General features: G+C 41.0%; 113 protein-coding genes, 2 tRNA genes and 1 pseudogene (1 of these 116 only partly in view). 38 read left to right on the top strand and 78 right to left on the bottom strand.

The genetic code is table 11. The annotated features are described in order from the left end of the window. Positions 1-145: 145 nt before the first annotated feature. The 10 genes from BCY91_RS05700 to gdhA form a co-directional block, all read right to left on the bottom strand. Positions 146-952 carry a PRTRC system ThiF family protein gene (locus BCY91_RS05700; protein ID WP_113264898.1) on the bottom strand — a complete coding sequence of 269 codons (807 nt, stop codon included), beginning with the start codon at positions 950-952 and terminating at the stop codon, positions 146-148. After that, on the bottom strand, positions 952-1671 hold the full coding sequence (locus BCY91_RS05695; RefSeq protein WP_120181048.1) for a PRTRC system protein B: 720 nt from the start codon (positions 1669-1671) through the stop codon (positions 952-954). The genes BCY91_RS05700 and BCY91_RS05695 overlap by 1 nt, the downstream gene beginning before the upstream one ends. Further along, positions 1668-1901, bottom strand: a complete 234-nt coding sequence (locus BCY91_RS17850) for a hypothetical protein (RefSeq protein WP_245989011.1) — start codon at positions 1899-1901, stop codon at positions 1668-1670. The genes BCY91_RS05695 and BCY91_RS17850 overlap by 4 nt, the downstream gene beginning before the upstream one ends. 5 nt (positions 1902-1906) lie before the next feature. Then, the gene (locus BCY91_RS05690; RefSeq protein WP_245989010.1) at positions 1907-2830 is read right to left on the bottom strand and encodes a hypothetical protein; all 924 of its coding nucleotides are present in this window, start codon (positions 2828-2830) and stop codon (positions 1907-1909) included. A gap of 17 nt (positions 2831-2847) precedes the next feature. Continuing rightward, entirely contained in the window at positions 2848-3066 is a 219-nt protein-coding gene (locus BCY91_RS05685; RefSeq protein ID WP_037438461.1) for a PRTRC system protein C, read from the bottom strand. 27 nt (positions 3067-3093) lie between these two features. Continuing rightward, on the bottom strand, positions 3094-3693 hold the full coding sequence (locus BCY91_RS05680; protein WP_078704255.1) for a PRTRC system protein E: 600 nt from the start codon (positions 3691-3693) through the stop codon (positions 3094-3096). 52 nt (positions 3694-3745) lie between these two features. Beyond that, on the bottom strand, positions 3746-4819 hold the full coding sequence (locus BCY91_RS05675) for a DUF932 domain-containing protein (protein WP_113264894.1): 1074 nt from the start codon (positions 4817-4819) through the stop codon (positions 3746-3748). Positions 4820-4863: 44 nt separating this feature from the next. After that, positions 4864-5241 (bottom strand): single-stranded DNA-binding protein, encoded by a 378-nt coding sequence (locus tag BCY91_RS05670; RefSeq protein ID WP_113264893.1) that lies wholly within the window; start codon positions 5239-5241, stop codon positions 4864-4866. A gap of 665 nt (positions 5242-5906) precedes the next feature. Further along, positions 5907-7172 (bottom strand): site-specific integrase, encoded by a 1266-nt coding sequence (locus tag BCY91_RS05665; RefSeq protein ID WP_078704261.1) that lies wholly within the window; start codon positions 7170-7172, stop codon positions 5907-5909. A gap of 320 nt (positions 7173-7492) precedes the next feature. Then, positions 7493-8833 (bottom strand): NADP-specific glutamate dehydrogenase, encoded by a 1341-nt coding sequence (gene gdhA / locus BCY91_RS05660; protein ID WP_120181047.1) that lies wholly within the window; start codon positions 8831-8833, stop codon positions 7493-7495. A gap of 321 nt (positions 8834-9154) precedes the next feature. Between gdhA and BCY91_RS05655 the strand changes: the two genes are divergently transcribed. After that, positions 9155-9232: transfer RNA gene (locus BCY91_RS05655), tRNA-Val, on the top strand. Positions 9233-9365: 133 nt separating this feature from the next. Here the strand turns inward: BCY91_RS05655 and BCY91_RS05650 are convergent. Continuing rightward, positions 9366-9439 (bottom strand) — tRNA-Asn (locus BCY91_RS05650). Between the two features lie 96 nt (positions 9440-9535). Here BCY91_RS05650 and BCY91_RS05645 point away from each other — a divergent pair. From BCY91_RS05645 to BCY91_RS05630, 4 genes are all read left to right on the top strand, one after another. Continuing rightward, positions 9536-10450: a PfkB family carbohydrate kinase gene (locus tag BCY91_RS05645; protein ID WP_120181046.1), complete on the top strand. Its 915-nt coding sequence runs from the start codon at positions 9536-9538 to the stop codon at positions 10448-10450. A 122-nt stretch (positions 10451-10572) separates the two neighbouring features. Further along, a complete protein-coding gene (locus BCY91_RS05640) occupies positions 10573-12801 on the top strand; it encodes an ABC transporter substrate-binding protein (RefSeq protein ID WP_120181045.1) in 2229 nt (742 codons plus the stop codon). A gap of 109 nt (positions 12802-12910) precedes the next feature. Then, positions 12911-13495, top strand: coding sequence for a YceI family protein (locus BCY91_RS05635; RefSeq protein WP_120181044.1), 585 nt, complete (start codon positions 12911-12913; stop codon positions 13493-13495). A 198-nt stretch (positions 13496-13693) separates the two neighbouring features. Further along, positions 13694-14107: a response regulator gene (locus BCY91_RS05630; protein ID WP_120181043.1), complete on the top strand. Its 414-nt coding sequence runs from the start codon at positions 13694-13696 to the stop codon at positions 14105-14107. Here the strand turns inward: BCY91_RS05630 and BCY91_RS05625 are convergent. After that, positions 14090-14872: an MBL fold metallo-hydrolase gene (locus BCY91_RS05625; RefSeq protein WP_120181042.1), complete on the bottom strand. Its 783-nt coding sequence runs from the start codon at positions 14870-14872 to the stop codon at positions 14090-14092. The genes BCY91_RS05630 and BCY91_RS05625 overlap by 18 nt on opposite strands. 103 nt (positions 14873-14975) lie before the next feature. On the opposite strand from BCY91_RS05625, the gene recJ reads away from it, so the two are divergent. The 4 genes from recJ (at position 14976) to BCY91_RS05605 (ending at position 19905) form a co-directional block, all read left to right on the top strand. Then, a complete protein-coding gene (gene recJ / locus BCY91_RS05620) occupies positions 14976-16676 on the top strand; it encodes a single-stranded-DNA-specific exonuclease RecJ (RefSeq protein ID WP_120181041.1) in 1701 nt (566 codons plus the stop codon). Between the two features lie 4 nt (positions 16677-16680). Next, a complete protein-coding gene (gene lptB, locus BCY91_RS05615; RefSeq protein ID WP_120181040.1) occupies positions 16681-17415 on the top strand; it encodes an LPS export ABC transporter ATP-binding protein in 735 nt (244 codons plus the stop codon). Between the two features lie 231 nt (positions 17416-17646). Further along, the gene (locus tag BCY91_RS05610; RefSeq protein WP_120181039.1) at positions 17647-19158 is read left to right on the top strand and encodes a GH3 auxin-responsive promoter family protein; all 1512 of its coding nucleotides are present in this window, start codon (positions 17647-17649) and stop codon (positions 19156-19158) included. A gap of 24 nt (positions 19159-19182) precedes the next feature. Beyond that, positions 19183-19905: a pyridoxine 5'-phosphate synthase gene (locus BCY91_RS05605; RefSeq protein ID WP_120181056.1), complete on the top strand. Its 723-nt coding sequence runs from the start codon at positions 19183-19185 to the stop codon at positions 19903-19905. A 47-nt stretch (positions 19906-19952) separates the two neighbouring features. Here the strand turns inward: BCY91_RS05605 and BCY91_RS17555 are convergent, their stop codons facing one another. Both BCY91_RS17555 and BCY91_RS05600 read right to left on the bottom strand, forming a co-directional pair. Then, positions 19953-20102, bottom strand: coding sequence for a hypothetical protein (locus BCY91_RS17555; protein ID WP_182995314.1), 150 nt, complete (start codon positions 20100-20102; stop codon positions 19953-19955). Beyond that, positions 20092-20340, bottom strand: coding sequence for a PIN domain-containing protein (locus tag BCY91_RS05600; RefSeq protein ID WP_120181038.1), 249 nt, complete (start codon positions 20338-20340; stop codon positions 20092-20094). The genes BCY91_RS17555 and BCY91_RS05600 overlap by 11 nt, the downstream gene beginning before the upstream one ends. A 170-nt stretch (positions 20341-20510) precedes the next feature. On the opposite strand from BCY91_RS05600, the gene gcvP reads away from it, so the two are divergent. Beyond that, on the top strand, positions 20511-23396 hold the full coding sequence (gene gcvP, locus BCY91_RS05595) for an aminomethyl-transferring glycine dehydrogenase (RefSeq protein ID WP_120181037.1): 2886 nt from the start codon (positions 20511-20513) through the stop codon (positions 23394-23396). Between the two features lie 26 nt (positions 23397-23422). Here gcvP and BCY91_RS05590 read toward each other — a convergent pair whose 3' ends face one another. From BCY91_RS05590 to BCY91_RS05400, 39 genes and pseudogenes are all read right to left on the bottom strand, one after another. After that, on the bottom strand, positions 23423-25396 hold the full coding sequence (locus BCY91_RS05590) for a tetratricopeptide repeat-containing sensor histidine kinase (protein ID WP_120181036.1): 1974 nt from the start codon (positions 25394-25396) through the stop codon (positions 23423-23425). Positions 25397-25529: 133 nt separating this feature from the next. Next, a complete protein-coding gene (gene rplQ, locus BCY91_RS05585; protein WP_120181035.1) occupies positions 25530-26078 on the bottom strand; it encodes a 50S ribosomal protein L17 in 549 nt (182 codons plus the stop codon). 89 nt (positions 26079-26167) lie between these two features. After that, positions 26168-27160, bottom strand: a complete 993-nt coding sequence (locus BCY91_RS05580; protein ID WP_120181034.1) for a DNA-directed RNA polymerase subunit alpha — start codon at positions 27158-27160, stop codon at positions 26168-26170. An 88-nt stretch (positions 27161-27248) separates the two neighbouring features. After that, on the bottom strand, positions 27249-27857 hold the full coding sequence (rpsD, locus tag BCY91_RS05575; protein ID WP_120181033.1) for a 30S ribosomal protein S4: 609 nt from the start codon (positions 27855-27857) through the stop codon (positions 27249-27251). 63 nt (positions 27858-27920) lie between these two features. Next, entirely contained in the window at positions 27921-28310 is a 390-nt protein-coding gene (gene rpsK, locus BCY91_RS05570) for a 30S ribosomal protein S11 (protein ID WP_120181032.1), read from the bottom strand. A gap of 16 nt (positions 28311-28326) precedes the next feature. Continuing rightward, positions 28327-28704 (bottom strand): 30S ribosomal protein S13, encoded by a 378-nt coding sequence (rpsM, locus tag BCY91_RS05565; protein ID WP_120181031.1) that lies wholly within the window; start codon positions 28702-28704, stop codon positions 28327-28329. 25 nt (positions 28705-28729) lie between these two features. Further along, positions 28730-28846, bottom strand: coding sequence for a type B 50S ribosomal protein L36 (ykgO, locus tag BCY91_RS05560; protein WP_120181030.1), 117 nt, complete (start codon positions 28844-28846; stop codon positions 28730-28732). Positions 28847-28848: 2 nt separating this feature from the next. Beyond that, the gene (gene infA / locus BCY91_RS05555) at positions 28849-29067 is read right to left on the bottom strand and encodes a translation initiation factor IF-1 (protein WP_017257530.1); all 219 of its coding nucleotides are present in this window, start codon (positions 29065-29067) and stop codon (positions 28849-28851) included. Between the two features lie 71 nt (positions 29068-29138). Next, on the bottom strand, positions 29139-29921 hold the full coding sequence (map, locus tag BCY91_RS05550; protein WP_120181029.1) for a type I methionyl aminopeptidase: 783 nt from the start codon (positions 29919-29921) through the stop codon (positions 29139-29141). Between the two features lie 7 nt (positions 29922-29928). Next, positions 29929-31266, bottom strand: a complete 1338-nt coding sequence (gene secY / locus BCY91_RS05545; RefSeq protein ID WP_120181028.1) for a preprotein translocase subunit SecY — start codon at positions 31264-31266, stop codon at positions 29929-29931. A gap of 9 nt (positions 31267-31275) precedes the next feature. Continuing rightward, positions 31276-31722: a 50S ribosomal protein L15 gene (gene rplO, locus BCY91_RS05540; protein ID WP_120181027.1), complete on the bottom strand. Its 447-nt coding sequence runs from the start codon at positions 31720-31722 to the stop codon at positions 31276-31278. Between the two features lie 5 nt (positions 31723-31727). After that, positions 31728-31907 carry a 50S ribosomal protein L30 gene (rpmD, locus tag BCY91_RS05535; RefSeq protein WP_120181026.1) on the bottom strand — a complete coding sequence of 60 codons (180 nt, stop codon included), beginning with the start codon at positions 31905-31907 and terminating at the stop codon, positions 31728-31730. Positions 31908-31911: 4 nt separating this feature from the next. Further along, positions 31912-32430, bottom strand: coding sequence for a 30S ribosomal protein S5 (rpsE, locus tag BCY91_RS05530; RefSeq protein ID WP_120181025.1), 519 nt, complete (start codon positions 32428-32430; stop codon positions 31912-31914). Positions 32431-32442: 12 nt separating this feature from the next. Then, positions 32443-32799, bottom strand: coding sequence for a 50S ribosomal protein L18 (gene rplR, locus BCY91_RS05525; protein ID WP_120181024.1), 357 nt, complete (start codon positions 32797-32799; stop codon positions 32443-32445). A gap of 5 nt (positions 32800-32804) precedes the next feature. Next, entirely contained in the window at positions 32805-33362 is a 558-nt protein-coding gene (gene rplF, locus BCY91_RS05520; RefSeq protein ID WP_120181023.1) for a 50S ribosomal protein L6, read from the bottom strand. A gap of 18 nt (positions 33363-33380) precedes the next feature. Continuing rightward, positions 33381-33779 carry a 30S ribosomal protein S8 gene (rpsH, locus tag BCY91_RS05515; protein ID WP_120181022.1) on the bottom strand — a complete coding sequence of 133 codons (399 nt, stop codon included), beginning with the start codon at positions 33777-33779 and terminating at the stop codon, positions 33381-33383. Positions 33780-33850: 71 nt separating this feature from the next. Continuing rightward, entirely contained in the window at positions 33851-34120 is a 270-nt protein-coding gene (gene rpsN / locus BCY91_RS05510; RefSeq protein ID WP_120181021.1) for a 30S ribosomal protein S14, read from the bottom strand. Continuing rightward, on the bottom strand, positions 34113-34682 hold the full coding sequence (gene rplE / locus BCY91_RS05505; RefSeq protein ID WP_120181020.1) for a 50S ribosomal protein L5: 570 nt from the start codon (positions 34680-34682) through the stop codon (positions 34113-34115). The genes rpsN and rplE overlap by 8 nt, the downstream gene beginning before the upstream one ends. Beyond that, the gene (rplX, locus tag BCY91_RS05500; RefSeq protein WP_120181019.1) at positions 34682-35017 is read right to left on the bottom strand and encodes a 50S ribosomal protein L24; all 336 of its coding nucleotides are present in this window, start codon (positions 35015-35017) and stop codon (positions 34682-34684) included. The genes rplE and rplX overlap by 1 nt, the downstream gene beginning before the upstream one ends. Position 35018: 1 nt before the next feature. Further along, the gene (gene rplN / locus BCY91_RS05495; protein WP_120181018.1) at positions 35019-35387 is read right to left on the bottom strand and encodes a 50S ribosomal protein L14; all 369 of its coding nucleotides are present in this window, start codon (positions 35385-35387) and stop codon (positions 35019-35021) included. Position 35388: 1 nt separating this feature from the next. Continuing rightward, a complete protein-coding gene (rpsQ, locus tag BCY91_RS05490) occupies positions 35389-35643 on the bottom strand; it encodes a 30S ribosomal protein S17 (RefSeq protein ID WP_120181017.1) in 255 nt (84 codons plus the stop codon). Between the two features lie 14 nt (positions 35644-35657). Then, positions 35658-35870, bottom strand: a complete 213-nt coding sequence (gene rpmC, locus BCY91_RS05485; protein WP_120181016.1) for a 50S ribosomal protein L29 — start codon at positions 35868-35870, stop codon at positions 35658-35660. Between the two features lie 70 nt (positions 35871-35940). Next, a complete protein-coding gene (gene rplP / locus BCY91_RS05480) occupies positions 35941-36363 on the bottom strand; it encodes a 50S ribosomal protein L16 (protein WP_120181015.1) in 423 nt (140 codons plus the stop codon). A 38-nt stretch (positions 36364-36401) separates the two neighbouring features. Then, positions 36402-37184, bottom strand: coding sequence for a 30S ribosomal protein S3 (gene rpsC / locus BCY91_RS05475; RefSeq protein WP_120181014.1), 783 nt, complete (start codon positions 37182-37184; stop codon positions 36402-36404). Positions 37185-37190: 6 nt separating this feature from the next. Beyond that, positions 37191-37553: a 50S ribosomal protein L22 gene (gene rplV / locus BCY91_RS05470; RefSeq protein ID WP_120181013.1), complete on the bottom strand. Its 363-nt coding sequence runs from the start codon at positions 37551-37553 to the stop codon at positions 37191-37193. A 7-nt stretch (positions 37554-37560) separates the two neighbouring features. Continuing rightward, positions 37561-37827 carry a 30S ribosomal protein S19 gene (rpsS, locus tag BCY91_RS05465; RefSeq protein ID WP_120181012.1) on the bottom strand — a complete coding sequence of 89 codons (267 nt, stop codon included), beginning with the start codon at positions 37825-37827 and terminating at the stop codon, positions 37561-37563. Further along, positions 37827-38651: a 50S ribosomal protein L2 gene (rplB, locus tag BCY91_RS05460; protein WP_120181011.1), complete on the bottom strand. Its 825-nt coding sequence runs from the start codon at positions 38649-38651 to the stop codon at positions 37827-37829. The genes rpsS and rplB overlap by 1 nt, the downstream gene beginning before the upstream one ends. 7 nt (positions 38652-38658) lie before the next feature. Continuing rightward, complete coding sequence (rplW, locus tag BCY91_RS05455; protein ID WP_120181010.1) at positions 38659-38949, bottom strand: 50S ribosomal protein L23; 291 nt, start codon at positions 38947-38949, stop codon at positions 38659-38661. 1 nt (position 38950) lies between these two features. Beyond that, complete coding sequence (gene rplD, locus BCY91_RS05450) at positions 38951-39580, bottom strand: 50S ribosomal protein L4 (RefSeq protein ID WP_120181009.1); 630 nt, start codon at positions 39578-39580, stop codon at positions 38951-38953. 1 nt (position 39581) lies between these two features. Beyond that, on the bottom strand, positions 39582-40199 hold the full coding sequence (rplC, locus tag BCY91_RS05445) for a 50S ribosomal protein L3 (RefSeq protein ID WP_120181008.1): 618 nt from the start codon (positions 40197-40199) through the stop codon (positions 39582-39584). Between the two features lie 1292 nt (positions 40200-41491). Continuing rightward, positions 41492-41822: pseudogene (locus BCY91_RS17705) on the bottom strand (HepT-like ribonuclease domain-containing protein). Continuing rightward, on the bottom strand, positions 41815-42108 hold the full coding sequence (locus BCY91_RS05435) for a nucleotidyltransferase family protein (protein WP_120181007.1): 294 nt from the start codon (positions 42106-42108) through the stop codon (positions 41815-41817). Before BCY91_RS05435 ends, BCY91_RS17705 begins: the two are co-directional and overlap by 8 nt. Positions 42109-42175: 67 nt before the next feature. After that, entirely contained in the window at positions 42176-43642 is a 1467-nt protein-coding gene (locus BCY91_RS05430) for an NADH-quinone oxidoreductase subunit N (protein WP_120181006.1), read from the bottom strand. Positions 43643-43645: 3 nt separating this feature from the next. After that, positions 43646-45241, bottom strand: a complete 1596-nt coding sequence (locus tag BCY91_RS05425) for a complex I subunit 4 family protein (RefSeq protein ID WP_120181005.1) — start codon at positions 45239-45241, stop codon at positions 43646-43648. Then, a complete protein-coding gene (gene nuoL, locus BCY91_RS05420; protein ID WP_120181004.1) occupies positions 45241-47286 on the bottom strand; it encodes an NADH-quinone oxidoreductase subunit L in 2046 nt (681 codons plus the stop codon). Before nuoL ends, BCY91_RS05425 begins: the two co-directional genes overlap by 1 nt. After that, positions 47286-47591, bottom strand: coding sequence for an NADH-quinone oxidoreductase subunit NuoK (nuoK, locus tag BCY91_RS05415; RefSeq protein ID WP_120181003.1), 306 nt, complete (start codon positions 47589-47591; stop codon positions 47286-47288). Before nuoK ends, nuoL begins: the two co-directional genes overlap by 1 nt. After that, the gene (locus BCY91_RS05410) at positions 47588-48136 is read right to left on the bottom strand and encodes an NADH-quinone oxidoreductase subunit J family protein (protein ID WP_245989008.1); all 549 of its coding nucleotides are present in this window, start codon (positions 48134-48136) and stop codon (positions 47588-47590) included. The genes nuoK and BCY91_RS05410 overlap by 4 nt, the downstream gene beginning before the upstream one ends. Positions 48137-48299: 163 nt before the next feature. Beyond that, positions 48300-48875 (bottom strand): 4Fe-4S binding protein, encoded by a 576-nt coding sequence (locus BCY91_RS05405; protein ID WP_120181002.1) that lies wholly within the window; start codon positions 48873-48875, stop codon positions 48300-48302. Between the two features lies 1 nt (position 48876). Continuing rightward, positions 48877-49947: a complex I subunit 1/NuoH family protein gene (locus tag BCY91_RS05400; RefSeq protein WP_120181001.1), complete on the bottom strand. Its 1071-nt coding sequence runs from the start codon at positions 49945-49947 to the stop codon at positions 48877-48879. Positions 49948-50279: 332 nt separating this feature from the next. Between BCY91_RS05400 and BCY91_RS05390 the strand changes: the two genes are divergently transcribed. Both BCY91_RS05390 and BCY91_RS05385 read left to right on the top strand, forming a co-directional pair. Next, positions 50280-50732, top strand: a complete 453-nt coding sequence (locus tag BCY91_RS05390; RefSeq protein ID WP_120180999.1) for a cupin domain-containing protein — start codon at positions 50280-50282, stop codon at positions 50730-50732. Positions 50733-50765: 33 nt separating this feature from the next. After that, entirely contained in the window at positions 50766-52166 is a 1401-nt protein-coding gene (locus BCY91_RS05385; RefSeq protein WP_120180998.1) for a hypothetical protein, read from the top strand. Positions 52167-52174: 8 nt separating this feature from the next. On the opposite strand, the gene BCY91_RS05380 is transcribed toward BCY91_RS05385, so the two are convergent. The 3 genes from BCY91_RS05380 to trhO all read right to left on the bottom strand — a co-directional run bounded on the left by BCY91_RS05380 (position 52175) and on the right by trhO (position 54766). Further along, on the bottom strand, positions 52175-52939 hold the full coding sequence (locus tag BCY91_RS05380) for a copper resistance protein NlpE N-terminal domain-containing protein (protein WP_120180997.1): 765 nt from the start codon (positions 52937-52939) through the stop codon (positions 52175-52177). A gap of 72 nt (positions 52940-53011) precedes the next feature. Beyond that, positions 53012-53797 (bottom strand): carboxylesterase family protein, encoded by a 786-nt coding sequence (locus tag BCY91_RS05375; RefSeq protein ID WP_120180996.1) that lies wholly within the window; start codon positions 53795-53797, stop codon positions 53012-53014. 33 nt (positions 53798-53830) lie between these two features. Beyond that, positions 53831-54766 (bottom strand): oxygen-dependent tRNA uridine(34) hydroxylase TrhO, encoded by a 936-nt coding sequence (gene trhO / locus BCY91_RS05370; protein WP_120180995.1) that lies wholly within the window; start codon positions 54764-54766, stop codon positions 53831-53833. Positions 54767-54928: 162 nt separating this feature from the next. Between trhO and BCY91_RS05365 the strand changes: the two genes are divergently transcribed. Together BCY91_RS05365 and BCY91_RS05360 are read left to right on the top strand one after the other, a co-directional pair. Beyond that, positions 54929-56764 carry an ABC transporter ATP-binding protein gene (locus BCY91_RS05365; RefSeq protein WP_120180994.1) on the top strand — a complete coding sequence of 612 codons (1836 nt, stop codon included), beginning with the start codon at positions 54929-54931 and terminating at the stop codon, positions 56762-56764. A gap of 116 nt (positions 56765-56880) precedes the next feature. Further along, positions 56881-57906 (top strand): acyltransferase family protein, encoded by a 1026-nt coding sequence (locus BCY91_RS05360; RefSeq protein WP_120180993.1) that lies wholly within the window; start codon positions 56881-56883, stop codon positions 57904-57906. A gap of 507 nt (positions 57907-58413) precedes the next feature. On the opposite strand, the gene recO is transcribed toward BCY91_RS05360, so the two are convergent. From recO to BCY91_RS05345, 3 genes are read right to left on the bottom strand one after another with little or no spacing between them, the layout of a single operon-like run. After that, positions 58414-59139, bottom strand: coding sequence for a DNA repair protein RecO (gene recO / locus BCY91_RS05355; RefSeq protein WP_120180992.1), 726 nt, complete (start codon positions 59137-59139; stop codon positions 58414-58416). 1 nt (position 59140) lies between these two features. Continuing rightward, positions 59141-61366, bottom strand: coding sequence for a type IX secretion system anionic LPS delivery protein PorZ (gene porZ, locus BCY91_RS05350; protein ID WP_120180991.1), 2226 nt, complete (start codon positions 61364-61366; stop codon positions 59141-59143). A gap of 46 nt (positions 61367-61412) precedes the next feature. Continuing rightward, on the bottom strand, positions 61413-61616 hold the full coding sequence (locus BCY91_RS05345; protein WP_147387912.1) for a hypothetical protein: 204 nt from the start codon (positions 61614-61616) through the stop codon (positions 61413-61415). Between the two features lie 207 nt (positions 61617-61823). Between BCY91_RS05345 and ileS the strand changes: the two genes are divergently transcribed. From ileS to BCY91_RS05330, 3 genes are read left to right on the top strand one after another with little or no spacing between them, the layout of a single operon-like run. Continuing rightward, a complete protein-coding gene (gene ileS / locus BCY91_RS05340) occupies positions 61824-65261 on the top strand; it encodes an isoleucine--tRNA ligase (RefSeq protein WP_120180989.1) in 3438 nt (1145 codons plus the stop codon). Between the two features lie 3 nt (positions 65262-65264). Then, positions 65265-65651, top strand: coding sequence for a TraR/DksA family transcriptional regulator (locus tag BCY91_RS05335; RefSeq protein WP_120180988.1), 387 nt, complete (start codon positions 65265-65267; stop codon positions 65649-65651). Next, entirely contained in the window at positions 65652-66254 is a 603-nt protein-coding gene (locus BCY91_RS05330) for a lipoprotein signal peptidase (RefSeq protein ID WP_120180987.1), read from the top strand. Positions 66255-66439: 185 nt separating this feature from the next. On the opposite strand, the gene BCY91_RS05325 is transcribed toward BCY91_RS05330, so the two are convergent. The 10 genes from BCY91_RS05325 to rpsT form a co-directional block, all read right to left on the bottom strand. After that, positions 66440-66673, bottom strand: a complete 234-nt coding sequence (locus BCY91_RS05325) for a hypothetical protein (RefSeq protein ID WP_120180986.1) — start codon at positions 66671-66673, stop codon at positions 66440-66442. A 3-nt stretch (positions 66674-66676) separates the two neighbouring features. Continuing rightward, on the bottom strand, positions 66677-66835 hold the full coding sequence (locus BCY91_RS17550) for a hypothetical protein (protein WP_182995313.1): 159 nt from the start codon (positions 66833-66835) through the stop codon (positions 66677-66679). A 67-nt stretch (positions 66836-66902) separates the two neighbouring features. Then, positions 66903-67781: a UbiA family prenyltransferase gene (locus BCY91_RS05320; RefSeq protein WP_120180985.1), complete on the bottom strand. Its 879-nt coding sequence runs from the start codon at positions 67779-67781 to the stop codon at positions 66903-66905. A gap of 51 nt (positions 67782-67832) precedes the next feature. Then, positions 67833-69074 carry a metallophosphoesterase gene (locus BCY91_RS05315; RefSeq protein WP_120180984.1) on the bottom strand — a complete coding sequence of 414 codons (1242 nt, stop codon included), beginning with the start codon at positions 69072-69074 and terminating at the stop codon, positions 67833-67835. A gap of 120 nt (positions 69075-69194) precedes the next feature. Then, on the bottom strand, positions 69195-70685 hold the full coding sequence (locus tag BCY91_RS05310; RefSeq protein ID WP_120180983.1) for an AAA family ATPase: 1491 nt from the start codon (positions 70683-70685) through the stop codon (positions 69195-69197). Between the two features lie 131 nt (positions 70686-70816). After that, positions 70817-71914, bottom strand: coding sequence for a vWA domain-containing protein (locus tag BCY91_RS05305; RefSeq protein ID WP_120180982.1), 1098 nt, complete (start codon positions 71912-71914; stop codon positions 70817-70819). 207 nt (positions 71915-72121) lie between these two features. After that, the gene (locus tag BCY91_RS17545; RefSeq protein ID WP_182995312.1) at positions 72122-72286 is read right to left on the bottom strand and encodes a hypothetical protein; all 165 of its coding nucleotides are present in this window, start codon (positions 72284-72286) and stop codon (positions 72122-72124) included. Between the two features lie 33 nt (positions 72287-72319). Further along, positions 72320-72523, bottom strand: coding sequence for a hypothetical protein (locus BCY91_RS05300; RefSeq protein WP_182995311.1), 204 nt, complete (start codon positions 72521-72523; stop codon positions 72320-72322). Positions 72524-72673: 150 nt separating this feature from the next. Continuing rightward, positions 72674-73375 carry a RadC family protein gene (gene radC / locus BCY91_RS05295; RefSeq protein ID WP_120180980.1) on the bottom strand — a complete coding sequence of 234 codons (702 nt, stop codon included), beginning with the start codon at positions 73373-73375 and terminating at the stop codon, positions 72674-72676. Between the two features lie 80 nt (positions 73376-73455). Then, positions 73456-73707 (bottom strand): 30S ribosomal protein S20, encoded by a 252-nt coding sequence (gene rpsT / locus BCY91_RS05290; RefSeq protein WP_120180979.1) that lies wholly within the window; start codon positions 73705-73707, stop codon positions 73456-73458. Positions 73708-73880: 173 nt separating this feature from the next. Here rpsT and BCY91_RS05285 point away from each other — a divergent pair, with 173 nt between their 5' ends. The 8 genes from BCY91_RS05285 (at position 73881) to BCY91_RS05245 (ending at position 83398) form a co-directional block, all read left to right on the top strand. Then, positions 73881-74861 (top strand): zinc dependent phospholipase C family protein, encoded by a 981-nt coding sequence (locus tag BCY91_RS05285; protein WP_120180978.1) that lies wholly within the window; start codon positions 73881-73883, stop codon positions 74859-74861. Between the two features lie 58 nt (positions 74862-74919). Next, on the top strand, positions 74920-75483 hold the full coding sequence (locus BCY91_RS05280) for a hypothetical protein (RefSeq protein ID WP_147387911.1): 564 nt from the start codon (positions 74920-74922) through the stop codon (positions 75481-75483). Positions 75484-75728: 245 nt separating this feature from the next. Further along, on the top strand, positions 75729-77213 hold the full coding sequence (locus BCY91_RS05275; protein WP_120180976.1) for a glycine--tRNA ligase: 1485 nt from the start codon (positions 75729-75731) through the stop codon (positions 77211-77213). Positions 77214-77890: 677 nt separating this feature from the next. Continuing rightward, entirely contained in the window at positions 77891-78688 is a 798-nt protein-coding gene (locus BCY91_RS05265; protein ID WP_120180974.1) for a murein L,D-transpeptidase catalytic domain family protein, read from the top strand. Between the two features lie 162 nt (positions 78689-78850). Next, positions 78851-79903 (top strand): lactonase family protein, encoded by a 1053-nt coding sequence (locus tag BCY91_RS05260; protein ID WP_182995310.1) that lies wholly within the window; start codon positions 78851-78853, stop codon positions 79901-79903. After that, on the top strand, positions 79899-80198 hold the full coding sequence (locus tag BCY91_RS18040) for a type II toxin-antitoxin system RelE/ParE family toxin (protein WP_120181054.1): 300 nt from the start codon (positions 79899-79901) through the stop codon (positions 80196-80198). Before BCY91_RS05260 ends, BCY91_RS18040 begins: the two co-directional genes overlap by 5 nt. 73 nt (positions 80199-80271) lie before the next feature. After that, on the top strand, positions 80272-82356 hold the full coding sequence (locus BCY91_RS05250; protein ID WP_120180972.1) for a TonB-dependent receptor: 2085 nt from the start codon (positions 80272-80274) through the stop codon (positions 82354-82356). Between the two features lie 115 nt (positions 82357-82471). Further along, positions 82472-83398 (top strand): cobalamin-binding protein, encoded by a 927-nt coding sequence (locus BCY91_RS05245; RefSeq protein ID WP_120181053.1) that lies wholly within the window; start codon positions 82472-82474, stop codon positions 83396-83398. Between the two features lie 8 nt (positions 83399-83406). On the opposite strand, the gene BCY91_RS05240 is transcribed toward BCY91_RS05245, so the two are convergent. Both BCY91_RS05240 and BCY91_RS05235 read right to left on the bottom strand, forming a co-directional pair. Beyond that, a complete protein-coding gene (locus tag BCY91_RS05240) occupies positions 83407-85206 on the bottom strand; it encodes a DNA polymerase III subunit gamma/tau (RefSeq protein WP_120180971.1) in 1800 nt (599 codons plus the stop codon). Positions 85207-85634: 428 nt separating this feature from the next. Next, complete coding sequence (locus BCY91_RS05235; RefSeq protein WP_120180970.1) at positions 85635-86969, bottom strand: dihydroorotase; 1335 nt, start codon at positions 86967-86969, stop codon at positions 85635-85637. A gap of 130 nt (positions 86970-87099) precedes the next feature. Between BCY91_RS05235 and BCY91_RS05230 the strand changes: the two genes are divergently transcribed. Next, positions 87100-89361: a glycosyltransferase family 4 protein gene (locus tag BCY91_RS05230; RefSeq protein ID WP_120180969.1), complete on the top strand. Its 2262-nt coding sequence runs from the start codon at positions 87100-87102 to the stop codon at positions 89359-89361. Next, on the top strand, positions 89362-90375 hold the full coding sequence (locus tag BCY91_RS05225) for a glycosyltransferase family 4 protein (RefSeq protein WP_120180968.1): 1014 nt from the start codon (positions 89362-89364) through the stop codon (positions 90373-90375). Positions 90376-90392: 17 nt separating this feature from the next. Here the strand turns inward: BCY91_RS05225 and BCY91_RS05220 are convergent, their stop codons facing one another. Beyond that, positions 90393-91862, bottom strand: a complete 1470-nt coding sequence (locus BCY91_RS05220; protein ID WP_120180967.1) for a glycoside hydrolase family 130 protein — start codon at positions 91860-91862, stop codon at positions 90393-90395. A 213-nt stretch (positions 91863-92075) separates the two neighbouring features. Between BCY91_RS05220 and rpsF the strand changes: the two genes are divergently transcribed. The 4 genes from rpsF to mtgA all read left to right on the top strand — a co-directional run bounded on the left by rpsF (position 92076) and on the right by mtgA (position 93933). Further along, a complete protein-coding gene (gene rpsF, locus BCY91_RS05215) occupies positions 92076-92438 on the top strand; it encodes a 30S ribosomal protein S6 (protein WP_120180966.1) in 363 nt (120 codons plus the stop codon). Next, entirely contained in the window at positions 92438-92701 is a 264-nt protein-coding gene (rpsR, locus tag BCY91_RS05210; protein WP_017257843.1) for a 30S ribosomal protein S18, read from the top strand. The genes rpsF and rpsR overlap by 1 nt, the downstream gene beginning before the upstream one ends. Positions 92702-92713: 12 nt before the next feature. Further along, positions 92714-93157 carry a 50S ribosomal protein L9 gene (gene rplI, locus BCY91_RS05205; RefSeq protein ID WP_120180965.1) on the top strand — a complete coding sequence of 148 codons (444 nt, stop codon included), beginning with the start codon at positions 92714-92716 and terminating at the stop codon, positions 93155-93157. Between the two features lie 68 nt (positions 93158-93225). Beyond that, positions 93226-93933, top strand: a complete 708-nt coding sequence (gene mtgA / locus BCY91_RS05200) for a monofunctional biosynthetic peptidoglycan transglycosylase (protein ID WP_120180964.1) — start codon at positions 93226-93228, stop codon at positions 93931-93933. A 15-nt stretch (positions 93934-93948) separates the two neighbouring features. On the opposite strand, the gene BCY91_RS05195 is transcribed toward mtgA, so the two are convergent. Continuing rightward, positions 93949-94419, bottom strand: coding sequence for an ABC transporter ATPase (locus tag BCY91_RS05195; protein WP_182995309.1), 471 nt, complete (start codon positions 94417-94419; stop codon positions 93949-93951). Between the two features lie 83 nt (positions 94420-94502). On the opposite strand from BCY91_RS05195, the gene BCY91_RS05190 reads away from it, so the two are divergent. Then, complete coding sequence (locus tag BCY91_RS05190; RefSeq protein ID WP_120180963.1) at positions 94503-94979, top strand: hypothetical protein; 477 nt, start codon at positions 94503-94505, stop codon at positions 94977-94979. A gap of 23 nt (positions 94980-95002) precedes the next feature. On the opposite strand, the gene BCY91_RS05185 is transcribed toward BCY91_RS05190, so the two are convergent. Both BCY91_RS05185 and BCY91_RS05180 read right to left on the bottom strand, forming a co-directional pair. After that, positions 95003-95638, bottom strand: coding sequence for an NAD(P)H-dependent oxidoreductase (locus BCY91_RS05185; RefSeq protein ID WP_245989007.1), 636 nt, complete (start codon positions 95636-95638; stop codon positions 95003-95005). A gap of 67 nt (positions 95639-95705) precedes the next feature. Beyond that, positions 95706-96791 (bottom strand): mechanosensitive ion channel family protein, encoded by a 1086-nt coding sequence (locus tag BCY91_RS05180; RefSeq protein ID WP_120180961.1) that lies wholly within the window; start codon positions 96789-96791, stop codon positions 95706-95708. A gap of 162 nt (positions 96792-96953) precedes the next feature. Here BCY91_RS05180 and BCY91_RS05175 point away from each other — a divergent pair, with 162 nt between their 5' ends. Then, complete coding sequence (locus BCY91_RS05175) at positions 96954-99119, top strand: bifunctional alpha,alpha-trehalose-phosphate synthase (UDP-forming)/trehalose-phosphatase (protein WP_120180960.1); 2166 nt, start codon at positions 96954-96956, stop codon at positions 99117-99119. Here the strand turns inward: BCY91_RS05175 and BCY91_RS05170 are convergent. After that, a complete protein-coding gene (locus tag BCY91_RS05170; protein ID WP_120180959.1) occupies positions 99102-100901 on the bottom strand; it encodes a glycoside hydrolase family 15 protein in 1800 nt (599 codons plus the stop codon). The two genes, BCY91_RS05175 and BCY91_RS05170, sit on opposite strands and share 18 nt — an antisense overlap. Positions 100902-100982: 81 nt before the next feature. Beyond that, a complete protein-coding gene (locus BCY91_RS05165; protein WP_120180958.1) occupies positions 100983-103127 on the bottom strand; it encodes a transglycosylase domain-containing protein in 2145 nt (714 codons plus the stop codon). A gap of 120 nt (positions 103128-103247) precedes the next feature. On the opposite strand from BCY91_RS05165, the gene BCY91_RS05160 reads away from it, so the two are divergent. The 3 genes from BCY91_RS05160 (at position 103248) to BCY91_RS05150 (ending at position 105404) form a co-directional block, all read left to right on the top strand. Next, positions 103248-104327, top strand: coding sequence for an Mrp/NBP35 family ATP-binding protein (locus BCY91_RS05160; protein ID WP_120180957.1), 1080 nt, complete (start codon positions 103248-103250; stop codon positions 104325-104327). 42 nt (positions 104328-104369) lie between these two features. After that, the gene (locus BCY91_RS05155) at positions 104370-104657 is read left to right on the top strand and encodes a NifU family protein (protein WP_120180956.1); all 288 of its coding nucleotides are present in this window, start codon (positions 104370-104372) and stop codon (positions 104655-104657) included. A gap of 120 nt (positions 104658-104777) precedes the next feature. Beyond that, positions 104778-105404, top strand: coding sequence for a carboxypeptidase-like regulatory domain-containing protein (locus tag BCY91_RS05150; RefSeq protein WP_120180955.1), 627 nt, complete (start codon positions 104778-104780; stop codon positions 105402-105404). A 6-nt stretch (positions 105405-105410) separates the two neighbouring features. On the opposite strand, the gene def is transcribed toward BCY91_RS05150, so the two are convergent. Next, positions 105411-105983: a peptide deformylase gene (gene def, locus BCY91_RS05145; protein ID WP_120180954.1), complete on the bottom strand. Its 573-nt coding sequence runs from the start codon at positions 105981-105983 to the stop codon at positions 105411-105413. A gap of 157 nt (positions 105984-106140) precedes the next feature. Here def and BCY91_RS05140 point away from each other — a divergent pair, with 157 nt between their 5' ends. Continuing rightward, on the top strand, positions 106141-106914 hold the full coding sequence (locus tag BCY91_RS05140) for a T9SS type A sorting domain-containing protein (protein WP_182995308.1): 774 nt from the start codon (positions 106141-106143) through the stop codon (positions 106912-106914). A gap of 69 nt (positions 106915-106983) precedes the next feature. Next, positions 106984-107246 carry the start of a bifunctional GNAT family N-acetyltransferase/carbon-nitrogen hydrolase family protein gene (locus BCY91_RS05135; RefSeq protein ID WP_120180952.1) on the top strand. It continues 1279 nt past the right edge of the window, so the window shows 263 of its 1542 coding nt (coding positions 1-263); it begins with the start codon at positions 106984-106986; the stop codon falls past the right edge of the window.

Raw genomic sequence — 107246 nt, 5'->3', positions numbered from 1 at the left:
AAACTCGCAACCTGTTTGGTAAAATGTAAGGAAAGGGAATTGTGTAGTGGTGCATTTTGACAAGGGGGTTGCACCTATTCTAAATGCAAAAATGCGTTTCCGACCAAAGTGAGGAATTGCATTTTTGCCCGCCCGATTTTTCGGGTCAGGCGACTTTTATCGGGTGGGTACGGAAATCTTTCAGATTATGAAAAAATCCCTTGTATTCGGTCATTCCTCTGCGGAATAAGTTCCACAATAAGGAACAACCCATTTGTGTCAATGAGGAATTGATAAACAAGTCCTGGTATTCCAATGCTTCGGCAAGGGAGCAACTTGGCGTGTTGTCTTCTTGTTCGGATTGCTTCAGCAATTCGCCAAATTCATCGGTAACAAATGGCAGGCTTGCCACCGTTTGGTATTTCTCGGAATTGGGTTGCTTTATCTCTCCGATAGTAGATAGTAGCACTTGTCCTGTATGCTGGCTGTTGCCAAAGTCTAACCAATATTTCGGCTCATCTTGATAGTGTCTGCGGTAACTTAGTTCTTTCAGAATTTCAGCAACGCCAAACCTCGCCTGTACATTATCCACACAAGTAATGGTAATGATTGCCCTTGCTTTTTCGGGCATTCTCCCAAACTTGTCCTTTTCAAATTTTATCGTTTCGGCTTTCCAATTTGTACCCGCCCAACGGTTGCAACGATTGATCAAGGCAACGGATTTGTATAATCCTGTTTCACTTTCTGCAAAACGCTGTCTGCCTAAATTAGCACTCGTGATAACATCATCATCCCAAAGGCGGACTTGCAACCCTGCGTGTCCTAATGCTATCAAACTTTCGTTTATTTCCATTAAAGCGGTCAATACTTTTGAGCCTGTGCCACCTGCTCCGATAAGGTTTACCGAAATCGGGTTTGTCGGATTGAGCAGATAATTGTCCGTAAAATGGATTGCTGTTTTTGCTGTATTCATCACAATAGATTTTTAAGGGTTTTGTTATTCTTTTTTAATACTTCTTTAGGAAAGGGTTTGTCTGTGTTGATAAGGTCTTTCCAAAGGTTTACAATGTTTTTTTTCGTCAAGTTTTCGCATAATGAATGGCTGAAATAGGAATTGAAAAAATAATGTTCCCAAGCCTGTATAAATTCCTCAACCGAAGCCGAATTTTTAATGTCAATACTAACAGTACCCATACATACGTTGCCTTTTTCGTAGATATTGAAAAATGGGACGTAATGCAATGGCGTTTTCTCGGTAGGTCTTCTGTCGCTTGCCAAAGCAAATACCGTAAGACTGCTTTTGCTCGCTAACCAAAGCATTGGCGGTACTTGTGCCTTTCCGTTGGGTATGCCCAAACTATCCACAAAATATATCTGCCTTTGCTGTGTTTTGGTGTACCATAGCACCGTACCTTTTTCGCTCGGATTAATATGCAGAATGTTGGTAGGCAAAATTCCCTTTGGCTTTAAAAAGGCTGTGTTTTTTTCTTCATCCGTCTGTAAAGCCTTTGCCAAAATGTTAGCTTCTTTTACTGTCAGTGGGTGGGCATTTATAGGCGTTCCATTGCTATCCATATCAAAATGCTCCACGTACATATCGGTATCTGTTCCTTTGGCTTCGTAGAAAACCAAAGCAGATTTTGGGTGGTACAATGTTCCGAAATGGTCTGTTATATCTGTTGTTGTGTTCATTTTTCTATCGTTTTGTATTCGTATAATAATCCACTCAAATCATTTAATAAATCAAACAAACGGTTCTCAAAATCGAGGTTGGCTGTTGGTATTTCGCTTCCGTCAAATTGCTTGGAAATAGTTGGCTCTTCCATTGCTCCGTACTCGTTAAATTCATTGTTGATTGTATCTGAAAGGCTTTCGTATAACCAGCCTTTAGTATCTGCAATAAATGAAATGTACTTTTCCATTCCGATTATTTCATTCTCGTCATTATCATAAGGTCTTTTTCGGGCAATGTTGCGTTTCTGAAAATATTTTCGCTTGGATATTCAGTATAAAGGGCAAACGCATTGCGAGCAATTTTCCAACATTCGCTATCGAACGTATCAACACTTTTAAATCGGTTCAAACGCTTTTCAAATACCTTTAGATTGATGAGGTTGAATAACTTCTGTTCCACCTTATCGCCAATGTATTCGGCATTTCTCAACTCACGTTTGTTGGTTTCGGTTTCTGCCGTTTCCTCGTCCTGTTCAACCCAATCGTTCATCATTTCGTAAAGCCAATACAAATAACTTTCTTCTTGTCTGTAATAGGGAATTTGGGCAATGTGGTACAGATAACTGCATACTGATAGTAAAAGCTGTGCGGTCTTTTTACGCTTCTGGTCTTTGAGTATTTGAAAGAGTGGCACAACTGGAATGTAATACAAGGTTGTACCTGTGTTGTACCGTTCCTCACTTGTAAAGTAGGTTTTCTTGCTATCCTGTATCAATTTAAAACCTTCCCAATTGATATTGGTACGTTTTACTTTGGTTTCCATATCCCACATAGACAATACTATATTGTATGGAAACTCAAAATCTTGGGTCTGCATTGGCTCAATGCTGTGATGCTCGGCAAGTTTGGAAAGGGACTTGTGAAAATCCCTCTCCGTTTTCTGACAAGCCTGTACGGATTTTGCTGTTTTCAGTTTTGGCAGAAACGTACACTTTAAAATACCATTGGTAGCATTGCTATCGGTACGGACTTCTGCTTGTCTTTCTGCACTTGGTTTGCATCCTTTGGTCTTTGCATCCAATTGGCAAACTCGCCCAACTGTCGGTGCAATTGCCGTTGTCGTTTCTGTTCGGGTATGCTGATAGTTCCCGATATGATGTTGCGTTGCATAATTCATCGTTTTAAAATTTTGGTTTAACCTTTCGTACCCATTACGCTCTCAAATTTGTACTCGACTGCATCATCTTTTATTTGTGGTGCTGATACTTTTGCGGTTGTCAAAATCGGGTACATATTGGCGTAAAAATTCATTACGGCTTCCACGCTCCAACGTGGTTCGGGGTCGGTCAGTCTGATGTCCTGTCCTTTATCTTTGAGTATGAAAACTCGCTCTAATTGCGTTGCTAATAACATAACTTTCTGATTTTGGGGTTAACACTTTTATTCTTCTTCGTCCGCTTCATCAATAGGATAATCGGCAGTAACTGCTTCCTCTGGCGATTCATGTGGTGCTTCTTCCATTGTTCCGAAAAGGCTCGGTGTGGCAAACTTGTCGGATAATGATGTTTTGCGTTTGCGTATCTCGTCCGCTTTTTCGGGAAACTCCGTTATATCGGGTACTTTCATCCACGCTTCACGGAACTTACCCTCTTTCTCCAACTCGTCAGCCTTTACTATAGCATCTTTAAATTTCTTGTCTTTGGCTTCTTTTTCCTTTTTCTCCTTTTCGGCTTTTTCTTTCTCGATTGCCGATTGTTTTTTAACTTCTTCCAATTGCTTTAAGAATTTTTCCATATCCACCATTAAGCCTGATATTTTTTGTATAGGTTTGGTAATCTGTTCAAAAAATCCCTCGTCAAACTCTTGGGGCGTGGCGTTAAATGTCAATGGGGGAATACCGTTTTTGGCACTATCTCCGCATTGTTCGTTGTTAAGCAATACTGTTACGATTAGGTTGCTTTCTATTCCTTTTGAAATGTTCAGTTGTAATACTCCTGTAAAGTCCAACTGCTGTATCTGGTTGAAAAAATTTGTATTCATTGTTATGAAATTTTGTAGGCTACCACCGATTAAGGCGGTAGCCTGTTGTTATTTAATTAAGGTTTAGGATTTCTGCACCATCTAAAGCAAAACCATTACACAAGTCAAATGCTTTCTGTGATTTGAGTTGAGCAGTACCACCCAATACAATGCTTTGTAATTTGGCTTCGTCATTCTTGTAATTTCTCACGTTCTGATAGTAGCCTGTAACAGCGTTATACGCTCCGAACAAAGTGCCTTTTGTTGTGTCCATTTGCTGTGTATCGCTTATCATTGCGTATGCAAATGCGTCCTCAACGGTATTTTTGAACACGGTGGAAATTTCATCCATAGCACCCTTTTTTAGCAAATCAAAGGTTTCCTTATTCGGGCAAAGTGCCAATTGGATTAGCTTTTTAACCTCTTGGTCTGTTACCTTCACTTTTGCCCACTCATTGAAAATTCCCTCTAATTGGTTGCTCAATGTGTTGGCAAGTCCCATAATCTTGTGGGCATTTTCTATACGTTGTTTTGCTCCCGAAGTATGTTTGATACGAACCACATTGGTCATACTGCGTAACGAAGCGTTTAAGGTGTTTTGGCAAACTATACGGATAGGAGTAAATGCGGCTGTGATACTTCCGCTACCATCGTGCGAAGTGGTTAGGAAGATGTACTTTTCCGTAACATCATCGCCATTACCGACACGGATGTAGTCAGGCAATTTGGCTGTGATGAAAATACGTTCTCCGTTTCCTAATGCTCCTGCGGTTTCATAGAGAATACCCTCGCCACCACCTACAATTGCATCAAAGAAATTAAAGGCTTCACGATTTTGTACTATGTGGTAATCCTTTCCGACTACTCCCAATACTGCATTGTTATCGGTGCGTATGTTAGCAAAATAGTTAGGTACTTCCAATTCACTACTGCCTATCTCAATACCGTTAGCCGTTTCGATAATGCCCGAACCTTTTGTAAATAGTGGGGATTTTACGACTTCGTAATCTAACCCTGCGTGCTTGATAGCTTCTTCGCTTGTCGGGTACTGTTCTACGATTTGCCCCAAACCGTGCCACGCTTTTTGCTGAACGCTAAAAAATGAATAACGTCCTGTTCTCTCGTTGAAATTGATATTATGTGCCATAATGCTTAAAATTTTGATGTTAAAAAATGATTGAATACTCGTTGTTAAAATGGTAGGTCGTCTTCTGTCTTATTATTGTTTGTGCCTGTGGTGGCTTGTACCGTTTCCGTTTTTTTGCCACCGCCGTGCAGTTTGATTTGTGAGGTATGGAAATTCAGTCCTGCTCTTGGCTCTCCGTCATTGCCTGTCCACGCTCTTGTACTTACTCTTCCCGATAGTTCTACCAAAGTGCCTTTTGTAAGTAGCTTGGCTACATTTGGGGTTATCCAATAGGAGCAATCAAAATAGGTTGTTTGCTCTACACGCTCACCTTGTTTGTTACGGTAGCTGTCGTTGGTCGCTACTGAAAAATTTACTACTTGTTTGTCCTGTGACGTTGTGCGTACTTCCGCATCTCTTGTCAGTCTTCCTGTAATGTTCATGATTTCTACTTTTTTGCGTTATTAATTTTGTTCTGATTTTTCCCTTGATTTATTCGGCAATGAGAGGAGGTGCTGAAGTTTCGTTTCACTCTTTTGCCATTTCCAATGCTGTATTTTTTCATTTCTGACATTTTTTTTATTCGTCTAAAGAGCCGGAGTATGCTTTGTTTCGTTTCACGAGCATAAAAAGGTTAGTGTTTAGCAGGAACAAGGTTTTGTCAAAAAAATACGACCCGAATGGGTGGAGATTTTTTTTGCAAACCAGGAAGGCACGACCTTGTTTCTGCGTTAAGAACACGGAAATACCTTTGCTCTTGAAATGGAACAAAAAAGCATATCGGTTCTTGAATAAAAAATCATGTGGAAGCACTTGAAAAAGGCATTGAGGAAATGGCCTTATGATTACAAAACCTGCAATTACATTTAGCAGAATTTATTTTAGTATCTCAAAGTATTGTGGCTTTGGAGGCCACGTAAACGGTACTGAAAATATTTGTTGAGGGATAAGATTGGATAGTTTTTCAGTATGGTTTATTAAGTCATCCTGCCAAAGCTCTTTTATTGCATGGGATGGGTGCTGGAGGAATAAATGTGCTTTTGAGGATTAAGTATGGGCATAAAAAAAGCAGGACATAATCCTGCTTCGCTCTGTGTGTATATAAATTCTAAATGATAACCTCTTTCTCCATTTCAGAAAATGCGGCTTCCATTCCTGCAAATTTATGCGATACCAAATCCATATCCTTGCTAATTTTCTGACTGGTAATCTTGGCATAGATTTGAGTGGTAGAAATGTTTTTATGTCCCATCATTTTGCTAAGGCTTTCAAGGGGTACACCCTCTGTTAAAAACATTGTTCCAAATGTGTGCCTTGCGGTGTGAAAGGTTACTTTTTGTTCTGTAACAATCTCTAATTCTTGAACAAGTTTGTCTATATGGCTATTACAAATTTTATTAGTTGGAACAGGAAAAATAAAATCATTTCGGGTAGTACCTTTATATTTTTCAATAATACGTTTGGGTATTTCCATAAGCCTAACATTAGAGGCAACATCAGATTTTTGTCTTCGGCTTATAATCCAATCGTGACCATCAAAAAAGGATTGTATGTTAGTACTTTTAAGTTGTTTAATATCTATATAAGATAGTCCTGTAAAACAGCTGAATACAAAAAGATCCTTTACAATTTCATAATTTTGTTTTGAAGGATTGTGTAATAACAGGGACTCAACGTTTTCCTTGAGTAAATAGCTACGGTCATTTTCCTTCATCGCTATTTCATAATCTTCAAAAGGATTTTTCCTGATAAGACCGTTTTTGACAGCTATTTCCGCAACACGATAGAGTGGCATAGTATATACCCAAACAGTATTGTGTGTGCACTTTTTGTCTATTCTAAGGAAGAAATCAAACTCTCTGATAAAATCACACGTCAATTCCCTGAACGCCATGTCATCACGATGATACCTGCTTTTGATAAATTCAGTAACGTGGTTATAGACAATTTTGTATTTGTAGTAGGTACTTTCGGAGCGTTCTCCTTGTACTACCATTTTCCCAAAATCGTCATTGTTCTTCTTAAAGACTTTCAGCAAGGAATCTTCCATAATACCAACACCGAGAAATGCAAGTTTCAGCTTTTGTGCCGTTACAAAACCCTCGTGTTTCAGCATATCTTCATAAAGGGTATCAATACGTGCCCGTATATTATCCAATTTTTGGTTAATACCTAGTGCTTTTGCACTCTTGCCTTCAACTCTTCCATACTTTAAATCCCAATTATTTGGGTTGATTTCTAACTTTGTTCCTAAAGTCTTAGGTGTTCCATCAATAGTAATACGTGCCATAATCGGGGCATTACCGTTCTTTTTCGGCTCGTTCTTTTTCAGGTAGAAAAGTAATTTGAACGTAGATTTTTTTGTCTGCTCCATAACTCAAATGTTTAATGTTTAAAATTAAATTGTATTGAGTTACAAGGGAATATGAAAAATAGGGCAAAACACTGAAATATAATCTGTTACACCTTTAATTACCTTTGCTAATCGGTAACGAATTAGTAACCTATCTTTGTATTTTTAAGACCAAAACCTATCAGACACCGAGTTCCAAACTAAGACTACTGTTTTATAAAGCATTGTATATAAACGGTTTTAACCGTTTTGCTTATTTTTGCTTTCTACTAATCTTTTTTAAATAAAAAATCGCCAAACATTTCTGCTTGGCGATTTAATATTAATGTGTCTGTTTAAGGTTAAACCACTCCCTGTGCTAACATCGCATCGGCAATTTTAACAAAACCGCCAATATTTGCACCCCGCTCATAATTTACGCGGCCATTTTCATCTTTCCCAAACTTCACGCAAATATCATGGATGTCTTTCATCACCTTTTTTAATTTCTGGTCAACTTCTTCGCGGGTCCAAGAATATCTTTGCGAGTTTTGAGACATCTCTAAACCAGATACCGCTACACCACCTGCGTTAGAAGCCTTGCCGGGCGCATAAAAAATATTGGAAGAATTGAAAGCGTTAACCGCTTCTGGCGTACAAGGCATATTAGCACCCTCGGCAACACAAATACATCCGTTAGTAATAAGCTTAGAAGCATCTTCTAAATTCAACTCGTTTTGTGTAGCGTTTGGCAATGCAATATCGCATTTGATTTTCCACGGCCTTTCATTTGCATAAAATGTTACACCAGGGAATCTTTTTGCATATTCTTTAATTCTGCCGCGTTTCACCTCTTTTAAATCTCTAATGAAAGCTAATTTTTCAGAATCGATACCTTGAGGATCATGTATAAAACCTTCAGAATCTGACATGGTTACCACTTTAGCTCCTTTCTCGATGCATTTTTCAACTGCAAACTGCGCAACGTTACCAGATCCGGATACGGTTACTATCTTGTCTTTCATGTTCAGGTTCTGAGTTTTCAAAATCTCTTCCACAAAATAAATCAAACCGTAGCCTGTTGCTTCCGGACGGATGTGGCTACCGCCCCACTCTGCGCCTTTACCGGTTAAAACACCGGTAAACTCGCCTTTAATTCTTTTATATTGGCCAAATAAATAGCCAATCTCGCGCTTACCCACACCAATGTCTCCTGCCGGGATATCTATATCCGCACCTACGTGACGGTAAAGCTCTGTCATAAAGCTTTGGCAAAAACGCATTACTTCGTTGTCAGATTTACCTTTTGGGTCAAAATCAGAACCGCCTTTACCACCGCCCATTGGCAAGCCTGTTAAGCTGTTTTTAAATACTTGCTCAAATGCCAAAAACTTTAACACACTTAAAGTTACCGATGGGTGAAAACGCAGACCGCCTTTGTACGGACCAATTGCGCTGTTCATTTGTACACGATAGCCTCTGTTTACCTCAACCTCACCTTTATCATTTACCCAAGGCACTCTAAAAAGAATAGCCCGCTCTGGCTCTACCATTCTTTCAAAAACCTTGTTATCTCTATAAATAGGGTTCTGTTCTACAAAAGGGAAAATTGATTCGGCCACCTCTGTAACGGCCTGAAGAAACTCGGGCTCATTCGCGTTTCTTGTTTTGATGATATTCAACGAATCATTAATGTTAGACATTTTCAGAAAATTTAGAAGTTCGGGCGCAAACTTAAAATAATTTATGGTAAAACCTTGTTTTTTTACGAATTTTTAAAGACTTTATACATTCTTGATGATATTCCATAATAAACCCTAAGCCAGCAGAAGGCTTATTAAACGACCGGCTGATAGCTTCTTAAAATTTACTTACCTGACGAAAAATAATTAGCTGACATCAAGCAAGTTAAAAAATTATTTGATTTTAAGACACTTTTTTATTCACTTTTTTTTGGATTTATAAATTTATGCTCTACTTTTGCAATCCCAATCAACAACAAACACACTGTTGAAGATCAAAAAGGGAGATTAGCTCAGCTGGTTCAGAGCACCTGCCTTACAAGCAGGGGGTCACTGGTTCGAACCCAGTATCTCCCACCACTCCAAAGCCGACGTAAGTCGGCTTTTTTTGTTTTAACCGATTACTGTTTTTTTATGTTTACTCTTAGGCGCTTCGCCACAAATCATTAAAAACAAAAAAAGCAATGCTGAAGTGCACTGCTTTTCTATTTTGCTCCCAAGCCTGGGCTCGAACCAGGGACCCTCTGATTAACAGTCAGATGCTCTAACCAGCTGAGCTACTTAGGAGTTTCTGGTTACCCCAAAAGGCATTCACCTTTCGGGAGTGCAATGTTCGGTATTTTAATTTATATATGCAATATTTGTAAAAAAAATTTAACATATATGAGCTTAGTCGTAATAGGAACCGTGGCTTTTGATGCTATTGAAACTCCTTTTGGTAAAACTGATAAAATTGTGGGTGGTGCAGCTACCTATGCAAGTTTAGCTGCATCGTACCTGTATAGCCAAACCAAAATTGTTGGCGTTGTTGGCAATGATTTTTTACCCCAGTATATTAAAGAAATCGAAAACCATGGGATAAACGTAGAAGGCTTGCAAGTTAAAGAAGGTCAAAAATCTTTCTTTTGGGCAGGCAAATATCATAATGATATGAACAGCCGCGACACTTTAGTTACCGAACTGAATGTGCTAGCAGATTTTGATCCTATTATCCCAGATTCTTATCAAGATTGCGAATATCTGATGTTGGGCAATCTTACACCTCAAATCCAAAAAACCGTTATCCAACGCCTAAGAAAGCGCCCAAAACTAATTGTAATGGACACCATGAACTTTTGGATGGATGTAGCCATGGATGATTTGCTAGAAACAATAAAACTGGTTGACGTTTTAACTATTAATGATGCAGAAGCCCGCCAGCTTTCCGGAGAATATTCTTTGGTGAAAGCGGCAAACAAAATTTTAGGAATGGGCCCAAAATACCTGATTATTAAAAAAGGGGAACATGGGGCTTTACTTTTTCACGGCGATCAAATTTTTTCTGCGCCGGCATTGCCCTTGGCAGAGGTATTTGACCCTACTGGCGCCGGCGATACTTTTGCAGGCGGTTTTATAGGCTATTTAGCTAGCGTAGGAACTATTAATTTTTCTAACATGAAAAACGCAATCGTTTTCGGTTCGGCTTTAGCGTCTTTTTGCGTAGAAAAATTTGGCACCGAGCGCATCAAAAACCTTCAAAAAGATGAAATTACTGCGCGCGTAAAAGAGTTTGTAAGCTTAAGCAGTTTCACTATTTAAAATTTTCTTTTCCAACAATTATTAAATCCTGTCGGTATAGTTGCCAACAGGATTTTTTGTTTGCTACAATCTTTTAGTTTTCCTTATATTTATAACGCGTCCCCGCACAACCTAAAAACCGTATGGGCATAAACCTTAGTAAACACGTCGTTTATAAACTGTGGAAACCAACATTCCTTGCTTTATGCGTTGTTTTAGGTACTATAAATGCCAATGCTGCAAAACAAGACCCCATAAAATTGCAATTAAAATGGCGCAATCAGTTTCAGTTTGCGGGTTATTATGCTGCACAAATAAAAGGCTTTTATAAAAATGAAGGGCTAGAAGTAGAAATTATCCCTGGTGGCCCCGGCGTTTCGCCGGTAGAGCAAGTTTATAATGGCAAAGCCGATGTAGGCGTGTTTGATTCGGGCATTTTATTAAAACAACATCAAGCAAAGCAGATGTGCGTGTTGGCCACCATTATGCAATCTTCTGGCTATTGCGTGGTAAGTTTAAAAAGTAAAAACATCACCAAACCTGCAGATTTAATTGGGAAAAACATTTTAGCCGACCATGATCAAGGGTGGGGTATATTTAAGGCCATTTTAAAAAAAGAAGGGCTTGACCCTGCCAAAATAAAGGTAACGGACCGAACCAAGGATTCGGAAGAAATTGGTTCTCCGGATGTAGATGCGGTAGTAACATACATCACATCGCAACCGCAAAGACTCCGGAACATGGGCTACCAAATCAACATCATGCGGCCCGAAGAATATGGCGTTGACTTTTATGGCGATGTTATATTTTCAACAAAAAAGTTCGCTTACGACGATACAAAAAGAACTGACGCCTTTATCCGTGCATCGCTAAAAGGCTGGAAATACGCTTTAGCACACCAAGAAGAACTCATCGACTATATTCTGACGCTTCCGGACGTTAAAGCTTACGGGGTAACAAGAGATGAATTGGTGCATGAGGCGAAAGAAGTGAAGCGCTTGATTATGCCAGATTTGGTTGAAGTTGGCCATAACAATTTAGGACGCTGGAAATATATGCTGCATTTATTGCAGGAACTTAACATAGCCGACAAAGACTTCAATCTTGCGAAGTTTGTTTACATGCCAGGCGCTAATAATACTGCCCAATGGTTAGTACCGCTAATTTATGTTTCAATTTTTATTTTAAGCATTGCAGTAGGTATTTCTTTGATCAACGTTCAGCTACGTAAAAGGGTGAAGTTGAAAACCCAAGAATTAGTAACAGAAATTGAACAGAGAAAACATGCAGAGAAAATGGCTAATGAAAGCCGCGAACAAATAGAGCTGATTCTCGAAAATTCGGACATTGGCTTGTGGACCATCCAACTTGATGGCAATAAATCCCGTTTCAGCAAAGAATTTAAGCGGATTTTATCTTACCCAGAAAGTCACGAGTTTACTGAAGCCAATTTCTTTAAAAAGATACATCCCGAAGATCTAAGGCTGACCCAGAAATTGTTTGACAAAAACCAGGACGGCGCCCGTAAAAAAATGGTGCAGTTTAGGATTGAGAATGCGCATGGCGAGTATATCTACGTTATCTCTTCGGCTAAGCTAATATCAGAAAACGGAAAAACCACTAAAATATCTGGCGTTTTGCTAAGTATAGACGAGTTAAAAAAGAAACAGATAGAAATCATGGAGGTTTCTCAAGAATTAACCCGGAGGAACGACGAACTTAAGAAATTCGCATACATCACCTCACACAATTTGCGCGCGCCTATAGTGAATTTATCTTCACTTGCCGCCATGATAAACAGCGAGGATTTTGACGATGAAAATCAACTGATTTTCAGCAAAATTCAATCCTCCATCAAACAGCTGGAAAATACTTTAGATGATCTGATTGACGTAGTTTCGCAAGAAAAAATCCAAACCCACACAATTGACAAAATAGATATTGCGCAGGCCATAAGCGATGTAACCCAATCTTTGGAACAAACCATTATTGAAAGCGGTTTATCACTTACACTTGATTTGGCTGTGGCCGATATTTATTACCCAAAGCCCTACTTTCAAAGCATCATTCAAAACTTGCTTACCAATGCCATTAAATACCGCTCGCCAGAACGGCCTTTGGTAATTAAAATTTCAACTTCAGAAGATAACAATTATACTAGGTTTACGTTTGCAGACAACGGGATTGGTATTGATATGGAAAAGAATAAGTTCAAAATATTTGGGCTATATCAACGTTTCAATCCAGAAGTGCAAGGGAAAGGAATCGGTTTGTTCATCATTAAGTCACATCTTGATGCGTTAAACGGCAAGATTGAAGTTGATAGCACTGTTGGCAAAGGAGCCTGTTTTACCCTTCTGTTTCGGCGATAAAATATACCTAACTGCCATAGCGGAACACGTGACTAAAATATTTTTGTTACATGTTTGAACATGCAACTTTAAAAAGCATCTTTGCGCATTGTTAATTAACATTTAGTAAATGAAAACACTCTCGCTTTTCTTAGCCCTCACCATTTCACTGCTGGCTTTTACAGCGCCTTCTGATGTTTACACGGTTGATACCACCCGTTCTAAAATAGAATGGATTGGCAAAAAAGTAACCGGAGCACATCATGGCGAGGTAGCGCTATCTGGCGGACAATTGGTTTTAAATGGCAATAAACTTCAATCAGGAAGCTTTGACATTAACATGAACAGCATAACAGTTAAAGATTTGAGCGGTACGAGTGCAACAAAACTGCTTGGCCATTTAAAATCTGAAGATTTTTTTGATACTGATAAATATAGCAATGCAAAGTTTGTGATCACTAAAGTTACACCACAAAGCAATGGAAACGCTTTAATTGCCGGAAATTTAACCATCAAAGGCATTACCCATCCCCTAAGCTTCCAGGCCAACATCAAACAAAAAAACGGCCTTGTAGTAGCTGTTGCTAATGGTGTAAAAGTTGACCGTACCAAATATGAAATTAAATATGGCTCCAGTAGCTTCTTAGCAGGTTTAGGAGATAAAGCTATTGACGACCATTTTGAGTTGAACATCAATTTGGTTGCAAAAAAATAGTTGCTACAAAGCATTTGAAATCCAGACTCTTAACCGGTCTGGATTTTTTATTTGTAACAATCATACATTTCAAACGCTGTTATTGCAGCTTAGGCTTATTTTTTGTGTGGCTAAACATTAGTTTGCGTGTGCGATACAAAATCAAAAAAAACGTGTTTTTTTGTAACCTCACAAACACTATTTCGTAAAAAAGCGTGCATGGAAAATAAACCTTTACAGATTTTAATTATCGACGACGACGAGATCAATAACTTTATCGCCGCAAGGTTAATTGATAAAATCCCGGTTAAAACACTCGTTAGCACCCGCTTAAACGGCCTGGAAGGGCTAAACTATATAAAAACAAACCTGAACGATGCTGAAAAACTTCCCGACATTATCTTTTTAGACATTAACATGCCGGTAATGAATGGCTGGGAGTTTTTAGATGAGTACGAGCAAATAAAACCTCAGTTGGGAAAAGAAATCTGCATAAACATGCTTTCTTCTTCCGTTTATAACGATGATATCGCAAAAGCGAAAACCTACCACACAGTTAATAAGTTTATATCAAAACCCTTAACGGTAGAAAAAATCAAAGAGCTTTACCAATCATTAAACATTATGGCCTAAATCCTTAATCTTTACCGCTTCATCTATAATTTCCACTGTACCTATCGCTTTTGTTTTAGCATGGTAAAATAAGCAAATCCAGTTTTCATCAGCCGCTTTTTGCCCATATACTAAACGTTCTTCCATCGCTTTGCGGCCATCATAATCATATTTAGCCATAAACTTCCGTTGCAGCTGCTCGGGTTCAGGCACTACGTCTCCACCAAAAAACACGTGTTTTCCTTCACTCTCAATATGAAATGCTTGATGGTAAGGGGTGTGTCCGCCTGTAACCTCATATGAAATATGTTCGTCAATTTCTCCGTCGCCCTCTAAAAACACAATCTGTCCCGAGCGTTGCACCACATCAAAAATCTCCGTTTTATACGAACTTGAATTGCTGCTATAAGCACTCTCCCACTCGCCGCGCTGGATAAAATAATCGGCATTCGGAAAACTTAAACCCAAGCTTCCGCCATTATCCATCACCATCCCGCCACTGTGGTCAAAATGCAGGTGCGACATTAACACCTTGCTCACATCCTCTGCCTTATAACCTGCGTTGCGGATGTTTTTATGTAAAATAAGCTCTCCAGATAGATCACTGAAGCCCAAACCAGTATCAATCAAAATCAAATCTTCTGCAGTTTTTATTAGAAACGGCTGTATAAACACAAACAAAGACGCCGGACGGTCGCTGGCTTTATCTACCGATGGATTAAAGGGAATAAATTTTTTAGAAGCATCAACAGAAAAAGACCCTTCAAACAAGGCTGTAACTCGCAAATCAGAAAATATTTAAAGTATCAAAAACCCGTTAAAATGGACAAATGGTATTGCTTAGCAAGCACTTTATACTGTATATTTACGGGTGATTCAAAGCAAATATATGGAAAAAAGGTGGGTAGAACAGGAAAAAGCTGATGCACAATTGGTTGAGAAGTTAAGCAACGAATTGAACGTTAGCGGAGTACTGGCAAGCATGATGTTGAGACGCGGGATAGCAACGCTTGAAGATGCTAAATCTTTTTTTAGGCCCACAATAAACCAACTACACGATCCTTTTTTGATGGCTGATATGGCCATCGCAGTTGCCCGCATTGAAGCCGCAATTGCTGATAATGAACAGATTTTAATTTATGGGGATTACGACGTGGACGGTACTACCGCGGTAGCCCTCACCTACTCGTTTTTTAAAAAGCTCCACCATAAAATTGATTATTACATTCCAGACAGGTACCAGGAAGGCTACGGAATCTCGTACCAAGGGATAGATTACGCAGCAGAGCGAGGTTACACCCTAGTAATTGCCCTCGATTGCGGCATTAAAGCCATTGAAAAAATCAATTACGCCAAAGAAAGAAATATCGATTTTATTATTTGCGACCATCACTTACCCGGCTTAGAAATTCCGAAAGCAGTGGCGGTGTTAGACCCCAAACGTGCGGATTGCAACTATCCTTACAAAGAACTTTCGGGTTGCGGACTGGGTTACAAACTTATCCAAGCTTTTGCGCTTAAAAACAAAATAGACCGTAGTGAAGTCGACTGTTTTTTAGACTTGGTAGCGGTTAGTATCGCGTCGGATATTGTCCCAATTACCGGCGAAAACCGCATATTAGCTTATTTCGGTTTAAAAAAACTAAATGAAAACCCTTGTAAAGGTTTGCAAGCCTTAAAAGAACTTTCTAACAAGACGGATGATTTTAGCATCACGGATATTGTATTTTCTATAGGTCCAAGAATTAATGCCGCAGGGCGGATTGATGACGCCAAAAACGCGGTTAAGCTTTTGATTGCAAGCTCTGCCGAAACCGCCGAAGATGCCGGTTTTATCGTTAACCTTAAAAACACCGAACGCCGAGAGCACGATGCAAATATTACCGAACAAGCTTTAGCGATGATTGGAAACTCGCCAGAAATGGTGAATAGGAAATCAACCGTATTGTACCACGAAAGCTGGCATAAAGGCGTAATCGGAATTGTAGCGTCTCGACTGACCGAAAAATATTACCGCCCAACCATCGTGTTAACAAAATCTAACGGCTTGGTATCGGGCTCGTGCCGTTCTGTTTCGGGTTACGATTTATATGAGGCGCTTACCGCCTGCAGCGATTTGCTAGAGCAATACGGCGGGCATAAATACGCCGCCGGCCTAACCATGAAAGCCGAAAATGTGGAAGCTTTTAGCAAGCGTTTTGAAGAAGTAGTGTCGGCATCCATCACAGATAATTTGCTCACACAAGAAATTGTGATTGAGGACGAACTGGCACTAGGCGACATCGATGCTAAATTCTTCCGGATTTTAAACCAGTTTGCCCCTTTTGGACCGCAAAACATGCCACCGGTTTTTATCAGCAGAAATGTATCTTCGTACCGTTATGGCAGCATTGTGGGCAACAACCATTTAAAAATGACCATCAGACAGAAAGACAGCCCTTTGTTTGATTGCATTGCCTTCGGCTGTGGTGATTACCTGGAACAAATCAATTTCGGAAAGCCTTTTGACGTTTGCTATACCGTAGAACAAAACGTTTGGAAAGAACGAAAAACCATTCAACTCAACATAAAAGGCATCAGAACTTATTAAACACATGATTTTAAAAGCAGAAAATCTGATCAAAAAATACAAACAGCGCGTGGTGGTAAACAATGTTTCTTTCCATGTTAGCCAAGGCGAAATTGTTGGATTGTTGGGACCAAACGGTGCCGGAAAAACCACTTCATTTTACATGATTGTAGGTTTAATTAAACCCAACGAAGGCAAGGTGTTTTTGGAAGACGAAGAAATTACCGAAGACCCCATGTACCGCCGGGCGCAAAAAGGCATTGGCTATTTGGCACAAGAGGCCTCTGTTTTTAGGAAACTGAGTGTGGAAGACAATATTTTGGCGGTTTTGGAAATGTCGGGAATGCCAAAAAACGAACAAAAGCATAAACTAGAAGAGCTGATAGACGAATTTAGCTTACATAAGGTGCGCAAAAACCGTGGCGATTTACTTTCGGGAGGCGAACGCCGGAGAACGGAAATTGCGCGTGCGTTGGCGGCAGATCCTAAGTTTATATTGTTAGATGAACCTTTCGCCGGTGTGGATCCCATCGCCGTGGAAGAAATACAGATGATTGTGGCCAAATTAAAACACCGCAACATCGGTATTTTGATTACGGACCATAATGTTAACGAGACTTTGTCCATAACAGATAGGGCTTATTTATTGGCCGAAGGAAACATTATGCTTACAGGCACCCCGCAAGAAATTGCTGATAATGAGATGGCACGTAAATTTTATTTAGGGCAACATTTTGAGTTGAAGATTAAGAAGTTTTAAAGAGACGTGAGTATTGAGATGTGAGATATGTGTTTGATTTTGAGTATCGAGACACAAGTATCAAGAACGTTGCGGACATTAAGCTGTGGCCTGTCCATAAGAACCAATGAACTAACCGTCAGGCACATCCACTAATGACTAATGAATCAGTGAACTTAATGAACTCCTAACCACAAAACAGGTACTAATGACTAATGAACCAGTGAACTTAATGAACTCCCTAAAAAAAACATGACAATAGTTAACTCTTTTTTAAACTGGTACATAAAAAAACGTATGCACCAGATAGAGCTGTTTATGAAATACCCCGAAGAGGTGCAGGAAGAGTGGTTTGGTTGGTTAATCAATGATGCCGTAGGTACGCAATGGGGGAAAAAATACGATTACCGCTCGATAGAGACTGTTGAGCATTTTAAAGAAAGGATACCGGTACAAACCTACGATTCTTTAAAACCCTACATTGAAAAAATGCTGGCAGGTGAGCAAAATGTGTTATGGCCTTCGGAAATTAAATGGTTTGCCAAATCATCCGGCACCACTAATGATAGAAGCAAGTTTATCCCGGTAAGTGAGGAGTCTTTAGAAGATTGCCACTTTAGAGGCGGAAAAGACATGTTGGCCATTTATTGCAACAACCGCCCAGATGCTAAAATGTTTACCGGTAAAAGTTTGGTGTTGGGTGGTAGCCATCAAATAAACCAGCTTAGCCCCGACTCTTATTATGGTGATTTATCGGCCGTAATTATCAAAAATCTACCTTTTTGGGCAGAGATGATGCGGACGCCGGGAATTTCCATCGCTTTGATGGATAATTATGAGGAAAAAATTGAGAAAATGGCGCATGCCACTATCGGCGAAAATGTGACCAATATTGCCGGCGTGCCTACCTGGACCATCGTTTTAGCAAAGCGGATTTTGGAAATCACCGGTAAAAAAGATTTAATGGAAGTTTGGCCTAATTTAGAACTTTATGTACACGGTGCAGTTAATTTTGAGCCTTACCGCGAGCAGTTTAAAAAACTGATTGATAATCCGCAGATGTACTATCTGGAAACTTATAATGCTTCCGAAGGATTTTTCGGCATCCAAGACCAAAGCGACTCTAATGATTTGTTATTGATGCTAGATTATGGTGTTTATTATGAGTTTATACCGCCAGAAGAGTTAGACAAAGAATTTCCGAACACCGTTTCTTTGTCTGATGTGGAATTGGACAAAAACTATGCAATGGTAATCAGTACCAATGCCGGCCTTTGGCGCTACATGATTGGGGATACCATTAAGTTTACCACCAAAAACCCTTACCGGGTAAAAATTACCGGGCGCACTAAACATTTTATCAATGCTTTTGGGGAAGAGGTAATTATCGATAATGCTGAAAAAGCGCTTAAAAAAGCGTGCGACGATACTAACGCACAAATTAGAGATTACACGGCCTGCCCAATTTATTTTAAGGATAACGAGCCTGGCGCGCATGAATGGATTATCGAGTTTGAAAAAGCACCCAAAGAATTTGAGCGTTTTATAGACATACTAGACAATACCTTGCGCGAGGTAAACTCGGACTATGACGCCAAGCGTTTTAAAGATATGGCGTTAAAACGGCCCACGGTGCATCAGGCACCAAATGGGATTTTTTACAATTGGCTTAAAGCCAAAGGTAAGTTGGGTGGACAGCACAAAGTGCCACGTTTGGCTAACGACCGTAAATACGTACAAGAATTGTTAGAAATGATGCGTTGAAGCATCGGGCTTAAATGAATGAACATGTCGAACTGCAAATTATCTGTAAACATCAATAAAATAGCTACACTTCGCAACTCAAGAGGTGGCAATAATCCTGATTTGGTAAAGGTAGCTTTAGACTGCGAAAGATTTGGTGCGCAAGGCATCACCGTACATCCCCGCCCAGACGAGCGCCACATCCGCTATCAAGATGTTTTTGATTTGAAAGGCCAAATTGATACCGAGTTTAACATTGAGGGTAACTGCCAAGAGCAAAAGTTTGTTGATTTAGTGCTTGCTAATAGGCCCGCACAAGTTACTTTAGTTCCGGATGCGCAGGGCCAAATTACTAGCAACCACGGCTGGGATACCGTTAAACATCAGAATTATCTTCAGGATATCATCGCAACTTTTAAAGAAGCCGGCATTCGCGTTTCTATTTTTGTGGACCCTAACGTAGAAATGGTTGAAGCGGCAAAAACTACCGGAACCGATAGGATAGAACTTTACACAGAAAGTTATGCAACAAACTACCTGCACGATAAAGAAAAAGCTATTGCGCCCTACATCGCGGCAGCAGAAAAAGCAAAAGCGCTAGATATTGGCTTAAACGCGGGGCACGACTTGGATTTGAACAACCTGAAATATTTTGCAGAAAACATCCCCGGATTATTAGAGGTAAGTATCGGTCATGCCTTAATTTGCGATGCTTTGTATTTAGGTTTAGAAAACACTATTCAGCGTTATTTATATCAGTTGAAATAGCACGGCAGACTTACGAAGTTTTTGAAACTTCGTAAGTCTTATAAATTTTAGGCAATTTTGATTTTTCCTTCTCGCACTTTCTGCATAAACTCACGCTTCTGCATTAATGTCATTCCTTCCATCTTCTTAGCTAATTTTTCTTTGATACCTCGAAAAAAAGCAACACTATCGAATTCTTTTTGCTCGTTATTTTTCATCTTTCAAAAACTCTAGCGGCGAACGAATATCTATTAATGGATAACCCATCCGCATATTGATTGAATTAAACATTTTTATCTTATCAAAATTAACAATATGCTTAAAATTCCAGCTTATTAAGCAATCTAACCGGTAAACTGATGATAATGCAATATGATAGGCGTCATTTTCGCTTGCTTTCCCTAATGCCCGTTCAGAAATATAGGTTTTAGCTAAATTTTCCACTTCTTCCGACATTTCAATAAAAGTTAAACAGTCCGCAGGAATTCGTTGTCGCATTCGGAATAAATTTACGAAAATTTGCGTCTTAAATCTCATTTCAATTTACAAATTACCTACTTTTGCGCCGTGTTATGAAATGCATAACGCTTTAATTTTTCATCAGATAAAACACCTCTCCCGGCGCAATGAAATTGAATGTATTTTATAAGGAAGCTTTTGAAACCCGACACATCGCCCCAGACCTGCAAAACACCCAAGCTATGCTCAAGAGCATTGGCGCCGACAGTCTGGATGCCCTTATAAATCAAACCGTTCCAGAAAACATCAGATTAAAACAGGCACTTAATTTACCCGAGCCTAAAAGCGAGTTTGAATACCTCAACAAATTGCGCCAAACGGCATCGAAAAATAAAGTCTATAAATCCTACATCGGCCAAGGCTATTATGATGTAATTGTGCCGGCGGTTATCCAAAGAAACGTATTAGAAAACCCGGGTTGGTACACACAGTACACGCCTTACCAAGCAGAAATTTCGCAAGGGCGTTTGCAGGCATTGTTAAATTTCCAAACAATGGTGATTGATTTAACCGGGATGGAAATTGCCAACGCTTCATTGTTGGATGAAGGCACTGCAGCCGCCGAGGCCATGTTTATGCAATACAGCTTGCGTAAAAATCAAAACGCAAAATCTTATTTCGTTTCCGAAGAGGTGTTTCCACAAACCATCGACATTTTAAAAACGCGCGCACAGCCCTACGGCATCACTTTAATCATCGGCAATCACCAAACAGCGGAACTAAATGAAGATTTTTTTGGTGCTTTAGTGCAATATCCGGCGGGGCAAGGTGCTGTTTACAATTACGGTGAATTTGCAACTGCAGCGCACGAAAAAGACATCAAACTTACCGTTGTAGCAGATTTGATGAGCCTTGCCTTACTAAGCCCTCCGGGCGAGTGGGGTGCTGATATTGTAGTAGGCACTACCCAACGGTTTGGCGTACCCATGGGCTTCGGTGGCCCACACGCTGCTTATTTTGCTACCAAAGAAGTTTACAAACGCAGTATGCCGGGCAGGTTAATTGGCGTTACCATCGACGCCCATAACAATTATGCTTTGCGCATGGCTTTGCAAACCCGCGAACAGCACATCCGCAGAGATAAAGCCACTTCAAACATCTGTACGGCGCAAGCTTTATTGGCAATTATGGCAGGAATGTATGCCACTTACCATGGTCCGCAGGGCATAAAAGCCATTGCACAGCGCATACATGGTATGGCTGTTTTGCTAAGTAAAGCCTTGGCGCAATTTGGTTATCAGCAGCTAAACGAAAGCTACTTTGATACCTTAAAGTTTTCTGTCGGCGATTTGGTAAACCCAATACATTCCGAAGCCTTGAACAACCAGTTCAATTTAAATTACGACGGCGACATCATCACCATTGCACTTGATGAAACTACCCGTTTGCACGATATTGAAACCATTGTAAAGGTTTTTGGGAAGGTAAAAGCTAAGACGCTAAACGATATAGATATTTATGCTTTGGCAGAAGAAGTTGAAAGCACCATTCCCGTTTCACAACAGCGTACTAGTGATTTTTTAACGCATCCGGTTTTTAACACGCACCACTCGGAGCATGAGATGTTGCGCTACATTAAATCGTTAGAAGCAAAAGATCTTTCTTTGTGCCATTCTATGATTCCTTTGGGGTCTTGCACTATGAAACTAAATGCCACTACAGAGATGATTCCGGTTACATGGCCAGAATTTTCTTCTTTGCATCCATTTTCGCCTGCCGACCAAACTGGCGGTTATATGCAAATCATGGCCGAGTTGAATACCTGGTTGGCAGAAATTACCGGCTTTGCAGCGATGAGTTTGCAACCCAATGCAGGCGCACAGGGCGAATATGCCGGATTGATGGTCATCAGAGCTTATCATCATGATCGCGGAGAACAACACCGTAATGTGGTTTTAATTCCTTCGTCTGCGCACGGTACCAATCCGGCTTCTGCGGCAATGGCCGGGATGAAAATTGTGGTTACAAAATGTGATGAACGGGGCAATATTGATGTTGCTGATTTACGCGCGAAAGCCGAAGAGCACGCGGCTAACTTAAGTTGCCTGATGGTGACTTACCCATCAACCCACGGAGTTTTTGAGGAGTCCATCATTGAAATTTGCGATATCATCCATAAACACGGCGCACAGGTTTATATGGACGGTGCCAATATGAACGCGCAGGTAGGGCTTACCTCCCCGGCAACCATTGGTGCAGATGTTTGCCATTTAAACTTGCACAAAACTTTTTGCATTCCGCATGGCGGAGGCGGTCCTGGTATGGGACCAATTGGTGTCGCTAGTCATCTTGTACCCTATTTACCCGGACATAGCGTGGTGGATATCAACCACGAAAAATCAATACACGCGGTTTCTGCGGCGCCTTGGGGTTCGGCGTCTATTCTTTTAATTTCGCACGCTTACGTTGCCATGATGGGCACAAAGGGCTTAACCCGCGCTACCCAATTTGCCATATTAAACGCTAACTATATCAAAAGCCGCTTAGAGCAACATTACCCAGTTTTGTATGCCGGCGCTAATGGACGTTGCGCCCATGAGATGATTTTGGATTGTAGAGGCTTTAAAAACTTTGGCATTGAAGTTACCGACGTAGCAAAAAGGTTAATGGATTATGGGTTTCATGCGCCTACGGTTTCGTTTCCGGTTGCTGGAACGCTAATGGTAGAACCCACAGAATCTGAACCTAAAGAAGAGCTGGATCGCTTTTGCGATGCGATGATTGCCATCCGTGCAGAGATAAGAGCGGTAGAAGAAGCTCTTATTGATGGAAAAAACAATCCACTTAAAAATGCACCGCATACTATGAGCGCGGTAACTGCAAGTGATTGGGATAAGCCTTATAGCCGCGAGCAAGCCGCATTTGCATTACCATACTTAAAGCAAAACAAGTTTTGGCCTTCGGTGGGTCGTGTAAATGATACTTTTGGAGACCGTACCCTCATATGTAGTTGCCCACCGGTAACTGATTACGAATTTGATGTATTGGTATAAATATTAAAAAGAGATAATTAAGAATATTATCTCTTTTTATTTAAAGTAAAACAAAAGACCGTACCACCCTGTAAACCAGGGTGTGCCCAAATTTTTCCGCCGTTTGCTTCTACAAATTCTTTGCATAAAGTAAGCCCTAAACCGGTACCCGATTCATTGTTTGTGCCCTTACGGCTAATGCTTTGTGGTGAAAATATTTGTTCCAATTGCTCTGGCGGAATCCCGATACCGTCATCTGCCACGCAAATGCTGTACTGCTGCGGCGAATAATCTTCTGCATAAATTTTAATGATGCCTTTATTAGGTGTAAACTTAATGGCGTTAGCTAACAGGTTTCGCATAACAAAAGAGATATAATGCGCATCGGCGTTTACTTCCTTCCCCTGCAAATCATCTACTTGCACGTCAAGTTCCTTTTTTTGGATTGCTTCTGTATTTAAAGCTACGCTTCGATCAATCAAAAGCGAAAGCATCAAATTCTGAGGTTTGTAATCGCCACCTTTAATTTGGGTTTGGCCCCAGAGTAGTAAATCTTCTAAAGTAGCCAGCGCAGATTCTGTTTGCGTAAGCAGCATACCTAAATAAACGTCTGCTTCTTCTGGTGTTAAATCGCCATTTTTTAATAGGCCAAGCAATCCAAGCGAAGTACTTTCATGTCCACGCAAATCATGCCCAATAATTGAGAGCAACTTATTTTTGCTGCTATTACTTTGGCTAAGCTGTTCCTTTTTTTGTGAAAGCACCCAATTCAGGTTTTTGAGACGTAATAACGCAAAAACCAATGCGCCCAATAACAAGCTGCAGAACAACAGTACGCCAAATAAGATATTACGTTCACGGGTTTTCTGAAACAACAGATCTTCGTTCTCTTTTAGCCGCTTATTTGCTTTTAGGAGGCCTAAATTTACCTGAGCTTCCTGTAAAACACGTCCGCTTTCTTCGTTGGCTTGTTTATCCCGTAACTCCGTATATGTACCGAGGTATCGATATGCCTTGCGGTAATTTTTCTGTTGTTCACTCAATTCGCTAAGCTTTGTATAAATTTCCAAACGCATATCTATTAAGCTAAGTTCAATAGCACGTTTATCCAAAGCCAACAGCAGGGCTTCTGCTTCATCAAAATTTCCTGTACTTGCTAAAATTGGCGGGATATTGATCTCTACGCGTACTTCTTCCTCTTTTAAATAATAACTTTTTGCTAGCGAAGCTGCTTTTTTAAGGTACGATAAAGCTTCAGCAATGTGTTTCTGCTCTTTATAAACTAAACCAATATTCTGTAAATCAACTACCTGATCAACAACGTCCTTCTCTTCTACCCCTATTTTGTAACTCGTATTAAAAGACGCTAACGCTTCTGCATAATGGCCCTGCATGGCCTTTACAATGCCTTTATTCCGCAGTATCTCCTGTTTTAAAAAAGAAACATGGTTAACCGCATTTACCGAGTCTGCCTTCTTGCAAAAACTCAAACATTCCACAGGCTTGTTCTGTTTAATTCTTAGGGTCGACAGCTTTAGATAACTGCTCACAATGCCAGGCACATAACGCGCCTTCTCAGAGATAATCAAAGCCTTTAAAAAAGACGACTCCGCTTTTATATACTCACCCTTTTTTGCCCACATTACCCCCAAAGAATTGATTAAATCCGCTTCCGCGGACTGGTTGCCAGTTTTTCTAGCTATCTCAACAGCTTCTCGGTAATACCGCTCGGTCAACTGAAAGTACCCATGCTTTGACAATACAAAACCTAACGCACGATAAATTTTTAAACGGTTAGGCGATGTAGCAGGCTTGCCATATATGGAGAGTAGGCGATCTCCCGCAACAATAATTGTATCGGGGTTGCTAACAGAAGCATCTTTTAGGCTTTGGAGTTCGCGCTCTAACCTCAGCGAATCTGCCCGGGTAGTTAATTGTGCCACAGCACCGCTCCAAGCAAACGCCAATATTAAAATAGTTATGATTCCCAGCTTAAAACTGTATTTCGATTTAGATAACATAAAAAGTTTTAGGACGCATTAAGATAATTAATTATCACGATGCATATGCTTTTTATAAAAAATAAAAACGGTAAATTTAAGGCAAAAAAAAACCTTCGGGTTTCCGAAGGTTTCTTATAAACTTTATTTATTCTTACTCAGCAGATTTTTCTTCTTTTGCCTCGTTAGCATCTTCTGCAGGCGTTTCAGCAACTTCTGCTTTCGCTTCAGTTTCTTCTGCCTTTGTAGTTGCCTCTTCAGTAGCAGTAGTTTCAGATTTTTTAGCTTTTGAACCTCTTCTACGAGTAGCTTTTTTCTCAACCTTAGCCTCTGCATTGTAGGTAGTGTTAAAATCTACCAATTCAATCATTGCCATTTCTGCGTTGTCGCCTTGGCGGTTAGCCAACTTTACAATCCTAGTGTAACCACCTGGACGGTTAGCTACTTTCTCTGCAACCTCGCGGAACAATGTAGTAACTACTTCTTTTTTCTGTAAATAAGAAAAAACTGTACGACGTGAGTGTGTAGTGTCGTTTTTAGATTTTGTAATCAAAGGCTCTACATAAACTCTCAAAGCTTTTGCTTTTGCCAAAGTAGTCACAATACGCTTGTGCTCAATTAAAGAAGAAGCTAAGTTAGAAAGTAAAGCTTTTCTGTGAGCTGTTTTACGACCTAAGTGATTGTGTTTTTTTCCGTGTCTCATTACTATTTAGTTTGTGCATACCGTCAGCTCAAGCCACCATGGCGAGCCGGGAATTATGCTACATTATTTACAAGCGTTTACAAACGGGATTATTCCTCGTCTAATTTAAATTTTGCCAGGTTCATACCAAAAGATAAACCTTTTGATTTTACTAATTCCTGAATTTCAGTTAACGATTTTTTACCGAAGTTCCTGAACTTCAACATATCGGCAACATCGTAAGAAACCAACTCGGCCAATGATCTGATATCTGCCGCTTTTAAGCAGTTTAATGCACGTACAGATAGATCCAAATCAACCAATTCGGTTTTTAAAATTTTACGCATGTGTAAAACTTCTTCGTCAACCTCTTTGGTTTCTTCTTTAGCCTGAGACTCTAACACCAAGTTCTCATCAGAGAAAAGCATAAAGTGCTGGATTAAAATTTTCGCAGCTTCTTTTAATGCTTCTTCCGGATGGATAGAGCCATCAGTGGTGATGTCTAAAACTAACTTTTCGTAGTCGGTTTTTTGTTCAACACGGAAGTTCTCAATGGTATACTTTACGTTTTTGATCGGAGTGTAGATCGAGTCAATTGCAATTACACCTACCGGAGCATCAGCATTTTTATTTTCCTCTGCAGATACGTAACCTCTACCTTTGTTGATGGTCAACTCAATCTCTAAAGTAACAGAATCTTCCATGTTACAGATTACAAAATCGGGGTTTAAAACCTCAAAGTTGTTAGAGAATTTAGTAATGTCGCCAGCTTTAAAAGTCTCTTGACCGTTAATGATCACAAAGATTTTTTCGGTATCGCCAGAGTCGCCGTTTTTTTTGAAGCGAACCTGTTTCAAATTAAGGATGATATCCACAACATCTTCTGCCACACCTTTGATGGTAGAAAACTCATGAGAAACACCTGAAAAACGAACAGAGGTAATTGCGAAACCTTCTAATGAAGAAAGCAAAATTCTTCTAAGCGAGTTACCAATGGTAACACCGAAACCAGGCTCCAACGGGCGGAATTCAAACGTACCGTCGAAATCTGTTGATTTCTGCATAATTACTTTATCGGGTCTCTGAAATGCTAATATTGTCATTTATGTGTGCCTTATGTTAATCGTTAATTTCTGGATAAAATAACTAAGCCGGCCCCTGTAAAACAAGAGCCAGCTAGTAATATTATCATTATTTAGAGTACAACTCGACGATTAAGTTTTCCTTAATGTTTTCTGGAATACTTTCACGCTCTGGATATTGTAAAAATTTACCAGAAAGCGCTTTTGAATCCCACTCGAACCAGCTGTATTTGTTAATTGTACGGCCAGCAACTGAGTTAGTGATTGTTTCTAAAGATTTAGATTTCTCTCTAACTTCAATTACATCACCTGCTTTAAGTAGGTAAGATGGAATGTTTACCACAGCACCGTTAACGGTGATATGTCTGTGAGAAACTAACTGACGTGCACCAGATCTGGTTGGTGCAATACCTAAACGGTAAACTGCGTTATCTAAACGAGCTTCCAATAACTGAAGCAAGTTAGTACCTGTAATACCGCCTTTAGCAGATGCTTTTTTGAAAAGGTTAGAGAATTGTTTCTCCAACACACCATAAGTGTATTTTACCTTTTGTTTTTCTTGCAACTGGGTTGCGTACTCCGACTGCTTTCCTCTTCTTTTTGAAGCACCGTGCTGTCCGGGAGGGTAATTTTTTCTTTCTAATGCCTTATCAGGACCAAAAATTGGTTCTCTGAATTTACGGGCGATTTTGGATTTTGGACCTGTATATCTAGCCATTTTGTGTGTTTTAAAGTATCGTCCCAGCTAAACCCCGGGCGAATCTTATCTTTAAAATAATTATTAAACTCTTCTTCTTTTTGGTGGGCGACATCCGTTGTGCGGAAGCGGCGTAATATCTCTGATTACGGTTACTTCTAAACCAGAGTTTTGTAAAGTACGGATTGCCGACTCGCGACCAGAACCTGGACCTTTTACAAAAACCTCTACTTTACGAAGACCTAAATCATGAGCTGCTTTACCACAGTCAATAGCGGCTTGTGAAGCTGCGTAAGGAGTATTCTTTTTAGACCCTTTGAAACCTTGCTTTCCGGCTGATGACCAAGAAATAGTTTGACCTTGGTTGTTTGTTAGGGTAATAATGATGTTATTAAAAGTAGCGTTAATATGTGCTTGCCCAACTGGCTCAACTACAACTAAACGCTTTTTAGTAACTTTTTTTGACTTAGCCATTTCTTACTATCAATTATTATTTAGTAGCTTTTTTCTTGTTCGCAACAGTTTTTCTCTTTCCTTTACGGGTACGAGAGTTGTTTTTGGTTCGTTGCCCACGTAGTGGCAAACCTTTCCTGTGACGTAGTCCTCTGTAACAACCGATATCCATTAAACGTTTGATGTTTAACTGCACTTCAGAGCGCAATTGGCCTTCAACTTTGATAGACTCGTTGATGATGTTACGGATCGCTGTTAATTCTTCATCGGTCCAATCTTGAACTTTTTTATCTACGCTGATGCCAGCTTGCTCTAAAATAGACTGAGCTGTGCTTCTTCCTATTCCGTAGATATAAGTAAGGCCGATCTCTCCTCTTTTGTTTTTTGGTAAATCTATACCTGCTATCCTTGCCATTTGTGTTTGTTGATAGTTTTAATAATTAACCTTGACGCTGCTTGAACTTAGGATTCTTTTTGTTGATAACGTAAAGTTTCCCTTTCCTGCGGATGATTTTGCAATCAGCGCTGCGTTTTTTAATGGATGCTCTAACTTTCATTTCTATTTATACCTATAAGTAATTCTACCTTTTGTAAGATCATATGGAGACATCTCCAACTTAACGCGGTCCCCCGGTAAAATTTTGATGTAGTGCATCCTCATTTTACCCGAAATATGCGCGATAATCTCATGACCGTTCTCCAGTTCAACACGGAACATTGCATTAGATAATGCTTCTTTAATAATCCCGTCTTGCTCTATAGAGGATTGTTTAGCCATATTTGTTTGATTTTTACTGTTTTAGCACCGCCCAAAGCGGGACGCAAAATTAAGTAAAAATATTTTAATTTTTATTTTTTATTTAAAACTTCTTCTACGTATGCAAACGTAGATAGTACATCTGCTTTACCTTTTTTAATCGCAACTGTATGCTCAAAATGTGCAGAAGGCTTTTTGTCTATGGTTGAAACCGTCCAGCCGTCGTTCCAGAATTTAACAGCGGCCCTGCCCGCGTTAATCATCGGTTCAATAGCTAAAACCATCCCCTCAACCAACTTAATGCCCGAGCCTCTTTTACCGTAGTTTGGCACATCTGGTTTCTCGTGCAACATTTTACCCACGCCATGCCCCACCAACTCTTTCACTACACCGTAGCCATGTCTTTCTGCGTGCTGCTGGCAAGCATAACCGATATCGCCAACGCGGTTGCCCACTATGGCTTTCTCGATGGCTAAATCCAAGCATTCTTGGGTGACCTTTAACAATTGTTTGGTTTCTTCTTCAACCTCACCTATCATAAAGGTATAAGCCGAGTCGCCAAAATAACCGTCTTTTATTACGCCACAATCTACAGAAACGATATCGCCACTTTGCAACTGATAGTCGCTTGGGAAACCGTGCACCACTTGATCATTTAAAGAAATGCACAGTGTGTACGGAAAACCGTTATAGTTTAAAAAGGCTGGTATTGCGCCATTATCTCTTATAAACTCTTCAGCAACTTTGTTCAGCTGTTTTGTAGAAACACCCTCGCCGATGATTTTTGCAACCTCGGCGTGGGTTCTAGCTACCAATTGCGAACTCGCTCTGATTAGCTCAATTTCTTCTGGCGACTTGAGGATTATTTTTCGCATTATCGATTTAGATCACTGCTTCTGAAGTACCAACAGAAGTAGTTGCCGTACGACCGCTAATTCTTCCCGTCTTCATCAAACCATCGTAATGGCGCATCAATAAGTGACTTTCGATTTGTTGCAAAGTATCTAAAACTACCGCTACTAAAATCAGCAAAGAAGTACCTCCAAAGAAGTGCGCAAATTGCGAGTTAACACCTGCGATAATTGCAAATGCCGGTAAAATAGCGATGATAGCTAAAAATATAGAACCTGGGAAAGTAATCCTAGAGATAATTGCGTCGATAAAATCGGCAGTTGCTTTACCTGGTTTAATGCCCGGTACAAAGCCACCGTTCTTTTTCATATCATCCGCCATTTGGTTAGGATTAATGGTGATTGCAGTGTAAAAGAACGTGAACAAGATAATAAGGATGGCAAAAGTAAGGTTGTAGGCAAATGAAGTATAATCACTAAATGATGCTAACAACGACGATTGCGCTGATGGGAAAAACTGCCCGATAGTTGAAGGGATAAACATAATTGCTTGCGCAAAAATGATCGGCATTACACCTGCCGCATTCAACTTTAACGGAATATACTGTCTTACACCGCCATACTGCTTATTCCCAACAATCTTTTTAGCGTATTGTACAGGTACTTTGCGTGTTCCTTGGATAATTAACACCGTAAATACTACCACGGCGAATAAGGCTACCAGCTCGATAAAGAACGCGATTAAACCTCCAGAACCGTTTAACCTAAACATAAACTCTCCAAAAATACCGTAAGGCAACTGTGCAATAATACCCACCATAATTAAGATAGAGATACCGTTACCAATACCTTTATCTGTGATTTTCTCACCCATCCACATTACAAACATGGTACCTGCGGTAAGGATAATCATTGAAGAAATGGTAAATAAAGGCTCGCTAATTAACCTAGCTTCCGGAGAAATCTGTGATTTAACGTAACCGATGGCTTGCAAAGCAGTAATACCGATAGTTAGGTAACGCGTAATCTGATCGATCTTCTTACGGCCACTTTCTCCTTCTTTCTGCATTTTTTGAAAATACGGAACTGCAATACCTAATAACTGAACCACGATGGACGCAGAGATATAAGGCATTACTCCTAAAGCGAAAATAGACGCTCTAGAAAAAGAACCTCCTGCAAACATGTTTAACAAACCCAGTAAGCCATCTTTGGCCTCTTGGTTGCTTAACGATGCCGGATCTACGCCAGGCAATACGATAAATGAACCGATTCTATATACCAAAAGAATTAAGAGTGTGTATAAAATACGCACTCTTAATTCCTCGATTTTCCAAATATTGGATAATGTCGTGAACAGCTTCTTCATGAAGTAAAATTATATTTTTTCAACCGAACCACCTAAAGCTTCGATAGCTTTTTGTGCTGTTGCAGTAAATCCGTGGGCTTTAACCTCAAGCTTTGTTTTAAGCTCGCCACGGCCTAAGATTTTTACTAAGTCATTTTTAGAAACTAAACCGTGCGCTCTCAAAGTTTCTAAAGAAACAGCACTTAAATTAAATTTCTCTGCAATGCCTTGTAAAACATCTAAATTAATTCCAACGTACTCAACACGGTTCGGGTTTTTAAATCCTACTTTTGGCACACGGCGCTGTAAAGGCATTTGACCACCTTCAAAACCAACTTTTGAAGAGTAACCAGAGCGCGAGCCCGCACCTTTATGTCCGCGTGTGGAAGTACCGCCACGTCCAGAACCGGTACCACGACCAATTCTTTTTCTATTTTTTACTGAACCTTCTGCAGGTTTTAAGTTACTTAAATTCATGGTAATTATACTTTTTCTACGGCTACCAAATGATTTACTTTTTTAACCATTCCGATGATTGCCGGATTAGCTTCTACTTCAACGGTGCTGTTAATTTTGGTTAAACCCAAAGCCTGCATCGTTCTTTTTTGGCGTTCGCTTCTATCAATAACGCTCTTAATCTGGGTGATTTTTATCTTAGCCATCTTCTTAACCGTTAAAAACTTTATCTAATGAAACACCTCTTTGTTGAGCTACCGTGCGTGCATCTCTCATTTGAGATAGCGCAGAAATAGTTGCTTTAACCACGTTGTGCGGGTTAGAAGAACCTTTAGACTTTGCCAATACGTTGTGGATACCGGCAGATTCTAATACAGCCCTCATCGCACCACCGGCAATTACTCCGGTACCGTTTGCTGCTGGTTTTAAGAAAACAAAACCGCCAGAAAACTTACCTATTTGCTCATGCGGGATGGTGTTGTTAATTACAGGTACTTTTACCAAGTTCTTTTTAGCATCATCGATACCTTTGGCAATGGCCTCGGTAACCTCTTTTGCTTTACCTAAACCGTAGCCTACTACACCGTTTTCATCACCTACTACAACAATAGCAGAGAAACTGAAAGTACGACCACCTTTGGTAACTTTAGCAACACGTTGGATACTAACTAAACGATCTTTTAATTCAATCTCGTTCGCTTTTACTCTCTTTATATTTATAGTTGACATGCTATACTTCCATTAAAAGATTAAACCACCCTCACGTGCGCCTTCGGCCAAAGATTTAATGCGGCCATGGTACAAGTAACCATTTCTATCAAAAACAACTTCTTTAATGCCGGCGGCAACAGCTTTCTCAGCTACTTTTTTGCCCACTTCTTTTGATTGGTCTATTTTAGTACCTGATGCACTAAAATCTTTCTCTAAAGATGAAGCTGCTACCAACGTTTTACCGTCGTTGTCATTTATAATTTGAGCGTAAATGCCTTTATTGCTTCTGAAAACAGATAAGCGAGGGCGCTCTTGAGACCCAGAAATTCTTTTTCTGATGCCTTTTTTTATTCTATCCCTGCGGGATGTTTTAACTTTTCCTGCCATTACAATTATTTTTTAGATGCCGACTTACCTGCTTTTCTTCTCAACTCTTCACCAACAAACTTAATACCTTTACCTTTGTAAGGTTCTGGTGCTCTTAACGAGCGAATCTTTGCCGCTACTTGTCCAAGTAACTGTTTGTCAATAGATTCTAAAGTGATAATTGGGTTCTTTCCTTTTTCTGATGCGGTAGCAACTTTAACTTCTGGCGGAAGCGCAAAAACTACGTGGTGAGAAAAACCTAAAACCAAATCTAAAGTATTTCCTTGGTTAGATGCTCTGTAACCCACACCCACTAATTCTTGTTGAACTTTATAACCTTCAGTAACGCCAACAACCATGTTGTTAATTAAAGCCCTGTACAAACCGTGCAAAGCTTTGTGGCGTTTTTGATCGGTTGGTCGTTTCACAACGATGTTTCCGTCTTCTTCAGCTACAGTAATGTCTGAATCTACTTGCTGACTTAATTCTCCTTTTGGGCCTTTAACCGTTACTAAATTGTCTTTAGATACTGTTAACGTTACGCCATTTGGAACTGGAATTGGTGATTTACCTACTCTTGACATTTCTTAAACCTCCTTAAACTAGTAAACGTAACATAAAACTTCGCCACCAACATTAAGTTGTTTTGCTTCTTTATCGGTCATTACACCTTTAGAAGTTGACAATATGGCTATACCTAAACCATTTAATACTCTTGGCATATCGCCCGTACCTGCATATTTTCTCAAACCTGGTCTACTGGCTCTCGCAATGCTGCGGATAGCCGGAACTTTGGTTATCGGATGGTATTTCAAAGCTACTTTAATGGTGCCTTGAACGTTGTTGTCCTCAAACTTGTAGTTCGTGATGTAACCTTTGTCAAAAAGAACTTTTGTGATTTCTTTTTTAAGGTTTGATGCAGGAATTTCTACAACCCTGTGGTTGGCCTTGATGGCATTCCTTACTCTTGTAAGATAATCTGCGATTGGATCTGTATACATTATTATTGATGTAAAAAAAAGAATTTTTCGGACCGCAAAGGTACAAAAAATTCTTTATGATTATTTTTCTTTTACCAGCTAGCTTTTCTTACTCCTGGGATTTTGCCTGCTAGAGCCATTTCGCGGAAGGTAACACGCGAAATACCAAACTGGCGCATATAACCTCTTGGTCTTCCGGTTAACTTACATCTGTTGTGCAAACGTACCGGCGAAGCGTTTTTAGGCAATTTATCTAAGCCTTCGTAATCTCCGGCTGCTTTTAATGCCTCTCTTTTTGCCGCGTATTTTTCAACCAACTTTTGGCGTTTTAGCTCACGAGCTTTAATTCCTTCTTTAGCCATTGTTAACTATGTTATGATTTTTAAATGGTAAACCGAATTGTTTAAGCAATTCTAATGCTTCTAAATCTGTACCCGCAGAAGTCACAAAAGTAATATCCATACCTTGGATTTTATTGATTTTGTCAATGTTGATCTCTGGGAAGATAATTTGTTCTGACACACCCAAAGTATAGTTACCTTGGCCGTCAAAACCTTTATCATTAATACCTTTGAAATCGCGGATACGAGGAAGTGCAACAGAAATTAAACGGTCTAAAAACTCGTACATTTGGTTATCGCGCAAAGTAACACGCACACCTACCGGCATACCTTTACGCAATTTAAAGTTAGAGATGTCTTTTTTAGACTTTGCTGCTACGGCTTGCTGGCCAGTAATGGTTGTTAGCTCTAAAATTGCAGATTCAACCACCTTTTTGTCAGTTACACCAGCGCCAACACCTTGGTTAATCGCTATTTTCTGCAACTTAGGTACTTGCATAACGCTTTTGTATTGGAATTTATCCTTCAAAGCGCTTACAATTTCCTCTTTGTATTTGTTTTTTAATCTTGGTGCGTAAGCCATTACTTAATTTCCTCCCCAGATTTTTTAGCTATTCTAATTACTTTCCCGTCTTCATTTCTTTTTCTGCTCACACGTGTAGCTTTACCAGATTTAGGATCTATTAAAGACACGTTAGAAATATGAATTGGGGCTTCTTTTTTTACAATGCCACCATTAGGGTTGGCTGCGTTTGGTTTAGTATGTTTAGATACCATGTTGGTACCTTCTACCAATACGCGATTGGTTTTGGTAATTACCTCAAGCACCTTGCCTTGTTGCCCTTTTGAGTCGCCTGCTATAACCTTAACTAAATCTCCTTTACGGATGTTCAGTTTTACTTTTTTATTGTTTTCCATATTACAATACCTCCGGTGCTAATGATACAATTTTCATGAATTGTTTTTCACGCAGCTCTCTTGCAACAGGGCCGAAAATACGGGTTCCTCTTGGCTCGTCTTGTGCGTTCAACAAAACAGCAGCATTATCGTCGAAACGGATATAAGAACCGTCTTTTCTTCTTATCTCCTTTTTAGTCCTTACTACTACGGCTTTTGATACAGTACCTTTTTTGATGTTTCCAGAAGGGATTGCGCTTTTTACGGTAACAACCACTTTATCTCCAATAGAAGCATATCTTTTACGGGTACCGCCTAAAACTCTAATTACTAAAACCTCTTTAGCGCCCGAGTTATCGGCTACATTTAGTCTTGATTCCTGTTGTACCATCTTACTTAGCCCTTTCTAAAATTTCAACTAATCTCCAGTTCTTATTTTTACTCAGCGGACGTGTCTCCATGATCAAAACGGTATCGCCGATACCGCAATCATTCTTCTCGTCATGAGCCATAAATTTGGTCGTCGTTTTTACGAACTTACCATAAATTGGGTGTTTCACTTTACGCTCAACCGCTACAACAATGGATTTATCCATTTTGTTGCTCAACACTAACCCAGTTCTTGTTTTTCTTAATTTTCTTTCCATTTCGACTTTAAAAATTATGAATTACTATCAGAAACTGCCTTAGCCTTGCGCTGACTTAATTCGGTGTTGAAACGAGCAATATCCTTTCTCGCCTTGTTAATCCTGGTCGGGTTTTCTATAGCAGAAACTGCGTGCGCAAACTTTAATTTGGTCAGGTTTGCTTTTTCCTCTTGAATCCTGGTTACGATTTCTTCTGTAGACAGGTCTTTGATTTCTGAGTATTTCATTCTTATTGTTAGTTAATAGTTAAAGTTGTCTTTGTAGGGTAACGGCCAACAAAAAAAACTAAAAACTTGTTTATGCTTCTACGTAATCTCTACGTACTACAAACTTTGTTTGAACTGGTAATTTCTGTGCTGCTAAACGCATAGCTTCTTTAGCAACTTCATAAGGCACACCTTCTGCTTCGAAAAGGATACGGCCTGGCCTTACCACTGCCACCCAGTATTCTGGCGCACCTTTACCTTTACCCATACGTACCTCTGCAGGCTTTTTAGTAACGGGTTTATCAGGGAAGATACGGATCCAAACTTGACCTTCACGTTTCATGAAACGCGTAACCGCGATACGTGCGGCTTCTATCTGACGGCTGGTGATCCAGCTTTCTTCTAATGATTTTATACCGAATGAACCGAAAGACAACTCAGCACCACGAGAGGCTAAACCTTTCATTCTGCCTTTTTGCATCTTTCTGAACTTCGTTCTTTTTGGCTGTAACATTACTTTGTCTTTAAATCGTTAAACGATAGTTCTACTATTTATCTTTTTCCTCTGCCGGCACCTGCACCGCCTCTGTTGTTTCCACCGCGGTGTCCGCCTTTTCTGTCGCCACGGTTATTATCGCGCGATCCAAAGCCACCTTCTGGTTTGCCACCTTTGCCTGTGTTTGCACCGATGTTTGGAGAAAGATCTCTTTTACCATAAACTTCGCCTTTACAGATCCAAACTTTGATACCTATTTTACCATAGGTAGTTAAAGCTTCGCCCAAAGCATAGTCTATATCAGCTCTTAAGGTATGCAACGGTGTTCTACCGTCTTTATACTGCTCGCTGCGCGCCATCTCGGCACCGCCTAAACGGCCAGAGCACATAATTTTGATCCCTTCTGCGCCCATTCTCATGGTTGATGCGATTGAAGTTTTCATCGCTCTACGGAAAGAAATCCTGGCTTCTAACTGTTTCGCAACACCGTCTGCCACTAATTGTGCGTCTAACTCCGGACGTTTGATCTCGAAAATGTTGATCTGTACGTCTTTTTTAGTTAGTTTTTTAAGCTCTTCTTTGATTTTATCAACCTCAGAACCGCCTTTACCGATAACGATACCCGGACGAGCTGTATGAATAGTAACTGTGATACGTTTTAACGTTCTTTCGATTACCACTTTAGCCACACCGCCTTTAGCGATACGTGCAGATAGATATTTACGGATTTTTTCGTCCTCAACTAATTTATCAGCGTATTTATTACCACCGTACCAGTTAGAATCCCATCCTCTTACGATGCCTAACCTTAGTCCTATTGGATTAGCTTTTTGTCCCATTTCTGCTTAATTAGTTTGAGGTTCAACATTCTTACTATCTACAACCAAAGTAACGTGGTTAGAACGCTTGCGAATTCTGTATCCACGGCCTTGTGGTGCTGGTCTTAAACGCTTTAACTGGCGACCACCGTCAACCATTACTGTTTTCACAAACAATTTAGCGTCTTCTGGGCGTTGACCCTCATTTTTAGTTTCCCAGTTTTTGATAGCAGACAACAATAATTTCTCAACTTTTGTTGCTGCCTCTTTGTTGCTATATTTTAATATGTAAAGTGCCTTTTCAACAGCTTCACCCCTGATCAGATCTACAACCAGTCTCATTTTACGAGGTGAAGATGGGCAATTCTTTAATTTTGCTACTGCTTCCATTGCTTAATTATTTTTTCTTATCAGCGTGTCCTCTAAATGTTCTGGTTGGGGCAAACTCACCAAGTTTATGACCAACCATGTTTTCAGTTACGTAAACCGGAATAAACTTGTTTCCGTTGTGCACTGCGAAAGTGTGACCTACGAAATCCGGAGAAATCATTGATCTTCTTGACCAGGTTTTAATTACGGTTTTTTTGCCTGATTCATTCATAGTAGAGACTTTTTTCTCTACGTTATGATCTATATAAGGTCCTTTTTTAATCGAACGAGCCATTATTTCTTCCTCCTCTCAATGATGAAACGATTTGAGTATTTCTTTTTGTCGCGGGTTTTAAAGCCTTTAGCCAATAAACCTTTTCTTGAACGTGGGTGACCACCTGATGATCTACCCTCACCACCACCCATTGGGTGATCTACTGGGTTCATGGCCACACCTCTAACACGTGGACGACGACCTAACCAGCGTTTTTTACCGGCTTTACCTAACACTTCATTTGCATGAGATGAGTTAGATACTGTACCGATAGTTGCTGTACAGGTAACTAAGATTAAACGAGTTTCACCAGAAGGCATTTTAATGGTAGCGTACTTACCGTCACGGGCTGCCAGTTGCGCATAAGAACCTGCGCTTCTTGCAATTTGGCCACCTTTTCCAGGCTTCAACTCAATGTTGTGGATAATAGAACCCAAAGGGATTTTTGCTAAAGAGATGGTATTTCCAAGATCTGGAGCTACGTTTTCTCCGGCAATAACCGTTTGTCCAACTTTTAAACCTTCAGGGCAGATGATATATCTCTTTTCACCATCTACATAATGCAATAGGGCAATGTGGGCTGTACGGTTTGGATCGTACTCTACTGTTGCAACTTTTGCGGGGATGTCTTTTTTATCGCGTTTAAAATCTATTAATCGGTACAATTGCTTGTGTCCCCCACCGATATAACGCATAGTCATTTTACCAGCATGGTTACGGCCACCAGAGCGCGTTTTTTTCACTGTAAGTGATTTCTCAGGCGTGTTGGTAGTGATTTCAGAAAAATCGTTACCTACTCTGAAACGGGTTCCGGGGGTTACTGGTTTAAATTTTCTTAAGCCCATAATTCAATTAAATATTGCTATAAAAGTCAATAACTTCACCTTCTTTTAGGGTAATGATCGCTTTTTTGTATTTAGCGGCCCTACCTGATACCATACCAGCTTTAGTAGATCTGGTTTTTAATTTACCTACTACTACTGATGTGTTTACTGCTGCTACGTTTACACCGTACATGGCTTCAACAGCTGCAGCAATTTGTATTTTGTTAGCTCTGTGATCGCACTCAAACGTATAACGGTTCAGTTTCTCGGTCAACAAAGTAGCTTTTTCTGTTAATACAGGTTTTTTTAAGATTTCCATATTACTTGGCTAATGCCTCCTCCAATGTTTTTACCGAACCGGTAGTTAATACTAATTTCACTGCGTTTAACACATCGTAAGTGTTTAACTCATCTGCTGTAACCACTTTTGCTTTTTGGATGTTTTTGCTGGCCAAATACACATTTTTATTACCTTCTGGCAATACTACCAATGTTTTGGTGCCTTCAAAATTCAAAGCGTTTAGCAGGCTAACAAAGTTTTTAGTTTTTGGGGTATCAAAAGCGAAGTCTTCTAATACAACAAGGCTGTTATCTTTTACTTTGTAAGTTAAGGCCGATTTACGCGCCAACTCTTTCAGCTTTTTGTTCAACTTAAAGCTGTAATCGCGCGGTTGCGGGCCAAAAACTCTACCACCACCGTTAAACAATGGCGATTTGATGTTACCGGCACGTGCACCGCCTGTACCTTTTTGTTTGTACAATTTACGGGTTGAACCGGCAATCTCGTTACGTTGTTTTGCTTTGTGAGTTCCTTGGCGTTGGTTTGCTAGGTACTGTTTTACGTCTAAATAAATAGCGTGGTCATTTGGTTCAATACCGAAGATTCCCTCAGAAAGCTGCACCTTGGCACCTGTTTCTTTACCTGAGATGTCTAATACTTTAACTTCCATCTTACTTCTCGATTAATACGTACGAACCTTTAGCTCCCGGAACAGATCCGCTCACTACCAATAAATTTTGCTCAGCAAATACCTTAACAACTTGAAGGTTTTGGATTTTCACTCTGTCGCCACCAGTTCTTCCGGCCATTCTCATCCCTTTGAATACTCTTGAAGGATAAGAAGATGCACCTAATGAACCCGGAGCACGCATACGGTTGTGCTGACCGTGAGTTTGACCACCCACACCGCCAAATCCGTGACGTTTCACAACGCCCTGAAAACCTTTACCTTTAGAAGTACCCACTACATCAACGTAGTCTCCTTCTACAAAAAGATTAACATCCACTACTTCGCCTAGGGCTTTCTCTTCTGTAAAATACTTGAACTCTACCACTTTACGTTTTGGTGAAGTTCCGGCTTTTGCGAAGTGACCTTTTAGCGCCGCAGTTGTGTTTTTTTCTTTTTTCTCATCGTAAGCTAACTGCACCGCAGTGTAGCCATCATTTTCGATGGTTCTTACTTGTGTCACCACACAAGGTCCAGCTTGAATCACAGTACAAGGAACGTTCTTCCCCTCTGCGTCAAAAATGCTGGTCATTCCTACTTTTTTTCCAATAATTCCTGACATTTTTTAATTTAATTAACACCCATCGAAGCAGTAGGGCTTCGTTCAAGGTGGATACAATTTCCCCAAAAGGGACGGCAAAGATAGAAAAGTCTTATTAATAATCAAACAGTTAAGAATAAATTATTAAAATATTTTAAGGCGGTGTGTTTTCATGTAATTTGATGGTTGATGAGTAATCTGTTGCAGACTCTGTTTGCCCCGAAGAGTATTTTTTTGATGTAGCTAACGGGCGCTAGCTAAAGCTCGTCAATTGGAGTGTGGACACGAAGTTGATGCTTATCATTTGCGGGTTTTTTATCTGATTTTAAAAAAAAATGAATTAGGTGAAACAAAATGGTAGCCGTTGAAACGATTTGGTAGCTGTTGAAACATCAAATCCCTAATTTTTTGCTATTTGAAATTTTACTCCTTCGCTTAAGGAATACTTAAGGAATACTTAAAGTGCGCTTAAAAGGGCGTCTAAAAAAAGAGAAGCAAAAACATACACAGGTTTGGGTTTTGTAGTGCTGCCATGAAGACGCAAAGGCGCTAAAACGAATGGCTTGAGAGAAAGGACCGGTGTTTTACCTGTTTTCGAGAAGTTTATTTGTAGAGTCTGCGCTGACAAATCTCCGAACGTTTTGTTATAGTTAAAAAACGCATTTAATTGATTCCAAAAGAACTAGAATTTGCAAGAACTTGGCTTAGACACGGGAAGAGCTAAAAGCTTTAGATTAAAAAAATCTGAACGCTCAGGAATAGCTGCCGAAGTTTGCTGAGTTTTGCCGGGTTTTGCCACATTTCCCGTATTTTCTTCGAGACCGCTTCGAGACTTCTTCGAGAAATACACCCGTTTTCCCGAAGACAAGTGGGAGAAGTGTGGGAGCGGTACTGTCAAAAAAGCTCTCGAAAATTTATAAAATCTAACACACCTTGTCCGTACCTTCTTGGCTACTTGTTCGCAAAAAGTGCCGGTTTTGCGAAGGAGGTACGGAGGATTAGCGAAGAACTAGCGAACAAAGCCTTTTTCGTTTTCCAAGCACAAATACGCCAAACGGCGCCAAGCAACGCCAAGAGACGCCAAACAACGCCATGCCTAAAATATTATGAAAAGGGTGCAGTAGGCCTATTCTTAGCGGTCAGGTTGTGAGTAAACCACGAGAAAAGTAGAAGCTTTTGGTATTGCCACAAAGGCGCAAAGACACGAAGCTGGGCGAATTTTTAGGGTTGCGTTAAAACCTAAAGAGAACTGTAAGATATTTAAAAAGTTACTTTTTCGGCATTATCGGAATACGAGCGGCATGACGGGAATGTTAAAAAAGCGTTTCGATTTTCAACTTTAGATTTGGGATATGATTTTCAATGATATCCCACACTATTGCATTATCAATTCCAAAGTACTCGTGTATGATAAAATTTCTGAAATCTTTTAAAATCCTCCAATCTATCTCAGGATGATTGTCTTTAAAATCTGTTGAGAGCCTTGAAACCCTCTCCGATAATTTCAAAATTTCGCTCCACAGCATCTTTTGTTTTCGGGTCATTCGTATAGTCCTCGAAAGTGAAACTAGATGTGTATAAGAGGATTTTATTGATAGAGTCGGATATATCGACTAAAAGTAAAACATCATCCCGTTCAGACATGTATTAAGTTTTTTTCTACAAAAGGAAGATAATGAGGTTTAATTCCGCGGCGAGAGACTAAATCTATTTTTTGCTGAAATATATCTTCAAGATCATGAGCCAGTCTTATGAAATCAAATCCATCTATTTTCCCGTTAAAATCGACTAAAATGTCTATATCGCTATCTTTTCGATAATCTTCGCGTGCAAAAGAACCAAATAGGCCAATTTCTGATATAGGATACCTTTCCGCAAGTTTAGCCTTTTGCGTTTTTAGAATATGAAGCACCTCTCTTTTGGTATACATAGCGCGTAGTTTATCCAAAGATAATGAAACAATTGGGTCATAGCAGGCGCCTTCTGTCAAATAATGTTTAAAAGCCGCCTAACAAGCCCGGGAAAATCCCTAACAGCAGCACCACAACGGTTAAAACGATGGTAAGGACAGCCAATAAAGCGCTCGATTTTGCAGGCAAGGGATTGGCATCGCTTTGCTTCAAAAAGAAGTTGAGCGGGATTTTAAGGTAGTAAAATAAGGAAACTACGGTAGTGACCACAGCAACTACCAACAGCCATAGTACCGCACTTTGATCGATAGCATTTACCATGGCCGAGAAGACTAAAAACTTAGCGACAAAGCCGGCCATTGGTGGAATTCCGGTTAAAGACATCAGCAATACCACCAGACAAGCGCCAATGGCCGGTATCTGCTTTCCTAGTGCTTTAAACTGGCTGATCTGTAAATAGCCATAATTATTCTCGATATAAGACAGCGCCATAAATACGGCAATGTTAGAGACACTATAAACGGCCAAGTAAAAAAACAACACGTCCAAAATTTGGCCCTGTGGCAAAACAAAAAGCATCAGCATGAAACCGGTATGGCCAATTGCCGAGTACGAGATCATCCGCTTTGCGTTATCCTGATAAAGCGCCGCAATATTGCCCAAAAGCATAGATGCAATAGCTACCGCAATGATGAACTGGTTAAAAACATCGCCCTCTTGGAAAAAAGGCATTATGTAATATAGCAGTCCGAACACCGCTATTTTTGGTGCTGCAGATAAAAAAGAAACCACAGAAGTTGGTGCCACTTGGTAGGCATCCGGTGTCCAGAAATGGAAAGGCACTGCCGAAAGTTTAAAGCCCAAGCCCGCCAAGAGCATGGTAATAGAAATGCTGGATGCTAAAAATCCCACGCCCTCAAAACCTTGCACCATGGCACCCCCGTGAAGGTTGATAGTGCCCGTGAAGCCATAAATTAGACTAATGCCATAGAGCATAATTGCCGAAGCCACCGTGCCAAATAGCACGTACTTCATCCCCGCTTCTGCCTGATCTTTTTGGTAGGCGTTATAGGCCACCATAAGGTAAGATGCAATGGAAATCATCTCGACACCGATATACAGCATCAATAAATTGGCACTGCCGATGAGTAAAAACAAGCCAATTTCCATAGCCAGCAGAATACTCATGAAGTCATTGATGCCTTTGGGGTGCTGGCGCAAACGATGATCTTGATAAAAGAAAGGCAAAGAAATTAAAGTGATTACCAATACCAACAACTTAAATTTGATGACGGTTGCTGATGCCACCAACATTCCATTAAATATAAGCGTGGCTGTGGCCGATGCATATAAATCGAGCACCAAAAATATGCCCGATAAAAACAAGGTGAACAAAGTGCACAGTAACCCAAAAAGACGTGTTTTTTTCAGAAACAAATCGCCGATGATGAGGGTCAGAAAACCGACTACCAGAACAAACTCGCCCTGCAAGTAGCTTAAGGAAGCTAGGATATCGGCTATGGATTGACTGATATTTGGAAACTGCTGCAACATAGCCTATTTAAACAAGGTGATGAATTGGTTAACCGAGCCCTGCATGACATCAAAAAGCAAAGAAGGCATAATTCCCAGTAACAAAGAAAAGGCCGCTAGCGGAATAAGCACGGTCAACTCGCGGGCATTTACATCGGTTAAAGCTTGTTTCCATTCTTCTTTTTTTAGCCTCAGTTTGCCGAAATACATCCGTTGCAATGTCCATAACAAATAAGCTGCGCCCAATAAAATCCCCAGTGCACCCAGCACTGCCATCCAGCGTGGCACGTAGCCGTTTAAACTTTCGGAGGAAAAAGCGCCTATTAAAGTAAAGGCCTCCGCAATAAAAGCCGAGAAGCCCGGTAAGCCTAAAGAAGCAAAAAATGCCACCATCACAAAGCCAGTGAACACAGGCATATGATTGGCCAGTCCGCGGAAATTATAAATGTCCCGATCGTGCACGCGCGTATAAATGACGCCCACGATAAAGAAAAGCATCACCGAAAGAAAACCGTGCGAAACCATCTGCATCATAGCGCCGTTAATTCCCTCGGATGTTAAAGAAGCTACGCCTAACAATACAAAGCCCATGTGCGACACCGACGAATAGGCCACTAGGCGTTTCATATCGCGCTGTGCCAGGGCGTTCATGGCGCCGTAAATGATGGAGATGACTCCAATAAGTCCCATCCAAAAGGAAAGTGAAACCGCCGCTTCGGGAAAAATGCCGTAAGCTATGCGGATAATACCATAACCGCCAACTTTTAACAGCACGCCGGCCAAAATTAAAGAGATAGGCGTTGGAGCTTCCACGTGCGCATCGGGCAACCAAGTGTGGAAAGGAAAAACCGGAACTTTAATGGCAAAGGCCACAAATACCACTATAAAACCGACTAGCCTTGCCGGGAAACCGAATATTTGAGCGCCAGAACTTAGGTTGAAAATAGCACCGTTGCTGTAATTAGCGGGGTTCATGGCGTGCACCATGTTAAAGGTATGGTTGCCGGTTGCAGGGTCGGTAACGGAGAGGTATAAGCCGGCAATCACTAACAACATAAACACCGAACCGAATAGGGTGTAAAGGAAAAATTTGATTGAAGCATACTCGCGCCTTACGCCGCCCCACATCCCGATAAGGAAGTATAAAGGCAAAAGCATTAGCTCGTAAAACACGTAAAACAAAAACAAGTCTAAAGCACAAAACACACCGATTACCGAGGCGTTTAGCAGTAAGAAAAGCGAAAAATATCCTTTAAGATTTGTTTTTATCTCCCAAGATGAAAGCGTAGCCATAAGCATCACCAAAGCCGAAAGCCAAACCAAGGCGATGGAGAAACCATCTACACCTAACAGATAATCAATTTGTAAGGTGCCCAAACTGCCCAGTTGCAAACGTATCCAACTTAAATTCTCTACATATTGGTACTGCGAAAGCTGGTTAACACCTGCAAAGCCATCGCCGGTTTTAAATGCATAGTATAAGTAGCTGGCCAATAGCAACTGCATAGCACAAGCCACCAAGGTGATGTATTTATACCAAGTATTTAAGCTTTTGGGTAAAGCTAAAATCAGCACGCCGCTTACTATCGGCAGAAATATCAGGATAGATAATAAACCCATCAGATTATTATTTTAAAAATCATAAACCCTAAGAATAAAAGCAGCATCCACACAAAATAATGCTGTAACTTGCCGTTTTGCATAGACCTAAACCAAACGCTAAAGCGCGACATGATGCTTGCAATACCGTTTACCGCGCCGTCTACCAAATAGCGGTCGCAAAAATCGCTTAAGCGCGACATAAAAAGTGCGGCTTTTGCCGAAAAATGGACTAGCCCGTCGATTACGTAACGATCAAACCAAAAGGCCATTTTACTTTTCCACAGCACCAGCGCCACCAATTTTTTATCGTACAGCCAATTGAAATACCATTGCTGATAAGAAAATTGATAGTACCATGTACGCTGATTGCTAAAAGTGATGCGACCCTGCGCGTATATATAATAAGCTGCGATGATGAGCACAACGCTTAACACGTTGATATAAACCGGCACCAGTAGGTGCAGCAATCCGTTTTCATGCGCTTGTTGCACAAAAGCGTGATGCAGCCACGAACTTTCTAAGCTGAGCGGATTGATGGCGAAAACCAATCCCAAGCAACAAACTGCCAGTATTACTGCCGGCACTTTCATCCAGTTGTTAGGGTCGTGCAGGTGCATCTCCTCTGCCCGGACGTTGATGATGTTGGGCAAGCGGAAATCGCCAAAAAAGGTTTTAAAAATTAACCTAAAGATGTAAAAAGTAGTGAGCCAAGAGGTGATGGATACCAGCAAAGGAAAAATCCAGAATAAGCCTCCACGGTGCCCTGCCCAATCAAAAACGCTAATTAAAATGCCGTCTTTGGACAAAAAGCCTGAGGTAAAAGGCAAGCCCGCCAAAGCCAAGGCGGCAATAATAAATACCACCGCGGTTAAAGGCATACGCTTAAATAAACCGCCCATATTGGCCATATCCTGTTCGTCGAACTTTGTTTCGGTGTATTCTTTTACATGGTGCAACTGATGGATTACCATCCCCGCTGCTAAAAACAGTAAACATTTAAAAAACGCATGGGTAGAGAGGTGGAAGATAGCCGAAGCATTATCTTGTACGCCTACGGCCAGCACCATAAAGCCCAACTGAGAGATGGTAGAAAATGCCAATACTTTTTTAATATCCGTTTGCGTAAGCGCGATGCTTGCTGCCATAAAAGCGGTTAACAAACCGATGGAAGCCATCAGTGTAAGCACAGCTTCGTTAAAAAGTGGGGAAATGCGCAAGAGCAAAAACACGCCGGCTGCTACCATGGTTGCCGCGTGGATTAGAGAGGAAACCGCGGTTGGCCCCTGCATGGCATCCGGCAACCAAGAGTGCAATGGAAACTGCGCCGATTTACCAGCCGCCCCCAATAAAAAGCAAACGCCCGCAATGGTCAACCATGCCGATGGCATAGAACGGAACGGGCTTACCCATAATCCGTTTTGTACAAAAGACGAATGGATTAGTCCGTTCTCTGCGAACAAAGTCTGCAAATCAACGGTGCCAAATTGTGCCAGCAATATCATGATGCCTACCAAAAAGCCCACATCGCCTACCCTATTCATTACAAAAGCTTTTTTATTGGCATGTACGGCGCGTCGTTTTGTAAACCAAAAACCAATAAGCAGGTAAGATGCAAAGCCTACCAGCTCCCAAAATGCGTAAAGTAAAAAGAGGTTATCGGCCATCACCACGCAGAGCATGGCAAAACAGAACAAGCTGAGGTACGAGAAGTAACGGTATTTGAGCGCGTCTTTGCGGATATACTCCACCGAATAGATATGCACCAGCAAAGCGATGAACGACACCAGCACCAGCATAATCACACTCAGATTATTTAGCAGGAAGCCGAGGTTGATTTGTATGTTGGCCAATTTAATCCAGCTAAAGCTGTAATGCAAAACCTGATTTTGCCACACGCTAAAAAACAGCAAAACGGAGGTAACTAAGCTGATGCTGATGCTGGAGATGCCCCAAAGCACCGCATATTTTTTAAAAAACTGCCCAAACAGAAAGGAAAGGAAGGGCGCCGTAATGGTTATTAGCGCGAGGTACAAGAGCTGAGAATCGGTAAAATATTGCTCCATTATCCTTTTAAGCTTTTAGTTTTTGACGGATCAATAGTTTGCACGCGTTTATACAAATTCATGATGATGACCAGCGCTACGGCAACGGCAACGGCTGCCAGGATGATAATGAAAAGACCGAAAACCTGCCCGGTATTTTCGGCACGGTCAAATTTTGAAAAAGCCACCATATTTAAGATGGATGCGTTGATCATCAGCTCGATACCCATTAAAATTTGAATGGCGTTTCTGCGGGTAATTACACCGTACAAACCTAGCGCAAACAAGGCCGCGCTAATCAGCAGAAAATGTTGCAAGGTAATCATGGCGTTTTGGGTTCCTTTCTGGCAATGTGCGCCGCGCCAATTAAGGCCATCATCAGTAAAATAGAAACCAGTTCTAAAGGCAACAGGTATTTGCTCATCAAGTTTACACCAATGTTGCGCACCGTATTATCGCTTACGCTGATGATGTTATTTTGTGCTTTTGCTTGTTGTATCCAGTTTAAGCTTTCGAAGTTAACGCTGTTAAACACATAATATAGTAGCGCAAAAAATGCTAGCGCGATAAACACCGCCGGCAATCGGTTTGCGGAGAGCAAGCCGGACGGAATTTCGGAGATGGCATCTAAAGAATTTTTGCTGGAGAGCAAGAACGCGAACAATAGCAAAACCAGTACGCCGCCTACATAAATGACAATCTGTGTCAGCGCCACAAAATCTGCCAACGCAAAAACATACAGACCTGCCACGGCAAAAAGCGTTACAAAAAACATAAATACCGAGCGCACCAAATGCTGGCTTGTTACCACAAAGGCCGCACTGCCAATGGCTATTGCTGTTAAAATGTAGAATATAACTTGTTCTATCACGATATTTTTAAAAAAATTAGGCGTTTCACACGGCCTTTCATTTAATATCAATTTTGTACTTTCGAGGTACGAGAAATCTCAAAAACAGAGTCTACTTATAGCATTGCACGGCTGTTTGTGAAATGTTTCTCCGCCACCCGGCGGATTAACATGGCGCACGCTCCTATTTCTTCATAGCCGCTTCTTTTGCCGCTTTTCTTTCTGCTAATTGTGCTTCCAATTCCTCGCGCCTTAATTCTGCTTCCTCCTCTGTCATATCAGAGAAATGGTAGGTCAAATCCGTCACCAAACTAAAGCTACGGTCGTAACCATTGGTCATGGTGATACATTCTGTAGGGCATACCGTGGTACACAAACCGCAGAACATACATTTAGCCATATCAATATCAAACTTGGCGGCATATAAACGTTTAACAGACCCATCTGATGTTTTGCCGATGGCCTCTGTAGCCTTAATACTTTCTATTTCTATGCAATCTACGGGGCAAATTTTGGCGCATAAATCGCACACGATACAATCATCAATTACCACATCTAGTTGGTAACGCCCTACTTCTGGCACCGGCAGTTCTTGGCGCGGGTACTGCACGGTGGCAATTCCGTTTTGTTGGTCAAAGTAATTCGGCGATTTTACATCGGCCACTACTTTAGACTTGCGTGCCTCAAAAAAGTGCTTTAGCGTAAGTACCAAGCCTTTCCATGATGTTTGTAAACCCTTAAATGCCGTTTTTAAAATCATGTTAAAACAAAAGTAGCTTCCAAATCCCTGAGATTACCAAGCATAAAAATGCCAATGGTGTTAATATTTTCCAGCAGAGCGTCATCAGCTGATCTACACGCAAGCGCGGCAAAGTCCAACGTATCCACATTTGCACGCCTACCACGGTTAGGCATTTTGCCATCATCCAAAAAATACCCCAAAATAAACCGGTGGTATAATTGGCTAATTTTAGCGTGCCGATGTTTGGCAATGGCGTGTTCCAGCCACCTAAAAATAAGGTTACGCCCAACATGGCGACCAAAAACATCATGGCGTACTCGGCCAAGAAAATAAAGGCAAAGCGCATTCCGCTATATTCGGTATGAAAACCGGCTACCAATTCAGATTCTGCTTCGGGCAAATCAAAAGGTGCCCGGTTACACTCGGCCAAAGAGGCGATAAAATAAATCACGTAGGCCACCAAAAGGTGCGGCGCCTGAAAAACATTCCACGCCAAAATGCCACCCACGGCTTTTACATCTATAAAACCTAAAAACTGTACAGGCGCAGTGGCCAGCACACCTTGGTTTTGATTAATAACTTGCAAATCGAGGGTTTGGGCAATCATCACGGCAGAGATAATGGCAAACCCGATTGGAATTTCGTAAGACACAATTTGTGCAACAGAACGCACGGCGCCCAATAAGCTGTACTTGTTGTTTGAGCCCCAGCCGGCCATCATAATGCCTAGGGCTTCCACAGATATAATGGCAAATACGTAAAACACGCCAAAGTTCATGCTTGCTGGCACCAATCCGGGTGCCCAGGGCAGGGCTACAAAACCTAAATAAACGGCTAAAAATATGATGATAGGCGCCAAACCGAACAAAACCTTATCAGCAAGGGTTGGCACAATGTATTCTTTTTGGATAAGCTTTAGAATATCTGCCGCGGTTTGCAACACGCCATATTTACCTACTTCCATTGGCCCCAAACGATCCTGTATAAAAGCAGACACTTTACGCTCGGCATACACGCTAAACAAAGCGAAGGCGGCAATAAAACCGAAGATGGCTAAAGCGACTAAAATGTATAGTAGGTAAAAGTTCAATGCAATAGTTGTATTTCCGCTGCAAAGCTAAGTAAAACGGCCGCAAGTTAATAAACTCTACTAAATTAATAGACATTTATTTTAAAGCTATTTTTGTATCGATAAATAATTTTTAAAATATTGATATAAAGATTTTTAGAAAGGAAATACAAATTATTGATGCTCGGTTTCAGCATCATATTGCTGTAATATTTGTCGGGCATTTGCGCTAGAGGGATACAATGCAACGCCCGAGGGTAAAGGTTGTAGCTTGTTTTGCTTTTGTTAGGCATAATTATGTTCAGAGAATTGTTGTATTTTGCCAGATAAAAAAGCAACAATATCGCCCCAGGATGAAAGTTACCTACAGTGTTTTAACCTTTTTTGTTTGCGTATTTACCGCAACAATCGCCTTTTCACAAGATAATGTTTCTTTAGTAGAGCATGAAGCAACAATTGGCGTTAAGCAGGCCGGCACCCACAACGGTGGTGGCGAAACTACGGGTTACCACTTTTTTGCTAAGGCACCGGAGCTAAACCTGATATTTAAAAAGCGGGTTTTTAAGCCGGGTTCTGCCATCGGTTACCACCAGCAGAAAGAAGATGAAATCTACTATATCGTAAGCGGAACGGGCGAAATGACTTTGAACGGCAAAAGTTTTACCGTTAAAGCCGGCGACGCTATTTTAACGCGACCGGGAAGTTCGCACGGATTAAAGCAAACCGGTACTGAAGATTTGGTGGTGATTATCAATTACGAAAAACACAGTCGGCCTGCTAAAGCCAAAGAAAATACCCAACCTTAGGTATTTAAACAAAACATCTAAAGCTGTTAATTTATGGTTTATAAACCTTTTAAAAACCATATGTTAAAACTGCCTTTATTTATCCTGGCTTTGCTGGCCCTTGCCTGTAACCAAAGGCCCAAAAACACCAAACAAGTTGCGCCAGGTGATACGCGCGAAACAAAAAAAATTATCGATAGCCCCCTACCCGCTTTACAAGTTGCTTATCAGATTTACCACATCAACCCGAATGCAGATACCGTCATAATTCACGTTTCTGGTAGCCAGTTGCACATTCCTAAAAATGCTTTTTTAGATGCCGATGGGAAAGTGGTAAAAGATCCTGTGGTGCTGCGTTACCGCGAGTTTTCGAACGCTTTTGAGGTTTACATAGCTGGCATACCGATGGAAATTTATGCCGACGGAAAAGATCAGGTTTTTGAAACTGCCGGAATGGTAGATATTGACGCCAGCGCAGGCGGAAAAGCGCTGTTTGTAAATCCGGAACAGAAAATTAGCATTAACCAGATTAGCTTCGAAAACGGTTACTATAATATTTACGAAGATACTTTAACTGGAAAGTGGACCGAAACTGGGAAAAGCAAACCTCAGATAAGTACCTTAAAAAGTGATTTAGAAAAATTGCCTAAAGTACCTGAGCCGCCTAAAAAAGCCGGACGTTTTGCCTTTGAAATAGAAGATGCCCAAGAGCAGCAACCCGAGTTGCGCAAATATAAAAACGTGTTGTTTACGCCCGTAAACGATAAATATGCGGGCTTTGATGCAACATCTATCGATGTGAAAGACTTGGGCAACGGCACCTATAAAATCACTTTCAATGTTGACTATCTGCAACATCACCGCGAAGAAAGCGTGATTTGCTATTTGGCATTTAAAGAGGGATTAGACTACGATAATGCACTGGACAGCTATCGGAAAAAATATGCGAAACAGATTAGACGCATGGAGAAAGAGCGCCGACTGGTGGAGAAACAATGGAAAAATTACGAGAAAGAGTATAAGGCTTACGAGAAAGCGGGACTGAAAAGTTTTTTTGAGAACCCCGCAAACAAATTAAGTGAAGAAGAAAAAATAATGCGGGTGCTCAGCGTATCAGATTTTGGCATCATCAACTTTGACAAACCTACCATGTACCCTAAGGCCGTAAACTTAAATGCAAAATTTACGGATGAAGATGGGAAAACGATACATCTAAAGCATATCCGCTTAATTGAGAAAGGGCGAAACGCCATTTTTAATTTTAGCAACAGCGTCAGCTTTGACCCCACAAAAGAAAACCTGCTAATAGGGTTTACTGCAGACCAACGTTTGGCTTATTTTAAACCTGATGACTTTAAAAAAATAACACAAAAGAACGGAGACTACACTTTTAAAATGAGGGTAAACAACGGCAAAATAACCAGCTACGAGGAGCTATGCCGGATTTTATTTTAGCTGTGCGGCTATAAATAAACTGCTACAAATTTCGCTAAAGGCGCCATGCGTGCTTTGTTTAAGCTTAGCGTATCATTTACAATGGTGTAATTGTCTGCGGTGTTTAACACCTCAAAAAACTGGTTTTCGGTATCTAAATTTGGACAGGCCATTTTTGTAGAGAAAACTTGCGAGAATTTAATGCGGTTACCGGCTTGTAGCTCATACTTACCACCAAAACCGTTGCACCCGCCGTTGCCTTGCACGTTCCCGTTTGCTTTTAAAATAAGGTGCACTTCGCGCTCGCCTTCTGCCGGACCTTGCACAGGCTTGCCGTTTAGCTCTACCAGTTTCCAATATTTTTCGACCACGGCGTTATCTTCTTTTTTAAGAATGTAGCGGCTGGCCATCTCGCTCATGATGGGTTTGCCGGTTAAATCTAGCTGTACCAACTGGTTTTCGCCCACCAAATAGTAAATTGGGTAAGTTCCTTTTTCTACATTATTCAGCATTAAACGGCCACCGTCTTTGTCCCAGCTAAAAGTTCCTTCTTTTACATCAGGTTTTTCATCCTTACCCAAATAAGTGCTTTCTATCTTATAGTTGTTGTTGGTATCTAAACGGATTACTGTTTGTATGCCCTCACAATCTGCGCAGGGCAAGGTGCCGGTATAAACGCCTGCCCAATCCAACGAGTTTTGTGAGTTGTGGCTCCGATTTATTTTTTTTAAGCTACAGGCGTAAAACCCAAAAATGAGCGTTAAGGCCAGTGCGTAAAAATATCCTGATTTCATGATGTTGCTTTTTGCTATAACGCTACAAATAAGTTGCCGATTGTATGTAAAACACACAATATTTGCAAAAAACTATTTACGCCGGTGGCTAAGCAACCAAGGCAAAAGGTCTTTTTCAGCAAAAGCGCTGTCCCAACTGTTGTGGTTATCGTTTGGGTATAAGGTTAACTTATAGGTTGCACCTCTACGTTCCAGTTCGGCAGCAATGTTTTTTGTAAACTGAGGGTCTACCACATCGTCTTTTTCGCCGTGGAACAGCCATAAAGGGACATCGTCATATTTCTTTACATTTTTGGGATTGTCGCCTCCGCAGATTGCGAAAGCAGCAGCAAATTTATGCCTTTTGCGGCGCAACAACTCATAAGTGCCCATACCGCCCATAGACAAGCCACCAACATAATAGCGTTGCCGGTCCAGATAAAGGTTATCCGCTAAACGTTCGTCCAGATATTTTAGTAAAAGTGTCATAGCCTTTGTTGGCTTTCCACTTTTGCGAAAGCTGAAATGGCGCTTGCCGTTTTGGTCTGTAGTAATTTTGACATTGGCCCAATAGCTATCTGTTGCACATTGCGGAAACACCACCACAGCCGGATAATCTTGGCGGAAAGCGGAATCTAAAAACATGTTGGCGCCGTGCATTAATTGCTTCTCATTATCAGAGCCGCTTTCGCCCCGGCCATGCAAAAACAGCACTAAAGGATATTTATTGGCGGGGTTAAAATCTTTAGGATAAAGCACCCGTACCGGCAAAGTGTCGCCTTTGTAAATAAATTCGTCTTTTACAAAATCTGCTTTGGTTTGGGCGTACGTTTGAAAAAATCCAAAAGCTATGATAAAACAGACTAGAACTGCTTTCATTTCAACGGGAGCTAAATTTACCTGTCTATAATATTAACCCTTCAACCCTACCGGTTGTGGTACTTTTACGTAATAGCCGGTACCGTCATACGCGCGCTTGCGCGGATGATTTTGACATGCCGTGCTACATGCGCCTTCCAAAGCTGTTCCGCATTCATCGCATTGCGTAAAATGCTCATTGCACTCGGGGTTGGCACAGTTGATCATTTTTGAAGTGGTTTTGCCGCAGTTTCGGCAGGTAGAAATAGTTACCGGGTTCACTTGGTTTACATCTACCGCAATCCGGTTATCAAACACATAACATTTGCCGTCAAAATCTTTACCGCCGGCTTCTTTACCGTATTTGATAATGCCCCCATGCAACTGGTAAACATCTTTAAAACCCTCTTTTAGTAGCAATGCCGATGCTTTCTCGCACTTGATGCCGCCTGTGCAGTAGGTGAGTATTTTTTTGTCTTTGTACTGCGCCAGCTCGTTAATCATTGCCGGAAAATCGCGGAAGTTTTCGATATCTAAAGTAACGGCGTTTTTAAATTTACCGATGCTGTGCTCGTAATTTGAGCGCACATCCAACACCACCACATCGTCGCGGTCCTTCATTTCCATAAACTCCGTGGGCTCTAAATGCTTTCCGGTTTCTTTTGTCGGGTCGATATAGTTTGGGTCGCGCAGACCAGAGTATACAATTTCCTTTTTATAGCGGCAGTGCATTTTAATAAAGCTGGGTTCATCTACCTCATCAATTTTAAACTCAGTTGCACCAAAGCGGCCATCGGCATACACATAATCCATATAAGCTGTACAAGCTTCTACAGTGCCCGAAACTGTTCCGTTAAGGCCTTCATCGGCGATAATGATGCGGCCGGTTAAACCGATGGATTTACAAAATTTTAGATGATCTGCTGCGTATTGCTCCGCATCCTGGATGTGGCTATAGCAATAATAAAGGAGGGTTTGGTAAGCTTTCATAATTCATTGATACTGCTGTAAACAGTGTTAAATGAGCTGCAAAGATAAAAAAATCGGCGCCAAGCGAAGTAATTTTGTCATAAAAGCGCCAACATTGCAAGCACCGGATGCACGGCGCATCTAAAAAAATATAAATCGGTACATTTGCCAATTATTTAAAGTATGAAAACCTACTTCCGATTACTCTCTTTTGCTAAACCGATAGGTAAATTTGCTACACCATATTTTGTTTTCACGCTACTTTACGCATTGTTCAACACCTTGGTATTTACCATGTTAATACCTGTTTTAACGGTTTTATTTGACAAAGAAAGCGCAGGTGCGGCAGTAACGGAATTGCCAAAATTTGACTGGACTTTTAAATACTTTTTGAACCTCTTCAATTACAATTTTAACCAATACACCTTAGCCCACGGCCAAAAAGGGGCACTCACTTTTGTTTCTGTCACGCTGGTTTTATGTGTTTTCTTAAGCAACTTATTCCGTTACATTTCGCAACGGATTATGGAAAATTTGCGCATACATACGCTTTTTAATCTGCGCAAGCAATTGTTTAAATCGGTTACAGGCTTGCATCTCAACTTTTTTAACAGCGAGCGTAAAGGCGATATCTTGGCAAAATTAAGTTCGGATGTGCAAGTGGTGCAGTACTGTATCACCAACACTTTACAGGTAATTGTGCGCGAACCCACGCTAATCATCGGCTATATGATTTTGCTTTTCAGCATCTCGGCCAAGCTTACCTTGTTTACGGTTTTACTTTTGCCGGTTTCGGGCGTAGTGATTGGACGGATTGTGAAAAAATTGCGTACCAAGGCCTCAAAAGCACAGTTTTCTTTTGGTTTGATGGTAAGCCATGCGGATGAGGCTATTAGTGGGATGCGCATTGTAAAAGCATTTAACGCTGCGCCTTACGTACGCGGAAAGTTTGACGCGGAAAATGAGCACTACTCTAAACTGAACCGCTCCATTGCCAGACGGCAACAGCTGGCCTCTCCGGTATCCGAATTTTTAGGGGTGCTTACCTTGGCGGGGATTTTAATATACGGGGGTAATTTGGTTTTAGATAATGATGCCAGCATCAGCGCGGCCGAGTTTATCACCTACATAGGCGCATTTTCGCAATTGCTACGTCCGGCCAAAGCCATTTCGGATTCTTTCAGCAATATTAACCAAGGTTTGGCGGCAGGCGAGCGCGTGCTGGATTTAATGGACACTAAATCTTTGGTGAACGATGCACCTAAAGCGGTAACTGTGGCAGATTTGAACCAAAGCATCAGCTTTAAAAACGTCGACTTTTTTTATGGCGAAAAGCAAATTCTAAAAAACATCAATTTAGAACTGCCAAAGGGAAAAACGATAGCTTTGGTAGGTCCGTCTGGCGGTGGAAAATCCACTTTGCTAGATTTAATTCCGCGTTTTGCCGATCCGCAAGGTGGTGCAATTTATGTTGACGGAACAGACATCCGCGAGGTTTCGCAAAGCTCGTTACGCAGTTTAATGGGCGTGGTTAACCAAGAATCTATTCTTTTTAATGATAGCATTTACAACAACATTGTTTTTGGACGCCAAGGTTTTACGCAGGAAGAAGTAGAGCGGGCAGCACGCATTGCCAATGCACATGAGTTTATTGTGAAAACGGAAAACGGCTACCATACCAACATTGGCGACCGCGGAAATAAGCTTTCTGGAGGACAAAAACAGCGCGTTTGCATTGCGCGGGCAGTATTGGGCAATCCACCTATTATGTTGTTGGATGAAGCAACTTCTGCTTTAGACACCGAATCGGAAAAACTGGTGCAAGAAGCTTTGGACCATCTGATGGAAAACCGCACCACTTTGGTTATTGCACACCGTTTAAGCACCATTAAAAATGCCGACTTAATTGTGGTTTTAGAAAGTGGACGTATTGTAGAAGCAGGCAACCACGAAACTTTGGTTAAAAAAGGCGGACTTTACCATAAGCTCATCTCTATGCAAAGTTTTGAAGAAGCTTAGTCTAAAAATCCAACTTCCTTATCCAAAATATTTTTAAGCAATTTTCTGAAGAAGTTGCTGGCTGTTTTTATATTTACGCCTAGAGAAGACGCTAAACCACTCGCCTTTAACATCAGATGAGATACATCAAACCGCTTGACAGTTTACGCGCACTTGCCGTAATGTTGGTGGTATGTTCGCATTGGTTGGGCGCTAACGCTACCATTAGCAAGCTATCTTTAGGCTTAATAGGGGTAAACATTTTCTTCGTCCTCAGCGGTTATTTAATCACCAACAACCTTTTATTGTACAAAAAACAACTGGGCAAGGGTTTACAATCTACCGGCTTTTACATCAAGAAGTTTTACTACCGCCGTTTTTTGCGGATTGTGCCCGTTTATTTTTTGCTGTTGCTGGTGGTTTATGCCTTTAACATACACGATTTTCGGGGTACGCTTTGGTGGCACTTGCTTTACCTTTCAAACTTCTACTTTGTTTTTGTAAAAGAAGCTTGGGAAGGGGCAGTATCCCATTTATGGTCGCTTTCTGTGGAAGAGCAGTTTTATATTTTTTGGCCATTTTTGATTTTATTTTTGAGAAGCTCGTGGTTAAAAGCTTTGCCCATAGTTTTAATCGTTTTGGCGGTTGTTTACCGATTTTTTAAACCCGCCGAGTACGAGCTGTGGAATTTCACCTTGTTTGGTTCTTTAGATGCCCTGGCTCTTGGATCGCTAATTGCCATCTATAAAATTGAGAAAATTAAGGTTAAATGGGTTGCAACAATCTTAGCCTGTGTACTGTTGCTGGCTTGGTTGAATTACCAATTTCAGCTAAACCAGTTTTTGTTGTGCGTTAATTTGATAGCGTTTTTATTGGTGATTAGCTGTAAAGCAGATTTGCCAAAAGCTGTGAAATATTGCCTAGAAATTCCGTTTGTACTTTACATTGGGCGCATCAGCTATGGGATATACCTTTACCATAATTTTATTCCGCGCCCTAATTTAGATTTGCCCAAACCTTTGCTTTTATTCATCCAATTGGCCATTTTAATCGCCATCAGTGCCCTATCCTATCGTTTTATTGAAGCGCCTTTGTTAAAATTGAAAAACAGAAAATTTAACAGCCCGAGTTCCGGTGAAGACCTCAATAGGAACGGGCTTTAGCCCGTTTTTATAAGCATTATATAGACGGCTTTAGCCGAAACCTTAAAAAATTCGGCTAAAGCCCTATTGTACACTATTATACATCGGGCTAAAGCCCGATGCTATTAATTAGCCGATGGCGGTGATTTGCGGTAAAAAAGCCGGGGTAAAAGCCCGATGCTATTAATTTATTTATCGAAAGCTGATGGTGGTGATTCAATAGCCCGAGTTCCAGCGACGACCTCAATAGGAACGGGCTTTAGCCCGTTTTTATAAGGCATTTATATCGGCGGCTTTAGCCGAAATCTTAAAAAAATTCGGCTAAAGCCCTATTGTACACTATTATACATCGGGCTAAAGCCCAATGCTATTAATTAGCCGATGGCGGTGATTTGCGGAAAAAAGGCCGAGGTAAAAGCCCGATGCTATTAATTCTATTTATCGAAAGCTGATGGTGGTGATTCGCTATGAAAAATGATGGAAAAAAATGAGGAATAACGGGGACGCGGTGAGTGCGAAGCAGGTCATTTAAGATAAAACTTCCTCTAAAATCTCGTGTGATTTCACCGCGCCAAAATCTTCGATGTGGAAGCTGTAAAAATCAATCAACTTTGCCAATAAGGTTTTCCGGGCATGATTATTCAGTTTTAACACAGCAAAATCATCAATCCGGCTTTCAAAAAGTTGCAACCAAGCTTCTTTAAAATCGGTTTCTACAAAATAAACGTGTGGCGGTTGGTGTTGCACAAAAACCCCGTCTTTCAAATCAAAAAAACGGCCTCTGTCCGAAGCGGATAAATCTGGGTAAAAGCCCAAAAACCGCGTTAAGCGTGCTAAAAACAGCAAGTGGAAGTTGCTTACTCCTTCTGCACTTTGGTCCAGCAACTCTACCCCTTTAGCAATAAACTCAAACATCACTTCATCCTCGTGCTGTTGTTTAATGGACTTGTAAATCATCTCATTTAAAAAAATGGCGATGCTGCTTTTCACAATATCATAAGGAATGTGTAACAAAAGCGGAAAAGTGCGGGCATCTTTAATGCGTTGCATATTGCCGTTTGGTTTGTGATACACCACCAGCTCGAGCAAATGCAGCGGTTGCAGCATGTTTAAGTGGATTTTAGCTTTGGGCTTTTTTACCCCATTAATAAGGTAGGTTTGCAAGCCGAACTTTTCGGTATAAATTTTTGCCACCACGCTGCTCTCGGCAAAATCCGTCACTTTCAAAACAATACCACGGGTTTTAAAAAGCATCTTATCTCACCATCAAAATTTTCGCCACGGCGGTATCGCTACCGTCTTTGTTGATTACCAATACCAAATAAACGCCAGAAGACGCTTCCTGGTTACTAAAGTTTTTGCCGTTCCAAACCGCTTGCCCGCCTTGTGCGCGCGTTTCATAAACCAAGGTTCCAGTAATGTCGGTAATTTTTACAGTAGCGCCATCTACCAATCCCTTAATACCGATGTTGCCTTTATAACCCGGCCTTACCGGATTTGGGAAAACCACCACTTTCTCCATCTTAGCCACCGCATCTGTTGCATCGCCGCGGTAAGAAATAGTGCCGTTTGCCGTTCCAAAAAATACTTCTCCAGTGTTGCCGTCAATAGCTATGCTGTTTACCGCGTCACTTAAAAGCGGACTGTTTTTCTTATTAAAGTGCTGTAGTTGCTTGGTACCGTCTTCATTAAAAAGCCAAACACCGTTGTTAGTGCCCATCCACTTGCGGTTGGTGCCATCCACTGCAATACAGTTTACGCTTTGGTTAGCCAGCAAGGGTTTTAAATAACCGCTTTCTAGCAGATTAGGAATTTCTAAACTTGCACCATTAAACAATTGCGATGGCTCATAAGCGACGGCCACCCCCTTGTTTGTGCCTATCCAAACGGCACCGTTTTTATCTAAAGCTAGCGCTTTTACATTTGTTCCGGGTAAAGCGCCGTTTTGGCCAAAGCCTATTTTTTTGCTGAGCGAACCGTTAAAAAGCAACAAACCTTCATCGCGCAACATTAACCATTTATTGTCTTCGGCATCTGCCAATAAACCCGTTACCAAGGCCACTGGGTTGGCTAAGATTTCGGAAAAATCAAATGCCTGCCAAGTGCCGTCGGTTTTTTTTACGGATAAAGGTTTGGAAACGCCATACTGACTAATCCATAAATTGCCCTGGCTGTCAAAAGCCAAACCGTTAACGCGGATGTTGCTGGCGTCGCCTACGGTGGTTTGCAAAGTGCTATTGCTTTGGTTGTAAATTTGCAATTGCCCATCTTTATTTATCGCCAGCAGTCCGTTAACATAAGAGGCCAAGTATAAAGTGCCGGTATTTTTATCATATGCACTGCTTACCACATCGCGGATAGCAGAAAAGCTAGGATTGTTTCTACCGTTTGTGCTGCGCCAAAAGCCTTCTTCAAAAACAGAAAATCCATCATTAAAATAAGCCGGAGCGTAAATTTCTGTAATTCCGCCAGGAGCTAATACCAGTTTGCCATTGTCAAAACGGAGTTCTTTTACTTTCTCGGTGTTTGGACCGTTGGGTAAATATTGGTTTATGATAGCGCTTTCGCTGATGTGTAACAAGCCCTGCGCTGCATCGGCAACAAACATTTCGCCCTGCTTGTTAAGCAAAGCATCATTAATGGCGCTCACGTTTGCCGGATTGTAGCGTTTGATAATCTCTTCCTGCGCGTTATAAGAAATCACCCTAAACGGAGCGATGGCCAATAATCGTTCGGCATCTGCTTTAAGCTTAAAAACGTTTGTGCTAAAAATAGCGCTCAATTGCCATGTGTTTTGTTGCAAGCGGTAAATTCCGTCGGAAAACAGCGCATACAAGCTCTCCTTAAAAGCGCACATAGAAACAATGGAACCTGGCGTATTAATTTGTTGCCAAACAGTGGCATCGGCCAAATTTGAGGATAAATTAGCTTTTAGAAACCCGGCATTTGTGTTCGCGTAAATAAGCTCATCTATAATGGCCAATTCAAAAACTTCTGTAGCTCCGTTGCTGCCCAAATAGTAGGTGTCTTTTACCTCGCGCTTACGCAGGTCGTAAACCACAATTCCAAATCCGCAAGAAAGATAGGCAAGTCCCTGATGCATCAAAACGGCGTTAATTTTTTTATTGCCGAGTTCTGCTTTGGTGTAAATCTCTGGAAGGTGGAATACTTTGTTGCCCGCAATTAAATCGATGTTTGCATCCTCATAAACCAGCATGAACTGCTGGCTTAGCACATCAAAAGCTACCAATTTGCTGCGGTTACTGGCCAAGCCATCAATGGTGCTTAAGCGGCTAAGCTCGTTAGCCTCAACTTTAAACGGTCCGCCGCTTGTAGCACAAAGTAGCGCATCAGCCGAAACGGCCAGCGACAAGGCGTTTTGGTAAGGCAAATGGACGCGCCATTGACCCAAACCTACTTGTTGCGCTAAAGCGGTTAATCCATAAAAACAAAAGCATACAAATAAAAAAAGCCTTCTCATCAGAAAGCTTCTAAAATACGTTTTTCGTCACAAGCTGCGTGAACGTTTATTCAATTTTAGCACGGGTTTTTTCGCCGTAGCGCTTAAACATAAACAAAATGTAAAACACCAAGGCAACCGAAATCAACATCATACCTATACCTAAAATATATCTGCCATATATTTCGCTGTAAAAATAAAGCGCCCCACCGGCAAGCAGCACAATTAAGCCAATTTTAAATAAAGGGATAGACCTTCTAAGCATTTCCATAACAAACCTCCTTGCTACATGATATACAAATATATGTCCAACAATCCATTTGCCTGTTTTTCGCCTTAACAACACCATTAAGCGCTAAAAAACTCCGCGATACTATCATCTCGCTGTTTTAAATTTAATACACTGCTGTTTAAGCATATCCAATTTCCCAAACGAATTTGTAAATTTGCAACCTTTAAATTTTTGAGGAAGCGCACGATGTACAAAGAATATAAGCAGTTAAATTTATCGCAGGTAGGAAAAGAAGTTTTAGAAGATTGGAAAAATCAGCAGATTTTCGAGAAAAGCATCCAAAACCGGCCGGCATCTAAACCTTATACTTTTTATGAAGGGCCACCATCGGCCAACGGAATGCCCGGCATCCACCACGTGATGGCGCGTTCTATCAAAGATATTTTTTGTCGATATAAAACTTTAAAAGGCTTCCAGGTAAAGCGAAAAGGCGGTTGGGACACCCACGGTTTACCTATTGAGCTGGCCGTAGAAAAATCTTTGGGCATCACTAAAGAAGACATCGGCAAAAAGATTTCGGTAAAAGAATATAACGACGCCTGCCGTAAAGAGGTAATGCGTTATACCGACGTTTGGAACGATTTGACCGAAAAAATGGGTTACTGGGTTGATTTGGGCGACCCGTATATTACTTACAAAAACGAATACATTGAGTCACTTTGGTGGATTTTAAAACAGCTGCACCAAAAAGGCTTTTTATATAAAGGATATACCGTGCAACCTTACTCGCCAGCAGCAGGCACCGGCCTAAGTTCGCACGAGCTGAACCAACCCGGCACCTACCGCGATGTAAAAGACACTTCCATTGTTGCGCAGTTTAGGGTTAAAAACCATCAGGTTCATCCTTTAACGGATGTTTTGTTTGAGACCGAGGACGAGTTTACCTGCATTTTAGCATGGACAACCACTCCTTGGACTTTGCCATCAAACTGTGCGTTGGCGGTTGGCGAAAATATCGATTACGTAAAAATACGCACTTTTAACCCTTATACGCATTTGCCAACCAGCGTGGTTTTAGCTAAAGATTTGGTAGGCAAACATTTTAAGACAGATGCAAAAGATGCCTCTTTCCAAGATTATAAAGCAGGCGATAAGCTGATTCCGTGGGAAATTGCGGCGGAATTTAAAGGCGTTGATTTGTTAGGCCTGCGTTACGAGCAGTTGTTGCCATACGTAAGCAATGAGGATTTAGAGAAAAACGCTTTCCGCGTAATCGCGGGCGATTTTGTGACCACCGAAGACGGTACCGGTATTGTGCACATTGCTTCTGTTTTTGGTGCGGACGACTTTAGGGCGGCACGCGAAGCCGGTGTACCTTCTGTTTTGGTAAAAGATGAAAATGGCAACGAGCATCCGCTGGTAAACAAGCAAGGTAAATTTGTAGATGAGGTGAGCGACTTTGCAGGCCGTTACGTGAAAGAAGAATATTACAGCGATGAAGAACGCAACGCCGCCGATTTTAAGCCGACCGACGTTTTGATTGCCATTAAACTGAAAGAGGAAAACAAGGCCTTTGACGTAAAAAAATACGAGCACAGCTATCCGCACTGCTGGCGTACCGACAAACCGGTTTTATACTATCCACTAGATAGTTGGTTTGTAAAAACCACTGCCGTAAAAGATAAACTTGCCGAACGCAATAAAACCATTAACTGGAAACCCGAAAGCACCGGAAGCGGGCGTTTTGGCAACTGGTTGGAGAATTTGGTAGACTGGAACCTATCACGCTCGCGTTATTGGGGCACGCCTTTGCCAATTTGGCGTACAGAGGACGGTGCAGAAGAAATTTGCGTCGGTTCTATTGCCGAGCTAAAGGCCGAGCTGTTAAAGTCTATTGACAGCAAAGAGCTTAGCGCCGATGAAACCTTAAAAAACAACAGCTATTTACAAACCTTAGGCAGCGGCGATTTTGATTTGCACCGCCCTTATGTGGATGATGTTGTTTTGCTATCGCCGAAAGGCAAAAAAATGTACCGCGAGCTGGATTTGATTGATGTTTGGTTTGATAGCGGCGCCATGCCTTATGCGCAATGGCATTATCCTTTTGAAAATAAAGAAGAATTTGAAGCAGCCTACCCCGCAGATTTTATTGCGGAAGGTGTGGACCAAACCCGCGGCTGGTTTTTTACTTTGCATACCTTAGCTACACTGTTAGATGAAAGCAGTGAAGAAATACACACCGTAAATGAGAAAAACCACAATAACGCGGTTGCGTTTAAAAACGTGATTTCTAACGGTTTGGTGCTGGATAAAAACGGCAATAAAATGTCTAAACGCTTGGGAAATGCTATTGATCCGTTTGAAACTATCGAGCAGTACGGTGCTGATGCTACCCGTTGGTACATGATTAGCAATGCCTCGCCTTGGGACAATTTAAAGTTTAATTTGGAAGGTTTAGATGAAGTTCGCCGTAAATTCTTTGGCACTTTATATAATACCTACTCGTTTTTCGCTTTATACGCTAATATCGATAAATTCAGCTATCAGGAAGCAGAGGTTGAACTTAGCAAACGCCCAGAAATTGACCAGTGGATTATCTCGTTGCTAAACACCTTAACCAAAGAAGTTGATGAGTATTACAACGATTTTGAGCCTACAAAAGCTGCGCGCGCTATCCAAACTTTTGTGGACGAGCATTTGAGCAATTGGTACGTTCGTTTATGCCGCCGCCGTTTTTGGAAAGGCGATTATAGCGAAGATAAAATATCTGCTTATCAAACGCTTTATACCTGCTTAATTACTATTAGCAAGCTGATGTCGCCAATAGCACCGTTTTTTTCTGACCGTTTGTTTAACGATTTAAACTCGGCCACACAAAAAGAAAACGTGGCATCGGTGCACCTGGCAGATTTCCCTACTTTCCAAAACAACCTGATCAACAAAGATTTGGAAGAGCGTATGCAGTTGGCACAAGATATCTCATCGCTCACCTTATCCTTACGTAAAAAAGTGGGCATTAACGTGCGCCAGCCTTTAAGCAAAATATTATTGCCGGTGCTGGATGATGCTTTTAAAGCTAAGGTAGAGAAAGTGCGCGAGCTGATTTTATCTGAAACAAACATCAAAGAAATTGAGTATATTACAGATACAGCAGGCATCATCAAAAAGAAAATTAAACCCAACTTTAAAACCTTAGGTAAAAAATTGGGTAAAGATATGAAGGCTGTAGCCGAGCAGATTAACGCTTTTAGCGATGCCGACATCAGTACTTTTGAACAAAACGGAGGCACGCAACTAAGTGTAGGCGATACGCGTTACAGCATTTTGCCAGAAGATGTAGAAATTATTGCTGAGGACGTTCCGGGTTGGCAAGTGACCAATTTAGGAAAGCTAACTGTTGCGTTAGATGTAAACATCAGCACCGAACTAAAAGAAGAAGGGATTGCCCGCGAGCTAATTAACAGGATACAAAACCTGCGCAAAGAGCTAGGTTTTGAGGTTACCGATAAGATAAAAGTGAGCTTGCAAGGCAATGATTTAATTACCAATGCCGTGGAGAATAATTTATCTTATATTTGCGCCGAAATCTTAGCTACTTCTTTAGAAGTGCTGCCTCAGCTTAACGAAGGGCAAGCCATAGAAATTGAAGACACTAAAATATTGACACTTATAAAGAAGAACTAAAACATGGAAAAATCTACACCAAAAAACCGTTACTCTGATGCTGAATTGCAAGAGTTTAAAGTTTTGATTTTAGATAAATTGGCCAGCGCGAAAGAAGAACTTTCTAGCCTAACCAGCTCTTTGAGCAACCCCAACAAAAATGGCACAGATGATACCGCCGGCACCTACAAAACATTGGAAGACGGGTCTGCCACTTTAGAAAAAGAGCAGTTGAACCAGCTGGCCGCACGCCAGAAAAAGTTTATCGAAAACTTGGAAGCCGCTTTGGTACGTATAGAAAATAAAACTTACGGTATTTGCAGAGAAACGGGCAACCTGATACAGAAACAACGTTTAATGGCGGTGCCACACGCTACTTTAAGCATTGAAGCCAAGTTAAAACAAAGCTAAATGAAGGCCTACAGCAGACCGTTAATTGCTATTTTTTTGATTTTACTGGCCGACCAGGTTTTGAAAACTTGGGTAAAAACCAATATGTTTATTGGCCAAGAGTACCATCTGATAGATAATTTTGCCATTATCCACTTTACCGAGAATAACGGGATGGCTTTTGGGATGGAATTTGGTGGCGAAGCCGGAAAATTGGCATTGTCCTTATTCCGCATTTTAGCGGTAGGTGGCATCGGCTACGGTTTGCACTATTTAATTAAGCATAAATACCACCGGGGGCTGATTTTGAACGTGGCACTGATTTTTGCAGGTGCTTTGGGCAACATCATCGATTCGGTTTTTTACGGCGTAATTTACAATTACGAAAAGCTGTTCCACGGCCGTGTGGTAGATATGTTCTACTTCCCCATTATCCAAGGCCACTTTCCTGCATGGTTCCCAATTTGGGCCGGCGAAGATTTTGTGTTCTTCCGCCCGGTGTTCAACATTGCCGATGCCGCTATCTCCATTGGTGTGATCATGATTTTGATATTTCAGAAAACCTACTTTAAAGAAGACGTTAAGGAACAGCCATCGCTGAACAGCGAGGTGGTGGAGGACTAGTGAAGAAGGTGGAAGGTGTTGAGGTATAAGGTTTAAGATTGAGGTAGAAGGTTTAAGGTGGGAGGCATAAGGTTTAAGACAACTAGCTTGACGAGAATTAAAAATCGGCTCATTCGGGAAGGGATGGGCTTTTTTTGTTTAATTGATGCTGTTATAAAACGTTCGCCTTTTAATTCACTATATTCTCAACCCAACTTCAGTCCATTCAAACTGGCCAAACTTTTAATCGCTTCATCATCCGACGTGTTTATCACCGAAAAAAACCAACTCATCTTATCAACGTGTTTCAAGGGCACACCACGGAACTCGACCATATCGAGCATCACATCACTAAAGGTTAGCAACAGTAAATTTTTATAGCACTTCAGGAAATCGTATTCGTGCGTTTCAAAACCGGAATAAATTACTACGGCTAGCATCACTTAGCTGTTAAAAACCAAAATGCTGTGTTCTTCTGCTTTAATTTGTAAATCTTGGTGTAGTTTAAAATCAACCAGTCGGACTAAAGCCTTCATAAAATCAGGCTTTTGCAATAGCTGAAAAAGTGTGTTATTTTGTAGATGTGGATAAATTTGCTTCATAATCGTTAATTATAAAAACAAAAGTAACGCACCAGTGGGACAAAAATATGTCCTGGTTAAAAAGAAATTACAAAACCCATCCCATCAAAACCATCATCACCAACTGAAGAATCAGCGTGCCGTCTAAATAAAAAAAGTAGTAATATTCGTTGCGTTCCCACTTTGATTTAAAAATGAGCCACCCGGTCAGCATCACCGTTAGCATTAAGCCAAAAAAATCGCTGTTAAAGCCCTTATTTTGGAACAAAAAGAGCAACACCAAATAAACAGCAAGCATGGTTTGGCAAAACAAATAAGCTTTGCGCTCGCCAAAAATAGTGGGGATGGTTTTTAATTCAAACATCGCATCCTGAAACATATCGCGAATGTCAAACGGAATGGTGATGGCCACCACAAACAAAAAACGCTTTAATATCAGTATGAGTAAATCAACAGGTGGCAAAACAAAATTTCCTCTGCTTTGCAGTTCAAAATAGGGCAAACACACCGAGCTTAATGCCCACACCAGCGCAATCATAAACAACTTTACAGCTGGTATGTTGCGTAGTCCAAATTTTCGACCCTTTGATTTAAACAAAGGCAAAGCGTAACCGAATGACAATACCGCCAAAAAAACATTCAGCAATTGCGCCTTAAAATTTAAGGACAAAAACAACGGTACCAGCGCCAGTCCCGCTAATCCTGTAATGGCAACGTTTAACTTATAATTGCGGAAAATCCAGCGGACCCGGCGGTATTCGGAATTCTCCGGATTTTCTGGTTTTTGGATTAGGATGCTAAAATTATAGGTGAGCAGCGTAGAAAAAAAAAGAAAGGCCGCTACACTCCACGACGGGGCGAAACACAACAAACGGTAGCTAACCAAAGCTTGTGCAAATGCTCCGAGGGAAATAAAAATATTGCTAAAAAGCAGGAAATCCAGCGGTCTTTGAAAGTGTTTGATCATCTTTAAAAACGAAAGCCAAAAGCATCATTTGAGGCATTATACTTTACAATATTAGCCCCGTTTCAGCTCAAATATCGTTATTTCGGGCAAAATACCTACCCTGCCCGGGTAACCCAAAAATCCGTAACCCACGTTTACATATAGCTGTTGTTTGCCTTCGCGGTACAGGCCGTCCCACTCGTTATAAATATACTGCACGGGGCTCCAGTTTCCGTAGCCCGTTTCTACCCCAAACTGCCCGCCGTGCGTGTGGCCGGCAAAAGAAACATCTATTTGCGGATAATCTTTTAGTACTTGCGCACGCCAGTGCGACGGATCATGCGACAGCAACAATTTCACCGCCAAATCATCCGTATCTTTTACCGCCTCTTCCATTTTCCCGAACTTCGGAAAACGACCGATGCCCCAGTTTTCGATACCTAAAATGCCGATTTCTGCACCGTCAACTTTTACGCGCCGGTGCTCGTTCATCAACAAATTCCAGCCCATGATACCGTGCGTGTTTTTAACATCTTCTATGTTTTTTACACGTTCGGCTTCGTTCTTCCATTTCTCGTACATGCCATAATCATGGTTTCCCAAAACAGAATAAACGCCAAGTGGCGCCTTAATTTTAGCAAAAATATCTTGATAATCACGCATCTCGCCCGCCTTTCCGTTTACCAAATCTCCCGTAAAGAAAGCCAGCTCCGGCTTTTCGGCCATCAGCATTTCTACACCGCCCAAAACTGCTTTTTTGTTGTAAAAACTGCCCGAGTGCACATCAGATATCTGCGCTATCTTTATACCGTCAAACTCGCGGGGCAAATTTTCTAAGGTTAAAACCTGTCGCCTAATCCGATAATCATAAGCGCCGGAAACCACGCCCCAGGTTAAGCTAGATAAGGGCACCGCGGCCAAAGCCATTCCTGCCTTTACCAAAAACTCCGAGCGTGGAATGGCATTTTTCTCGGCATTTGCTTCCGGCTGTTGCTTTACAACTTTTTGTTTAAAAAAAAGGGTCCCTCTCCTAATATCATCCACCAATAAAACCAAAGCCCACACCAGCTTGCTCATAAAAGTGATGAAAAACGCCACCAAGAAAACGGTGCGGAAAGATAGTTTTATGCCAAAGCTCATGCTCAGCAATACCCCAACAAAAAGCACTGCCGTATATCCCCACCATAATTGCGCAAACCTGCGTTTCCTTTTTGCGCTCCAAGCGGGATAAATGTTTAAAACCGCTTTGTATATGTACACATCAAAGGCTAATAACAACAGCCAAATAATGCTTAATCCTATAAATTTTCCCATGATTTTTTAGGGCGTTACCCCGCTTTTTGCGGGGTCGGGCTTTACGCTACAATCTTTTTGCTTTCTTAGCAAAAAGGATTTTCGCTGCAATCCCTAACGCAAAATCTCCTTTAAAACAAATTAGTATCTTTCATTAAAATCGTCTTCATCCTCCTCGTCCCCAAAATCACCGCTGAATAAACTGTTAAACATATCCTTAAATTCAAAGCCTTTTTCCAAGAAGCTTTTGCTCACCAAAGAAAACTCGGCCAAGCCATGTAAAACAAACTCCATGTACAGCAAAATCTGGCTTTCGCTCACATTTTTATGAAATTGCATCACCACATCCCTCAAACCTGGAACAGATTCTAAAGCTGTTTTATAAGCTTCGTTACTTAAATCATCTAACAAATTAAGGCTGTTTCCCGCGCCAAACCAGTTGATGATTGTTGCATAAGGATTGTCTTTCTTTATCTTTTTCATCCGCTCCGGATCCGGAAAATAGGTTTGCAACAAGGTTTTTACCGCTTTGCCAATTAAGATATTGGCCACTTTTGCGGGTCCTTCCAGCTCGCCTTCATAAACCAGTTCTATTTTACCGGTTATTGCCGGGATAACGCCTAAAAAATCGCTGATGCGCACTGCCGTGTTCTTTTCGCCGTTGATGAGCATACGCCGCTCGGCGTGCGATATTAGGTTTTCATAAGCCGAGATAGTTAAACGTGCAGAAACGCCCGATTTTTTATCGATATATTCCGAGTTGCGCGCTTCAAAAGCAATCTGTTCTACCAGATCCTTCACTAAACCGTCTGCTTCTACCGCTTTCTGTTCGGCAACGATGGCTGCTTCTTGTTGCGTAATTTTTCTTGAGATCGCAATCGACTTTGGATAATGCGTTAAAATCTGGCTTTCTATACGGTCTTTCAGTGGCGTTACGATAGAGCCACGGTTGGTATAATCTTCGGGGTTTGCGGTAAATACAAACTGGATGTCCAAGGGTAAACGTAACTTAAAACCCCTAATTTGGATATCGCGCTCCTGCAAAATATTGAAAAGCGCTACTTGTATCCTGGCTTGTAAATCCGGAAGCTCGTTAATTACAAAAATGCTGCGGTGCGCACGCGGAATTAAGCCAAAATGGATTACCCGCTCGTCGTTATAATGCAGTTTTTGCGTGGCCGCTTTTATCGGATCCACATCGCCAATTAAATCGGCCACGGTAACATCGGGCGTGGCCAGTTTTTCGGTGTAGCGCTCGTTGCGGTGCCACCAAGCAATTGGGGTTTCGTCGCCGTGTATTTCAATTGCGTTTTTGCCTGCCCAACTAATGGGGTTTAAAGGGTCGTCATACAATTCCGAATCGGCTATGTAAGGCACATATTCGTCCAGCAAATTCACCATCAAACGTGCAATCCGTGTCTTCGCCTGGCCACGCAAGCCCAACAACAAAATGTTATGTCGGCTTAAAATAGCGGTTTGCAAATCTGGGATAACCGTGTCTTCAAAGCCTATAATCCCTTCGAAACCTAAATCATCTTGCTTCAGTTTTGCAATTAGGTTTTCTCTTAATTCTTCTTTAATCGACCGGCTTTTATAACCGGATTTTCTTAATTCGCCAAGTGTTTTTATCATAATGCCTCACCCTAAATCCCTCTCCAAAGGAGGGGGGACTTGCTTATTGGGTTTGTTAATATAGTTGCTAATAATCTTAATACTTATGTCTTGATACTAATGGCTCATATCTCGCATCTCCCCTCTCATATCTATCTTACCGTTTTTCTCCTATTTCTGATATAGTCTTCAAAAATATATTCTCCCAGTCCTTTCAACGAGCTGTAAAACGCTTTTCCGTTGTTCACTTCTGTAAACTTACGCACAAATTGCTGCAGGTAAGGGTCGCGTGCAATCATAAAAGTGGTGATGGGGATATTGAGCTTTTTGCATTGCGCAGCCATAGTCAGCGTTTTATTGATGACCTTTTTATCCAAACCCACGCTGTTTTTATAGTAACGGTTGCCTTCTTTCAAACAGGTTGGCTTGCCGTCGGTAATCATAAAAATCTGCTTGTTATGTGTTTTACGCCGCCGTAAAATATCCGTTGCAAGCTCTAAACCGGCGTAAGTGTTGGTGTGGAAAGGCCCAACTTGTAAATAAGGCAAATCTTTGATGCTGATAGGCCAAGCATCGTTTCCAAACACAACAATATCTAAGGTGTCTTTGGGATATTTTGTTTTAATCAGTTCGGCCAATGCCATCGCTACTTTTTTTGCGGGCGTTATGCGGTCTTCCCCGTACAAAATCATCGAATGTGAAATATCGATCATCAAAACGGTAGAAGTAAGCGTTTTGTAATCACGTTCTTCTACTTCCAAGTCGCGCTCGGTCATTAAAAAATCGTTAATGCCGTGGTTAATCTGTGCGTTGTGGATAGACGCTGTCATATCAATTTGGTCTAAGCTGTCGCCAAACTGATATTCGCGTCGGTCGGCGTTCTTCTCTTCGCCAACGCCCGAGTGCGGTGCACGGTGGTTTCCTTTGCCGGATTTTTTGAGTTTACCGAAAATCTCTTCCAAAGCAGCTTGCCTGATGCTCTGCTCCGTTTTTGCAGTAATATTAAAACCACCCTTAGGATCATCATTGCTGATGTAGCCCTTGTTCTTAAGATCTTCAATAAAATCGCCCATGCCATAATCATCAGTGGTAATGTTATGTTGCTTATCCAGCTCATTCATCCAGGCCAAAGCCTCATTAGCATCGCCAGAAGCATAATTTAGCAACTCCAAAAACAACTTCAACAGCTCGTCAAACCCGCCTTTTGGCAGTTCGGTGGGCAAATATTCAGAAAACCCGTAACCTCTCATCTTTACAAAATGTTTCTTTATAAACGTTTGTAGGTGCTAAACGTTTTGATTTGGCCAAAAATTTCAACCATGTTTTTCATATTTTTCATATTTTTCATCAACAAGCGATTTTGACCCGGATGGATCCTCGACGCTATTTTTATGGAAATCTTTTGCAAATATCTTTCCGGTGGGCAATTAAAATCAAAACCATGGTTTTGCTATCCTCTAATTCAACCCCAATCCTATAATCTGCCAGCTTAATTCGGTAAAAGACTTGTAGCCGGTCATTTTTTTGATATTTCTTATTTCCCGAATGCTTTCCGCGGCTTCGATATTTGATAAAACGGCTTCTATCTTATCTGCAATTTTCCCATAATCAATCTTATCCAAGCTTTTATAAAATGACTTCTCAAATCTTTAAAATCATTTTGCAGAGCGCAATTTCTTTAGAAGAACATCTTTACCAATATACTCGCCGGTTTTAGCCTCGCTCATCATTTCTCCAAAAACCAAATCTTCTTTCTCTTCAATAGAAATTGCTTTAACTCGACTACCTAATTGCTTGGCCATTTCGGCAATAAGCTCATAACTTTTAGCGTCAGATGGTTCTATTAACAATGCTTCCACTTTCACAATCTTGATATAACAAATATATCATTTTTGAAGCCAGTATGTTATAAGATGCGAAGACTCTCGCTTTTTTTTGACAAAACAAAGTGACTAGGTGGAAGATAATTGATATGATCTAAAATTTTCGACAATCAAAACAACTATGGATTACAACAACTCTTCATCAGCAAAACTAAAGAACTTATTACCCGCAATAATAATGTGGTCCAAAATTTTCATATCCAGCATGTTGGCTGCGCTTTTCATTTTCTTAGTCAGACTAACATCCTCTTGGCTAGGTTTTAAATTGCCCGACGGATGGTTGTGCGCCAATACGATGTTAACCGCATTATGTTCTAAAGCGGTTTTAAAGATGATTTTAGGGTCGGCGATGGTGCCTGCTACACCGCCTTTAGAAATTAAAACCTTGGTAATCAATTTGTGCGAATTGTTAAGCAATAAAATCCAAAACTCCTCGTGCAGTAAATCAGCAAAATAAGGCGCCAGTATATTGAAGGCATCTTTTGCACAGCCAATTGAACTGGGTAGCGGTACTTCGGTCTCTTTACGCCTGCGGCCCAGCTCTAAAGCGGCAATAATGGTAATGGCTTTTGCTTCGCCTATTCCTCTAAACTTGCACAGCTCTTGCACAGAAAGCTTTGAAAGATTACCTAAATCATTATTGTAGCTGTGTAAAATACGTTTGCTTAAATCAACCGCCGACTCGGTAGTGGAGCCCGAGCCAATGAGTATGGCTATCAGTTCGGCATCGGAAAGGCTTCTTCTGCCTAAGGCAAGTAATTTTTCGCGCGGACGGTCTTCCTCTGCCCAGGCTTTGATGGTGATTTTTTGTTCGTAAGGTAAACTCATACAAAAATAAATCTACACAAAAACCAACAAAAAAAGGCAGAACCCGATAGAGCCCTGCCTCAAAATAAGATATGGTTAAACTACAAAGAGTTAGCGAACTTGCTCAACTTAGCTTTGTTGTTTGCAGCTTTGTTTTTGTGGATAACGTTTTTCTTTGCCAAACGGTCTAGCATCGAGCTAACTTTTGGCAATAAAGCCAATGCTTCTTCTTTACTAACAGCATTACGTAACCTTTTGATAAAAGTTCTGGTAGTTTTTGCTTGGTATCTGTTACGTAAACGTTTAGCTGCGTTTGCTCTGATTCTTTTTAATGCTGATTTATGATTTGCCATTTTTAGCTCTTTATTCCTTTAAAAAACATTCCCTCTATTGAGGGATGCAAATATAGCGCTAATATTTTTAAAAGCAAATGCATTTTATAAAATTTAATATCTTAAAAAATACTGAATATGAGCGCTATGCCTTAATTTTAATTTGATGTTTCTTTAAAACCCTAAACCACCCAATGAACCGAAAACCTATACCTAAAAAAATTTTGTGGATATGCCTAAGCCTAGGCAGTATCATTTTATTCAGCTCTTGGGGATTTTTTGCGCACCAGCGCATTAACCGTTTAGCCGTATTTACGTTGCCAAAAGATCTGATTGGCTTTTATAAATCAAACATCAACTACATAACGGTACATGCGGTAGACCCTGATAAACGCCGTTATGCAGATTCTTTGGAGGCCGCGCGGCACTATTTAGACGCCGATCATTACGGCAAAGAGCCCTTTAAAGTGATACCCAGAAAATGGAACGAAGCTGCCACTAAATTAAGCGAAGATACGCTGTACGCTTACGGGATTGTGCCCTGGCAAATTCATCGCACTTATTACAAATTAGTTGATGCTTTTAAAAACTGCGATTCTGTGCGAATTTTAAAATATTCGGCCGATTTAGGACATTATATAGCTGATGCCCACGTGCCTTTGCATACTTCAGAAAATTATAACGGGCAGCTTACCAACCAAATAGGCATACATGGCTTTTGGGAAAGCCGCCTGCCCGAAGTTTTTGCAGACGACTACGACTATTTTGTTGGAAAGGCCGTTTACATACAAAATCCGCTGGATAAAGCTTGGGATATCGTAGAACACACTTTCTCTTTGTTAGACTCTACATTGTTAATCGAAAAAAGATTGAACAAATCTTTTCGACCGGACCGGAAGTACACTTTTAACGAGCGCAACAACCGAGTAACTAAAGAATACTCATTAGAATATTCAAAGGCCTATCACGATGCACTGAACGGGATGGTGGAGCAACAAATGCGAAATTCCATTTTAATGGTAGGCAGCTATTGGTATTCGGCCTGGGTAGATGCGGGCCAGCCCGACATGAAAAAGTTATCGCGCACAGAGCAAAGCTTAGCGGAGAAAAAAGCCATTGAACAAGAAGAGCAATTATTTTTGAAGGGTAAGATTATTGGGCGCCCAGAAAACTAAATTATGACAAACCTTAGCAGTTTGATGCACGTACAATCCTTCAAATTGAGATTGTTACGTGAAAAAAATCTGCCTTAGCTTCGTTTTCTTAGTATTGCTGTTGTGTAAAAGTTTTGCGCAAGAGCTTGTGGTAAATAAAAAATCGCATTTTTATGTGGGCGTAGACATTAAAGTGGCAACACTTTTCACTTCTACCAGCATTAAATCATTGTTTGGGATAAAATTGGGTTACAACCAAAAACTAAGCAATGGCTTATTTACCGGCCCACAGGCAGAAGCGCTTTTTATCCGCTCTCCGATAAATAAAGGTGCACGTATTTCATTATTTGCCGGACCGGCTGCGGAATTTGAGTTAAAGCCGATGCAAGAAAGGGCTTTGCAACAAAAAACTACCTCGGTAACAGTAAAATCTAGCTGGGTGTTTCCTCTAAATCCAAAATCAAGTGATTACGCTTTTTTAGATTGCATCTCCGTAGGCGCATCTATTTTGAACGATGACTTTTTAGGTTTCAACCAAAGTTCTGTAGGAATTAATTTAGATTGGCAAAGGTACGATATCGGCTTTTATGATAGCAGTAACCGTATGTTAAACATCAACACCGTTAGCAGCACCAGGCTTTAGCTGAGCGAGAAAAGATTAAAGACAAAGGCAAAAGGAATCTCAATTTGTCCGGATTGCGCTAACGACAGCAGCGGCATACTTTTTTTGCGTGGGCAAAAGCGGGAGCGTAAAAAAAGATACAGCGGATGGCGTGTTAAAGCGCCCAAAACCTACCATTTACGTTCAAAAGGCTCAAAAACCTGATTCATAAAAATTTAAGCCGAAAATAGCTTGCGCATAGTAGGTAATGCTATATTTGCAGCATCATGTCGAAAAATAACGAAGAAAACTTTAAAAATGTGATTTCGCACGCCAAGGAGTACGGTTTTGTGTTCCAAAGCAGTGAGATATACGATGGATTAAGTGCCGTTTATGATTACGGACAGCTGGGCGCCGAGCTTAAAAACAACATCAAAACCTATTGGTGGAAAGCGATGGTGCAACTAAACGAAAATATTGTGGGGATAGACTCTGCGATATTTATGCACCCGAAAATTTGGAAAGCAAGCGGGCATGTGGACGGTTTTAACGATCCGATGATTGACAACAAAGACTCTAAAAAACGTTACCGCGCGGACCAGCTTTTGGAAGATAAAATTGAAGCTTACAAAGTCGCCGGTGACCAACAAAATGCAGAAAGCCTGCAAGCTGATATGGACGAGGCTTTGAAAGCGGAAGACTTGCCACGTTTAAAGGCCTTAATTGAAGAACATAAAATTGCCTGCCCAGTATCTAAAACTTGCAATTGGACAGATGTTCGCCAGTTTAACCTGATGTTTGCTACGCAATTTGGCGCAATGGCCGAAGGTGCAGAAGAGGTTTACCTACGCCCAGAAACGGCCCAGGGCATCTTCGTTAACTTTTTGAATGTTCAAAAGAGCGGGCGCATGAAAATCCCTTTCGGTATTGCACAGATAGGTAAAGCGTTTAGAAACGAGGTGATTGCGCGCCAGTTTATTATGCGTATGCGCGAGTTTGAGCAAATGGAAATGCAGTTTTTTGTACGCCCTGGCTCTGAACTGGAGTGGTACAATAAATGGAAAGAGATACGCTTGCAATGGCATTTGGCTTTAGGTACTGATCCTAAAAAATACCAGTTTCATGACCACGCTAAGCTAGCGCACTATGCCAATGCAGCCGTGGATATCGAGTACGAGTTCCCTTTCGGTTTTAAAGAAGTGGAGGGCATCCACTCGCGTACTGACTTTGATTTAAGTCAGCACCAAGAATTTTCGAGAAAGAAAATGCAATATTTTGATCCGGAAGTAAACCCAGAAACCGGTAAACCTTACGGAAATTATGTGCCGTACGTGATTGAAACATCCATCGGGCTAGACCGCTTTTTTCTGGTAACTTTAGTGAACGCCTTTGAAGAAGAAGATTTAAGCACAGCAGACAAGCAAGACTCGCGCTCGGTATTGCGTTTACATCCAGCTTTGGCGCCTTATAAAGCAGCTGTTTTACCGCTGACCAAAAAAGATGGCTTGCCAGAAAAAGCGCGTGAAATTATGGATGCTTTGAAGTTTGATTTTAATATGGCTTACGATGAAAAAGACGCCATAGGAAAACGCTACCGCCGCCAAGATGCTATTGGAACACCTTTTTGCATCACTATTGACTATGATACTTTAGAAGACAACACGGTTACCATACGCCATAGGGATAGTATGGAACAAGAGCGTGTTGCCATTGCCGATTTAAACCGGATTATTGGTGATTTAGTAAGCTGGAAAAACTTATTACAAAAGTAAAATCAAAAAAAACAATATAGCCTCTGCCAAAACGGAGGCTTTTTTTGTGCTGTTAACTTTTTGCAATTTTATCCGAAAACCATGTAACTTTTTAGCTTATAGCAACGTACTAGTAACAAAACCATTTTGTTTTTGCTATGTTGTACCGTTACAGATTTTTAATTCTTTGTGTGTTGCTTGGAACTTTAGTTAACGTATGTGGCGCATTTTTTGGCTCGTTATTACTTCGAACTATCTTGTTAGAATTAAGTCTGTTGGTATTTTTCTTAGCCTTGTTTGCCAAACGAAAAGACCGCAAAGAGGTTGAAAAAGCAAGCAATCACGAAGAAGGTTTAAAAATATACCTTTAGTAAAACAATAAAAAACGCAAATACAACGTTTTATTCAACACGCTCTTAAAAAAATAACATTATGCGTTTTTTAAACCTGATCATAAGCCTTCTTTCAAATTTGGCTTTTCCCAAACAAACACTAAAGCCGTCTCTTCTCCCAGTTATCCGCTCTAAAGAAGTATTGCGGCGGTTCTAATTTTTTCCCAAAAAATTTAAGCTTATTTTTATTTTTTCATCAAAGCATTTCCGCAACATGTTTACGAAATGTCATGAAACTAAAATAATCGGTTACTTTCTGCAAAAATGAAGATTAACTATAAAAGAAAGAGAAAACCTATGAACCTAATGAGAAATAAAAAATTCAAATCGTATTCTTTAAAATCCCTTTTATTAATTGCATTTGCTATCATTTTTTTAAACCTGAGTTGGAAAACGCCTAAAGCGGATGGCACTGTTAAAGCTAAGGCAGACACAGTAACCTTTGTTAAAGAAACGCCGTTTTCTTTTACCAATTTTGCCAGTGATATTTATACTGATGCGCAATTAGCCGAAAGCAACCTGGACCTAACGGTGTTTGAGAAAGCTCTGGCGGGATTTGTAAACCTGAACGAGCAACATTTGCTAAACGCAGACAAAAACATCATCACTATTGTAGATTTCACCAAACCCAGCACCAGCAAAAGGATGTGGATTGTGGATCTTAAAAACAAAGCTTTATTGCTAAATACTTATGTAGCGCACGGGCAAGGCAGTGGCGAAAATATGGCCACCAACTTTTCTAACGTTGCCGAATCGCACCAAAGTAGCTTAGGCTTTTTTATCGCCAGTGAAACCTACTTTGGCAAACACGGTTTATCTTTAAAATTGGATGGCCAAGATAAGGGCATTAATGATTTGGCACGCAACCGCGCAATTGTGGTGCATGGCGCAAGCTATGTAAGTGAAGATTTTATTAAAAGAACTGGCCGTTTGGGCAGAAGCTTTGGTTGCCCGGCAGTGTCGGAAAAACTGAATGCCAAAGTGATTGAACTGATCAAAGGAAAAACCTGCTTTTTTATTAACGGCAAAAGCGACAGCTACCGCTCAAATTTATTAAGCAGTAACCATATCAACGAAAATAACCAAACGGTTGCAAGTTTGTAACAGCATAAACATCGTATAAAAAAAGCCTTTCCGCAGCCGGAGAGGCTTTTTTGTTTTTGATGCTTATATTGCAGAAAAAATCATCAAATAATGATCCTCAGAAAAACCGCATTTTTACTGGTATTATTTATGCCATTGCTAGGTTTGGGACAAACCAGAACCATGAAAAATCAACTAATTGTAGGCAGCTACACAAAAACGCAAAGCCACGGTCTTTTTAGCTTTAACTTTAATGGTGGCTTGGAGTTAAAGTCTGAAGCCGATCATGTTTTTCATCCATCTTATTTAGTTCTAAATAAAGATGGCACACATATTTATGCCGTAAACGAAGGAGGTGCCAAAAACAGCGCGGTAAGTGCTTTCAGATACGATAAGAATACAGGCAAGTTTTCACTCATCAATTCGGAGCTTACACAAGGTGCGGCGCCTTGCCACGTTACCCTATCGCCTGACGAAAAGTTTCTTTTTGCGGCAAATTATAACGGCGGAAGTTTGAGCGTATTCCCGATTAACGAAGATGGAAGCTTGGCGCCTTTAGCTCAGTTACTTAAACACGAAGGAAGCAGCGTAAATAAAAATCGACAGAATGAACCTCATGTGCACTCTACCAATTTCTCGCCAGACGGAACTATTCTTTACGCAGCAGATTTAGGTACTGATAAAATTGTAGCTTACCGTTATCATCCCGAAGATAAGAAGCCTTTAACGGCAAGCCCCGAGTTAGACATCACTATTGATGCAGGTTTTGGACCGCGCCATTTTACTTTTAACAAACAGGGCGATAGGCTGTACGTAATGTCCGAGATGAAAGCTTATGTTTCTGTATTTGAATATAAAAATCATAAAACCACTTTAATACAAGAAATAAATACAAACGCTCCGGATTTTAAGGGTGAAGATAGCGGGGCAGATATCCACCTTTCTGCCGATGGACGGTTTTTATACACCAGCAACCGAGGCGACGCCAACAGCATCGCGATATTTGCGGTAGAAGCCGACGGAAAACTTAAGAGAGTAGCTAATGAAAGCACGAGAGGCAAAGGTCCGCGCAATTTTGTGATTGACCCAACAGACAATTACCTGTTGGTGGCCCACCAGTACACCAATAATATTGTGGTATTTAAACGCGACAAAAAAACAGGTTTACTAAAATGCCTAAGCGAAACAAACGAAGTTGGAAGCCCCGTGTGTTTGAAGTTTGTGGAGCTGAATTAAAAGCTTTGTTAACGAATTACTTATATTTATAAATTATTTAGCGCGAGAACGTTATGTCAAAAAGCACCTCTTTTTCATTGGGGGATTATCTGGACGATTTTGTAAACCCTATACAAACTGGTCAAAGCAGCAAGCTGATAAATACATTGAATTAATTTTTGCCGAAATCCATCATATTACTCAAGATCTTAACAGGGGTAAAAGTTATGAAAATCTCAGAGACGGCTATCGTGGTGTAAAAATCCAGTCACATATCATCTTCTTCAGGTTAGCTAAACGTGTGGGCAACAAGTAGAAATAATTAGAATCTTGCACCAAAAAATGGATATTGCGCACAGAGTAGATGAATAACCATCGCTACATTACTTATGATTTATACCTATAAGTCTGTTCGGCCGATTAACGGTTTAACAACCATTTTACTGGTTGCCACACTAATCTCCCTAACGGCAAAAGCACAATCACTTACAGATAGTACGCTACACTTAAAGCCAGTGGTGGTAAGCGCCTATCTCTCAGAAAACAAATTATTTAACCTACCGTCAACCGTCACCGCGCTAAGCAAAACCCAAATTGAACAAAACCAAGGCACCTCTTTATTACCCGTACTGAACACCGTTGCCGGCGTAAAAATGGAAGAACGCTCGCCCGGAAGTTACCGCCTGTCTATCCGTGGAAGTTTACTCCGCTCGCCTTTTGGTGTCCGTAATGTTAAAGTTTATTTTGACGGCTTGCCCTTAACAGATGCCAGCGGAAACACCTATTTAAATTTGATAGACCAAACTGCCCTGGGCAGTATAGAAATATTGAAAGGGCCAGACGGTAGTCTCTTCGGGGCAAACTCTGGCGGAGTGGTATTATTGAGCTCTCAAAATCCAAAACAAGAGATAAATGTAAACGGAAGCTTTGGCTCTTACGGCTTTTACAGAGAAAACGTCCATCTTCACAAAAAGCATCAGCGTTATCAATACACCTTAAACCAAGCTTACCAATACAGCGATGGCTACCGCGAGCAAAGTTTAATGAAACGCTGGTATTTTCAAACTCAGCAACAGTTGCAATACACATCAAAGGCAAACATTAAATTTTCTGGCTTTTACAGCGATTTGAAATATCAAACTCCCGGCGGATTAACTGAAAAACAAGCTTCGGAAAACCCGCGTCAAGCCCGACCGGCAACTGCAAGCGCGCCCGGCGCAAAGGAGCAACAAGCGGGGATTTATAACCGCAGTTTTTTTGGTGGATTAACGCACTTTTACCAACTCAGTAAAAGTTGGCAACACCACATTTCCCTTTCGGGGATGAGTACCGATTTTGAAAACCCTTTTATCACCAATTACGAAAAACGCGACGAAAACAGCCTGGCTTTACGCACGTTTTTTAGCCATCAGCATAATTATAAAAACAGTTTAAGCTATTCCCTAAATGTGGGCTACGAGTATCAGCACAGCCGGTTTAAAATTAGAAATTATGACAATAACGGTGGTGTTGAAGGCAACATCCTTAACGCCGACCTGATAAAAAATGAGACACAGTTTTTGTTTGCACGATTTAAGACTGAAATCAGCAAACGCTTAACCGCAGAAATCTCGGGCAGTTTAAATTTTAACAAGTTTGATTTTAATGCCTTACCAGAATCAAACAATCAACAGGGCTACGGATCTGTAAAATCAGATCCGGAATTGATGCCCCGCATGGCGTTATCCTATTTATTTACAGAAAATAACGCCTTTCGCGCCATCATCAGCCGTGGCTACGCAAGCCCTACCAAAGATGAAATACGGGCGTCAGACGCAACTATTAATCCTGATTTGAAAGCAGAAAAAGGTTGGAATTATGAAATAGGCTTTCGCACAAAAACATCCTCAGAAAGGTTTTACTTAGATATCGCCGCATTTTATTATCGCTTAAACGATGCCATAGTTAGACGTGTGGCTGCTAATGATGAAGATTACTATGTAAATGCCGGCGGAACTAAACAAAAAGGATTAGAAATTGAACTAAATGCAAACTTATGGAACGGCGCTTCCTTATTTAAAAAAGCAGATTGGCGCATGGCCAGCACTTTTTCCAATTTTAAGTTTCGGGATTATATAATCGGCAATGAAAATTACAGCAATAACCGGCTTACAGGCGTACCAAAAAGCACGTTTAGCCAAAGCTTAGAAATTGCTTTACCGCAAAATTTAAACTTGGGTGTGCAACATTATTATCAGGCCAAAACATCGCTTAATGATGCCGAAACGGTGTTTGCAAAAAGCTATCATCTACTAAATGCAACCCTAATCTGGAATAAAAAACTGAAACAAACATCCCTCAACATCCGCTTAAGCGCAAATAATATTAGCAATGTTAGTTACAGTTTAGGTAACGATTTAAATGCCTTTGGTGGCAGATATTTTAACCCTGCTGCAAAACGCAACTTCTCGTTTGGCTTGGGTTTATCACTTTAACAGGCCTTGCCTTGCTCAAAAACTCACGTTATTTTTTACCCTAATGCAACACTGATTGTCGTCACAAAGCCCTTAGCCAACGCATAAAACTTTATCTTTGGGCAAAAACAGCAAAATGCCCCAAAAAAGAATTGTTTCCTTATTGGCTGCCGGCACAGAGATGGTTTGCGCCTTAGGTTTAGAAAAACAGCTGGTTGGCATATCGCACGAATGCGACTATCCCGAAAGTATAAAAACATTGCCCGTATGCTCTGAAGCCAGTTTTGGCAACGAGCTTTCCAGTGCAGAAATTGATGCAAAAGTACGCCAAACCGTTTACGACGCGCTTTCGGTTTACAAAATTGACAAAGCGCTAATTGGCGATTTACAACCCGATGTGGTGATTACCCAAAACCAGTGCGAAGTGTGCGCCGTTGCCGAAAAAGATGTGGAACTTGCTTTGCGCGATATAGCCAGTAAAGACACCAAACTTTTTTCTTTGGCACCAAATACTTTACAGGATATTTTGCAAGAAATAGCAGATTTGGCTAAGGTTTTAGATGCTGAGGATGCCGGAGAAAAGCTTCTGGAAGACCTCCAAGAACGCATTGACATTATAAAACACAAGCTTAAGTTTTTTCCAGATAAGCCCAAAGTTGCTGTAATAGAATGGCTTTCGCCCTTGATGATTGCAGGAAACTGGGTGCCAGAGCTGGTGGAAATTGCCGGAGGAACACCAATACTGGCCGAAAATGGGAAGCATTCGCCTTTTATAGAATGGCAACAGATTTATGATGCCAATCCGGATATTATTGTAATCGCTAACTGTGGTTTTGATATTGGCCGGAGTTTACAAGAAATTGATTTGTTGCTAAACCAACCCGGCTGGCGCGATGTGGAAGCCGTTAAAAACAACAGCGTTTATATTGCGGATGGCAATGCCTATTTTAACCGTAGCGGACCCCGAATTGTAGATACCATAGAAATTTTGGCAGAGATTATTACCCCCAAATATTTTTCTTTCGGTTATGAGGGTACAGCTTGGATAAAGTTCGAAATCTAGGATACAGATTAGTTCAGATCCAAATTAAAAACCTTGCGAAACTCATCTAAAGCAGGGTTTTTTTCGGCCATGTGCAAATATTTATCTTTTGCGGTGTACAGCTTTTTGCCTTCCTTAATCTCGGTAATTACCGGATCCAAACTGATTTGAAAATTGAGCAATTTTTGGCGCAGAAAATTGAGCAAATCAATTTTTTCATAGGTCAGCTCGGTTTCTTGTAGTTTGTTTTCAATTGGCAACTCTATCCGAAAATTTTCCTTTAAGATAGGTGTGTAATTTTCTAAGATGGCAACTAAACTCATTTTGTTTTGCGCTTTCACAATGCCCGAGTAGGTAACCCACTGCTTAATTAAATCTTCTTGCGTAAACGGTTGGCGTTCCACACCGCTTAAAATCACCTTCTCCGCTTCCGCGTTGTCTTCTGATTTGATGCTTGACGGATCTTTTAAATTTGGGATAATAGAGGCTTTTAAATCTCTGTTTAGCAAAGATTTTCCGGCGCTAGGCAAAGGCGCTGCAGATGGCTTGCCTGGGACAGGTGTTGCCACACTTTCGACAGCTTTTTTTTCAGAAGAAACAGGGATTTGAGGCTTTGGCGTTACTACTGGCTCAGTTTTGCCATAGCTTACCTCGGCTTCCGCCGCTAAAGTTTTAGGTTTTTTTTTTAGTTGCTCGGCCAGTTGCTGAACATTCTCTGATTGGCTTAGCTGTAAAGCTTGTGCCAAATGGCTAATCTTCATCAGCGTAAGCTCTACCTGCAAACGCTGGTTTTTGCTTAGGCGATAATTCAAATCGCACTGGTTGGCAATATTTAAAGCACTTAACAAAAACGAAGCTGGCGCAAGCCTAGCCTGTTCTAAATATTTGGCTTTGATGTTTTCACTAACCTCCAACAATTTAACAGTGCTGGCGTCTCGGCAAATCAGCACATTTCTTAGGTGCGATGCCAAGCCGGTAATAAAATGGTTGCCATCAAAACCGTTGTTTAAAATATCGTCAAACAATAACAAAGCGCCCGGCGTATCTTGTGCCAACAACAAATCGGTTAGCTTAAAATAATAATCGTAATCTAAAATATTTAGGTTGTCAATTACCGCTTGGTAGCTAAGCGCACGGTTAGAGAAGCTGACAATCTGATCAAACATAGACAGCGCATCGCGCAAACCACCATCGGCTTTTTGCGCAATTAAATGCAAACCGTCCATATCATAGCTTACATTTTCTTTGGTGGCAATGCCCGCAAGGTGCTGCGCCATATCCTCTACCCTGATCCGGTTGAAATCAAAAATTTGGCAACGGGATAAAATAGTTGGTAAAATTTTATGCTTTTCTGTGGTTGCCAAAATAAAAATGGCGTATGCTGGCGGTTCTTCCAAGGTTTTCAAAAAAGCGTTGAAAGCACTTTGCGAAAGCATGTGCACCTCATCAATAATATAAACTTTATACTTACCGGCCTGTGGCGGTATACGCACTTGGTCAATCAGGTTGCGGATATCATCTACCGAGTTGTTCGAGGCGGCATCCAGCTCATGAAAATTAAACGAATTTCCGTTTTGGAAAGATACGCAAGACTCGCAAACGCCACAGGCTTCATGGTCCGCCGTTAGGTTAGTGCAGTTGATGGTTTTGGCTAAAATACGTGCGCAGGTAGTTTTACCCACACCACGCGGACCGCAAAATAAAAAAGCTTGTGCAAGTTGATTGTTTTTGATGGCATTTTTGAGCGTATTGGTGATGTGCGACTGTCCCACTACACTCTCAAACAAAACCGGCCTGTATTTCCTTGCAGAAACTATAAAATTCTCCATCGTTGCTAAAGTAGCAAGTTGTTGTTGATTGTGCAATATTTTACTTGGAATGTGAGAAAATCCTGATACCTACTTTAGGGTATTTTTCACAAATACGGGTATGTACGGATACAACCTATGCTTTCTTTGCCGATTTTTGAGCATGTTTAAACTAACAGGCAGGTTAAGAATTTTTAGTGGCTTTATATCGTACTTGTTTAAAGAAGTTTTAAAGCCCCATTAATAGCTCTCCAAAAATTAAAAAAGACATGGTCTTTTTTAGGTTTCTAAATAGGTGTGTAAAAGCGGTAGGTCTCCCAAACCATGCCGCTTTTTTGTCTCACACCATTTTCAAATTCCGGCATTGTTGCTGGCTCTTCGCCGTTTAAAAACAACCCAAAACTCCAATTCGGCGGTTACGGTTTAGTGCAAATCCAAAAACCGGATAATTATCTTTCAAAACTTAACCTTTGCCCTAAAACGCTTTCGTCAAAAACTCCTTTGTTGTAAGCCAAATGCCCACTTACAAAAGTATGCGTAATTTGAGAGTTGAAGGTTTGCCCTTCAAACGGCGACCAACCGCATTTAGACAGCACATTGTCTCGTTCAACTTTGTAAGAAGATTGTAAATCCACCAAAACCAAATCGGAAAAATAGCCTTCTCTAACAAAACCGCGATCTTTTATCTGAAAACAAGTGGCCAAACTATGCGATGTTTTCTCCACGATTTTCTCGAGGCTGATTTTTCCTTGATGATAAAGCTCAAAAAGGGCGTTAAACGCGTGCTGTACCAAAGGCCCGCCAGATGGCGCTTTGCTGTAAGGTTGCGATTTTTCTTCAATAGTGTGCGGTGCATGATCCGTAGCAATAACATCAATATGGTTATCCAAAACGGCAGTCAAAATCTGATCACGGTCTGCGGCCGTTTTAACCGCCGGGTTCCACTTTATCCAATTGCCTTTGGTTTGGTAATCTGCATCAGAAAACCATAAATGGTGAATACAGGCCTCGGCAGTGATACGCTTATCTTTTAAAGGCGTTTGGTTGTCAAATAAAAATGTTTCTTTACCGGTAGAAATATGCAAAATATGCAAACGCGTATTGTATTTTTTGGCCAGCCCTACCGCAAAAGACGAAGATAGGTAGCAAGCTTCTTCGCTTCGTATTAAAGGGTGCATTTCGGGCGTTAAGTTATCACCATATTTTTCTTTAAACACTTGCAAGTTATGTCTGATGGTGGCTTCATCCTCACAGTGCGTAGCTACCAACATTGGCGCATTTTTAAAAATACCTTCTAAAGTTTGCTCATTATCTACCAACATATTACCCGTGGATGAACCCATAAACACTTTAATACCACAAACGTTGGTAATATCGGTCTTCAAAACCTCCTCTAAGTTATCGTTAGAAGCGCCCATAAAAAACGAGTAGTTGGCTAAAGAACGCTTTGCGCCGATGGCATATTTTTGCGCCAACAATTCTTGCGTTAAAGTGTTGGGGACGGTGTTGGGCATTTCCATAAAGGACGTGATGCCGCCAGCAACCGCCGCCCTCGCTTCGGTATAAATCTCGGCCTTGTGGGTTAAGCCCGGTTCTCGGAAGTGCACTTGGTCATCAATAAAACCCGGCAAAAGATGCAAGCCTTCGGCGTTAATTTCCACCGCACCGTTTACAGACAGGTTTTGCCCTATTTTTTCTATCCGTTGTTCATTGATATACACGTCTGCTTGTTGTTGCAAACCCTCATTAACTATTGTTGCGTTTTTGATCAGATATTTTGCCATACAACAAAGTAACCAATAAGACTAAAAACAAACTAAAAAATGGCAGATTTTTTAAGATCAAAATATCGAATTGGCACAGCTTTTATAACAATGGGAGTACCATCACTACTTTTTTAAAATATTTACCATCATGAAAATTGCATATATCTCCACTTACATGCCACGCCCCTGCGGTTTAGCTACGTTTAACGCCAATTTAAAATCGGCTATAGCTAAAAACTTAAGCAATGGCGACAAAGACAGCTATGTGGTTGCCATTAACGATCACGACGATTTAGAACAATACGCGTACGGAAAAGAGGTCAAATACATCATTAGGCAACAGCACCAGAAAGATTATATCCAAGCTGCAAATTTCATTAATAACAGCCCTGCGGATGTTTGCATTATGCAGCACGAGTTTGGGATTTACGGCGGCGACAGCGGCGTTTATGTACTGCCTTTGTTAAACCGTTTAGAAAAACCGCTGATTTCTATTTTACACACTATATTAAAAGAACCAAGTTATCTGCAAAAACTCATTATCCAAGATATTGCGAAACAATCGTCAAAAATTGTGGTGATGGCCGAGAAAGCCGTACAATTTTTAGTAGATATTTACGGTATCCCGCAAGAGAAAATTGCGCTGATACACCATGGCGTGCCAGACTATGCAGATGATTTAGAAGAGATCATCAATAAACCTAAGCTATTGCCGGGCAAACGTTCTTTATTAACTTTTGGATTAATCTCAAGAAACAAAGGCTTAGAAACAGCAATAAAAGCCTTACCGGCCATTGTTGCCAAACACCCAGATGTGGTTTATACCATAATTGGGAAAACCCACCCGCACATTTTAAAAAACCAGGGCGAAGAATATCGCGATTATCTTAAAAAACTAGCGTCGGATTTAGGCGTTAGCCGCAATGTTAATTTCATTAACAGCTTTGTTTCTGAAGATGAGCTGGCCAAATATTTACGTGCGGCAGAAATTTACATCACGCCTTATTTAAATGAGGCGCAAATTACCAGTGGCACGCTTTCCTACGCAGTGGGCGCCGGGGCAGCAGTAGTTTCAACCCCTTATTGGCACGCGCAAGAGCTGCTTGCAGATAACCGCGGAAAACTGTTCCCTTTTAACGATCATGAGGCGCTTGCGCAGACTATCAATGATCTATTAAGTAATGATAATAAGCTGAGAACCATCCGCGATAACGCATATTCTTATGGCTTAAGTTTGCGTTACCCTAAAATTGGCGGTTTGTATAAATCTTTGGCAAAAGAGGCCATCGACAGTTATGAGCCTAAAGCGCCGGTAGAAAACTTTCATTTAAATACAGATTTACTGCCTACTTTCACGCTGGACTATGTGAAACGTTTAACAGATGATACTGGCATTGTGCAACATGCGCGCTACGGCATCCCTAATTTAAAAGAAGGTTATTGTATGGATGATAATAGCCGGGCGTTAATTATGGCGTTGATGGCTTACGATCAGTACAAATCTAAAGAGGCATTAGATTTACTGCCTATATACCTCAGCTTTATCCAATACATGCAGTGCGATAACGGCAATTTCAGGAACTTTTTAAGCTTTAAACGCGAGTATCTGGATGAGGTTGGCACCGATGACTCTTACGGGCGTACGCTTTGGGCTTTAGGCTTTATGATTTGCAATTCGCCAAACAACTCGTACAAAGAATTTGCACGCGAACTATTTTTCAACTCTCTGCAACATTTGGATAACCTGGAGCATTTACGCGGCTACGCAAATAGCATCATCGGTTTAGCACACTATTTAAACTCGTATCCGGATGAGAATTTACAATTCAAGATGATGATTTTGGCGGATAAACTAGTAGCCGCTTACGAAGCAAACCGAGCTACTAACTGGCACTGGTTTGAAGAGAAAATGACCTACGACAACGCCATTTTACCTTTAGCCTTATTAAAGGCTTATGAGGTAAGCAACAACTATATTTATAAAGAGGTGGGGATGCAAACCCTGAATTTCTTAGATGAACAAACGCTTAGCCACGGTTACTACAGCCCAATTGGCAATGATGGGTGGCTGTATAAAAATGGCACTAAAGCTATTTTTGACCAACAGGCTATTGAAACAATGGCGGCCGTGATGATGTACTTCCAAGCATTTGAAACCACGAAAGACACCCGCTTTATCCAAAAAATGTTTAAAAGCTACCTATGGTTCTTAGGCGAAAACACCTTGCGCATACCGCTGTATGACCATGAAACAAATGGCTGTTGCGATGGTTTAACGCCGCACGGCTTAAATAGGAACCAGGGCGCAGAAAGCACATTGGCTTATTTTATTTCGCACTTGACAGTTTTAAAAGCGCAGGAAAAGGAGTATTTGTTTAATGAGGCTGTCCGTTCTGAAAAATGTGATTAAATGAAGGTTGCAGTTTTATCTCCGGTGGCCTGGCGAACGCCACCGGTGCATTATGGACCTTGGGAGCAAATGGCCTCTAACCTGTGCGAAGAGCTTTTAAAACTAGGTGTGGACGTTACTTTATTTGCCAGCGCGGATTCCCTCACCGCCGGAAAGCTGGATGCCGTTGTTGAACAAGGCTACGAAACTAAAAAAGGACAAGATGCAAAAGTGCTGGAATGCCTGCATATCAGCAATTTGATGGAGAAAGCCGACGGATTTGACATTATCCATAATCATTTTGATTTTTTGCCGCTTACTTATTCCAAGCTCATCCGCACGCCCATGATCACCACTATTCATGGTTTTTCATCAGAACATATTGTGCCCGTTTATCAAAAATATAACAACAATACTTTCTACGTTTCCATCAGCAATGCCGACCGCCATCCTAAACTACACTATTTAGCCACTGTTTATAATGGCTTAAACCTTAGCAATTTCAGCATCAGCGAAAGCAAGGAAGATAATTTGCTTTTCTTTGGACGCATACATCCCGATAAGGGAACTGCTGAAGCGATAGCGATTGCTAAAAAAAGCAATCGGAAATTAATTATTGCCGGGATTGTGCAGGATGAAAATTATTTTAAAAAGGAGATAGAGCCACAACTGGATGACGACATTGTATTCATCGGCCATGCCGGGCCTGATAAAAGAAATGAGCTTATGGGAGCTTCTGCTGCGCTTTTACATCCGATAAACTTTGACGAACCTTTTGGCTTAAGCGTGGCAGAAGCAATGTTGTGTGGCACCCCGGTTATTGCGTTTAACCGTGGCAGTATGCCCGAGCTGATAGAAGACGGTGTTTCGGGTTTTTTGGTGGATGATGTTGATAGCGCGGTAAAAGCTGTAGAAAGACTTTCGGAGATAGATCATGTAGCAGTTGCAGAAACTGCGCGCGAGCGCTTTTCGGCAGAAACAATGGCTAAAAATTATTTGGCACTTTACTATAAAATACTGGAGAAGAGCTTTTAAAACCCTTCTCCATACATCTATTTTATCGGGTCGTTCAATAAACGCTCTATCAATGCCTCCACATTTACGGACATGAAAGAAGAAGAATAATCGGACAAACCGTAAGGGATAATTAGCTCTCCGTTAGCGATAATTGAACCGCAAGAATACACCACATTTGGCACATAACCTTCGCGCTCATCTTTATTGGCGATAAGCAAAGGCTCATTTAAACGCCCAATTTCTTTGCTGGGGTCGTTTAAATCCAATAAACTGGCGCCCAAACAATACCTCCGCATTGCGCCTACGCCATGCGTTACCACTAACCAGCCGTGTTCGGTTTCTATCGGCGAACCGCAATTGCCTATCTGTACAAATTCCCAAAAATACTTTGGTGCCTGAAGCTTTATAGGGTTTGTCCAGATGTTTACTTTATCTGAATACATGATGTAATTGTTCCAGCCATCTATACGCGACATCATCACGTATTTGCCATTTATTTTACGCGGAAAAAGCGCTAGGTTTTTGTTTTTAGCCCCTTGGCCATACATGGGCCTCACTTTAAAATCTGTAAAATTGGTAGTTTCTAACAGCTTTGGCATAATGGTATGCCCATCGTAGGCCGTGTAGGTTGCGTAATATTTGGTTGAACCATCATCATTAGTAAACTTCACAAAACGTGCATCTTCTATGCCTTTACGCTCGTATTCTGTAATCGGATAAATAATACGGTCAGAAATATCGGTGTCTAAAGAGAAAATAATCTCGTGGTACGAGTCGGCAAGCCAAAGCAGTTTTTCCAGCTCGGTGCCGGTTTTGTCTAGGGTTTCATCCAACAGCAATTTTTCTATGGTCAGTTTTAGGCTTTTGTAATCAAAACGCTCTTCCAAGTGGATGTTTGCAATTTCCAGGGTACGTTCAGATATTAACGCGTCTTCCACCTTCTCTAAAAACAAGGGCTTGTGGTAAACGTTGTTTTTTACAATCTCTGCCTCGTCTACGTAGCGCCCGGCTGGCAATACTTCAATGTCGTTATTGCGTTTTAGCAATGCCCGTCTGAACACTATAGAAGAAATATGTCCCTCACCTACCGCTCTAAAACTGATGATTAGCCTTCTTTCTCCTTCCTCCAAATCAGACTGATCTGGGTCTTCAATAATTGATGGATTAAAAAACGCCGCTGACTCTATGGAATATTCATGTGTAAAGTAAGCACCAATAAGCAAACGCCTAAAATGCGATACGCTTTGAACTTCATCGGCCACATCTGGCACTTCGCGTATCAGCTTTTCGGCATGGCGGTTTAAAATTTTAGTAATGTTACGGTGGCGTTTAGAAAACTCCTGTAAAATGGGGTTAATCAGGTTGTAAACCTCCAAATCGCTCATACTGGCAATATGTGCCAAAATTTCTCTGGCGCGTTCTTCGCCATTATAAAAGAAACGCGCAATAACCCTCTTGGCATCGGGCATAACCGTAACATTTTTTCTGGTGATTGGTATTCTCATAAAATGGATTGCTTATGTATAGGCTCTCAATTTATCAAAAACGGTGCAAGGAATATCTAAACTATTACCATATTTTATGAAAAATTACGCGTACATCTAATGCCTTTATGTTGTTGCCTAAATAATTTTTCCAAATTATTGTTTTTCAGGCCAGTAATCCATACTTTTGCAGTCCCGCAAAAAAGCGGAGTTTAAAAAACAATATTGTAAGTAATGAATCAATACGAAACCACTATCATTCTTACCCCGTTGTTATCAGAAGAAGCTGCAAAAGAGGTGATTGCAAAATTCACCAAAGTTCTTACTGATAACGGAGCCGAAATTGTTATGGAAGACAATTGGGGTTTGAAAAAACTAGCGTATCCGATCGAAAAAAAATCGACTGGCTACTATCACCTAACCGAATACAAATGCGCAGGTGAGGTTATCGGCAAATTTGAAATCGAATTAAAACGTGACGAGCGTGTAATGAGATTTTTAACAGTTAGTTTAGACAAGCACGCTATCGCTTACAACGAGAAAAAGCGTACCGGTGCTTTTAACAAGAAAAAAGACAAAGCGGAGGCTGCAAACTAATGGCACAAGACAAAATCCAGTATGTTACTGCTCCCAAGGTGGAGGACAACAGAAAAAAATATTGCCGTTTCAAAAAGAACGGTATCAAATACATTGATTACAAAGACGCCAACTTTTTGTTAAAGTTTATCAACGACCAAGGTAAAATTTTACCTCGCAGATTAACTGGCACTTCTTTGAAATATCAGCGTAAAGTAGCGCAGGCTGTTAAAAGAGCTCGCCACATAGGCATATTGCCATTTGTAACTGATGGTTTAAAATAAGGAGGGGCTGACATGGAAATCATTTTAAAACAAGACGTAAAAAAATTAGGCGAAAAAGACGATATCGTAAACGTAAAGCCTGGATTTGGTCGTAACTATTTAATCCCTACCGGACAGGCTATTTTAGCAACCGAGTCGGCAAAAAAAGTTTTAGCTGAAAACATTAAACAAGCTCAGTTTAAACAAGAGAAAATCAAAAAAGACGCAGAAGCTACTGCCGCTAAATTAGAAGGTGTTACCTTGAACATTGGCGCTAAAGCAGGCGAAAGCGGTAAAATATTTGGTGCAGTAAACACAATCCAAGTGGCTGATGCATTGAAAAAATTAGGCTTTGAGGTTGACAGAAGAAGAATTACTTTTGAATCTGACGTGAAATTTGTTGGCGAATATGTGGCCAACTTAAACTTGCACAAAGAGGTTAAAGTACAAGTTCCTTTTAATGTTGTAGCCGAGTAACTAAGCTTAACAGCAATTCATAAAATGCTTTCTGTTAATTCAGGAAGCATTTTTTATTTTCGCCCCATATGCCCAAATCAAAAAAACATAACACTTTAGGACAGCGCCTTGCCAAATGGATGCTTAAAATATTGCTTTATTTTTTGGGAATTACTTTAGGCTGGGTGTTGCTTTACAAGTTTATAAATCCGCCCATCACCTATTTAATGGTGCAGCGCGGTTTTGAGCGTAAAGCCGATGGCAAAAGCTTTAAAATAGATAAGCAGTGGCTAAGTTTCGACGAGCTATCTAACAACCTCAAAAAAGCAGCAATCGCCGGTGAAGATGCCAATTTTATGCAACACAACGGTTTTGATTTTGAAGCCATGCAAAAAGCTTTTAAGAAAAACCAAAAAAGCAAAAAGCTACGCGGTGGCAGCACTATTAGCCAACAGACGGCAAAAAATGTTTTTCTTTGGCCCGGACGCTCTTACATCCGCAAAGGTTTTGAGGCCTATTTTACTTTTTTGATAGAACTTTGTTGGAGCAAAAACCGCATTTTGGAGGTTTACCTGAACGTAATTGAAATGGGCGACGGTGTGTACGGTGCAGAAAAAGCCTGCCAAAAATATTATGGAAAATCTGCAAGCAGCCTTTCTAAAGCACAGGCCGCCCTGTTAATTGCTGTTTTGCCCAATCCCAGAAAATGGTCGCCGGCGAAACCTACCAATTATTTATCGCACCGCCAATATCTGATACTGCGCAACATGCGTAATTTGGGCAAAATAGAATTTTAAACCTGTAAAACGCGATTACAGTGCAAAAACATTATTGTGCCAACTTTTTGCAGCGGCCGTTTCCCAATTGCTCTGATAATCTTGATAAGTGCTCACCATATTGTTAAACACGATGGTCGATGCATTTACGACTCCCTGCTCTAGCAATTTCTCAAATCCGGCACGGTCGGTAGATTTTACGGTATCACCTTCGCGGTAAGCAATATTAAACCGATCTAAAAGGCTGATGTTGTATTTCTGCTCCAGCTCTTTCATTAAATGTACCGATTTATCAATGGAGCAACCGCTTGCGCCGGCCTGTGTTTCATCAACAACTAAAACAATAAAGCGTTTGTATTTTATCTCAAAAAAAGCCTTTAAAGCTTGGTTGTGGGCAGTCCAAGAAGTGGTAAACTGATTTAAAATTGCAGAAATTTCCTGCAGTACATCGTTATTAAGCTCTTGGTTGGCTTGGTATATCCATACCCTTGATTGTGGATTAATCATGCACAAAAATACGTTATATTTCAATTAGCCTAATTAATGCATCTTCATTTTGATGTTAAAAAGTGGATAAATTAATTTCAGCAATGCGCGGCTTTGAAATAATTTTAGCTATGGCTTTGTCGCTTTCCCCTAACTTGCTGATTGTTATAGGCTCCTTTCTTTTGCAAAATGCGGATGAGCTGAGTTTGTCTGCCGCTAAGCAAGAGGTGATAGCGCAATATAAAATGCACCAAGCCGAGCAAGAAGCAGGGGCAAAAAGCGCCAGTTTTGAAATTTCTGAAAATGGTTTTGTACGGTACCGCCGCATCAATAACGATAAAACCGAATATTACAGCGTAAAGCTAGATCAGCTGAAAGATTTGGAGTATTTAGGTGATGAAACCAAAGGCTGGCTGGTGCTAAAATTTCCGGAAGAAACGGTAATTTATCAGACGTATAACGATAAAAACGGAAATGTAGACGAGATGTTGGAGGAGATAAAAATCCCGATGAAAAACGTTGAGGTTAGCCAATTGAATAGGCTACAAAACGCAATAGAAAAACTCAAGCAAAGCTTTTAAGCTATTGCCCGAGTTGTTCTGTGTTAAATATGGATGAATAAATCGTCGTACGATTTTCTCACTTTAGCATAATGCTGATATTTATCGTCATCCGACCTAAAACCTACAGCAGCAATGGCAACCGCATGCAAATTACGCTCATCCAAACCTAAAATCCTGTTAAATTCTGTCGCATTAAAACCCTCCATTGGGCAGGCATCAATATTATAAAGCGCAGCGGTTTCTAACAAAATACCCAAACCAATATAGGCTTGTTTGCTGTTCCAAGCGTCTAGCTCCTCGGCTGACCTGGAATTGACGGTTGTTTTCAATAAATCTTCAAAGCCCTTTAAGCTTTCTACGCTGGTGTTTCTGGTGTTGGCTACGTTAGCAATAAACGCATCTACATGTTTAGCTGCATATTGTTTTTCAATGGCAAACACAAAAATATGCGAGGCATCTTCTAACTGCGTCTGATTAAAAGCGGCAGTTCTTAACTGCTGTTTCACCTCTTTATTTTGCACTACCACCACTTGGTACGGCTGCAAACCAAATGAGCTTGGCGCCAACTGAACTGCGTTTTTTAAAATGTTTAACTGCGATTCTGACAGTTGTTTATCAGCGTCGAACGATTTTGTTGCGTAACGCCATTTTAGTGATTCTATAACTTGTTCCATCATTTTAAATGTTTAAACACAAAAATAAATGTTTAAACATCTAAAATAGAAGATCCCTTCAATATTGACGCTATGATGATGGTAGCTGTTTGATAGGTTCTAAGCTCGCCCTTACTTTAGGTAAAGATTCAGGATAATTTTTTTGGATAAAATGGATTAGATTTTCGCGCACAAAACAGCGCAAATCAAACGCTTGGCCCGAGTTGGCCGCACTTACAAGGCATCTTATTTCTACCACATTTTCTTTGGCATCTGTAAGTTGTACCACTTTTACTTTTTTATCCCATAGGGGATGGCCGCTTACCAAGCGGTCAAACTCGGCACGCAAAGCATCTAAAGGCAAACTGTAATCTGCGTAAATAAACACCGTCCCTAATATCTCTGCGCTGGTACGTGTCCAGTTTTGAAAAGGCTTTTCTATAAAATAATTAATGGGCAAAATTAACCGGCGCTGATCCCAGATATTTACCACAACGTAGGTGAGGGTAATTTCTTCTACCCTGCCCCATTCTCCTTCTACCACCAAAACGTCGTCTATACGGATGGGTTGGGTAAACGCAATCTGAAGTCCGGCCAAGAAATTAGATAAAGAACGTTGCGCTGCAAACCCGATGATGATACCGCCTACGCCCACACCGGTTAACAACCCTGCGCCAAGTTTTCGCATACCCTCAAAGCTAAACAACACCGCAGCCACGGTTAATGTAAGCACTACCGCAACCAAAATTTTCCGGATAAACTGCAATTGGGTGCGCACTTTCCGCTCGCGCAGGTTATCGGCTTTTTTTAAATCATAAGAGGAAAAAACAAAGTCTTGGAAAACGTCGATTAAATTTACCAATATGTAGGCAAAAGCTACAATCAGTCCAATTTCTAAAAGCTTAAAATAAACTGCCAGCATTCTTGGCGGCAAAACCATCAATGTTTTGGTGATGTTTAAGAAAACCAGAGGCAAAAAAACATTCAGTGGACGGCCCAGGTGCAACACTGACGATCTTAAGAAAGAGAAGGTGCTGCGGCTTTTATAATATCGCGTTAGCGCCATTAAAATATACTTTAAAACCAAGCCCGCCAGTATTGCTACTACAATAATGATGATGTCAAACAGCCAGTTAGGAATTCCCCAAAAATCGTTTTCTGAAACAAGTTTAATCATAGCACAAATATTAAATTATCATTTAAACAAAAAACACGCCAGTAAAAAATTATTTTTGTTAAAAACACGCCAGTTTTTTAACATTTTTTCACTTTTTTAACACTTTCATAGGCTTTTGGTTGGGTTATTGTTAGGTTATAGTACACTACTAAAAAAGCATATATGAGCAAAACAATTATCGTATCTAACCGGCTACCCGTTAAAATAAGCAGAGAAGATGGCAGTTATGAGCTGAAAATGAGCGAAGGAGGATTGGCTACCGGGTTAGGTTCGGTTTATAAACAAGGCAACAACTTATGGATAGGCTGGTGCGGAATGGATGTGCCTAAAGAAGACGAAAGTATTATAAAAGACCGCTTATCAAAAGAAAATCTAGCTCCTGTTTTTTTAAGCGAAGAAGAAATCCACCTTTATTACGAAGGCTTTTCTAACGAAACGCTTTGGCCTATTTTCCACTACATGTCTACCTACGCCCAGTACGAGCAGAGCTATTGGGATAGTTACCAGTCTGTTAATCAGAAATTTAAAGAAAGGGTTTTGGCTTTTGCCGAGCCAAACGATGTGATTTGGATACACGATTACCAACTTTTATTGTTGCCGGGATTGGTTAGGCAAGAACTTCCGGATGCCACCATAGGTTTTTTCCAGCATATCCCCTTCCCTTCGTACGAACTTTTTCGCCTAATACCTTGGCGCAAAAACTTGCTGGACGGAATGTTAGGGTCGGATTTAATTGGCTTCCATACTTTTGATGACGTGCGCCACTTTACCAGTGCGGCCGAACGGCTTTTACCGGTACAAACTACCGCTAACGTTATCCATACGGACGACCGTAACATTACCGTAGATGCCTTTCCGATGGGGATTGATGCGGACAAATTCAACAGCCTGCCATCCAGCCCTGAAGTTTTAGAAATTATAAAAAACTACGATGACGCGCTTGGATGCAAAAAAATAGTGCTTTCTATTGACCGTTTAGATTACAGCAAAGGCATTACACAAAGGCTACAAGCTTTTGAGAAAGTATTGCTGGACCATCCAAAATATATAGAGCAGATATGCCTTCACATGATTGTAGTGCCATCCCGCGACACCATCCCTCAGTACGCCGAACTGCGGGACCAGATAGATAAATTGGTGGGCAACATTAACGCCCGCTTCCGCACGGCAAGCTGGCACCCTATCCATTACTTTTACCGGTCCTTCCCAATTGAGCAACTTTCTGCCTTGTACAGCAAATCTGAAATATGCTTGGTAACGCCTATGCGGGATGGTATGAACCTGGTGAGCAAAGAATATATTGCCAGCCGTACAAATAATGATGGTGTATTGATTTTAAGTGAGATGGCAGGCGCATCCAAAGAACTTACAGACGCCCTAATTGTAAACCCAAACAATTTAGGCGAACTTAGCGATGCTATTGTGGAGGCTTTAGAGATGCCCGCCTCCGAACAAACAAGCCGTATGGAGAGCTTAAAACAAACGGTTACAAAATTTGATATTAAACACTGGGTAAAAATATTTATGGACCAACTGAAAGAAGTAAAAGAGACAGAACAATCAAGACGGGCTAGGCATGTGAACAAAGATTTATTGGCTTCTTTTGGTGCTAAAATGAGCGCCGCCAAAAAGCGTGCTTTATTTTTGGATTACGATGGCACTTTGGTAAACTTTAAAGCTAACATTAACGATGCTTCGCCAGATCAAGAACTTTACCAACTAATCACCAAATTAAGTAATGACGACCGCAACCAAGTGGTGATTATAAGCGGCAGAAAGCACGATAATTTAGAACAATGGTTTGGTCACATGCCGGTGGATTTAATTGCAGAACATGGCGCTTGGCGCAAAGTTGATGGCCAGCAATGGACAGAAACACCCAACCTTTCTGATAAATGGAAAAGCACTGTGAGGCCGATGTTAGAAAGCTACTCGGACCGTACGCCCGGCAGTTTTATTGAAGAGAAAAAGTACTCTTTGGCTTGGCATTACCGTAAAGTAGAAAAAGGTTTGGGAGAGTTGCGCGCAAATGAACTAATTAGCAATATGCGCTATTTTACCCGCGAAATTAATTTGCAGCTGTTGCCCGGCAACAAGGTGGTAGAAATTAAAAATGCAGAAATAAACAAAGGCAAAGCCACCTTAGAATATCTTTACAACAAAGAATTTGATTTTATTTTAGCCATGGGCGATGACCATACAGATGAAGATATTTTTGCGGCAATAAACGACATTGCAATAACGATAAAAATAGGAAGCAGCATTTCTGAGGCAAATTACTACCTCAAAAATGTTGCTGAAGCCCGTAACCTACTCCAAAGCCTTTGAGGGTAGGTACAAGGGTTTATTCAATTTATTGGAAATTCTGTAAGCGGCATTCATTAACCCAACATGGCTGTACGCTTGCGGAAAATTCCCCCACATACTGCCATCGGTTTCGTCCACATCTTCGCTAAATAAGCGTAAATGGTTGGCGTAAGGCATCAATTTTTCAAACTCCCTTACTGCATCTTTAATGCGGCCAACGCAGGCCAAGGCTTCTACATACCAAAAAGCGCAAATTAAAAAGGTACTCTCGGGCTTGCCAAAGTCATCTTCGTGCAGGTACCTGTAAAACAATCCTCCGGGCGTTTTTAGTTCTTTTTCTAGAGCTGCCAAATGGTCCTTTGCTTTTTGGGAATCTGGGTCTAGATAGTTCATCATAATCAGCTGCAAGGTGCTGGCATCCAGATACGGGCTTCCTACGGCGTGCGTATATACTTTCCTCACCGGATCATAACAAGCTTCTATATGGTCTGCGGCGCGTTGCATCAGTCGCTTGGCTTTTTCTTCCAGCTCTTTATCATCAATAGTTTGCGCTATCTTAAAAGCGGCATTACATCCCGCCCACTGAAATAAATTGCTATAACAATGCATGTAGGCGCTGTTTCTAAACTCCCAAATTCCGGCATCGCGCTCGTCTATAGTATGTTCAATCCGCTTTAAGGCCATTTGTACCAAATGCGCCGAATCTTTCCGCTCGCTAAAAACAAAGCGATGGTCGGTATAAAGCGGCAACAAAGAAATTAAAGCCTGCCCATAAATATCATTCTGGATATGCTCATAAGCTTGGTTGCCTATGCGCACCGGCCCATTGCCCAAATAACCTTTTAAATTATCGGCAATTTTTTCTGTTAAATCTTTTTGGCGCGATATACTGTACAGGGGCTGGTAGCGCAAACCTTCTTCAAAAGAAATATCGGTGATGTAGTCGAAATACCGTTCGGTTTCTTCAAAGTGCCCTATGTGGTGCAAAGCGGTAATTACATAATAAGTATCGCGCAACCAACAATAGCGGTAATCCCAATTACGCCCACTGCCGGGAAATTCGGGTAAACTGGTGGTGCTTGCCGCGATAATGGCTCCGGTATCTTCGTATTGATGTATTTTTAGGGCTAAAGCAGAGCGGATGACATAATCTTGGTTAAACTCTCCGATGGATGAGCGTTTAACCCATGTTCGCCAATACTGGGTAGTTTCGTTCAAAAACCTTTCGGCTGTAACTTGTGCCCCTGCCTCCAAAGGTTCGCCAAAGGTTAAAATCGCATATTTGGTATCTTTTAAAATAAAGTACTGATCTTCTACAATGTAAGATATGGTAGCATCGGTAGTTAAACGCATGTTTTCGCCACATCCCTCAAAGTTTACGTGGTTACTTCCTCTAATGGCTTTCAGCTTAGTTTTGCCGTAATTATAAACCGGCTTACAAACTATTTTGATGTGTGGGTTGCCGTCTATCAATTCAATTTTACGCACCAGCATCAAGGGTTTAAAATACCTGTCGTATTGATGAAAACGTGGTGCAAAATCTGTTACGCGATAGGTGCCTGTTTCTGTTGTTACTTCGGTACAAAGGATGTTGGTATTTTCCAGATAATACTGATGCGATGTGAACGCGCCCGAAGGCTTAATAGAAAATTCGCCACCTTCTTCATCGTCTAGCATTGATCCAAACACAAAAGAACTATCAAAACGCGGCCAACACATCCACTTTACGTCGGTGTTTTTGTGAATGTGCGCTAAAAAAGAACAGTTGCCTACCAGGCCAGTATCATAAGTGTGTCTTGCCATAAAAATTGTTTTTTAGTTAACCTTACAAGCATTATACCTAAGGCTAATAATTTAGCAAAAATTTATGGAATTTGGGGATGACTAACGGCTGCGCCTTTGCTCACGCCTTTCTTGCCTTAGCTCCTTTGGCGTTTTTTGTACGCTGTCTTTGGCTTTATCATCTGGCTCAAACAAGCGTTTCAAAAATGTTTCCTTCTTTTCAATAGAATCTTGAGGCTGGCGCTTTTTAAAGATACTGAGGTTGAAAAAACCGCTTTCATTATCTTCATCATCCAGTAAACTATCCGGCACAAAATCATCTGGGGCAATTTGCCTGCGCAAACTTTCTTTTAAGCGTACGTTCCAAAATCCATAGTTGCTACTATCCCGTTCTATGTATCCGCTTATAGCCATCAGTTTACCTAAAGAATTAAAATAGCCGGTTAAATATGGCTTTAACGAACCATCTGGCTGCCATTTATACAAAGACGCTTTAGGTTTAGGCACAATACTAGCCAAATAAATGGCTTCGCCAATGCTCAGTTCTGCCGGCGACTTCCCAAAATAATAATGCGCAGCTTCACCAATACCGTAAACATTGTTGCCCCATTCTATAATGTTCAAATAAACCTCGTACATGCGGGCTTTGCTAACCAAATGTTCGTTCTCGATAAGCCAAACGATCAAAATTTCTTCAAACTTGCGCGATAAGGTTTTCTTGCGGTTTAAAAACACGTTTTTCACCAATTGCATTGATATGGTGCTGGCACCGCGTTTAAACGATTTTGCTTTGAAATTTGTAGCGATGGATTTACGTATGGCCTCTTCTTCAAAACCTTTATGGCTGTAAAAAGTTGGATCCTCCGAACTGATTAGCGCGTTGCGCATATAGGGCGAAATAGACTGCAAAGGCGTGTAATTTGGATTACTTGGCCCCACCATAATATCGCGCACGGGCTTTCCTTTTTCGTAGGGCGTATATACAAAAGGCGAATTTATTTTTTGGAAGTTTACCTTGCCAAAGCGCAAAATCCTGAAGTCATCGCTTCCGGTTAAACCGGATGAAAACACCACGCCATCGGGTTTTGCGGTATCCAAATAAAAATCCAACGCGTAATTCAGTTTGCCCTGGACTTTAATACCCTCAACAGACTCAAACAATCCAACCGGAAAAGCATCAAAAACATCTTGGGCCACCTGGTCATAAGCACGCACTTTAAGTTCGACGATTTTCTTCTTGGTAAACGTTAGTTTTAGATAAGGATTTATCTGCGCCTTCCCTAAATTAACTACCGAACTGCTATCTAAAGCCACATAATTACTGCCCACCAACAAACTGGCATCAATAGACCCAGATTTTACAATCACATCATTTGGCGCAATTTTAGGATGGTTTAATACCAAATTGCGCACGTACCAAGTACCGTCAATCTCAAATTCATCGCCTACTCTTTTAGCGCTGCGCATAATAGTACGCACCGTATCGAAACTAATTTTTAAGCCATATTTTTTATCCAGATACGGAACTTTCACCTGTTGTTTATCTGCAAAAAGCTTTAAATCCAATTGTTGATGAGATGGATTTGCCGTGCCCACCACATGCCAAACGGCTTCTTTGTTGTTTAGCTTGATCACAGAGTTTACTTCGCCATCTTTAATGGTGGCTTTATCTGCTTTTAATCCAAAATGCGTGGTATCTTGGTCAAACGTGAGCTCAAAATTACTTACGTCCATATCGTCCGGTATCTTATCCAAAGCTTTGTTCAACAACTTGTTAGCCAGCTCGGATAAGTCGCTCTGCTTCTCTGTTTTTACCGAATCTTTGGCGTTCTTTTTAAATAAAAAATCATAGTTACTGATGCTGTCTTTCTTCACTAAAGAAATAAGGGCATTGTGCGTGGCAAGTTCAGATATCCTCACGTGGCCAAATAATAAAGGAAAAATCTTGACCCCAACTTTCAAATCTTTCACCTGGGCAAAGCGCGCACGGTTTTCGGGCGTAACGGCTATATCTTCAAAATAAACTGTGGTGAGCCCAACAAAGCCGTACTTGCCAATGTTAACATTAAGGTTGTACTTGCTTTTGGCTTGGGCAAGGCCTTTTGCAACCGCCTTTTTCAGTAAAGCTTCGCGTTTGTTGTATGCAATAAAGCCTGCCGTTAAAAACAGTATAATTAAAACGGCTACGCTGATAAGTATGGGTTTTTGGTATCTTCTAAAAAAAGGCTTTTGGTATGCTTGTTTCATTTGTTGGCGTGCGAAAAACTTTCCAAAGATAATTTTTACGTTTCTCGGTTTTGTGTCAAAAACAACGCCGAATCGGGCTAATCATTGTAAGTTTCGTAAATTCGGCATAAATTAAATAAAATGTCCATTACCAAAGAAAATATATTAGCCGCGCTTAAAAACGTGGAAGATCCGGATCTGAAAAAAGACCTTGTTACTTTAGGGATGATTGAAGATTTGGTAATTGAGGGGAATAATGTGAGTTTTTCTGTTGTATTAACCACACCGGCCTGCCCGTTAAAAGAAATGCTAGAGAACGCCTGCCGTAACGCAATTAAACATTTCGTTAGTCAGGATGCCATTATCAACATCAAAATGACCAGCCGGGTTACTGCTCCGCCACAGCAGCTAAGCGGTAATATTAAAAATATTATCGTTGTAGCTTCTGGCAAGGGTGGCGTTGGTAAATCAACAGTTGCGTCAAACTTAGCTTTAGCTTTAAAATTAAACGGTGCAAAAGTAGGTTTAATAGATGCAGATATTTATGGCCCATCTGTGCCTATCATGTTTAATTTACAGGGCGCAAAACCTCGTGCATCTGAAGTAAACGGCAAAACCCGTATTGAGCCTATTGAGCAATACGGCATCAAATTGCTTTCTTTAGGCTTTTTTACCGACCCTAACCAGCCCGTGCCTTGGCGTGGACCAATGGCCTCAAACGCAGTTAAGCAACTATTTAACGATGCAGATTGGGGCGAATTGGATTATTTAGTGGTTGATTTGCCTCCCGGCACCGGCGATATCCATATCACTATTGCGCAAAGTTTTCCTATTTCTGGTGCCGTGATTGTTACAACGCCACAGCAGGTAGCTTTAGCCGACGCAAAAAAAGGGATAGGCATGTTCCGTATGGACGCCATTAATATCCCCATTTTGGGCGTGGTAGAAAACATGTCGTACTTTACGCCAGAAGAATTGCCAAACAACAAATATTATATTTTTGGAAAAAGCGGCGGACAAGAATTGGCAGAAATGTATAATGCACCATTTTTAGGCGAGCTGCCTCTGGTGCAAAATGTAAGCCAAGCCGGTGATAACGGAACGCCGGTGGTTTTGCAAACCGAGCATCCAATTGCGCTGGCTTTTATTGATTTGGCACAGCGTGTAGCGCAGCAAGTTGCTATCCAAAACAGCCAAGCAAAAAATGCTGCTACGGTTTAGGTTTACAAATAAATCTTTATTTTTATATAAAATATTATAACGATGAGTGATCAAGAAAATCTGTTAGCAAAAGTAGAAGCGGCATTAGACACCATACGGCCTTACTTAATTGCTGATGCAGGAAACGTTTCGATCTTGGAGATAACAGACGAGAAGGTGTTGAAGCTAAAACTATTGGGCTCCTGCGAATCTTGCCCTATGAGTTTTATGACTATGAAGGCAGGTATAGAGCAGGCAGTAAAAAAAGCGGTGCCAGAAATTACTGCGGTTGAAGCGGTTAACTTAACTCCGATGGATTCGCCTCATGCAGTAATGCCACCAAACAGGTAAAATTATTTATATAAAAAACATTTAAAGAGCCTTTTCGTTTTTAAAGAGAAGGCTCTTTTGTTTAACAAACATTAACAATATCCCACAACAAGTGATCTTGTTTTTGAATATTTTAGCGAAGTGAAATATCTGATTTTGTTACTAATGTTTTTTACCGGCTTGGGCGCTTTTGCCCAGCAAGAACCTCCTATTGCTCAATTCTCTGGAGTGATATATGATAAAGACAGCAATTCTGTTGTGCCTTACGTTACCATCAGAAACATCACAGAAGGCAAAAACTACTCGGCAAACTATAAAGGCTACTTTTCCTTTGTAGTGCATGAGGGCGATAGCATCTTATTTACCGCCGTTGGCTACAAAAAACTGGCCTTAAACATCCCAAAAAACCTGACTAATAAAAAGTTTACCGCCCTAATTAAACTAAAACCAGACAATATTGAGCTGCCCACGGTAACTATTTTTCCATGGGCCAGCATTGACGAGTTTAACAAAGACTTTTTAACGATGAAGTTTGCGGACGATGATTTAGAAATAGCCAAAAAAAATCTTTCTAAAGAAAGCTTGCGCGACTTGTATATGTCTTTACCGCGCGACGGTGCCGAGTATAACACCAACAGTTTCCAGTATAACCACAACAAACTTAACAACAGCCACATGGTTTACACCAACCCGCTGTTAAACCCTTTGGCCTGGGGCGCGCTAATTAAACAAATTACAGAAGGAAATAAATCGCGCGATAAAAAATAAGCGGGCTTATCTTTTTCTTTTGTTGGCTAAAGGAAAGCGCATTTTATAATCTACGCGCACCGCACCTTTCGCAATTGCATCTAAACGGTTTTTAAGCATGGTTTTACGTAAAGGGCTAATCCGGTCTGTAAACAGCTTGCCCTGAATGTGGTCATATTCGTGCTGTATTACCCGCGCAGCTAAACCTGTAAACGCTTCTTCGTGCAAAGTAAATTGTTCGTCGTAATATTTGATTTTTAAATCGCGGTGGCGGTTCACGTTTTCCCTAATATCTGGGATGCTTAGGCAACCTTCGTTAAAATCCCATTTCTCGCCACTTTCTTCTTCAATAACGGGATTAATAAACACCTTCTTAAAGTTTTCTAAAGCAGGTTCATCGTCTGCAAACGGGCTGGCATCTACCACAAATAAACGGATGGGCAAACCAATCTGTGGCGCAGCTAAACCTACCCCACTTGCAGCATACATTGTCTCAAACATATTATCAATCAACTCTTTGAGGTTCGGATAATCTTGATCAATATCTGTGGCAAGCTTCTTTAAAACAGGGTCGCCGTATGCTACTATTGGTAATTTCATCCTGCAAAAATAACAATTATGTATCTATTTTAGGTTTATATAGGTATAAGTACCAGAAAAACGCATATTGTTTGAGAAAATAAATTGCCTAACTTTATTTGGTTTTTCCTGATGAACGCTTATGCTTCGTCATAACTTTAAACTTCATAAAATAAATATGAAAAAAATACTACCTATCCTATTTGTTCTCAGCTTAAGCAGCGCAATTGTAAAAGCGCAGTGCACGCCTCCGGGCGAGCTTACCATTACCGGGCCAAGCAGTGGCTGTACGGACCGTGTAACAGCCTACACAGTTAAAGCGGATGGTGCAACAAGCTATGTATGGGAAATTACCGGTACCAATACCAAAACACAGCAAAGCCAAACGCAATACAATATTGTTTTTGAAAACAGTGCCGTAACCATCAAAGTTACACCCATGAATGGCAGTTGCGCCGGCACGGCAAAAACTTTAGTGGTGCCTGTTTCGCCTACGCCATCCAGGCCTGTTATCTCGCAAAGCGGTAATACTTTAGATGCAAATACCAGTGCATCAAGCTACCAATGGTATCAAGATAGCAAGCCTATTGCCGGGGCAACAGCGCAAACCTTTACGCCTACTGTAAACGGAACCTATTTGGTAGAAGCAAAAAACAGCCAAGGTTGCAATTCTTTTTCAACCACCTTCAATTTCTTTAAAACTGCTATTACAGAGGATGCCGTATTTAACGGCTTTGTGTTTTACCCTAACCCGGTTACCACCGTGTTAAACGTAGATTTTGCCCAAGCTTATGATTTAAGCTTTATGGATTTGTTAGGTCGTGAAGTATTGCAAAAAGATAACCTTAGAGGCAAGCAAGAACTGGATTTGACCGCGCTAAAAAGAGGGGTTTATTTAATGAAAATAAATAGTAATGGCAAAACAGCGGTACGGAAGTTGTTTTTAAAATAATTGATAAAAGTCAAACTTTAATTAACCCCGGAAGATTGTCTTTTCGGGGTTTTCTTTTTAAATTATATCATGCTAACAAAACCAACAAACATAGAAACCGTTGAACTACGGACCTTAAAATCAGAAGATTATAATGATTTAAAGTCGGCCATGATCTCTGCTTACTCTGCCATGGGCGAGAGCTACTGGCGTGAAAAATCAATTGAAAAACTGATAGAGATTTTCCCCGAAGGGCAACTGTGCGTAGAGATTAACGGCCGGGTGGTAGCTACTGCCCTGAGCATTATTGTAGATTACGATAAGTTGGGCCCAAACCACACCTACGCCCAAGC

It is taken from the genome of Pelobium manganitolerans, from assembly GCF_003609575.1.
GTDB classification, from domain to species: Bacteria; Bacteroidota; Bacteroidia; order Sphingobacteriales; family Sphingobacteriaceae; genus Pseudopedobacter; species Pseudopedobacter manganitolerans.
Note: the sequence above shows the minus strand (reverse complement) of the source record. Positions and strands in the feature narration are given on the sequence as shown.

Bases quoted from the DNA above. Each gene is read 5' to 3' on its own strand.
- rplF (WP_120181023.1), bottom strand. From the start codon at position 33,362: ATGTCAAGAGTAGGTAAATCACCAATTCCAGTTCCAAATGGCGTAACG.
- BCY91_RS05680 (WP_078704255.1), bottom strand. From the start codon at position 3,693: ATGAATACAAATTTTTTCAACCAGATACAGCAGTTGGACTTTACAGGA.
- BCY91_RS05225 (WP_120180968.1), top strand. From the start codon at position 89,362: ATGAAGGTTGCAGTTTTATCTCCGGTGGCCTGGCGAACGCCACCGGTG.
- rpsH (WP_120181022.1), bottom strand. From the start codon at position 33,779: ATGTATACAGATCCAATCGCAGATTATCTTACAAGAGTAAGGAATGCC.
- BCY91_RS05160 (WP_120180957.1), top strand. From the start codon at position 103,248: ATGTCCATTACCAAAGAAAATATATTAGCCGCGCTTAAAAACGTGGAA.
- rpmD (WP_120181026.1), bottom strand. From the start codon at position 31,907: ATGGCTAAGATAAAAATCACCCAGATTAAGAGCGTTATTGATAGAAGC.
- BCY91_RS05235 (WP_120180970.1), bottom strand. From the start codon at position 86,969: ATGGCAAAATATCTGATCAAAAACGCAACAATAGTTAATGAGGGTTTG.
- BCY91_RS05685 (WP_037438461.1), bottom strand. From the start codon at position 3,066: ATGTTATTAGCAACGCAATTAGAGCGAGTTTTCATACTCAAAGATAAA.
- BCY91_RS05165 (WP_120180958.1), bottom strand. From the start codon at position 103,127: ATGAAACAAGCATACCAAAAGCCTTTTTTTAGAAGATACCAAAAACCC.
- BCY91_RS05605 (WP_120181056.1), top strand. From the start codon at position 19,183: ATGTCGAACTGCAAATTATCTGTAAACATCAATAAAATAGCTACACTT.
- BCY91_RS05580 (WP_120181034.1), bottom strand. From the start codon at position 27,160: ATGACAATATTAGCATTTCAGAGACCCGATAAAGTAATTATGCAGAAA.
- BCY91_RS05600 (WP_120181038.1), bottom strand. From the start codon at position 20,340: ATGTCGGAAGAAGTGGAAAATTTAGCTAAAACCTATATTTCTGAACGG.
- BCY91_RS05335 (WP_120180988.1), top strand. From the start codon at position 65,265: ATGGAAAAATCTACACCAAAAAACCGTTACTCTGATGCTGAATTGCAA.
- BCY91_RS05675 (WP_113264894.1), bottom strand. From the start codon at position 4,819: ATGGCACATAATATCAATTTCAACGAGAGAACAGGACGTTATTCATTT.
- rpsM (WP_120181031.1), bottom strand. From the start codon at position 28,704: ATGGCAAGGATAGCAGGTATAGATTTACCAAAAAACAAAAGAGGAGAG.
- BCY91_RS17850 (WP_245989011.1), bottom strand. From the start codon at position 1,901: ATGGAAAAGTACATTTCATTTATTGCAGATACTAAAGGCTGGTTATAC.
- ykgO (WP_120181030.1), bottom strand. From the start codon at position 28,846: ATGAAAGTTAGAGCATCCATTAAAAAACGCAGCGCTGATTGCAAAATC.
- porZ (WP_120180991.1), bottom strand. From the start codon at position 61,366: ATGAGAAGGCTTTTTTTATTTGTATGCTTTTGTTTTTATGGATTAACC.
- BCY91_RS05170 (WP_120180959.1), bottom strand. From the start codon at position 100,901: ATGGCAAGACACACTTATGATACTGGCCTGGTAGGCAACTGTTCTTTT.
- rplO (WP_120181027.1), bottom strand. From the start codon at position 31,722: ATGAATTTAAGTAACTTAAAACCTGCAGAAGGTTCAGTAAAAAATAGA.
- BCY91_RS05610 (WP_120181039.1), top strand. From the start codon at position 17,647: ATGACAATAGTTAACTCTTTTTTAAACTGGTACATAAAAAAACGTATG.
- BCY91_RS05670 (WP_113264893.1), bottom strand. From the start codon at position 5,241: ATGAACATTACAGGAAGACTGACAAGAGATGCGGAAGTACGCACAACG.
- rpsT (WP_120180979.1), bottom strand. From the start codon at position 73,707: ATGGCAAATCATAAATCAGCATTAAAAAGAATCAGAGCAAACGCAGCT.
- BCY91_RS05435 (WP_120181007.1), bottom strand. From the start codon at position 42,108: ATGTATACCAAAAGAGAGGTGCTTCATATTCTAAAAACGCAAAAGGCT.
- recO (WP_120180992.1), bottom strand. From the start codon at position 59,139: ATGCTTTTTAAAACCCGTGGTATTGTTTTGAAAGTGACGGATTTTGCC.
- rplR (WP_120181024.1), bottom strand. From the start codon at position 32,799: ATGGCAGGAAAAGTTAAAACATCCCGCAGGGATAGAATAAAAAAAGGC.
- BCY91_RS05185 (WP_245989007.1), bottom strand. From the start codon at position 95,638: ATGATGGAACAAGTTATAGAATCACTAAAATGGCGTTACGCAACAAAA.
- BCY91_RS17550 (WP_182995313.1), bottom strand. From the start codon at position 66,835: ATGAAGCAAATTTATCCACATCTACAAAATAACACACTTTTTCAGCTA.
- rpsK (WP_120181032.1), bottom strand. From the start codon at position 28,310: ATGGCTAAGTCAAAAAAAGTTACTAAAAAGCGTTTAGTTGTAGTTGAG.
- BCY91_RS05175 (WP_120180960.1), top strand. From the start codon at position 96,954: ATGAGCAAAACAATTATCGTATCTAACCGGCTACCCGTTAAAATAAGC.
- rplV (WP_120181013.1), bottom strand. From the start codon at position 37,553: ATGGAAGCAGTAGCAAAATTAAAGAATTGCCCATCTTCACCTCGTAAA.
- BCY91_RS05665 (WP_078704261.1), bottom strand. From the start codon at position 7,172: ATGGAGCAGACAAAAAAATCTACGTTCAAATTACTTTTCTACCTGAAA.
- BCY91_RS05305 (WP_120180982.1), bottom strand. From the start codon at position 71,914: ATGAGAGGTTACGGGTTTTCTGAATATTTGCCCACCGAACTGCCAAAA.
- BCY91_RS05430 (WP_120181006.1), bottom strand. From the start codon at position 43,642: ATGTTGCAGCAGTTTCCAAATATCAGTCAATCCATAGCCGATATCCTA.
- BCY91_RS05230 (WP_120180969.1), top strand. From the start codon at position 87,100: ATGAAAATTGCATATATCTCCACTTACATGCCACGCCCCTGCGGTTTA.
- ileS (WP_120180989.1), top strand. From the start codon at position 61,824: ATGTACAAAGAATATAAGCAGTTAAATTTATCGCAGGTAGGAAAAGAA.
- BCY91_RS05285 (WP_120180978.1), top strand. From the start codon at position 73,881: ATGAACCGAAAACCTATACCTAAAAAAATTTTGTGGATATGCCTAAGC.
- BCY91_RS05180 (WP_120180961.1), bottom strand. From the start codon at position 96,791: ATGATTAAACTTGTTTCAGAAAACGATTTTTGGGGAATTCCTAACTGG.
- BCY91_RS05635 (WP_120181044.1), top strand. From the start codon at position 12,911: ATGAAAACACTCTCGCTTTTCTTAGCCCTCACCATTTCACTGCTGGCT.
- secY (WP_120181028.1), bottom strand. From the start codon at position 31,266: ATGAAGAAGCTGTTCACGACATTATCCAATATTTGGAAAATCGAGGAA.
- BCY91_RS05630 (WP_120181043.1), top strand. From the start codon at position 13,694: ATGGAAAATAAACCTTTACAGATTTTAATTATCGACGACGACGAGATC.
- BCY91_RS05315 (WP_120180984.1), bottom strand. From the start codon at position 69,074: ATGGGAAAATTTATAGGATTAAGCATTATTTGGCTGTTGTTATTAGCC.
- BCY91_RS05325 (WP_120180986.1), bottom strand. From the start codon at position 66,673: ATGCTAGCCGTAGTAATTTATTCCGGTTTTGAAACGCACGAATACGAT.
- nuoK (WP_120181003.1), bottom strand. From the start codon at position 47,591: ATGATTACCTTGCAACATTTTCTGCTGATTAGCGCGGCCTTGTTTGCG.
- mtgA (WP_120180964.1), top strand. From the start codon at position 93,226: ATGCCCAAATCAAAAAAACATAACACTTTAGGACAGCGCCTTGCCAAA.
- rplB (WP_120181011.1), bottom strand. From the start codon at position 38,651: ATGGGCTTAAGAAAATTTAAACCAGTAACCCCCGGAACCCGTTTCAGA.
- rpsQ (WP_120181017.1), bottom strand. From the start codon at position 35,643: ATGGAAAGAAAATTAAGAAAAACAAGAACTGGGTTAGTGTTGAGCAAC.
- rplD (WP_120181009.1), bottom strand. From the start codon at position 39,580: ATGGAAGTTAAAGTATTAGACATCTCAGGTAAAGAAACAGGTGCCAAG.
- BCY91_RS05700 (WP_113264898.1), bottom strand. From the start codon at position 952: ATGAATACAGCAAAAACAGCAATCCATTTTACGGACAATTATCTGCTC.
- nuoL (WP_120181004.1), bottom strand. From the start codon at position 47,286: ATGGAGCAATATTTTACCGATTCTCAGCTCTTGTACCTCGCGCTAATA.
- BCY91_RS05385 (WP_120180998.1), top strand. From the start codon at position 50,766: ATGGTTTATAAACCTTTTAAAAACCATATGTTAAAACTGCCTTTATTT.
- BCY91_RS05190 (WP_120180963.1), top strand. From the start codon at position 94,503: ATGCGCGGCTTTGAAATAATTTTAGCTATGGCTTTGTCGCTTTCCCCT.
- BCY91_RS05640 (WP_120181045.1), top strand. From the start codon at position 10,573: ATGGGCATAAACCTTAGTAAACACGTCGTTTATAAACTGTGGAAACCA.
- rpsD (WP_120181033.1), bottom strand. From the start codon at position 27,857: ATGGCTAGATATACAGGTCCAAAATCCAAAATCGCCCGTAAATTCAGA.
- BCY91_RS05345 (WP_147387912.1), bottom strand. From the start codon at position 61,616: ATGGAAATGCTTAGAAGGTCTATCCCTTTATTTAAAATTGGCTTAATT.
- rpsE (WP_120181025.1), bottom strand. From the start codon at position 32,430: ATGTCAACTATAAATATAAAGAGAGTAAAAGCGAACGAGATTGAATTA.
- BCY91_RS05360 (WP_120180993.1), top strand. From the start codon at position 56,881: ATGAGATACATCAAACCGCTTGACAGTTTACGCGCACTTGCCGTAATG.
- BCY91_RS05220 (WP_120180967.1), bottom strand. From the start codon at position 91,862: ATGAGAATACCAATCACCAGAAAAAATGTTACGGTTATGCCCGATGCC.
- rpsS (WP_120181012.1), bottom strand. From the start codon at position 37,827: ATGGCTCGTTCGATTAAAAAAGGACCTTATATAGATCATAACGTAGAG.
- BCY91_RS05320 (WP_120180985.1), bottom strand. From the start codon at position 67,781: ATGATCAAACACTTTCAAAGACCGCTGGATTTCCTGCTTTTTAGCAAT.
- rplE (WP_120181020.1), bottom strand. From the start codon at position 34,682: ATGGCTTACGCACCAAGATTAAAAAACAAATACAAAGAGGAAATTGTA.
- BCY91_RS05365 (WP_120180994.1), top strand. From the start codon at position 54,929: ATGAAAACCTACTTCCGATTACTCTCTTTTGCTAAACCGATAGGTAAA.
- radC (WP_120180980.1), bottom strand. From the start codon at position 73,375: ATGAGTTTACCTTACGAACAAAAAATCACCATCAAAGCCTGGGCAGAG.
- rplP (WP_120181015.1), bottom strand. From the start codon at position 36,363: ATGTTACAGCCAAAAAGAACGAAGTTCAGAAAGATGCAAAAAGGCAGA.
- rpsN (WP_120181021.1), bottom strand. From the start codon at position 34,120: ATGGCTAAAGAAGGAATTAAAGCTCGTGAGCTAAAACGCCAAAAGTTG.
- map (WP_120181029.1), bottom strand. From the start codon at position 29,921: ATGCGAAAAATAATCCTCAAGTCGCCAGAAGAAATTGAGCTAATCAGA.
- BCY91_RS05405 (WP_120181002.1), bottom strand. From the start codon at position 48,875: ATGATTTTAAAAACGGCATTTAAGGGTTTACAAACATCATGGAAAGGC.
- gdhA (WP_120181047.1), bottom strand. From the start codon at position 8,833: ATGTCTAACATTAATGATTCGTTGAATATCATCAAAACAAGAAACGCG.
- BCY91_RS05590 (WP_120181036.1), bottom strand. From the start codon at position 25,396: ATGTTATCTAAATCGAAATACAGTTTTAAGCTGGGAATCATAACTATT.
- def (WP_120180954.1), bottom strand. From the start codon at position 105,983: ATGAAATTACCAATAGTAGCATACGGCGACCCTGTTTTAAAGAAGCTT.
- BCY91_RS05195 (WP_182995309.1), bottom strand. From the start codon at position 94,419: ATGATTAATCCACAATCAAGGGTATGGATATACCAAGCCAACCAAGAG.
- rplN (WP_120181018.1), bottom strand. From the start codon at position 35,387: ATGGTACAACAGGAATCAAGACTAAATGTAGCCGATAACTCGGGCGCT.
- BCY91_RS05425 (WP_120181005.1), bottom strand. From the start codon at position 45,241: ATGGGTTTATTATCTATCCTGATATTTCTGCCGATAGTAAGCGGCGTG.
- lptB (WP_120181040.1), top strand. From the start codon at position 16,681: ATGATTTTAAAAGCAGAAAATCTGATCAAAAAATACAAACAGCGCGTG.
- rplX (WP_120181019.1), bottom strand. From the start codon at position 35,017: ATGGAAAACAATAAAAAAGTAAAACTGAACATCCGTAAAGGAGATTTA.
- BCY91_RS05330 (WP_120180987.1), top strand. From the start codon at position 65,652: ATGAAGGCCTACAGCAGACCGTTAATTGCTATTTTTTTGATTTTACTG.
- BCY91_RS17555 (WP_182995314.1), bottom strand. From the start codon at position 20,102: ATGAAAAATAACGAGCAAAAAGAATTCGATAGTGTTGCTTTTTTTCGA.
- BCY91_RS05310 (WP_120180983.1), bottom strand. From the start codon at position 70,685: ATGATAAAAACACTTGGCGAATTAAGAAAATCCGGTTATAAAAGCCGG.
- BCY91_RS05690 (WP_245989010.1), bottom strand. From the start codon at position 2,830: ATGAATTATGCAACGCAACATCATATCGGGAACTATCAGCATACCCGA.
- gcvP (WP_120181037.1), top strand. From the start codon at position 20,511: ATGAAATTGAATGTATTTTATAAGGAAGCTTTTGAAACCCGACACATC.
- BCY91_RS05645 (WP_120181046.1), top strand. From the start codon at position 9,536: ATGAGCTTAGTCGTAATAGGAACCGTGGCTTTTGATGCTATTGAAACT.
- rpsR (WP_017257843.1), top strand. From the start codon at position 92,438: ATGGCACAAGACAAAATCCAGTATGTTACTGCTCCCAAGGTGGAGGAC.
- rpmC (WP_120181016.1), bottom strand. From the start codon at position 35,870: ATGAAATACTCAGAAATCAAAGACCTGTCTACAGAAGAAATCGTAACC.
- BCY91_RS05250 (WP_120180972.1), top strand. From the start codon at position 80,272: ATGATTTATACCTATAAGTCTGTTCGGCCGATTAACGGTTTAACAACC.
- BCY91_RS05140 (WP_182995308.1), top strand. From the start codon at position 106,141: ATGAAAAAAATACTACCTATCCTATTTGTTCTCAGCTTAAGCAGCGCA.
- trhO (WP_120180995.1), bottom strand. From the start codon at position 54,766: ATGAAAGCTTACCAAACCCTCCTTTATTATTGCTATAGCCACATCCAG.
- infA (WP_017257530.1), bottom strand. From the start codon at position 29,067: ATGGCTAAACAATCCTCTATAGAGCAAGACGGGATTATTAAAGAAGCA.
- BCY91_RS05375 (WP_120180996.1), bottom strand. From the start codon at position 53,797: ATGAAAGCAGTTCTAGTCTGTTTTATCATAGCTTTTGGATTTTTTCAA.
- rplI (WP_120180965.1), top strand. From the start codon at position 92,714: ATGGAAATCATTTTAAAACAAGACGTAAAAAAATTAGGCGAAAAAGAC.
- BCY91_RS05245 (WP_120181053.1), top strand. From the start codon at position 82,472: ATGCCCCAAAAAAGAATTGTTTCCTTATTGGCTGCCGGCACAGAGATG.
- BCY91_RS05695 (WP_120181048.1), bottom strand. From the start codon at position 1,671: ATGAACACAACAACAGATATAACAGACCATTTCGGAACATTGTACCAC.
- rpsC (WP_120181014.1), bottom strand. From the start codon at position 37,184: ATGGGACAAAAAGCTAATCCAATAGGACTAAGGTTAGGCATCGTAAGA.
- BCY91_RS05275 (WP_120180976.1), top strand. From the start codon at position 75,729: ATGTCGAAAAATAACGAAGAAAACTTTAAAAATGTGATTTCGCACGCC.
- rpsF (WP_120180966.1), top strand. From the start codon at position 92,076: ATGAATCAATACGAAACCACTATCATTCTTACCCCGTTGTTATCAGAA.
- BCY91_RS05260 (WP_182995310.1), top strand. From the start codon at position 78,851: ATGAAAAATCAACTAATTGTAGGCAGCTACACAAAAACGCAAAGCCAC.
- BCY91_RS05240 (WP_120180971.1), bottom strand. From the start codon at position 85,206: ATGGAGAATTTTATAGTTTCTGCAAGGAAATACAGGCCGGTTTTGTTT.
- BCY91_RS05390 (WP_120180999.1), top strand. From the start codon at position 50,280: ATGAAAGTTACCTACAGTGTTTTAACCTTTTTTGTTTGCGTATTTACC.
- rplW (WP_120181010.1), bottom strand. From the start codon at position 38,949: ATGGAAATCTTAAAAAAACCTGTATTAACAGAAAAAGCTACTTTGTTG.
- rplC (WP_120181008.1), bottom strand. From the start codon at position 40,199: ATGTCAGGAATTATTGGAAAAAAAGTAGGAATGACCAGCATTTTTGAC.
- recJ (WP_120181041.1), top strand. From the start codon at position 14,976: ATGGAAAAAAGGTGGGTAGAACAGGAAAAAGCTGATGCACAATTGGTT.
- rplQ (WP_120181035.1), bottom strand. From the start codon at position 26,078: ATGAGACACGGAAAAAAACACAATCACTTAGGTCGTAAAACAGCTCAC.
- BCY91_RS05155 (WP_120180956.1), top strand. From the start codon at position 104,370: ATGAGTGATCAAGAAAATCTGTTAGCAAAAGTAGAAGCGGCATTAGAC.
- BCY91_RS05380 (WP_120180997.1), bottom strand. From the start codon at position 52,939: ATGAAATCAGGATATTTTTACGCACTGGCCTTAACGCTCATTTTTGGG.
- BCY91_RS05265 (WP_120180974.1), top strand. From the start codon at position 77,891: ATGAGAAATAAAAAATTCAAATCGTATTCTTTAAAATCCCTTTTATTA.